We start from the raw sequence: 112850 nt of genomic DNA on the forward strand, positions 1-112850 counted from the left end.
GCCCGGTTACATTCCGAACCCGGAAGCTAAGCCTCACAGCGCCGATGGTACTGCAGGGGGGACCCTGTGGGAGAGTAGGACACCGCCGGACTTCTTTTATACAGAAAAGCCACCCAATGTTGGGTGGCTTTTCTGCGTTAACGTGCGCGCATCGGTAGCGGTCTACCGTGTTCGCGCACCGGGCACTGCGCTCAGTGCGTGGGCTGCAGCGGGAGTCGCAACGTCACCAGGCTGCCCGCACCCTCGGCGGAGCGGATGGAGACGTCCCCGCCATGAAGCCGCATCACGGTCGTCACCAGTGAGAGTCCGATGCCGGAACCGCTCACATCACGCGCGTTCTGTGCGCGCGCCAGCTCGTCGAAGACGAGGGGGAGCTCGGCCGCGGGGATTCCCCGGCCGGCATCCGCCACCTCGATGAGAGCCCACCCCTCGTGCTCGCGCAGGCGCACCTCGATGGGCCCCGAGGCCGAGTACTTCGCTGCGTTGGTCAGCACGTTGTCGACCGCCAGCGACACGAGGTCGAGGTCGAGGGCGAGCGGAGGCACGGCCCACGGGACGCGGGTCACCGACAGCGTCACCCGACCTCGCGCCGCAGGCTGCTGGTCGACGAGTGCCTCGATGGCCTCGTTCAGCACATCTTCGAGCACGACCGTCTCGGTCTCGAGCGGCCTGCTCTCGAGCTCTGCGAGCTTGCGCAGATCGCGCACGAGGGTGCTGAGCTTCGTCGCCTGCAGGTCCACCGTGCGCCACGCGTCCCGGTCGTCGCCGTCCTGCGCGGCGACAGCGGTCGCGCGGATCGCGGTGAGCGGGTTCTTCAGCTCATGGTCGAGCCGCGCAAGGAACCGACGGTGCTCGGCGCGCGCCTGAGATGCGGCGGCCTGTGCGGAGGTGGCGCGCGATTCCTCGAGCCGGGCGTTCCTGCGCGCTCGGCCGCGGCGTGCCAGCAGCAGGGACAGCGGCACTGCCGAGACCATGGCCCCGCCGATGGCCACACCGGCCGGGAGCGCGAGGTCGATCGCCAGGATCCTCGGGTCGCCGGCGAGGAGCATGCTGCCGGCCACGGCCGCGCACGCGACGATCGGCACCGCCGTGAGAATCCCGAGGGCGACGTCGGGCGCCCGCGTCATACTGCGCTCACTCTCGCGGCGAACTGGTACCCCATGCTCTGCGCCGTCTCGATGAGGCGTGTCTCGGCATGATTGTCGCCCAGTGCTCGACGCAGTTCCGCGATGCGGTGATCCACCGCGCGGCTCGACGTCGCGAACTCGAAGCCCCACAGCGTCGACAGCAGCCGCTCCCGGGAATGGACCTCCTGCGGATGCAGCATCAGGTACTCCAGAAGCATGAACGCCTTCGGCGTCAGCGAGACCTCGTCGGCTCCGCGCCAGACGCGGCGCGCCGTGCGGTCGAGCGTCAGAGTGCCCGCCTGCAATCGGGCCGCTGCCCGCAGCGACCCTGCGCCCTGGGCGGTCCGTCGCAGCACCGCTCTGATGCGCGAGATGAGCTCGTGAGGATCGAAGGGCTTGTTGAGATAGTCATCGGCACCCTCGTCGAGTGCCGCGCTGCGCTCCCAGGACTCGCCGACCTGGGTGAGCAGGATGATCGGCAACCACAGCTGTCGCGCTCTGATCTGGCGCACGAACTCCCTGCCGTCGACGTGCGGCATCAGCACATCGCAGACGACGAGATCGGGAACGTCGCGCGCCACCTCGAGGAGGCCGATCCTTCCGTCCTGGGCGACGCGCACGTCGAAGCCGCTGCGATCGAGGAACGCGGCGAGGGCGTCGGTGATGGCCGCGTCATCGTCGACGAGGAGGATCCGGGGGCGCTCGGCGATGTCCACCGGTCAGCCCTTCTTCAGTGTGTTCGCGGAACCGCGGTCGTCGACGGTGGGGGTCGCGCCTTCCCAGAAGATCGAGCTCGCGCTGCCCGTCACGGTGATCGCGTCCACCTCGCGGACGTACACCACCGTGCCGCTGCCGGAGAGCGTCACCGCTCCCACGTCGTCGGCGATCACCACGCCCGCGTCGATCTCGATCACGAGGTCGGCACACGGCCCCTCCACCCGGATCACCGCGCCGTCGGACGTCAGGGGATCGGTCGGGCACGGCATCGTCGTCGTGGCCGCGTCGCTCAATCGCGCTCGTTCGGCCTGCCCCGCGGCGCTCAGTCCCGCGTCGGCGGAGGGGCGCGAGCCGGCGGACGGCTCGGGGTCCGGCGACGGGTCCGGAGACGAGTCGGGCGACGGGGCGTCGTCCGACGGGGAACCGGCCTCCGACGGCGATGAGGCCGTCGCGGATGAGGCGGACGGCTGCGTCGGGTCGACGATGTCGACAGAGCATCCGCTCAGAACCACGACGAGCAGCAATGCCGTCAGCGGGGCGGAGGTCGCAGTGGTGCGGCGCATGCACATATCCTCTCGTGCCCGACGGCGTTCATGATGTTCTGCGGAACAGAATGTCGGCGGGTCAGAACGCTGCGGGGATGAAGATCTCCACCCGACGGTTGAGCTGACGTCCGGCCGGGTTGTCGACGCCGTCGATCTCGTTCGCAGCGACGGGCCGCGTCTCGCCGAAGCCCTCGGCGCTGAGCGACGTCGTCACACCGCGCCCCTCGAGCCCGTCGACGACCGACTCGGCACGAGCTTCGGAGAGCGTCTGATTCTCGGCGTCCGTGCCGATCGCGTCGGTGTGGCCACTGACGTGCGCCTCGGACACATCGAGAGTCGTGAACACGCGGGCCACCGCATCGAGCGTCGCTGCGGCGTCCGGACGGATCTCGCTGCGGTCGAAGTCGAACAGGACGCCGTCTTCGAAGGTCAGCGTCGTGCCGCACGACTCGAGCGGGGCGAGGGCGCCGAGGGGCGGGAACACCCCGAGTTCCGGTACCGGCGGCAGCGGTTCGGCATCGAGCAGCTGGCCGCCCACCCGCGCCGTGCCGTCGCCGAAGTTCTGGATGGTGATGTCGCCGTCGGTGTAGTTCCCGGATCCGTCGCCGAAGTTCTGGATGGTGGTCTCGCCGTCGGTGTAGTTCCCGGATCCGTCGCCGAAGTTCTGGATGGTGGTCTCGCCGTCGGTGTAGTTCCCCGAGCCGTCGCCGAAGATCTGCACGGTCTTCGATGCATCCGTGTAGTTTCCTGCGCCGTCGCCGAAGTTCTGGATCGTGACGGTGCCGTCGGTGTAGGTACCCGCGCCGTCGCCGAAGTTCTGGATCGTCACGCCGTTGATCGTGGAGGTGCCCGACCCGTCGCCGAAGTTCTGTACGGAGCCGTCGGGTCCCGTGAAGGCCCCGGAGCCGTCGCCGTACAGATACGCGGTGCCGTTGCCCGAGATCACGGTGCCGTCGGCATCGCAGTGGGCCGGCGTCGCGACGACTCCCGGGATGCCGACGAGAGCCGCGTTGACCTCGATCGTGAAGGCCGACGCCGAGGAGTCGAGCAGCGACAGATCGGGGAGCACGAACAGGGGGATCGGCGGGAACTGCCCCACGTCGTACCCCGAGACGGTGAGCGCGGACGGGCCGGTGCTCGTGGGCGCCGGCGTGGATGCGGCGGGCGCGGCCGTCGACGGCGCCGGAGTGCCGGAGGGCTCCGCAGCGCATCCGGACAGGATCAGAGCGGCCGCACTTCCGAGCGCGAGACCGAGGGCGAGGCCACGGCGGATGCGGTGCGGAGCGCGGGGTGTCGAGGTCATGCTTCGAGAGTAGTCAGCGGATGTCGCGGCCGTGTCGCGCCGATGTCGCAACTCTGCGACACGGAGAGGCTCTGCGACGCAGAGAGGCTCTGCGACACGGAGAGGCTCTGCGCGACACTCGCTGCCCGTGTGCTCACCGCGCCATGCGCGCTTCGAGAGCGGAAGCCGTGTCACGCACCGCTGCGGCCAGCACGCCCTCATCGAGATCGCCGCCTGCCCAGGTGACCGCGACGGCCGCGAGGGGCCATCCCGTGCGATCGCTCACGACAGCCCCGACGCTGCGGAGGCCGTCGGCGACCTCGCTGTCCTCCGTCGCATATCCGCGTGCGCGCACGGTGCGCAGCAGTTCCCGGAGGGCGCTCGGCGTGCGCGGCCCGAGGCCCGTGCGATCGGGGAACGCGGAGGCGCTCGGGTACAGCGCACGCACCTGCTCGCGGGGGAGGGCGGCGAGCATGGCGCGGCCCGACGCCGTGAGGTGCGCGGGAAGACGCACGCCCACGTCGGTGATCAGGGCCTGACGACGCGGCGCCCTCTCTTCGACGATGTAGAGGACGTCGCCGCCGCTCATGACCGCGAGGTGCGCGCTCTCGCCGAGGCGGTCCGAGAGGGCGGCGATGAGCGGGCGACCCAGGCGGGCGAGCGGCTGCTGGCGGGCATAGCCGCCCGCGAGCTCGAACGCAGAGGTGCCGAGACTCCAGCGCCTCTCCTCTCTCAGGTGCAGGACGAAGCCGTGCGCGGCCAGGGTGGTGAGCAGGTGGTAGACGGTCGACCGGGGGAGGGCGAGTTCGCGGGCGATCGCCGAGGCGGCGACAGGGGCAGGACGTCCGGCCAGATGGCGCAGGATGCGCAGGGTGTTGTCCGCCGCCGGCACCTGGCGGGCGGCATCCGAGTTGTCTGGGATCACAGACAAAGGATGTCATGATCGGGTATCGCATGCACCGTCGCCGGTGTGGAATCGAGATATGAGTGAATTGACCCCTGCACGAGACGGCGATGCGATCCTCGTCGGCGATGCGCCCCTCAGCCGCGCCGACGTCGTCTCGGTCGCCCGGCACGGCGCGCCCGTCGCGCTCAGCCCCGCCGCCCTCGATCGGGTGGCCGAGACGCGTGGTGTGATCGACGCGTTGGCCGCCGATCCGCATCCGCATTACGGCGTCTCGACCGGTTTCGGGGCGCTCGCGACCACGTTCATCGCTCCCGACCGGCGACTGCAGCTGCAGGCGAGCCTGATCCGCTCGCACGCCGCGGGCACAGGTGCCGACGTGGAGCGCGAGGTCGTCCGCGGCCTGCAGCTGCTGCGCCTGCAGACGCTGGCCTCCGGGCGCACCGGCGTGCGACCGGTGGTCGTCGAGACCTACGCGGCGCTCCTCAACGAGGGGATCACCCCCGTCGTGCGCGAGTACGGGTCGCTCGGATGCTCGGGCGATCTCGCCCCGCTCGCCCACATCGCGCTCGCCACGATGGGGGAGGGAGAGGTGCGGGACGCGGCGGGAGCGCTCGTCCCCGCGGCCGATGCGCTCGCCGCCGCCGGGATCACTCCTCTCACGCTCGTCGAGAAGGAAGGGCTGGCGCTCATCAACGGCACCGACGGCATGCTCGGGATGCTGGTGCTCGCGCTCCACGATCTCGAGACGCTGCTGCTGACCGCCGACATGGCGGCGGCGATGTCGGTGGAGTCGCAGCTGGGCACGGATGCGGTCTTCGCGGCCGACCTCATGGCGCTGCGCCCGCAGCGGGGTCAGGCGGAATCGGCCGAGAACCTGCGGTCGTTCCTCGGCGACTCGCCCCTCGTGCACAGCCACAAGGGCCCGGAGGACGGACGCGTGCAGGACGCCTACTCGCTGCGCTGCTCACCGCAGGTGCACGGCACCGCCCGCGACACGGTGGGCTACGCCTCGATGATCGCCGACCGCGAGCTGTGGAGCGTGATCGACAATCCCGTGATCACCCTCGACGGTCGCATCGAGTCGAACGGCAACTTCCACGGTGCACCCGTGGCGGCCGTCCTCGACTTCCTCGCGATCTCCGTCGCCGACGTCGCCTCGGTCTCGGAGCGACGAACGGATCGCGCTCTCGATCCCGCCCGCAATCACGGTCTGCCGCCGTTCCTCGCCGATGAGGTCGGCGTGGACTCCGGTCTGATGATCGCGCAGTACGCGGCGGCCGGCATCGTCTCCGAGCTCAAGCGCCTCGCCGTCCCGGCATCCGTCGACTCCATCCCGTCGTCGGCGATGCAGGAGGATCACGTCTCGATGGGATGGGCGGCCGCCCGCAAGCTGCGCCGTGCCGTCGACGGACTGGGTCGCGTGCTGGCGATCGAGATCCTCACCGGAGCGCGCGCTCTCGACCTCCGTGCGCCGCTGCAGGCGGGACCGGCGACCGGCGCCGTCCGCGACCTCGTGCGCACGGTCGCCGCAGGGCCCGGCCCCGATCGATACCTCTCACCCGACATGGAGGCCGTGACCGCGCTCGTGCAGTCCGGCGCCGTCGCCCGCATCGCGAAGGAGCACGCGAAATGACCACGACCCACAGGAACGTCCGCGCCGCGCGCGGCAACCAGCGCACCGCCAAGAGCTGGGGTGCGGAAGCCGCCAAGCGCATGCTCATGAACAACCTCGACCCCGAGGTCGCCGAGCATCCCGATGAGCTCGTCGTATACGGCGGGACGGGCAAGGCCGCGCGCAGCTGGGAGGCGTACGACGCGATCGTGCGCACGCTCGACGAGCTGGAGCCGGATGAGACCCTGCTCGTGCAGTCCGGCAAGCCCGTCGCCGTCTTCCGCACGCACGAGTGGGCGCCCCGGGTTCTCATCGCGAACTCCAATCTCGTCGGGGACTGGGCGACGTGGCCCGAGTTCCGCAAGCTCGAAGAGCTCGGTCTCATCATGTACGGCCAGATGACCGCGGGATCGTGGATCTACATCGGCACCCAGGGGATCCTGCAGGGGACCTACGAGACCTTCTCGGCGGTCGCCCGTTCCCTCGGCCGTGACTCGCTGAAGGGCACGTTGACCCTGACCGGGGGCGCCGGAGGCATGGGCGGTGCGCAGCCGCTCGCCGTCACCCTCAACGACGGCGTCGTCCTCATCGTCGATGTCGACGAGTCCCGCCTCGCGCGGCGTGTGGAGCACGGCTACCTCGACGAGTACACGACGGATCTCGACGCCGCGGTGGCTCGGGTCGTCGCCGCGAAGGACGCCGGGGAGGCGCTCTCCGTGGGTGTCGTGGGCAACGCGGCCGAGGTCTTCCCCGAGCTGCTGCATCGCGGGGTGCCGATCGACATCGTCACCGACCAGACGAGCGCGCACGACCCGCTCGCCTACCTGCCGGTGGGCACCTCGGTCGCGGACTGGAAGGCTGAGGCCGAGCGGGACGCGGAGGAGTTCACCCGCCGCTCGCGCCAGTCGATGGCCCAGCACGTCGCGGCGATGGTCGCGTTCCAGGATGCGGGGGCCGCGGTGTTCGACTACGGCAACTCGATCCGCGCCGAGGCGCAGCTCGGCGGGTTCGACCGCGCGTTCGACTTCCCCGGTTTCGTGCCGGCCTACATCCGTCCGCAGTTCGAGGAGGGGCGCGGGCCCTTCCGCTGGGCGGCGCTCTCGGGCGACCCCGAGGACATCTACAAGACCGACCGTGCCATCGCCGAGCTCTTCCCCGACGACACGGCGCTGCATCGGTGGCTGGAGAAGGCGGGCGAGAAGGTGCATTTCGAGGGCCTGCCCGCACGGATCTGCTGGCTCGGCTACAAGGAGCGCCACCTCGCCGGACTCAAGTTCAACGAGATGGTCGCCTCGGGGGAGCTCTCGGCGCCCATCGTGATCGGGCGCGATCATCTCGACTCCGGATCCGTCGCCTCGCCGTACCGTGAGACCGAGTCCATGAAGGACGGGTCCGATGCGATCGCCGACTGGCCGCTGCTGAACGCACTGCTCAACACGGCATCCGGGGCCTCGTGGGTGTCGCTGCACCACGGCGGCGGTGTGGGGATCGGACGCTCGATCCACGCCGGCCAGGTGTCGGTGGCCGACGGGTCCGCGCTCGCCGCGGAGAAGCTGGAGCGGGTGCTGACCAACGACCCGGGAACCGGTGTCATGCGGCACGTCGACGCCGGCTACGAGCACGCACGTGATGTCGCCCGTGAGCGCGGGCTGAACGTGCCGATGCTGTGAGCACCTCGCTGATCACGAACATCGGCGAGCTGACGACCAACGTCGGCTCGCCGGACGGCGACCGCGTCGGCACGCGTCTCGATGCGGCCGTGCTGATCGACGGCGGACGGATCGCCTGGGTCGGATCGGCGGATGCTGCACCCGGGGCCGACGAGATCGTCGACGCCGGCGGCCGCGCGGTCATCCCCGGCTTCGTCGACAGTCACAGCCACCTCGTGTTCGGGGGCGATCGGGCCGCCGAGTTCGAGGCGCGGATGGCCGGGCAGAGGTATGCCGCGGGCGGCATCCGCTCCACGGTCGCCGCGACGAGAGCGGCGAGCGACGACGAGCTCCGCGCCCGTCTGCGCGGCTTCGTCGACGAGCTTCTCGCGCAGGGCACGACGACAATCGAGGTCAAGAGCGGCTACGGGCTGAGCGTCGCGGACGAGGAGCGTCTCGTCCGGCTCGCCGCCGAGGTCACCCCCGAGGTCACTTTTCTCGGAGCTCACGTGGTGCCCGCGGAGTACGCCGACCGCGCCGACGAGTACGTCGATCTGGTGACGGGGCCGATGCTCGACGCCTGCGCGCCGCACTCGAGGTGGATCGACGTGTTCTGCGAGACCGGCGCGTTCTCGGTCGTGCAGTCGCGGCGCGTGCTCGAGGCGGGCATCGCGAAGGGCCTCATGCCACGAGTGCACGCCAGCCAGCTCGGCCCGGGCGACGGCGTGCGCCTCGCCGTCGAGCTCGGTGCGGCGTCGATCGATCACGGCACCTACCTGACCGACGACGACATCGCCGCGCTCGCCGCCTCCGACACCGTGCTCACGCTGCTGCCCGGGGTCGAGTTCTCGACGCGCCAGCCGTACCCGAATGGGCGTCGACTGATCGATGCGGGTGTCACCGTGGCCCTCGCGTGCGACACGAACCCGGGCTCGAGCTTCACCTCGTCGATGCCGTTCTGCATCGCGATTGCAGTACGCGACATGGGCATGACACCTGCCGAGGCGGTGTGGGCGGCGACAGCCGGAGGAGCGCGGGCCTTGCGTCGCGACGACGTCGGCGCGATCACGCCGGGCGCACGGGCAGACCTCGTGCTGCTGGGCGCGCCCACACGCATCCACCTGGCATACCGACCTGGCGTCCCGCTGGTCGATCGGGTGTGGAAGGACGGTGCTGCGGTCTACGCGGCATCCGGAATCGCACGAGGAACGGATATCCATGGCTCTCTCGCACGATGACCTGTGGCCGCGTGCCGGATCCTGGCCGGCCTTCTCGGTCGGTGCCTGCGCGGATGCCGTGCTCGTCGGCGTTCCCACCTGGCGCACCTCGCTCTCGCCGACCGGCGCGCACGCGACCCCCGCGGCGATCCGTGACGCGCTGACCCGGTACAGCGCCACGCTCATGGGGCCGCCCGTCGTCGACCTCGCTGGGGCGCTGCGCGTGCTCGACGCCGGTGATGTCGTCGAGCCGGACGGCGACGCGGGGATCGCTGCGAGCGTCGCGCGCGTGCACGAACTCGCGGAGTCCGCCCGTCTCGTGATCGCTCTCGGCGGCGACAACGCTCTGACCTATCCGGTCGCACGGGGCGCACGGGCCACCGGGTTGATCACGATCGATGCCCATTTCGACCTGCGCGACGGGGTGTCGAACGGGTCGCCGGTGCGGCGCCTGGTGGAGGACGCCCCGGAGGGCGAGCGGATCGACCCGACGAGGATCGTCCAGATCGGGATCGCGGACTTCGCGAACTCCGCGGCCTACGCCGCACGAGCCGCCGAGTGGGGCATCCGCGTGATCACGCTCGACGAGGTCAGGCGCCGGGGCATCGACGATGTGGTCGCCGAAGCGACGAGCATCGCAGGAAGCGGCGCGGACGCCCGCATCCATCTCGATGTCGACGTCGACGCGGCCGACCGCGCCGCGGCACCGGGGTGCCCCGCGAGCGTGCCCGGGGGCTTCGCGGCGTGGGAGCTGCGCGCCCTCGTCCGCTCGATCGTCGCGGATGCGCGCGTCGCGAGCGCTGACATCGCCGAGGTCGACGCGACCGCCGACACCGATGACATGCGTACGGTCAGGCTCGCCGCGCTCTGCGTGCTCGAGATGCTCGCGGGCCTCGCCGCGCGCTGAGGGCCTCTCAGTCGCGGAGCGTCCACGACGCTCGGCGCGGCTCAGAAGAACAGCATGGCCTTGTACGCGATGATCGACGAGACCACGGCGAGAACGATGATGAGCCCCGTCGCAGCCAGCGGCACCACCCAGACCTTCGGGCGGCGGCGCAGCAGGATGATGAGCGCCATGCTCGCGAGCTGGATGATCCCGGCGGCGATCATGAAACCTTGGAAGTTGTAGCCGAGGAGGTCCCAATCGCAGTTCGGCGCGCAAGCCGGGGTCGAGATCCCGAGGAATCCCACCCAGAACACCGCTGCCATCGCGGCGAGGAGTTGAACGCTCCACGCGACGAGGCTCGCCCAGTACTCGGGGGCCGGTCGAGGCCGGAGTCCGAGGCCGATGGCGGTTGCGATCCCGAGTGCCAGCAGAGCGATCAGCGCGGCCGCACGGAAGAGCGCGATCATCTGCCGGTTCTCCCACGCGGCGTTCCAGGCCGTCGAGGCCGACGCAACCCCGGGCCCGCGGTGGTCTCGACTGCGCTCGCGCGGATGGTCGACGCGGCGAGCAGCCCCACAGCCGGGATGATGTTGAGGCTCAGCCCTGGCTGCAGAACGGCCGCGACGATCAGCAGAATCGTCGCCACGATCCCCAGAATCCACGAGAGCGGTTCCGTCGGCACAAGGCTCAACAGGCCCAAGGCGACGCCGAGCACGCTGACGAGCGCTGCAGGGCCGAGCGCCTCCAGCCAGTACTCGGCGCCCGTCATGGGTGCGTACTGATCCTGAACATTCGTCGCCGACCCGTACCAGGTCAGCCCGAGCACCCACGCGGCGGAAACGGCTGCGAGAATCACGAGCGCCGGACGCGCCTGTCGAGAGGGGCGGACGAGCAGAGCGATGAGGCAACCGGAGAGCACGACAGTGAGCCACCCGATGGCGAGGATGCCTGCGATGCCGAGGTACCCGATCCCGTCGCTGCAGGTCCAGGTCCCCGCTCCCTCAGAGCCCGGGGGCTGCATCCCGCAGTTGTGGTGCAACTGGTCCCGCACGAGATCCACGGCGGAGCCCGCGAGGACGAAGGCGATGATGCCGCTGGCCAGCACAGCGAGTCCTGCGACGACTTGCTGCCGAGTACCCCGACTCGCTCGTCGTCGATCTGGACGGGGGGATGCGACAGCGGCGGCCATAGGTGAGGACCCTAGCAACTGCACCTGATGCGCGTGGCGCTGGGATCCTCGTGTTCGGGCCCGGTCTCAGAGGTCGGCAGCCCTGTTCAGCTCTGCGAGTCTTTCGCCCGGGGTCCCCGTGAGCGTCACGATCGGCGGCGCATCACCGGCGCGTTCGAGGTCGTATGCGCGGCGCGGAAGTCGGAGACCAGCGTGCTCTTGCCGCTCGCATGAGTGCCCGACACGACGATGTGCACGACTCAGACCCCGGGGATCAGCAGATGGGCGATCGCGAAGATCGCGAGGCCCGCGAGGGCGCCGACGAAGGTGCCGTTCAGGCGGATGTACTGCAGGTCGCGGCCGACCATGAGCTCGATCTTCTCGGTGGTCTCTACCGGGTCCCAGCGCTCGACGGTGTCGGTGATGATCGACGCGATGTCGTGGCGGTAGCGGTCGACGAGGAACACCGCGGCGTCCGACACCCAGGTGTCGACACGGTGCTGCAGCGCGGCATCCGTCGTCAGCCTGTCGCCGACCTCCTGCAGAGCCTGCGCCGCACGCACGCGCAGCCCGCTCTCGGGGTCGGCGAGAGCGGTGAGCAGTCCGTTCTTCGCGGTGTTCCAGGCCTCGGCGGCGAGGGCGCCGACTCGGGGACTGTCGAACAGCGACGACTTCGCGTTCTCGAGCTTCTCGCGCGTCGCCGGGTCGTTCTGGAGGCTGTCGGCGAGGCGCGCGAGGTACCCGTCGACGGCGATGCGCGCCGGATGCGTCGGGTCGGCCTGCACCGCGCGGACGAACTTGACCGCCTCGTTGTAGGCGGTGTCGTCGACGAATCGATGCGCGAGCTTCGGCACCCAGCCGGGCACCCGACGGGAGATGAGTCCCGAGAACGACTCTGCGTTGGCGTCCAGCCACCGGGCGATGCTGTCGGCGGCGAGGTCGACGGCACCGTGGTGGGCGTCGGCCTCGACGATCTTCTCGAGCCAGGTGCCGGCCGGCGGACCCCACTCGGGCGAGACGAGGTGCTCGCGGGCGAGGTCGGTGATGAGGTCGCGCACGTCGTCGTCGCTGAGCGCGTTGAGCACGGCCGTCGCGATGGTCGCGCCCTCGGCCGCCACCCGCTCGGCGTGGGCGGGGTCGCGCAGCCACTCGCCTCCGCGTTTCGCGATCTCGGTGCTGGCGAGCTTGGTGCGCACCACGCTGCCTTCGAGGAAGTTGGTCTCGACGAACTCGCCGAGCGTGCGTCCGATCTCGTCCTTGCGGCTGGGGATGATCGCGGTGTGCGGGATGGGCAAGCCGAGCGGACGGCGGAACAGCGCGGTCACGGCGAACCAGTCGGCGAGGGCACCGACCATTCCGCCCTCCGCAGCGGCCCGCACATAGCCCAGCCACGGCTGCCGCTCCTGCAGCGCGAACGCGATCACGAACACGACCGCCATGAAGATCAGCGCGCCGAGGGCCACGGCCTTCATGCGGCGCAGGGCACGCAGGCGTTCCTGATCGGCGGGAGAGAGGAGAGCCCTCGGTGTGCGCGGCATGACGTCATCCTTTCACGCGGGCAGTGGCGAGAGCCCGGGCTCTCGGAATCCGCGCTCCGTCGTGCCGGACCTCGGGCGCTGTGTAGTACCATCACTACATTCCGAATCGAGGTGCATCGTGTTCACCATGACCGCTCGTGAGTTCAACCAGTCCGTGGCGCGGGCGCAGCGCGTCGCCGATGATCAGCCCGTGATGATCACGAAGCGCGGCGAGCCCGCGTACGTGCTGCTCTCGATCGACGAATACGACCGGCTCGCCCCGGCCCGGCCCCGGTCGATTCTCGAATTCCTCGCGATGTCGGCGGAAGACCTCGCAGGCGACGACGGCGAGTTCGATCGCATCATCGACGAGGTCGTCGCCGACAGGAAGAAGGACCTCGGTCGTCCTCCGATCGAGTTCTGACCGATGTACCTGATCGACACGAACACGTTCTCCGAGGCGAGGCGCGCAACAGGCCTCGGCGCCGCCGCGCGCTCCTGGATGGAGAGCGGTGTACCGGAGTCGATCCATATGAGCGCGATCACGGACTACGAGCTGGAGCTCGGCGTCCTCGCACTTCAGCGTCGCGATCCGCGTCAGGCGCTCGCTCTGCGACGGTGGCTGGACACGCTCCGCCTCGGGCTCGGCTCCCGCATCCTTCCCGTCTCGCCGGAGATCGCGCGTACGTGCGCCGCTCTCAACGTGCCGGATCGTCGTCCGTGGGCAGACGCGCTCATCGCCGCCACAGCTCTGCACCACGGGCTGACGCTCGTCACCCGCAATGAGAAGGACTTCGCCATCCCCGGCCTCGCCGTCGTCAATCCGTTCTCGGGCTGACGACGGTCGGGGCCGAGTACCCTCGAAGCGTGATCGAAGACATCAAGAAGCGCGCGCTGCATCGCACCAGCATCCTCGAGGGGCAGATGCGCGGAGTCGCGCGGATGATCGAGAGCGAGGAGTACTGCATGGACATCATCACGCAGTCCCGCGCGATCCAGCGGTCCCTCGAATCCCTGAATCGACTGCTGCTCGAGAATCACCTGCGCACGCACGTCACGCACATGTTCGAGGAGGGCGGGGAGGAGCGCGACAAGGCGGTCGACGAACTGCTCAAGGCGTTCGACTTCGACCGCAGGTAGCGGCCTCCCCGGCCCCGCTCACGTGCGGCCGTCGAACACCTCGCCCTCCATGGCGTCGTAGCCCTCGGACTGCGGGTCGCCGTGCGACCCGCCCGACAGGGCGTACTCCTCTTCCGGCGAGAGCACCAGGCGGTGCCGGAAGAACAGTCCGAATCCGAGCAGGATGATCGCGTAGACGATCGCGATCGCGATGATCGCGGGGCCGAAGGTCGGGTTGAGCAGGAATCCGACGAAGATCAGCGCGGCGATCACGAGGGCGATCACGGCACCCGGGATGCCCCACGGGCTGACATACGGGCGATCGACGTTCGGGAACTTCTTGCGCAGGATGATGAACGACACCAGCTGGAGTCCGTAGGCGACGACCGCGCCCCACACGGCGATGTTCAGCACGATCGCACCGGCCACCGTTCCGGCACCCTCCGAGTCGACAGCGGTGAGCACGTCGAGCACGATCAGGGCGACGAAGCCGATCGCTGCGCCGACGGTGAGCGCGACCCACGGGGTCTGGCGCTTACCGGTGAGCGAGAGGAAGCGCGGGTAGTACCCGGCCCGGGAGAGCGAGTACATGTTGCGCCCGTAGGCGAACATGATGCCCTGCAGCGATGCCAGCAGGCCGATCAGCGCGAAGAGCGCGAGCACGGCGGCGAGCTGATCGCCCACGATCGCGCGGAAGCCGTCGAGCAGGGGTTCGCCCGCCGTTCCGGTCGCCTCGGCGCCGATCACTCCGGTGTTGAGGAACAGCACCAGCAGTCCGGTGACGATGAGGGTGCCGCGGGCCCAGAATCCCGCCTTCGGGATGTCCCGGGTGGGGTTGTGCGACTCCTCCGCGGCGAGCGGCAGCTCCTCGATGCCGAGGAAGAACCACATCGCGAACGGCAGCGCGAACAGGATCGGCAGGACGCCGTGCGGGAGGAACGCGGTCTGGCCCTCGTCGGGGACGATGTCCCACAGGGCATCCCACGAGAACGCCCCCGAGAACAGGGCCATGGCGGAGAAGACGAGGATGATGCCGATCGAGATCACCGAGACGACGATCGCGAACCGGAAAGAGATCGCGGCGCCCGCGGAGTTCAGCGCGATGAAGACCACGTAGAGAATGAGGTACCAGACCCAGCCGGGGAGTTCGAGTCCCAGCAGCTCGCTGGTGATGCCGTTCGCATACGACGCCGAGAAGTAGACGATCACCGCCGTGGTGGCGACGTACTCGATGGTCTCGGCCGCACCGGTGACGAGGCCGCCCCAGGGGCCCATGGCCGAGCGGGCGAACGAGTAGGCGCCGCCGGTGTGCGGCATCGCCGCCGCCATCTCGCCGATCGCGAAGATCATTCCGTAGTACATCGCGACGAGGATGGCGAAGGCGATGAGCATCCCGCCGAAGCCCGCGAAGTCGATGCCGAAGTTCCACCCGGAGAAGTCTCCCGAGATCACGGCGGCGACGGCGAGTCCCCACAGCCCCCAGACGCCGGCGGAGCGCTTCAGGGTGCGCTTCTCGAAATAGTCGCTCCCGGCCCGTGTATAGGTCGCTCCGGCAACCTTGCGAGATTCACTGCTGTGCTCAGACATCCGCTCTCCGTTCGCATGCATGCAGGCGCCGGGTGCACCTTGCGGACGATTGTGACAGTCAATGGTGGTTTCGTCTACCTTTAGACCGAGAGTTGATCTACTCTGAGGGCGAAGCCGGTCGGCCGACCGCTTCACCGCACGAGAACGGAGCGTCAGATGTCGGGCAACCTGAGCATCGAACAGCTGGATGCCGGCATCGCCGCCGGCGAGATCGACACGGTGATCGTGGCCTTCGCTGACGCCCAGGGGCGACTGGTCGGCAAGCGGGTGTCGGCGCGGCTGTTCCAGGACGACATCCTGTCGCACGGTGCGGAGGCCTGCGACTACCTGCTCTCGGTCGATGTCGACATGAACACGGTCGACGGCTACGCGATGTCGGGCTGGGACCGCGGGTACGGCGACATGGTCCTCAAGCCCGACGTCGAGACGATGCGCGACATCCCTTGGCTGGCCGGCACGGCGCTGGTCATGGCCGACCTGGTCTGGCAGAACGGCGAGCCGGTCGGCCCTTCTCCCCGTGCGATCCTCGACCGCCAGCGCGACCGCCTCGCCGAGCGCGGCTGGACGGCGTACGCGGGCACCGAGCTGGAGTTCATCGTCTTCGACGACACCTATCGCGAGGCCTGGGCGCGCAGGTACGAGGGGCTGACTCCCGCGACCGACTACAACGTCGACTACAACCTGCTCGCCTCCACGCGCATGGAGCCCCTGCTGCGTGACATCCGCAACAGCATGGACGGGGCGGGGCTGTACTGCGAGGGGGTCAAGGGCGAGTGCAACTTCGGGCAGCAGGAGATCGCGTTCCGCTACGCGGAGGTGCGCGAGACCGCCGACCAGCACGCGATCTACAAGAACGGTGCGAAGGAGATCGCCGAGCAGCACGGCAAGGCGCTCACCTTCATGGCGAAGTTCAACGAGCGCGAAGGCAACAGCTGCCACATCCATCTGTCGCTGCGCGACGAGTCGGGTGCCCCGGTCATGGCCGGCGACGGCGAGCACGGGTTCAGCCCGGTCATGGAGCACTGGATCGCCGGCATCCTGGCCACGCTCCGCGAGTTCACGCTGTTGTTCGCCCCGAACATCAACTCCTACAAGCGTTTCGCCAAGGGCAGCTTCGCCCCGACGGGCGTGGCATGGGGCATCGACAACCGCACCTGCGCGCTGCGCGTGGTCGGCTCCGGCTCGGGACTCCGGGTCGAGAACCGCGTGCCGGGCGGAGACGTGAACCCCTACCTCGCCATCTCGGCGATCATCGCAGGCGGGCTGCACGGCATCGAGAATGAGCTGCCCCTGCCGGAGCGGTTCACCGGCAACGCCTACGAGGATGCGGTCGACCACCTGCCCACGACGTTACGCGAAGCCGCGAGGCTGTTCAGCGAGTCGACGATCGCACGGCAGGCGTTCGGCGACGATGTCGTCGAGCACTACCTGAACCAGGCGCGCATCGAGGTCGAGGCCTACGACGCGGCCGTCACCGACTGGGAGCGCATCCGTGGCTTCGAGCGCCTCTGACCCCGGGCCGCTGATCGGCGTCACCACCTATCTGGAGAGGGCGCAGCAGGGGGTGTGGGATGTGCGGGCGGCGTTCCTCCCCGAGCAGTACCTCACGAGCGTGACCTCCTCCGGTGGCATCGCTCTTCTCCTCCCTCCGCAGGATCCGGATGCCGCGGACGCGGCGATCTCCGGCATGGACGGTCTCGTGCTCTCCGGCGGAGCGGACGTCGCCCCCGAGCTGTACGGGGAGGACCGGCATCCGCTCACCGACCCCGCCCGCGTCGACCGCGACGCGTGGGAGCTCGCGCTGTTCCGCGCCGCGGAGCGGCGGGGCATCCCGGTGCTGGCGATCTGCCGCGGCCTGCAGCTCGTGAACGTCGCGCGAGGCGGCAGTCTCCAGCAGCACCTGCCCGAATCGCTCGGTACCGAGAAGTACCGCATCGGCGGCGGCGTCTTCGCCGAGAACGACGTGAGGGTCTCGAACGAGACGCCATTCGCAGAGATCATCGGCGAGACCGAGATGCGCGTGCACAGCTACCACCACCAGGGAGTGGACCGTCTCGGCGACGGGCTCGTGGCGGCCGCGCACTCCGACGACGGACTCGTGCAGGCGTTCGTCGACACGTCGGCCGGACACATCGTCGGCGTCCAATGGCACCCGGAGGAGAACGCCGAGGACCGACGTCTCTTCACCGATCTCGTCTCACAGGCCCGTGCGTTCGCCGCACGGCGGAAGGAGGACGCCCGATGAGCGCGTTCACAGTCATCAACCCCTCGACCGGAACGGCGATCCGCGACGTCGCGCGCGCCGACATCGGCCAGACGGATGCCGCCATCGCCCGAGCCGTCGCGGCGCAGCGCCGGTGGGCGGCGCTCGCCCCGGTCGCCCGCGCCGACGCGCTGCGAGCGTTCGCGCGCACGGTCGAGGGGGCAGCCGAGGAGCTCGCACAGCTCGAGGTGCTGAACTCCGGGCACCCGATCGGCTCCGCGCGCTGGGAGGCGGGTCACGTCGCCCAGGTGCTCAACTACTATTCCGCCGACCCCGAGCGTCTCTCGGGGCGGCAGATCCCGGTGGCCGGCGGGCTCGACGTCACCTTCCACGACCCGTACGGCGTGGTCGGGGTCATCGTTCCGTGGAACTTCCCCATGACGATCGCCGCGTGGGCGTTCGCGCCCGCGCTCGCCGCGGGCAACGCCGTGGTGCTCAAGCCCGCAGAGCTCACGCCGCTGACCGCGATCCGGCTCGGAGAGCTCGCCCTCGAAGCGGGCCTGCCCGAGGGGCTGTTCGAGGTCGTCACCGGTTCGGGGTCGGTCGTCGGACAGCGGCTCGTCGAGCACCCCCATGTCCGCAAGGTCGTGTTCACCGGGTCGACCGAGGTCGGCATCGAGGTCGCCGCCGGGTGCGCGCGGGCGCTCAAGCCGGTGACTCTCGAGCTCGGTGGCAAGAGCGCGAACATCGTGTTCGACGACGCCGACCTCGAGAGGGCGGCTGCGGCCGTGCCGGGTTCGGTGTTCGACAACGCGGGCCAGGACTGCTGTGCCCGCAGCCGGCTGCTCGTGCAGCGTTCGGTGTACGACCGGTTCCTCGAGCTGCTCGAACCGGCGGTCGCCGCCTGGCGGGTCGGCGACCCGTCGAGCAGCGACACCGACATGGGGCCGCTCATCTCGGCCGCGCATCGCGACACTGTGGCGGGATTCCTCGACGGCGCGGACATCGCCTTCCGCGGCAGCGCACCCGAGGGCGACGGCTTCTGGTTCGCCCCGGCCGTGGTGCTCGCCGATCCGGACGACCGGATCGCCCAGCAGGAGGTCTTCGGGCCCGTGGTCGCCGTGATGCCGTTCGACGACGAGGCCGACGCGATCCGGCTCGCCAACGACACCGTCTACGGTCTCGCGGGCTCACTCTGGACCGAGAACCTGGGCCGCGGGGTGCGGGTGTCTCGCGCGGTGCAGAGCGGCGTGCTCTCGGTCAACTCGCACTCCTCGGTGCGGTACGCGACGCCGTTCGGCGGCATGAAGGCCTCGGGCCTCGGGCGAGAGCTCGGACCGGACGCCGCCGAGCACTTCACCGAGACCAAGAACGTCTTCTTCGCGACCGACGACTGATCACGCACACAGATTTCCGCATCCCCACCCTGCATCGGAGAAACACATGAGCATCGATCTGACCCAGCGACTCAAGGACCGCGTCGCCATCATCACGGGAGGGGCGAGCGGGATCGGCTTCGCCACCGCCCAGCGCTTCGCAGCCGAGGGGGCGTTCGTCGTCATCGCCGACGTCGATCCCGCCACGGGAGAAGCGGCCGCAGCAGACGTGGGCGGCGTGTTCCGCCCGGTCGACGTCGCCGACGAGGAGAAGGTGAACACGCTGTTCGACGGCGTGGCCGCCGAGTTCGGCCGCATCGACATCGCGTTCAACAACGCGGGGATCTCGCCGGCGGAAGACGACTCGATCGAGACGACCGAGCTGCCGGCCTGGGACCGGGTGCAGGACGTCAACCTCAAGAGCGTGTACCTCTGCAGCCGGGCGGCACTCCGCCACATGGTGCCTGCGGGCCGAGGGTCGATCATCAACACGGCCTCGTTCGTCGCCCTGCTCGGATCGGCCACCTCGCAGATCAGCTACACGGCGTCGAAGGGCGGCGTGCTCGCGATGTCGCGCGAGCTCGGCGTGCAGTTCGCCCGTCAGGGAGTGCGCGTGAACGCCCTGTGCCCCGGGCCCGTGAACACCCCGCTGCTGCAGGAGCTGTTCGCGAAGGACCCCGAGCGCGCGCAGCGACGCCTCGTGCATGTGCCGATGGGACGCTTTGCGGAGCCGTCCGAGCTCGCGGCGGCCGTGGCCTTCCTCGCCTCGGACGACTCCTCGTTCATCACCGCCAGCGCCTTCGTCGTCGACGGCGGCATCACCAACGCCTACGTCACCCCGCTGTGAAGCGGGATCATGTCGCTGTGACAGTGTGAAGGACATGAGCGAGCACCTTCCCGACGGCGATCTCGTCGAGGTGCGCCGGGCCGTCTACCGGCCGCTGCGACGGGGCAATGCGCTCGAGGACGCGGTCGCTCGCCTCGTCCAGACGATCCGCCTCGGCGTGGTCGCGCCGGGGGAGTCGCTGCCGCCGGAGCGCGAGCTCGCGGCATCCTTCGGCGTCAGCCGCGACACCGTCCGTGAAGCGATCCGCGAACTCGCCGACACCGGGTACCTGGTGCCCAAGAGGGGTCGGTACGGCGGCACGTTCGTCGCCGACCCGCTGCCCCATCCCTCGGATGCCGGGGCCGTGACCGCCACCGAGGTCGACGACGTGCTCGGCCTTCGACGTGTCCTCGAGACCGGCGCAGCCCGTGCGGCTGCCGGACGGTCGCTGGACGCCGCGACCCGCGCCGACCTGTGGGCGCGCCATGAGGCGGCCCTGCCGGCCGGTCCCGAGGAGTACCGGCGCCTCGACACCCTGCTGCACCTCGCGATCGCCGAGGCCGCCGGCATCCCCTCCCTCGTCGCGCTGGTCGCCGAGAACCGGGCCGACGTCAACGCCTGGCTCGACACCTTCCCGCTGATGCCCCGCAACATCCAGCACTCGGGAGAGCAGCACGAGCAGATCGTCTCGGCCATCCTCGCCGGACGGCCCGACGCCGCAGAGGCGGCGATGCGCGATCACCTCGCCGGCTCCGAGTCGCTGCTGCGCGGCTTCCTGGTCTGACGCCGCGCAGCCGCACTCGGATCAGCTGCGGGCGTGCTCGTCGGCGACCGACAGCGCCTCGTCGAGAACCGCCAGACCGCGCACCAGGTCGTCCTCCTCGATCACGAGGGGAGGCGCCACATGCATGCGGTTGAAGTGCGTGAACGGCCAGACGCCGGCCTTCTTCGCCGCCGCGGCGAAGGCGCCCATGGGAGCGGCATCCGCTCCGCTCGCGTTGAACGGCACGAGCGGCTCGCGGGTCTCCTTGTCGCGCACCAGCTCCACTGCCCAGAACAGTCCGCGGCCGCGCACCTCGCCGACGCTCGGGTGGCTGTCGACCCAGTGGCGCAGGGTCGGCTCGACGATGCGCGCGCCGAGGTCGCGCACCCGCTCGAGGATGCCGTCGCGGCGGAACACCTCGAACGTCGCGACACCCGCGGCGCACGCGAGCGGGTGGCCCGAATAGGTCAGTCCGCCGGCGAAGGGCGTGGTGTCGAACGCCTTGGCGATGCGCTCCGAGATCACGACGCCGCCGAGCGGCACGTAGCCCGAGTTCACGCCCTTGGCGAAGGTGATCAGGTCGGGGCGCCCGTCGTACGCGTCGATCCCGAACCATTCCCCCAGGCGCCCGAAGCCGACCATGACCTCGTCGGCGATGTAGACGATGCCGTACCGGTCGCACAGCTCGCGCACTCCGGGCAGGTATCCGGGCGGCGGCACGAGCACGCCGTTCGTGCCGACGACGGTCTCGATGATGATCGCGGCGATGGTCTGCGGTCCTTCGAGCTGGATCGTCTGCTCGAGGTGGGCGAGTGCGCGTTCGGACTCCTGCTCGGGAGTCTCGGCGTGGAACGGGGAGCGGTAGAGGTAGGGGCCGAAGAAGCGCACGGCTCCCGAGTCGGGCGTGCCGTTCGCCCAGCGGCGGGGGTCGCCCGTCAGAGAGATCGCGGTCGCGGTGGACCCGTGATAGCTGCGGTACATCGAGAGCACCTTGTGGCGACCGGTCGACTGACGCGCCATGCGCACCGCGTACTCGTTGGCCTCGGCGCCGCCGTTCGTGAAGAAGACCTTCTCGAACCCCTCGGGCGCGACCTCGACGATGAGCCGGGCGAGCTCGCCCCGCACGTCGTTGGCCATCGCGGGCTGGATCGTCGAGAGACGTCCGGCCTGCTGCTGAATCGCTGCGACCAGATCGGGATGCTGGTGCCCGAGGTTCAGGTTCACCAGCTGGCTCGAGAAGTCGAGGTAGGCGTTGCCGGCGTAGTCCCAGAACGTCGAGCCCTCGCCCGCCGCGACGGGCAGCGGATCGATCAGGCCCTGCGCGCTCCAGGAGTGGAAGACGTGGCCGCGGTCATCCGCTCTCACCTGCGCCTCGGCCTCGGGCGCCGGCAGGGAGTGCGATCCGCCGTGGCGATCGGTGTAGTTCGTCATCGTGGTCGCTCCGGTCAGTGGTTGCTCGGGAAGCCCAGGTCGATCTGCGAGGGCGTGTGGTCGGGCCAGCGGGTGGTGACCACCTTCGACCGAGTGTAGAAGTGCACCGACTCGGGGCCGTAGATGTGCGAGTCGCCGAACAGCGAGTCCTTCCATCCGCCGAACGAGTAGGCGCCGATCGGCACGGGGATCGGCACGTTGACGCCGACCATGCCGACCTCGATGTCGAACTCGTACTGGCGGGCGGTGCCGCCGTCGCGCGTGAAGATCGCGGTGCCGTTGCCGTACGCGTTGGAGTTCACGAGCTCGACCGCGTCGACGTACGTCTCGACGCGCACCACCGAGAGCACCGGGCCGAAGATCTCGTCGTCGTACACCGCCATGCCCGGGGCGACCTGATCGATGAGACTGACCCCGAGGAAGAATCCCTCGGAATCGAACTGTTTCGTCGTGCCGTCGACGACCACCGTCGCGCCCTCGGCCGCAGCCCCCGTCACATACGCGGCGACACGGTCGCGATGCTCGCGGGTGATGAGCGGACCCATCTCGCTCGCGGCATCCGTGCCCGCACCGATCGAGAGGCCGTCGATGCGCGAGGCGATCGCGGCGACCAGGTCGTCGGCGACGTCACCCACCGCGACGAGCACCGAGACCGCCATGCAGCGCTCGCCGGCCGAGCCGTACGCAGCCGAGACGGCGGCGTCCGCCGCGGCGTCGATGTCGGCGTCCGGCATCACGACCATGTGGTTTTTCGCGCCGCCGAGTGCCTGGACGCGCTTGCCGGCATTCGCCGCCCGCTGGTAGATCGAGCGGGCGATGGGGGTCGAGCCCACGAAGCTGATCGCGTTCACGCGCGGCGACTCGAGCAGTGCGTCGACGGCCTCCTTGTCGCCGTGCACGACGTTGAGCACGCCGTCGGGAAGACCGGCCTCCCGGAAGAGCTTCGCGATCCAGACCGACGCCGAAGGGTCCTTCTCGCTCGGCTTGAGCACGACCGTGTTGCCGCACGCGATGGCCGAGGCGACCATCCACAGGGGCACCATCACGGGGAAGTTGAACGGCGTGATCGCGGCGACGACGCCGACCGGCTGCTTGACCGAGTGCACGTCGACCCCGCGGGAGACCTGCTCGCTGCGCTCGCCCTTCAGCAGATGCACGAGACCGGCGGCGAACTCGACGTTCTCGATGCCGCGTGAGACCTCGCCCGCGGCATCCGAGAGCACCTTGCCGTGCTCTGAGGTGACGATCGCCGCGAGCTCGGGGGTGCGCTCCTTGAGCAGCTGGCGCAGACGGAAGAACACATCGGCACGCTTGATCAGGCTCGTCTCGCGCCACGCGGGTGCCGCGGCTGCGGCGGCGGCGATCGCGGAGTCGACCTCGGCGGTCGACGCGAAGGCGACCTGCTTCGACACCTGACCGGTGGCGGGGTCGAAGACCTGGCCGGTGCGAGCCGCCTCGGCGGTCTCCACTCCGTTGATGACGTGACGGACGATGTCCACGGGACTCCTTTGGGGTGTGAGGTCCGTATCGAACACTCTGACCGAGGGGCGATACGCTGGCTTTCTCCAATGATCACAGAGAGCGAGGAGCATCCGCGGTGTCAGAACGTAGCGAGATCGTCCGCGATCGGACAGTTCGTCCGACGGGTGCCGTCTTCCTGACGGTGGCTGATGTGCTCGCAGAGGCTGCGGTGCAGCAGGGCGAACCCGACGTGATCGTCGGCGGTGCCGCACTCGAGGCCGCCGTGCGCTGGGTGCATGTCTCCGACAGTGTCGGGGTCGCCAGGCTGCTCGACGGCGGTGAGCTGCTGCTGACCACAGGGGCGGGGTGGCCGGTCGACGACGCCGAGCTGCGGGACTTCGCGTCGAGCCTGCATCGGGCGGGCATCGCCGGCATCGTGTTCGAGCTGAAGACCGCCCGGCAGGCGGTGCCTCAGCCGGTCGTCGATGTCTGCGCCACGGTGGGGCTGGCCCTCATCGCCCTCACGCACGAGGTCAAGTTCGTCGCCGTGACCGAGGCCGTGCACCATGCGCTGATCGCTGCGCAGACGCAGGCGCTGCGCGAAAGGCAGCGACTGCATGAACTCTTCACCGCGCTGAGCCTGCAGGGGGCCCCCGCCGACGTCGTGGTCTCCGAGACCGCTCGAGCACTCGGAGCCCCGGTCGTGCTCGAGAACCTCGCGCGCGAGGTGATCGCGACTGAGGGGCTCGGGATGCCGATCGCCGAGGTGCTGGAGAATCGTGGCACTGCCGAGACGGTGCCCGTGCAGGCGCGGGGGGCACGCTGGGGCACTCTCCTCGTGCTGCCGGGCCCTGCGCATCCCGCGGGTCGGGTCACGGTGCTCGAGCAGGGCGCGACGGCTCTCGCCTTCGGATGCATCGCCGACGGCGGCGACGCCGAATGGTCGCTGCTCGCTCAGCGTGGGGTCATCGACGATCTGCTCGGCGCGCGCTTCGCGAAGGCCGACGACATCGACGCCCGGCTGCGCGCCGGAGGGTTCGCGCTCCGAGGCCGCCGCTGCCACGGGATCGTGGCACGCGGCAACGGCTCGATCAGCGAGCTCGCCTACCGTGCGCGACAGGCCGGATTCGCCGTGATGGCGGCCCGCGTCGACCGAGACGACATGGCGCTGCTGTCGGTACCCGCATCCGCCGGGCTGTCCGACGAGGTTCTGCTGCGCATCGCCGGTCCCGACCGTGCCGTCTTCGTGGGACCGGTCGCCGACGACGTGATCGGTCTGCTCGGCTCCCTGCGTGCGGCGCGCGACCTGGCCGACAGCGATCGGGCCGATGCGGGTGCCCGTGTGCGCCGCGTCGACGATCGCCCGCTCGAGCGGCTCGTCGCCACGCTGCGTGACGACCACCGACTGCACGAGCACAGCGAGCGGATGCTGGCGCCTGTCGTGGCGTACGATCGCGAGCGCCGCGGCGATCTGCTCGACGTGCTGGCCGCCCTCGTCGCCCACCCCGGCAACCGTTCCGCGGCAGCTGCGGCGAGTCACCTGTCGCGATCGGTCTTCTACCAGCGGCTCACTCTGATCGGTGATCTGCTGGGCGCCGACCTCGATGATGGCGAGACGATCGCGGCACTCCACCTGGCTCTTCTGGCGCGCCGCCGCACCTCACGGCCGGCCTGACGCCCCCGGCCTGACGCCACCGGCCCCGTCCGTTCCGGGGGCCGACACCACCGGCCCCGTCCGTTCCGGGGGCCGACACGCCAGATGTCGATCCGATCCGGCAGGTTCGGCCGCTATGTGGCGTGTCGGCCCCCGGACTGCAGGGCCGACGCCACCAGGTCTAGAGAACCGACTGGGCCTCCGAGAGCACGCCGCGAAGGATCTGCGCGATCTCACGGAATTCGGCCGGGCCGATCGTCAGCGGTGGAGCCAGCTGGATCACGGGATCTCCGCGGTCGTCGGCACGGCAATAGAGCCCGGCCTCGAACAGGGCAGGGGAGAGGAAGCCCCGCAGCAGCCGCTCGGACTCGTCGTCGTCGAACGTCTCCCTGGTGCCCTTGTCCTTCACCAGCTCGATGCCGAAGAAGTACCCGTCGCCGCGCACGTCGCCGACGATGGGCAGGTCGAGCAGGGTCTCGAGCTCGGCGCGGAAGAGCGGGGAGTTCTCACGCACGTGCGCGTTCAGGCCCTCCTCGTCGAAGATCGCGAGGTTCTCCAGAGCCACGGCGGCAGAGACGGGGTGACCTCCGAAGGTGTAGCCGTGCGGGAACGACACATCGCCCTTGGAGAACGGCTCGTAGATCCGGTCGCTGATCACCGTGGCACCGATGGGGGAGTACCCGCTCGTCATGCCCTTGGCGCACGTGATCATGTCGGGCACATAGCCCAGGCCCGTGCACGCGAAGGTGTGGCCGAGGCGTCCGAACGCGCAGATGACCTCGTCGGAGACCAGGAGCACGTCGTGCCGGTCGCAGATCTCGCGCACCCTGGCGAAGTAGCCGGGAGGGGGCGGGAAGCATCCGCCCGAGTTCTGCACCGGCTCGAGGAAGACGGCGGCGACGGTGTCGGCGCCCTCGAACAGGATCATCTCCTCGATGCGGTCGGCGGCCCAGCGACCGAAGGCCTCGAGATCGTCGCTCGGGCCGCCCATCTCGGCCGCCCGGTAGAAGTTCGTGTTCGGCACGCGGAAACCGCCGGGGGTCACGGGTTCGAACATCGACTTCATCGCCGGGATGCCGGTGATCGCGAGGGCGCCCTGCGGGGTGCCGTGGTACGCGACCGATCGCGAGATCACCTTGTGCTTGGTGGGCTTGCCCATCAGCTTCCAGTAGTGCTTCGCGAGCTTGAACGCCGTCTCGACCGCCTCGCCGCCGCCGGTGGAGAAGAACACACGGTTGAGGTCGCCCGGCGCCTCGTCGGCCAGTCGGTCGGCGAGTTCGATGGCCGCGGGGTGCGCGTACGACCAGAGCGGGAAGAAGGAGAGCTCGGATGCCTGCGCCGCCGCGGCCTCCGCCAGACGGCGTCGCCCGTGGCCCGCGTTCACCACGAACAGGCCCGCGAGCCCGTCGAAGTACTCCTTGCCCTTCGAGTCCCAGATGCGGTGCCCGTCGCCCTTGACGATGATCGGCACTCCGCTCTTCTCCATCGTCGACTGACGGGTGAAGTGCATCCAGAGATGATCCTTGGCCATGGCCTGGAGTTCGGCCTCGGACGGAGTCGTGCGGTGCGTGCTCATCTGGTCCCCCAGTTGTAGAGCTGCTTCTGCAGCTTGGCGTAGATGAAGGTCTCGGTCGACAGCACACCGTCGATCGGGCGGATGTGATCGTTGATCATCGCGAGGAGGTCCTCGTCGTCCTCGCACACGACCTCGGCGAGGATGTCGAAGGAGCCGACCGTGATGACGACGTAGTCGATGGCGGTGATCTCGGCGATCTGCTCCGCGACGACGCGGGTGTCGCCGGAGACGCGGATGCCGATCATGGCCTGACGCGGGAAGCCCAGCTGCATCGGGTCGGTGACGGCCACGATCTGCATCACCCCGGACTCGGTCAGGCGCTGCACGCGCTGGCGCACCGCCGCCTCGCTCAGGCCGACCTCGCGGCCGATGTCGGAGTACGAGCGCCGCCCGTCCTCCTGGAGCAGCTCGATGATCGTCTTCGCGACGCCATCCAGCGGAGGGTGTTTCTTCGAGTGCGGCATGATGCGATCTTCGCACTCGAGGCCGCGCTCTTCAACTGATTCCGCAGAGCAAATGGCTTCTCGGTCGTGAAACCGGAAGCTCAGCTCTCCAGCGGACCCAGCCAGGCGCTCGCGGCGGTCGCGTGCGCGGATTCGGGGTCGGAGGGGTGGAAGGCTCCCGCCAGGACGTCGCGGTAGAGGCGCGAGAGCTCGTTCGCGGAGAAGTACGACCCGCCGCCCGCGACGAGCATGGCCTGGTCGACGACGTGCTTCGCCATGGTGATCGCGCGATGCTTGACCCCGGACAGCAGGACGAACCAGCGGGCGCCGTTGTCGACGCGCTCGTCGACGTCGCGGGCGAGCGCGGCGATCTGAGGGGGGAGCGCGTCGTAGGCGAGTCCCATGTCGGCGATGCGCCAGCGGATGTCGGGGTCCTGACTGTATGCCGCACCCGTCTTCTTGGATCGGCGTGACGAGGCGGTGCGCACGGCGAGATCGAGCGCGCGACGCGCGATGCCGGTGTACACCGAGGCGAGCAGGATCTCGAACACCGAGAAGATGCCGAACACGATGGGGTCGGGTGTGGGTCCGGCATCGATGCGGCGGACGACGTGCGCGGCATCCGCGACGGCACCGTTCAGGCGGGTCGTCCGGCTCTGCGTCGCGCGCATGCCGAGGGTGTCCCAGTCGTCGCTCGTGGTGATCGCGTCGGTGCGCTCGACGAACGCGAACACGAGCTTCGGGGCATCGGCGCTCGTCGTGTCGAGGCCGTGCAGTCCGAGCTTCGTCCAGACCGGCGCGAGCGACGTGAAGATCTTCGTGCCGGTGAAGGCGTAGCCGCCGTCGCTCGTCGGCACCGCCTCGGTGTCGCTGCCGAACAGCACGAGGTCGTTGCCCGCTTCGCTGATGCCGAAGGCGAACACCTCGCCGGCGACGGCGCCGTCCTGCACGAACTCCAGGCCGGGGACGCCCCGGTCGGAGAACACCTTGGCGACCCCGGTCCAGACGAGGTGCATGTTGATCGCGAGCGCCGTCGCCGGCGCCGCCGTGGCGAGGCGCTGCTGCAGTATCGCCGCCTGAGCCAGGCACAGCCCCGCGCCGCCGCGCTCGGCGGGAACGAGGATCGACAGGTATCCCGCGGCGCGCAGCTCCGCGAGATCCTGCTCGGGGAAGGTGTTGTCGCGGTCATGGATCGGCGCCCGCTCGCGGATCCGCTCGAGCAGGTCGTCCGGCAGGTGCAGGGTCGGGTCGAACGGGTTCACGAGAGAGCCTCCTCGAGCTGGCGGAGCGTCTCCTCCGGTCTGTCGCGGTGCAGGGAGTGCCCTGCACCGGCGACCACCGACATGGTGATGAGCGGATTGGCGTCGAGCACGGCGACCGCGACGTCTCCGGTGAAGATGCTGTAGACGGCGGGGTCCGCGCCGATCACGTGCGTGGGCACCGTGAGTCGCGCGGCGTCGGCCGTGACATCCCAGGGCGTGTTCTGCACGCTCGTCTGCTCGACGGCCCACGCGCTCGCGCGGCGCACCGCGTCGACCTTGAGCTCGGCGTCCTGCGGATGCCACTGCGGATGCTCCTGCCGCACCAGCTCGACCCTGTTGTCGGCGAAGGCGCGTTCCTGGCTCCGGCGCACGACGGCCGCATCCCGTCCGTCGATGAGGATCGCCGGATCCCACAGCACGAGTCTGCGGGTCCAGTCGGGAGCGGATGCCGCGGCGACCGTGCTCGCGGCTCCGCCGAGGGAGTGGCCGACCACCGCATCCCAGGAGCCGCCGTCGTCGGGGAGCGTCTCGACGAGGTCCGCCGCGTACGCCGCGACGGAGTAGTCGAGAGCTCGCGGTGCATCGCCGTGGCCGCGCAGGTCGATCGCCGTCGCATGCCATCCGCTCTCGGCGAGCGCGGCGCCCACCCGCCACATGAGAGCGCCGGACGAGCCCAGTCCGTGCACGAGGAGGATGCGGCGATCCGATGCGGGATCGCCCCAGCTGATGCGGGGGAGGGTGAGCGGTGCGGCCATGCCCTCAGCCTACGACCGGGATACCGCGCGGCGGCGGGTCAGGACGGCGTGACCGTGACCGGCTCGGTGTCGGGGTGCGGGCTCGCGTCCCGACCGCGCAGATCGGGGAAGGACCTGACGAACACGATGGAGACGGCCAGCCCTGCCGCGGCGAACAGCGTGGCCGCGAGATACGCGCCACGGGGGTCCGTCGCGTCGACGAGGAACCCGGCCACGGCCGAGCCCGCCGCGGCGCCGATGAGCTGCCCGGTGCCCGCCCAGCCGAACGCCTCGGCGGTCTCGCTGAACTTCACGCTCGCAGTGGTGATCGCGAACAGCACGGCGAGCGCCGGGGCGATGCCGATGCCGGCGAGCACCAGGGTGCCGCCCAGCCAGAACACGTCGAGCGAGACCATCGTCAGTGCGAGGCCGACCGTGACGATCGCGAGGCGGCGTGCCATCGCCCACGGCCCGATCGGGATGTGCCCGAACGAGAGTCCGCCGGCAAGGCTGCCGACCGAGAAGACGGCGAGCACGAGCCCCGCGGCGAGGCTGCCGTGCTCGAAGGTCGCGACGACCCCGACCTCGACCGCCGAGCAGGCGCCGATCAGGAGGAAGCCGATCACCGTCGCGAGGAGCACCGGCGGCTTCAGCACGACCTTGCCGAAGGCGTTGCGGCTGCGCGGGATGCGCACGCGGCCGACTTCGGGGGAGAGGATGAACCAGGCTCCGCCGCCCACGAGCACGACCACGACGAGGAGCAGTCCCTCCGAGGTGCCGACCTGCGTCGAGACCAGGGTGATCACGACCGGGGCGAGGACCCAGATGATCTCCTGCAGCGAGGCGTCGAGGGAGAACAGCGGGGTGAGCTGCTTGGCGTTCACGAGCTTCGGGTAGATGGTGCGCACCGCAGACTGCACCGGTGGCGTCGAGAGACCGGCGATCATGCCGAGCACCATGTAGCCGGGGACGTTCAGAGGGAGGAGCGCGAGGCCCAGCACCGCGATCGCACAGACGGTGAGGGTGAGGGTGAGCACGCGGCGCATCCCCCACACGCCCATCCACCTGCTGGTGATGGGCCCGGCGACGGCCTGTCCCACGCTGGTGGCGGCGAGCACGAGGCCGGCGGATCCGTAGGAGCCCGTCTGCTGCTCGACGTGCAGGAGGATCGCGAGCGATGTCATGCCGTTCGGGAACCGCGCGGTCAGCTGTGCAGCGATCATGCGCGCCACTCCGGGCGTGCGAAGAAGGTCCCGATATCCCGCCACGGGTCAACGTTACCGGGCGCTACGGACGGTCGGCGAAGCGGCTCCTCGCCGACACGCCGCGACACGCCGAGACGACGATTCCACAGAAACTCGGATGTCCGAGGCCCCTCGTAACCTGCCCCCTGTGGATAGATCTCTCACAGGTGCTTCCCAGCCGCGATTTCATGCGCTTCTGCGACGTCGTCGGAGGGGCCGGGCCTGTGGAAGAAACGGTGGAGAACCTGTGTTGTATCAGTGGAGAGCGGTGGAAAACTACACGGATGTAACTACTACCCCTAGTGGTCACTCTGAATGTCCGTACCTATATGTAGTATTGAGATCCCGGTGAGGGTCTGCCGGAAAAACACCCGATGAACAACCGGGCCAGAGATTTGAGGGGAAGCGAAAAGATGTCGATCACGGTCTACACGAAGCCGTCCTGCGTTCAGTGCAACGCCACCTACCGGGCGCTCGACGCCAAGGGCATCGAGTACGAGATCCTCGACCTGTCGGAGGATCCGGCAGCTCTCGAGCAGGTCAAGTCGCTCGGCTACATGCAGGCACCCGTCGTCGTCACCGACGAGGGTCACTGGTCGGGCTTCCGCCCCGACAAGATCGACGAGCTCGCCTCGCGTCTGGCCTGATCCGCCATGAGCGCCGTCGCGACCGCTGCGCCGCTCCTGGTCTACTTCTCGAGCGCGTCGGGCAACACCGCCCGCTTCGTCGAGAAGCTCGGGCTCCCGGCCCGCCGCATCCCCCTTCTCCGGCAGCAGGAAGATCTCGTCGTCGACGAGCCCTTCGTGCTGATCACTCCCACCTACGGCGGGGGTGAGGGACGCGGCGTCGAGCGAGGTGCCGTGCCCAAACAGGTGATCCGGTTCCTCAACGACGAGCGCAACCGGCGCCACATCCGCGGAGTGATCTCTGCGGGCAACACCAACTTCGGCGAGTCGTTCTGTCTCGCCGGTGACATCATCAGCCGCAAGTGCCACGTGCCTCACTTGTATCGGCTGGAGATCTTCGGCACACAAGATGACGTGGATCGCGTGAGCGACGGATTGGAACATCAGTGGACAGCACAGTTGACGAGCAGGCAGTGACCGAGACGGTCGCCTTCAAGATGAACCCCAGCTACGAGGGGCTCGACTATCACGCGCTCAACGCGATGCTGAACCTGTACGACGCGAACGGCAAGATCCAGTTCGACGCCGACAAGCGTGCTGCGCGCGAGTACTTCCTGCAGCACGTCAATCAGAACACCGTGTTCTTCCACTCCCTCAAGGAGCGTCTCGACTACCTGGTCGAGAAGGAGTACTACGAGCCGGCCGTCATCGAGCAGTACTCGATGGAGTTCATCCAGAAGCTCAACGATCTCGCCTACGGCAAGAAGTTCCGCTTCGAGACCTTCCTCGGCGCTTTCAAGTACTACACGAGCTACACGCTCAAGACGTTCGACGGCAAGCGCTACCTCGAGCGCTTCGAGGATCGCGTCGTGATGACGGCCCTCGGTCTCGCCGGCGGCGACGAGAAGCTCGCGGTCGACCTCGTCGAGGAGATCATCTCGGGCCGCTTCCAGCCCGCGACCCCGACGTTCCTCAACTCGGGCAAGGCACAGCGCGGCGAGCTCGTCAGCTGCTTCCTGCTGCGCATCGAAGACAACATGGAGTCGATCGCCCGCGGCATCAACTCCGCACTCCAGCTCTCGAAGCGCGGCGGCGGCGTGGCACTGCTGCTCTCGAACATCCGCGAGGCCGGCGCGCCGATCAAGCAGATCGAGAACCAGTCCTCGGGCATCATCCCCGTGATGAAGCTGCTCGAAGACAGCTTCAGCTACGCCAACCAGCTCGGTGCCCGTCAGGGCGCCGGTGCGGTGTACCTCAACGCGCACCACCCCGACATCATGCGCTTCCTCGACACGAAGCGCGAGAACGCCGACGAGAAGATCCGCATCAAGACGCTGTCGCTCGGCGTCGTCGTCCCGGACATCACGTTCGAGCTCGCCAAGAACGGCGAGGACATGTACCTCTTCTCGCCGTACGACGTCGAGAAGGTCTACGGCGTTCCCTTCGGCGACATCTCGGTGACCGAGAAGTACCGCGAGATGGTCGACAACCCTCGTATCAAGAAGACGAAGATCAACGCGCGCGAGTTCTTCCAGACGATCGCCGAGATCCAGTTCGAGTCGGGCTACCCGTACATCATGTTCGAGGACACGGTGAACAAGGCGAACCCGATCAAGGGCCGCATCAACATGTCCAACCTCTGCAGCGAGATCCTGCAGGTGAACACGCCGACGACGTACAACGAAGACCTGTCGTACGACCAGATCGGCAAGGACATCTCCTGCAACCTGGGCTCGATGAACATCGCGCTGTCGATGGATGCCGACGACCTCGGCCAGACCGTCGAGACCGCGATCCGTGCACTGAGCGCGGTCAGCGACCAGAGCCACATCCGCTCGGTCCGCTCGATCGAAGACGGCAACGACCGCTCGCACGCGATCGGTCTGGGGCAGATGAACCTGCACGGCTACCTCGCTCGCGAGCACGTCTACTACGGCTCCGAAGAGGGCATCGACTTCACGAACATCTACTTCTACACGGTGCTGTTCCACGCGCTGCGCGCCTCGAACAACCTCGCCATCGAGCGCAAGCAGGCCTTCGACGGCTTCGAGGACTCGACCTACGCGTCGGGGGAGTTCTTCGACAAGTACATCGATCGCGCCTGGGTTCCCGAGACCGACAAGGTCAAGGAGCTCTTCGCCGGCAAGCACATCCCGACGCAGGCCGACTGGGTGGCGCTGAAGTCGTCGATCCAGGAGCACGGCATCTACAACCAGAACCTGCAGGCGGTGCCGCCGACCGGCTCGATCTCGTACATCAACAACTCCACGTCGTCGATCCACCCGATCGCGTCGAAGATCGAGATCCGCAAGGAAGGCAAGCTCGGTCGCGTCTACTACCCGGCCGCGTTCATGACGAACGACAACCTGGAGTACTACCAGGACGCGTACGAGATCGGCTACGAGAAGGTCATCGACACGTACGCCGCGGCCACGCAGCACGTCGACCAGGGCCTGTCGCTGACGCTGTTCTTCAAGGACACCGCCACGACGCGTGACATCAACAAGGCGCAGATCTACGCATGGCGCAAGGGCATCAAGACGATCTACTACATCCGTCTGCGTCAGATGGCGCTCGAGGGCACCGACATGACCGAGTGCGTCTCGTGCATGCTCTGATCGCCCCCTGAACACGAGAAACGACGAGGACATGACCCCCCACCCCCCGATCAAGCTGGTCGACAGCGTGCAGGCGATCAACTGGAACCGCATCATCGACGACAAGGACCTCGAGGTCTGGAACCGTCTGGTGAACAACTTCTGGCTGCCCGAGAAGGTGCCGCTGTCGAACGACATCCAGTCGTGGAACACGCTGACCCCCGACGAGCAGCTGCTCACGATGCGCGTGTTCACCGGCCTCACGCTGCTCGACACGATCCAGGGAACCGTCGGTGCCGTCTCGCTGATCCCCGATGCGATCACCCCGCACGAGGAGGCCGTGTACACCAACATCGCCTTCATGGAGTCGGTGCACGCGAAGAGCTACTCCTCGATCTTCTCGACGCTCGCGTCGACCAAGGAGATCGATGAGGCGTTCCGCTGGTCGACCGAGAATCCGAACCTTCAGAAGAAGGCTCAGATCATCATGGACTACTACCAGGGCGACGATCCGCTCAAGCGCAAGATCGCCTCGACGCTGCTCGAGTCGTTCCTGTTCTACTCGGGCTTCTACCTGCCGATCTACTGGTCGTCGAAGGCGAAGCTGACGAACACGGCCGACCTGATCCGTCTCATCATCCGCGATGAGGCCGTGCACGGGTACTACATCGGGTACAAGTTCCAGAAGGGTCTCGAGAACGAGACCGAGGAGCGCCGTCAGGAGCTGAAGGACTACACCTTCAACCTGCTGTTCGAGCTCTACGACAACGAGGTGCAGTACACGCAAGACCTCTACGACGGCGTCGGTCTGACCGAAGACGTCAAGAAGTTCCTGCACTACAACGCCAACAAGGCGCTGATGAACCTCGGCTACGAGGCGATGTTCCCCTCGACCGTGACGAACGTGAACCCGGCGATCCTGTCGGCGCTCTCGCCGAACGCCGACGAGAACCATGACTTCTTCAGCGGTTCGGGCTCGTCCTACGTCATCGGCAAGGCCGAGGCCACGGAAGACGACGACTGGGACTTCTGAGTCCCGTCGAACCGAGACGCCCGAGAGTACGACGAAGGGGCGGATGCCGCGGCATCCGCCCCTTCGTCGTTGCTGCGCCCCCTACGCCCGGTTCGCGCGGTAGTACTCCAGCAGCGCCCTGGTCGACGCGTCCTGGGCGTCGATCGCCGCGGCGTCGCCGCCGATCGCGGGCGCGATCTGCATGGCGAGCTGCTTGCCGAGTTCGACACCCCACTGGTCGAACGAGTTGATGCCCCAGATCGTGCCCTGCGTGAACGTGATGTGCTCGTAGAGGGCGATCAGCTGGCCGAGCACCTGGGGTGTCAGCGCCGGCGCGAAGATCGACGTCGTCGGGCGGTTGCCGGCGAAGGTGCGTGCGGCGACCAGCGCACCGGTGGTGCCCTCCGCCTCGACTTCCTCCGCCGTCTTGCCGAACGCGAGCGCCTTGGTCTGGGCGAGGAAGTTCGCGAGGAACAGCTCGTGCACATCCTGGTCGCCATCGCTCGACGGATACGCCGGGTTCACGAACGCGATGAAGTCGGCGGGGATGAGCCGGGTGCCCTGGTGGATCAGCTGGTAGAACGCGTGCTGTCCGTTGGTGCCTGGCTCGCCCCAGAAGACCTCGCCCGTGTCGGTCGTCACCCGGGTGCCGTCCCAGCGCACGGACTTTCCGTTGGACTCCATCGTGAGCTGCTGCAGGTACGCGGGGAAGCGGTTCAGCTGCTGCGCATAGGGCAGCACCGCGTGCGACTGCGCTCCGTGGAAGTTCACGTACCAGACGTTCAGCAGGCCCATCAGGATCGGGACGTTGCGCTCGAGCGGCGTGGTGCGCACATGCTCGTCGACCGCATGGAAGCCGGCGAGCAGGTCGCGGAAGACATCGGGCCCCAGAGCGACGGCGAGCGACAGGCCGATCGCCGAATCGACGGAGTAGCGGCCGCCGACCCAGTCCCAGAACCCGAAGGCGTTGGTGGGGTCGATGCCGAACTCGGCCACCTTGTCGAGGGCGGTCGACACGGCGACGAAGTGATGCGCGACGGCGTCGGCGCGGGCCTCGTCGTCATCGGCGATGGTCGCGGATGCCGTGAGCCCCGCCCACAGCCAGTCGCGCGCGAGCCGGGCGTTGGTCAGCGTCTCCAGGGTGGTGAACGTCTTCGACGCGACGATGAAGAGCGTCGTCTCGGGGTCGAGATCGGCGGTCTTCTGGGCGAGGTCCGTGGGGTCGATGTTCGACACGAACCTGGCCTCGATCCCGGCATCCGCATAGGGCTTCAACGCCTCGTAGACCATGACGGGTCCGAGGTCCGAACCGCCGATGCCGATGTTCACGACGTGGGTGACCCGCTTGCCGGTGATCCCGAGCCACTCGCCGTCGCGCACTCGTGTGGCGAACGCGCTCAGCGCCTCGAGCACGGACTGCACGTCGGCATCCACATCCTGGCCGTCGACGGTGAGCTCCGGGGAGGCTCCGGCCGGTCGCCGGAGCGCGGTGTGCAGCACCGCGCGGTCCTCGGAGGTGTTGAGGTGCGCACCCGCGAGCATCGCGGCGAACCGTTCGGCGACGCCCGTCTGCTCGGCCAGGCGGAGCAGGGCTGCGAGGACGTCGTCATCCACGAGGTTCTTCGACAGGTCGACGTGGAGATCGGCGAGCGGGAACGAGAGGCCCTCGGCCCGGGCCGCATCGGCGGCGAACCAGCCGCGCAGGTCGGGGCTGACCGACTCGCGCAGCGCGGCGAGCTCGGACCAGGCGGGAGTGTGTGTCGGATCAACGGGAGCGGTCATGGATCCACGGTACTGCCGTGCGGAGGGTTGCGCGCCCGTCGTGACGACCGCCCTCGTTCTAGGATGACTGCGATGACCGATACGGCCCCCGAGACCGCAGCCGACCGGCGGATCAGAGCCACTGTCACCCGCCGGTTCGTGCGCGACCCCTTCGTGATCGGCGTCGTCCTGCTCGTCGTCGCGATCACCTGGACCCTCGCCGGCGGCGACCTCGACTTCTTCCCCTTCCTGCTGATGCTGCTGGGGGGCTTCGGCATCGCGTTCTCGTTCGTGAACGCCACGATGGAGATGCGCCCAGAGCGCATCGGTGTCATCCTGCACGTCGTCGTCGCCGCGGTGCTGACCGCGACGATGCTCGTCGTGATCGAGTTCGACGGGGCCGAGCTCCTCGCCGATCTGCCGGAGCCCGCGCGCGCGATCGCCCTCGTGCTGCAGATCGCCGCGGGCCCCGCGACGGGATGGATCTGGCTCGGACTGCTCTCGCGCGTGACCGACCTGTTCCGGCGTCGCGACACGGCGAAGCGGCCGGCCCCCACTCCGCCCGCCTGGCAGCGGGAGGACGACGCCGACGGATCTCGCGTCGAGTTCCCGGCCGTGCCGCTGCGGATGCGGGCGCTGACGATCGCCATCGTCCTCATCGTCGTGGTCGTGGGGCTCGCGGGGGCCGCTCTGCTGATCGCCCTCGACGGGGCCGGCGTGCTCCTCGGCCCGAGGATCGCGATCCTCGTGGTCGGGGCGGGCCTGGCGCTTCCGGTGTACCTCGTCCAGCTGGCGGTCATCCGGCGCCGCACGCTCCCGTGCTCCGTCGCGTTCGGTGACGACGAGCTGCGGATCCGAGTGGGCACCGCGACGCACCGCATCCCGTTCGATGAGCTCGAGACGCTCGTCTGGCGGACGCGCAGCGACTACGCGAGGGTCGAAGTGCGGGGGACCGGAACGAAGGGGGCCGGAACCGAGGGGATCGGGGCGGTCGGAGCAGAGGGAGCGGCCGTGGATCTCTCGCTGATCGCCGGCCTCGCGAAAGCCCCCGCCGGGCGCACCTCTGAGCTCCCCGCGGTGCCGCGACGCGTCTTCCGCAGGCTCGAGCTCGCGGGCATGACCGTGCAGCGCACGCGTCGTGACGTGGTCGTTACCTTCCGGCGGGGTGTCTGAGCGATGACATGTCCGCGCCGAGGCGCGCGTGGAGGTACGGTTTTCACATGGGAAGACTGCGGTACGACGGCATCTCAGAGCCGATCCTCATCGACGATGGGACGCTCGCGCATCTGAAGGTCATCGTGGGGACGAAGCTGCGTCGTCAAGAGAGCTTCATGATGAGCTGGCGCCCGCGCGAGGGCGGTGACCCAGGACGCGTGACCGTGTGGGTCCACCCCGCGATCCCGCTGCAGTTCCTCTACACCAGCGCCGAGCCCCAGCACGTCGAGAAGCAGCGCATCGAAGACATGATGCGCTCTCTCAACGCGACCGGCGAGCTCGTCATCGACGACTTCGTCGAGTTCGGCAAGAACGAGGGCAGCCTCGTCGAGGAATGAGCTCGGCGGTGTGAGCTACTCCTCGACGTGAGCTACTCGGCGGGGTAGCCGTCGCCCGCCAGCAGTCGCGCGAGATGCGCGGCGTTGCGGGCTGCGGTCGCCGTCGTCTGGGCGACCTTCTCGGGGGTCTCCTCGAGGTCCTTGTAGTCGACGGTGTGCATGGCCTCGCCGTTCCAGTACACCGACCCCTGCGCCGGCACGGAGTATCCGATGTCGTTCAGGGACTGGAACAGGATGGCGGCGATGTGGTGCGCGCCGTCCTCGTTGCCGACGATGCCGGCGATCGCGACCTTGTCGAAGAGGATCGGGCGTCCCGCGTCGTCGGTCTCGCTCAGCTCCGCATCCAGGCGCTCGAGCACGCGCTGGGCGACGCTGGAGTGCTGTCCCATCCAGGTGGGGGTGAGGAAGACGAGGATGTCGGCGGCGTGGACCTTCTCGCGCAGCTGCGGCCAGCCGTCGCCCGCACCCATGTCCGCCTCCACTCCGGGGCTGATCGTGTGGTCGACGGCGCGGACGAGCTCGCCCGAGACGCCGTGCTCGCCGAGGGCCGCGAGAATCTGCTCGCCGAGCAGGTCGCTGCTCGACTCGGCGGGAGAGGGCTTGAGAGTGCAGGAGATGGCCAGTGCTGTCAGTGGAGTGCTCATACCCCGCACGAAACCACCATCGTCGCGCCGGGCACAGGGGGTTCCGTGCCCGGGGCGTGTGCGCTAGACGGTATCGTGGAACACGGCCGCTACGACAGGAGATCCCGTGATCCTCAGCTTCATCTTCTTCATGATCCTCTTCCTCGGAGGCATCTGGCTCATGGGGCTCGCTCAGTCGCTCGAGGACTTCCAGGCGATCGTGTTCATCGGCGGCCTGCTCATCACCAGCCTGTCGCTGGCGTTCATGATGCGCGCGGGAGGGTCCGCCACCCGCCGCAAGGACAACTGGTCGGGCAACGCCACCGAGTAGTGGGTCGCGGCGCAGTCAGCCGCGCTTCGCGAGTCTCGCCTCGAGATTCGCCTTCACCGCCGGCCACTCCGGCTCGATGATCGAGAATTCCACGCTGTCGCGCAGCGCGCCGTTGCGGTAGCGGCTCATCGCCCGCATCACGCCGTCCTGCTTCGCGCCCAGACGCTCGATCGCGGCGCGTGACTGGAAGTTCACCCACTGGGTCGTCAGCCCGACACGGAACACGCCGAGCTCCTCGAACGCGTGCCGCAGCAGCAGCAGCTTGGATTCCGCATTCGTGCCGGTTCCGTGCGCGGACGGCCGGTTCCATGTGTAGCCGATGTGCAGCCGGGGCGCGTCATCGTCGAGGTCGTAGTACGAGGTGAGCCCCAGCACTCGTCCGTCGGCGTCGAACGCCGTGAACGGGATCATCCCGCCGCTCTCGATCAGGCCGATGCGGCGCTCGATCTCGGCGGCGAGGCCCTCGGGCGAGGGCACCGAGGTGTACCAGGCGTTCTTCCACAGATCGCCCTCGAGCAGCGCCTCGAGCAGGCCGTCATGGTGCGACGGCTCGAGTGGACGCAGCTCGACGAGGCGTCCGGTGAGGGTGACCGTGGCGGGGGAGGTGCGAAAAGTCATGGGGCCATTCAATCAGCGCCGCGGGTGATGCGCGGTCACGCGCTCAGAGCCCGTTCGTCCCACTGCCCGTTGCCCATCCTCGCGCCGACGTAGGTGGTGTCACCGATTCGCAGGAGGAGGCGCCGATACGCGGCCACGATCTCGACGGTCACTCCCAGCTCGAAGGCCATGCTCGCCAGGTGCGTGCCGCGCAGCCGCTCGGCCTCGGCATACGCGGGAGCGGTGATGAGCAGCCGAGCCGCCCATTCGTCGGCGCGACGCTCCTGACGCGCGCGCAGCCCGGCGTCCGCCGTCGGCGTATGCCCGAGCACGGCGTGTGCTAGCTCATGGGCGAGCACGCTGCACGTCGCTCGCGCGGTGAGCCCCGGTGCCACGCGGATCGTCGCGGTCGTCGGCTCGTAGCCGCCGTAGGAGCGGCCCGGGCCCTCGACGAAGTGCAGTCCGTTGTCCTCGAGCAGGCGGAGGAGGTTCTCCATGGGTCCTCCTCGTCGCGGGTCGCGGGTCAGTCGTACAGGTCGTCGGTGTCGTCGTCGTGAGTCACGGGGGAGTCGAACGCGACTTCGGAGTCATCTTCTCGTCGACCGCGGACATCGGTGCGCGGGCGCAGAGGGGTGATCGTGGCACCCCTGCGTGCGGCCTCGGCACGCAGCCGCTCCTCGGCGCGACGGAGGATCAGATGGGGCTCGAGGTCGACGGCCGCGCAGACCGCGTAGACGATCGGAACCGGGATCGCGCGCTTGCCGGTGACGTAGTTGTCGAGCGCGCTCCGGGCGATGCCGATCTCCCGCGACATCGCGGCGATGCTGCTGCCGGCAGCGGCGATCTCGCCCCGGAGCTGTCGGCCGACTGCTGCGTTGAACTGCTCGCCCGGTGTCTTCACGTGAGTCACGATAGCACTGCGACGAAGCCAGTATGCCGTCATACCGGTGCGGTGCCCGCTTGCCCGGCGTCATGTGCGGCGATAGTGTCTACGGGTGACGACAGATGTGAGACGAATGATCGCATCCAGGGTGAGCGATGAACTGACCGCGTCCGGCAGGACGCCGCAGTGGCTCGCAGAGCAGGCGGGGATCAGCGCGAAGGCTCTTCGGAGCAAGCTGGCGATGCGGGCCGATTTCACGGTCGTCGACCTCGCCGACATCGCGCATGCGCTGGGCATCCCGGTGAGTGAACTCGTGCCACCGGAGCGCTAGCGTGGGCGTATGAAGACCATCCCCTTCGGATCCGCCACCGCCCCCGCCGTCGTCGCCGGAATGATGCGGATCGACGACAAGGACGACGCGCACATCCGCGAACTGTACGACAGCGCTCGCACAGCCGGCATCGACTTCTTCGACCACGCCGACATCTACGGGGGCGCGATGCACGTCTGCGAGGGGCGCTTCGCCGACGCGCTCGGCCTCTCCGCGAGCGAGCGCGACGAGATCGTGCTGCAGACCAAGTGCGGCATCAACCCGGCCGAGGGATCGTTCGACTTCTCGTACGAGCACATCATCCGGCAGGTGGAGGGATCGCTCGCGGCGCTGCGCACCGATCGTCTCGATGTGCTGCTCCTGCACCGTCCTGACGCGTTGGTCGAGCCCGAAGAGGTCGCCAGGGCGTTCGACGAGCTCGAGGCCGCGGGCAAGGTCAGGGCGTTCGGCGTCTCGAATCACACCCCGCGTCAGATCGACCTGCTGCGCACGGCGGTGACCCAGCCGCTGATCGCGAATCAGCTGCAGCTCTCGATCACGCACGCGCCGATCATCGCCCAGCCGATCGCTGCGAACATGTCGGGAGAGGATCAGAGCATCGTCCGCGACGGCGGAGGGATCGTCGAGTACTGCCGCATCAACGGCATCACGATCCAGGCATGGTCGCCGTTCCAGGGCGGGTTCTTCACGGGCGTGTTCCTCGGCGACCCGAACTACGCGGAGCTGAACGCCGTGATCGATCGTCTCGCCGCGTCGTACCGCGTCGAGCCGATCGCGATCGCGACGGCCTGGATCACGCGGCACCCCGCGAAGATGCAGGTGGTCCTCGGCACCACGACGCCCGACCGTGTGCGAGATGCCGCCGCCGGCGCCGACATCGAGCTCACTCGCGCCGAATGGTACGAGCTGTTCCGTGCGGCCGGGCACCTGCTGCCCTAGCCCGAGCGCCGTACGCGCGCGTCGTCTACCCTGAACTCATGCCGTTCCTGTTCACGATCCTCGTCATCGCCCTGATGGTCGGCGCGCTCGTCGACATCATCAAGCGCGACGACTCGCAGGTCAGGTATCTGCCGAAGATGGCGTGGATCATCATCGTGATCCTGCTGCCGCTGATCGGGAGCCTGCTGTGGTTCGCGATCGGGCGGGAGTACTCCGAGGCAGGTCTGCGCATCCCCCGGATGCGTGCGTCCGCACGGCCGACGAACAGGCGGCCGGATCCGGCTCCGACTCCTTCCATGCCGGTGGACACGCGGAGCACGGAGCAGCAGATCGCGGACCTGGATCGCGAGATCGAGGAATGGCGCCTGCGGCAGGAGATCGAGAGGCGCCGTCGAGAGGATGGCGACCCCTCGGCAGGATCGGGTTCAGCCCAGATCTAGGCGGCGGGCTGCGCGAGGTCGAACGATTCCCGGACGGCGTCGTCCAGCGACGGGTACGCGAACTCGAAACCCGCGAGCGTGAGCGTCTCGGGGATCACCCACCGGCTCTTCAGGATCAGCTCGGTCTCGGTGCGGATGCCGATCGCGCCGAGTTCCAGCATCCAGCGCCGCAGGGGAGGACCGAACCGGACGCCGAGCACGCGACGAACGGTCGCCATGAACTCGGCGTCGTCCGACGGGTTCGGAGAGGCCGCGTTGACCGGCCCCTCGAGGGAGGGCGTGACCTCAAGGAAGTCGATGATGCGTGCGACGTCCTCGACGTGCACCCAGCTGAACCGCTGCTCGCCACGACGCGCGCCGGGGCGGTGCCCGGTGCCGGCCGCCCGCCGCGCGGGGCCGATCGGCCAAGGGCCGTCGTGATGTGCTCCGCCCAGGCCGAGGCGGGCGAGGGTCCGGAGCGGACCGAGCACCCCTCCGTGGCCGAGCACGATCGCGCTGCGCAGTGCGACCCTCCGTGTCTGCGGGAGGTCCTCGGCGAACAGCGCGCGCTCCCAGGCCTTGGCGACCTCGACAGAGAACCCGGCGCCGAGGTCGCCCGACGACTCCGTCATCGGACGATCCTCCGCATGGCGGTAGATCGTCGCGGTCGAGGAGTTCACCCACAGCGGCGGCGGATTCGACGCCCTCGCGATGGCGGAGCCGAGCGACGACGTGGTGTCGAGGCGCGAGCGGAAGATCGCGGCGCGGTTCGCGGGCGTGTAGCGGCAGTTCACGCTCTTGCCCGCGAGACCGATCACGAGGGAGGAGCCGTCGACGGCGCGGTTGATCGCGTGCTGGTCGCCCCACGCGATGTCGGCGCCCGATCGCGAGATCGTGATCACCTCGCGCCCGGCGGCGCGCAGGCGGGGGATCAGATAGCTCCCCATGAAGCCCGTGGAGCCGCCGACCACGACGGGCCCGGCGGGCAGCGGAGCGGCATCGGTCACGGAGTCTCGCTCTCGATCGTGTAGGTGAAGAAGCCGGTGTACTCGTAGACGCGACCGAGCAGCGGGGCGTCGATCGTCATGTTCACGTGGTGGCGCTCGCGCTCGGCGTCCCAGCGCTCCACCAGCCGGATCCGCGGGCGGAGGAACCGGGGTGCCGCGAGGCGCAGACGACCGAGGCGCAGTCCGACGCGCCGGATCGTGAGCACGACCGCCTCGTCGCGCACATCGATGTCGAACGTCGTGACGACGGTCCGATGCGGACCGATCTCGTTGCGCAGGATGCGGTTCGCGCCGAGGACGACGACGTCGGGCATGACCCAGGTGCGCCCTGGGAGCTCGAAGTGCCGGACGGCGACGGCCGTGCCGTCGACCGTGCGGTTCTCGATGCGGAAGGGGACGTCGCGCTCCCAGCCCGCGAACGCGACACCGAGGGCCTCGGCGATGCGGAAGACGGGCCACAGCCAGCGGTGGCGGGAGCCCGCGCTGGTGAACACACCCGTGCCGACTCCGACCTGACCGTCGGGGATGGTGCGGAAGTACCACGCCGTCTTCGGATGCAGTTCCGAGATGCGCGCGCCCAGTGCGCGCTCGTACGGCGAGAGGGTGGTCGTGTCCGCAGCCGTCATCGTCTCACCTCACGACGAGGAGTCGCGGAGTCTGACCAGACGCTCGTGGCCGGTCTCCTCGAGCTCGGCGATGTCCTCGCGCGACTTCACGAAGTCCGAGAAGGAGCGGTACCCCAGGGCCTTCTCGCTGAAGGACGGGTCCATCCGGCGCATGTGCGTCTTCACCGCGGAGCTGTGCAGCCACTCGTCGGCATCCGTCTTGTCGTGGCCGAGACGCAGCGCGCGCTGCAGCAGCTCGGTCGCCTCGCTCTGCTCGGTGGACTCGCCCGTGTCGACGACCGCGGACTTCGCCGGGGCTGCGGCCGCGGACTGCGTCTGCGCGGGTGCGGACTGCGTCTGGGCGGGAGCCTGCGTCTGCGCGGGCGCCTGGGCCTGTGCCTTGGCCTTGGACGTCTTGGTCTGGGTGCGGGACTTCGCCTTCGCCGCCGGCTCGGGCTCCGTCACCGGCTCCGCGACGGTCTCGACGACCTCGGCGACCGGCGCGGGGGCGGCGGCGCTCTTGCTCGGGCGCACGACGCCGGGCAGAGAGTCGTACGCCTCGAACTCGTCGCAGGCCGCGGCGAGCGACTTCGCGGTCGACCCGGCCACGCCCACGCCGATCACGTAGCGGCCCAGTCGCTTGCAGCGCTGGGCGAGGGGGACGTAGTCGCTGTCGCCGGCGACGATCACCACGTGGGTCAGGTCCGGCAGCCGGAACATGTCTTCGACGGCGTCGACGGCGAGACGGATGTCGGCGCCGTTCTTCGCGTAGGCGGCGGCGGGGAACAGCTGCACGAGGTCGACGGCGCGGGCGACGAGCTGCGACCGGTACACGGCGTTCACCGGCGACGACCAGTCCGCGTACGCCCGGGTGAGCACCAGGGTGCCGAACGAGGCGGCGTAGTCGATGATCGCGCCCACCTCGATCATCGCGCGGGACAGCCGCTCGGTGACATCGGGGTCGGACGGGTTCTCGGTGATCCTCTGGCGGTCCTTGCCGTAGGCGTTCCGCCCGTGGACACGGTCGTACCAGGAGATGACGATGTTGTCGAAGTCCAGGTAGACGGCGACGCGGGCGTCGGGAGCCTCAGCCACGGTCTGCCTCCTCGCCGGGGTAGCGCACCCCGATCTGGGAGCGGATCTCGTCGAGGGTGCCCATGATCGCGACACTCTCGGCGATGGGCAGCAGGTCGCCCTCGAGCACGCCGTCGCGGACGAGGCGCTCCGCGGCGTGGGCCTGGTACTGCATCCCCCGACCCTCGACCTCGGATTCGTACTCCTCGATGACCGTGCCGTCGGGCAGGACGACCCGGAACGTGGTCGGCACGTACCAGACGCGGTCGATGTCGATGCGCGCCGCCGTGCCCACGACGGTCGCGGCGTTCGCGCCCGCGGCCCTGGACGACGAGAGCGTGGTGGAGATCGCTCCGCCCGCGTGCGTCATGACGGTGGCGACCTCGGCGTCGGCGCCCGTCTCGATGAGACGGCCGACGGCACGGATGTCGGTCGGGGCACCCAGGATGTCCCACACGAAGGAGATCGGGTAGATGCCGAGGTCGAGCAGTGCGCCGCCGCCGAGCTCGAGCGCGTTGAGACGGTGTGCGGGATCGCTCGGCAGCAGCTGCGTGTGGTCGGCGGTCACGGCTCGGATCTCGCCCAGCGTGCCCGCGGCGATGATCTCGCGGATGCGGACCATGTGCGGCAGATAGCGCGTCCACATCGCCTCCATCACGAGCAGACCCCGCTCGGCGGCGAGCCGCTGCAGGTCTTCCGCCTCGGCATGGTTGAGCGTGAACGGCTTCTCGACGAGCACGTGCTTTCCCGCCTCGAGTGCGAGCCTCGCGTTCTCGTGGTGCATCGGATGCGGCGTCGAGACATAGATGATGTCGACGTCGGGATCCGCGACGAGAGCCTCGTACGAGGGGTGCGCCCTGGCGATGTCGAAGCGTGCGGCGAAGGCGTCGGCCGACTCCTGCGACCGAGAGCCGACCGCGACGAGATCGAGCCCCGCGGTGCGCAGATCGGATGCGAACGCGCCGGCGATGCCGCCGGTCGCGAGGATTCCCCAACGAAGACCAGTCATCCTCTCAGCGTAGGGGGTGCGACCGACGCGCGGGGTGTTCAGGTCAGGGCGGCCGCGGTTCGCGGCGAGACGAGCGGGAGCACCTGGGCGGCGATCCGCTCGAGTTCCTCGTCGAGGGGCGACGCCTGGATCAGGAGCAGCGTGATGCCGGCATCCGCGTACGCGTCGATGCGCTCGGCCACCTGCTCCGGCGTGCCGACGAGGTTCGGACGCAGGCCGCGCGTGCCGACCGAGTACTCACGACGGGTGAGCTCGAGCGACAGCTGGGAATTGCGCTGGAATTCCTCGAACGAGGCGTAGCCGGGCGAGTCGGGGTCGACGGTCGTGATCCGATCGAGCTCGCGCTGCGCCTCGGCCTCGGTGTCGCGCACGATCACGTACGCCGGCATCCCGAACTCGGCGATCGGGCGGCCGTGCAGCCGCTCGGAGCGGGCGTTCATGTCGGTCACGTTCGCGCGGACCTCGTCGAGCGTGCCGCCGTGCATCACGTAGGCGTCGGCGAAGCCGGCGATCGACTCGCGCCCCGCCTCGCTCTCGCCACCCGCGAAGACGACCGGATGACTCGACGGCTTGGGCTCGACGATGGTGCCCTCCAGTGTGTAGTGCGCGCCGTCGAAGGAGAAGGGCGTCTGCTCCCACAGGCCGTTCAGCACGGCGACGAACTCCTCGGCCTGCACGTAGCGCTCGTCGTGGGTCGTGAACCGCCCGCCGAACTGCCGGGCCTCCTCGGCCCACCAGGCCGCGACGACGTTGAGGGAGACCCGACCGGGCGCGATCCGGTCGAGCGTGCCGACGGTCTTCGCGAGCACCGCGGGGAGGTGGAACCCGGGACGCACGGCGGTCATCACGCGCAGGCGCTCGGTGACCGCGAGGATCGCCGCCGACAGCGACCAGGCCTCGAGACTCGGCGCATCGATGCCCTTGCGATCGTTGAGGTACAGCTCGGGGACGAGGGTGGTGTGGAACCCGAGACGATCCGCCCTCACCGACACGTCGCGGATGTAGTCCCACGTGGCGGCCATGCGCCCCTCGTCGGCGACGTTGCGCAGGAACCCTCCGTACACGGGGGTCCAGTATCCGAGATCGATGGCCATGGTGGTCCTTCCGTCAGGTCAGGGCGAGCGCCCGGTCGAGGTCGGCGATGAGGTCGGCCGCGTCCTCGAGTCCCGCCGACAACCGGATGGTGGTGGGCGAGATGCCCGCCGCATCACGCTGCGCCGCGGTGAGGTGGGAGTGCGTCATGGACGCCGGGTGGTTCACGAGACTGCGGGCATCGCCGATGTTCGCCACGAGACGGATCACGCGCAGCGCATCGATCACCCTGGCGACGCTCGCGTGCGTGTCGGCACCGCGGGGGACAACGAGGTCGAACGAGAACACCGACGGGCCGCCGCGGGGCAGGTAGCGCTCGGCGAGCGCATGCCAGGGGGTGCCGTCGAGGCCGGGGTGGTGCACCCGCGCGACGGCCGGATGCTGCTGCAGGTGCCGCGCGAGCGCGAGCGCGGTGGCGCTCTGCCGGGACACGCGCAGGTCGAGGGTCTCGATGCCCTGCAGGATCTGCCAGGCGTTGAAGGGCGAGAGCGACGGGCCCAGATCGTGCACGTACTTCGACTTCACGAGTGCCGCGAACGCCTGGCCGATGCCGAACCGCTCCCACAGCGTGAAGTCGCCGACGCGGGCGTACGGCTCGGTGAAGTGCGGCCAGCGGGCAGGCTCCCGCCCGGCGTCGAACGTGCCCAGATCCACGACGACGCCGCCCAGGGACGTTCCGTGCCCGCTCAGGAACTTGGTCGCGGAGTGCACCACGAAGTCGGCGCCGTGCTCGCCCGGTCGCACCAGGTACGGGGTGCCCACGGTGTTGTCGATCACCAGCGGCACTCCCGCGGCGTGGGCGATGTCGGCGACCGCACGGATGTCGAGGACCTGAGCGATCGGATTCGCGATCGACTCGGCGAAGAGCACTCGCGTCTCGGGGCGGATCGCCGCCCGCCACGCCTCGGTGTCGTCCTGATCGACGAAGGTCACCGGGATGCCGAAGTCGTCGAAGGTCTCCTGCAGCAGGTCGACCGTGCCGCCGTAGAGCTGGGTGGCGGCGACGATGTGCCCGCCGCGACCGACGAGCGCGAGCAGCGTCACCGCGACCGCAGCCTGCCCGGAGGCGACCGCCACCGCGGACGCGCCGCCCTCGAGCGCCGCGACGCGCTCCTCGAGCACCTGCTGGGTCGGGCTCGCGTTGCGGCTGTAGAGGTTGCCCGCCGCGCGCAGCGCGAACAGGTCGGCGGCCTCGGCGAGCGATCCGAACTCGTAGGCCGCGGTCTGGTAGATCGGCGGGACCGCGCTGTTCTGCGGAGTGCCGGGGACGTATCCGGCCTGGATCTGGCGCGTGGAGAACCCGGTCATGCGGTCGCCACCGAGGCCGTCCGGTACGCGCGGACGAGCGGTGTGCGGACGTCTCCGCCGCGCAGCCGCTCGAGCCACTGCACGAGCGCGGCCGCGACGCTGCGGTGCGTCTGGTCGTTCAGAGCGTCGTGCAGACCGTCGACGGTCTCGAGGATCTCGAGGTCGGGCACGCTGCGGAGGGCGGTCGACACGGCGGCGATCGGCGACACCGGGTCGGCTCCGCCATGGATCGCGAGCACCGGAACCTCCACGGCCGCGAGATCGGCAGGCGCGGGCAGCGGTTCGGCCACCGCGACGTCGACCGACGTCGCCTCCGCCGCGAGGACGCCCAGGTGCAGAGGGCACGCGGTGCGCTCCTCGGCGGACGGCAGGTCGAGCTCGGCATCCACCAGGGTGCCGGCGACGACGGCCGCGTCGACGGAGGCGCCCTGCGCGACGAGGCGCAGGACCGCGGATGCTCCGGCATCCGCGCCGACGAGCACCCTCGGGGCGTCCGTCGTCGCGCCGAGCCAGGCGCTCGCCGCATCCGCATCCTCTTCGAAGACGGCGACGGTGTAGCCGTCCGCGCTCAGTCGGCGGCCGAAGCGCTCGTACACGCCGGCGCGCTCGCCGCGTCCGGTGACGACGGCGAGGCTGCCGCGAACGCGCGCGGACGGCGTCCACAGCGTGGGGGAGGAGGTCGAAGTCATACCGCCCATCCTGTGCGGGGAGGGCGGGGCCGCGTTCCGATGTGTCGCCGTGTTGCGGTCCGTGTCGCTCGACTGCCGTGCGGATTGTGGGCCCTGTCGTCGCGCTCCTAGCTTCGCTTGCATGACCCGACGACCTCGCGCCGCACTGTTCGCCGCCGCCTCCCTCGCCACCCTCGCCCTGGCCGGATGCGCCGGTGCCACCGCCGCGCCCTCCGATTCCGCGGGCCCCACCTCGCTCACCTGGGGGTGGGCGCTGCCCACCAGCTGGGACCCGGTGACCTCGACGGCCGGATGGGACACGCACGCCCTCGCCCTCGTCTACGACGGGCTCACGCAGCTGGACACCGAGGGGCAGGTCGTCCCCGGCCTCGCCGAGAGCTGGGAGTACAGCGACGACGGCACCGCGATCACCTTCCACCTGAGGGAGGGCGCCGAGTTCACGGACGGGACGCCCGTGACCGCCGATGCCGTGAAGCAGAGTCTGGAACGGGGCCGCGATCAGGAGAATTCGACGCTCGCGGGGCAGCTGCGCATCGTGGTGGGCATCGATGCCGTCGACGAGCAGACCGTGACCGTGCATCTCGACCAGGCGGATTACCAGGTGCCCTACCTGTTCGCCGGCAAGACGGGCTTCATCGTGAATCCCGCGGCCTTCGACGATGTCGGAGCCCTCGCGACGCAGCCGGAGGGCTCGGGGCCGTTCGCCCTCACCGAGTTCGTGCCGAACGCGCACGCCGATCTGGAGAAGAACGACGACTACTGGAACGCCGACCACATCTTCATCGACGACTTCTCGATCGTCCCCGTCACCGACCCCGCGACGGTCGTCGCCGGGGTCTCGTCCGGCCAGTGGGACGTCGCCATCGTCCCGCCGGCGCAGGTCCAGGGCGCCGAGGCCGCGAACCTCGAGGTCGAGACCATCAAGGCGCTGACCGTGCGGGCGCTCGACGTGAACAGCACGGTCGCTCCGTTCGACGACCAGAGGGTGCTGCAGGCGATCAGTCACGCCACGGACCGACAGGCGCTGGTTGACGCGGCGTACTTCGGTCAGGGGACGCCGAACTGGCAGCCCTTCCCCGACGGCTACGTCGCGCACAGCCCTGAGCTCGAGGATCTGTACCCGTACGACCTCGACGCCGCGGAGGAGCTGTTGACCGAGGCGGGATATCCGGACGGACTCACGATCACCCTCTCGCTCACCGAGGACGACACCGCGCTCGCCGAGGTGCTGCAGGCCCAGTGGGCGAAGGCCGGCATCGACGTCACGCTCGACGTCCTGCCCGCGGCGGCCGTGGCGCAGAACTACGTGCAGCGCACGCTGCCCTTCGTGCTCGACAGCTACTCGGGACGCCAGTCTCCGCTGCAGGGGCTCGAGGTGCTGTACGGCACCGAGGGACTGATGAACCTCGGACGTCAGACGCCGCCGGAGCTCACCGCGGCCATCGACGCGGCCAGGGCGACGCCCACCGACGCCGACGACTACGCCCAGAAGGTCCAGGACGCCGTCGAGGTGGGCGTGAGGCTGCAGCCGAACACCTTCCTGTTCAGCTGGCCGCGCATCCTCGTGCACCCCGAGAAGGTGACCGGCATCCGGCACTGGCTCGACGTGCAGCGCTGGGAAGACGTGAAGGTCGACGGCTGAGCCGATCATGACGACCGTGACCACCACCGCCGTGACCACAACCGCCCTGACCACCACCGCGGCGACCACCGCCGCCGTGACCACCGAGGCGCCCCGCGCGCCCGACATCGACGAGGCCGCCGCGCCTCGCGCACCGTGGCCGGTGCTCCGCTCCGTCGTCGCGACACTGCTCACGGCGGTCACGGTCTTCGTCCTCGCCACGTTCGCGACCTTCGCGCTCGGCGCGGCGAGCGGATCGGACCCCGCGGCCGTCGCCCTCGGCGAGGTCGCGACGCAGGCCGACGTCGATCGGCTGAATCACCAGTTCGGTCTCGACCGACCGTTCCTGGTGCGCTACGTCGACTGGATCGGCGGCGCGATCGGCGGCGACCTCGGGAATTCGTGGTTCACGACCATCCCGGTGGGGGACAGCATCGCGCAGGCGTTCCCGGTGAGCCTGTCGATCGCGGCGGGCGCCACCCTGGTCGCCCTCGTCTTCGGATTCCTCGGCGGCGTGCTTGCAGCGGTGACCCGCGGCGGTGCGATCGACCGGGTGATCACCCTGCTCAGCACCGTGGCCGCGACGGTTCCCGCGTTCGTGGCCGCGATCGGCCTCATCCTGCTGTTCTCCTACGCGATCCCCGTGTTCCCCGTGGCCGGGTACACGCCGCCGGAGAGGAGCATCGCGGCCTGGCTGACGTGCCTGGTCCTGCCGTCGGTGGCCCTCAGCCTCGACGCCGGTGCCGACATCGCCCGACAGCTGCGCACCTCGCTCGTCGGCACCCTCGGTGAGAACTTCATCGTCGGCGCCCGCGTGCACGGTCTCGGCCCGGGGCGGATCGTGTTCCGGCACGCGCTGCCGATCGCCTCGGGCCCGGCACTCTCGGCGCTGGGCGTGCATGCGCCGCGGTTGGTCGGCGGCGCGGTGATCACCGAGGTGATCTTCGGGATGCCCGGACTCGGCCAGCTCGCGAACCGGGCGGCGCTGCAGGGTGACGTCCCCGTCGTACAGGGGGTCCTCCTCGTCACGATCGCGGTCATCGTCGTGGTGGGCGCGATCCTCAACATCGTGATCTCCCGCACGGCCGGAACCGAGAGGAGTGCCGCATGACCGCCCTCGACGCACGCACCGGACGGGTCGCATCGTTCGCCGGACTCCGGGGGACGGGATGGGCGACCAGGGCGGCGCTGCTCGTGCTGCTCGCCGTCGCCGTCCTCGCGGTGGCGGGCCCCGCGCTCGCCCCTCAGGACCCGCTCGCGCAGAATCCCGCCGCGGCGCTGCAGGAGCCGAGCCTGACGCACCTGCTGGGCACCGACTACCTCGGCAGGGACGTGCTCTCGAGACTGTTCGCCGGCGCGCCCGCCTCTCTGCTGAGCGCCGTGTCCGCCGCGCTGATCGGCCTGGTCCTCGGCGCGGTGCCCGGAGCGCTCAGCGCGTTCGTGCCGCGCGTGGCCGAGTGGCTGTCGCTGCGGGCCGTCGACGCCCTGCTGGCGCTGCCCTTCATCCTCTTCGCGATCGTGTTCGCCGCCCTGCTGGGCAACGGTCTCGTGCAGGCGACGCTGGCCATCGGCATCCTCGTCGCGCCCGGCTTCTTCCGCATCGCGCGCGCCGCGACCCTGCGGGTGCGGGATTCGCAGTACATCGATGCGGCCGGCTATCTCGGGGCGTCCTCGTGGTGGATCCTGAGCCGTCACGTCTGGCGCCAGGTGGCCCCGACCCTCGTGGTCGCGTCGGTCTCGGCCCTCGGCGGGGCGCTGCTGGCCGTCGCCTCGCTGACCTTCCTCGGAATCGGGGTGCAGCCACCGGCACCCACCTGGGGCGGGATGCTGTCGAGCGACCTTGGCTACCTCGGCCAGCGCCCGTGGGGGCCCGTGGCCCCGGCGCTCGCGATCATCCTCACGGTCGGCGCGCTCAACCTCGTGGCGGATGCCGCCAGGGATGGTCTGGCGCATGACTGATCTCCGTTCCCTCGAGCGCCCGTCGCTGCCGCCCTCCTTCGACGAGGCATCGCTCGCGCGACCGGCGATCGCCGCAGCCACCGACCTGGTCGTCAGCGCTCCCGACGGCACCGAGCTGGTGCAGGGCGTCTCCGTGTCGGTGCGCCCCGGCGACGCTCTCGGCATCGTCGGCGAATCGGGCAGCGGCAAGACCCTCACCTGCCGCGCCCTGCTGGGCATCCTCCCCGCAGGGCTGTCCGTCACCGGGGGCTCGGTGCAGATCGACGGCCTCGATCTCACGCAGGCCGGCGAGCGGGAGTGGCGTCAGGTGCGCGGCACGCGGATCGGCGCGGTCTTCCAGGACCCCGCCTCGTACCTGAACCCGGCCATCCCGGTCGGGGCGCAGCTCGAGGAGACGCTGCGCGTGACCGCCCGTGTGCCGCGACGACGGGCCAGGGCACGGGCGCGCGAGCTGCTCGACGACCTCGGCATCCGCCGCGTCGACCTGGTCCTGCGCCAGCGCGTCGCGCAGCTCTCGGGCGGCATGCTGCAGCGCGTGCTGATCGCGATGGCGCTCGCCGCCGACCCCGCCGTGCTGATCGCCGACGAGGCGACGACCGCTCTCGACGTCACGGTGCAGGCCGAGCTTCTGGAGCTGCTGCGACAGCTCCGCCGGGAGCGCGACCTCGCGCTCATCCTGGTCTCGCACGACCTCGCCGTCGTCGCGCAGGTCTGCGAGCGCGTGCAGGTGTTCCGCGACGGCCGGGTGGTCGAGGCCGGCGCGACATCGCGGGTGCTCCGGGCGCCCGCCCACCCCTACACCCGTGAACTGCTCAGCGCGCACGCCGCGTACGGACTCGAGAGGTTCCTCGTATGACGCGCACCCCGCTCCTCCGACTCGACGATCTGTCGGTCGACTACGGCGCCGTCCGGGTGCTCGACCGCATCTCGCTCTCGGTGCACCCCGGCGAGGTCGTCGGCGTCGTCGGCGAGTCGGGCTCGGGCAAGACGACGCTCGCCAAGGCGGTGCTGCGCGCGGTCGACAGCGCCGCCGGCTCCCGGATCCTCGTCGACGACCGCGACGTGACGCGCCTGCGTGGCCGCGGCCTGCGGCTCTGGCGCCGGGCCGGCGTCGTGCAGTACGTCTTCCAGGATCCGCTCCGCTCGCTCGACCCCGGGGTGCGCGTCGCCGACTCGATCGTCGAGGGCCTCCGCATCGCGAAGGTCTCGGCGCAGGAGTCGCGCCGTCGTCGCGCGGCGGCGCTGGAGGCCGTGGGGCTGGACGAGGACCTCCTGATGCGGGTGCCCGCCGGCCTCTCCGGCGGGCAGCGGCAGCGGGCCGCGATCGCCAGGGCCCTCGTCGTCGAACCTCGCCTGCTGCTGCTCGACGAGCCCGTGAGCGCACTGGACGCCGCGAGCCGCGACCGCGTGGTCAAGGCCCTGATCGCCCTGCGCGACGCGCGTGGCGGCGACATGGCGATGCTCGTCATCTCGCACGACATCGGCTCGCTCGCCGCCATGAGCGACCGACTGGTGGTGCTCGACCGCGGGCGCATCGTCGAGGATGGCCCCACGCGGCGCGTGATCTCGCGCCCGGAGCACCCCTACACCCGTCTGCTGATCGACTCCGTCCCCCTCATCCACACACCCACCGCGAACCGACCTTCGCCCGTCCCCGCCAGGAGCTGACGCCATGCCCATCGAGATCCTCGGAATGATCGCCACCACTGCAGGGTCGGAGTCGAAGGCGGTGGAAGGACCCGTCGTCGACGCCGCGTACGTGCGGGAGTTCTCGCGCGCGCACGAGGAATCCGGCTTCGACCGGGTGCTGATCGGCTACAGCGCCAGCTCACCCGACGGGTTCGCCGTGGCGGCCGCGGCGCTGCACGCCACCGAACGGCTGAAGGTGCTCATCGCCCATCGACCGGGTTTCGTCGCGCCGACCGTCGTCGCGCGCAAGCTCACCACCCTCGACCACCTCACCGGCGGCGGACGGGTGGCGATCCACCACATCACCGGAGGCAGCGAGGCCGATCAGCGTCGTGACGGAGACTTCAGTGCGAAGTCCGATCGCTACCGTCGCACCGGCGAGTTCATCGACGTGCTCCGACGCACGCTCACCTCCGACGAGCCCTTCGACTACGAGGGCGACTTCTATCGCGTGCAGGGGGCCTTCTCGGCCGTGAAGCCCGCGACCGAGGCCGGCATCCCGATCTTCTTCGGCGGGCTCTCCGACGGTGCGGTCGACGTCGGCGCGGGCGGGGCCGACGTGTACATGCTGTTCGGAGAGCCGCTGGCCGAGGTGGCCGAGAACATCCGCGTGATCCGCGCGGCGGCGGCCGCGCGAGGTCGCACCGTCGAGTTCAGCCTCTCGACCCGCCCGATCATCGGCCCCACCGAAGCTGAGGCCTGGGAGAGGGCCGACCGGATCCATGCCGCGACCGCGGCGCTGATCCGCGACAGGGAGTCGGGCGACACCCTGTCGTTCGCGCGCCCCCTGCAGCGCGAGCAGAACGCCGTGTCGGCCGACCGCCTGCAGCAGGCAGCCCAGCGCGGTGATGTGCACGACGAGCGCCTGTGGCTGGGCATCACGAAGCTCACGGGCCCGTCGGGCAACTCCACGGCTCCGGTGGGCACACCCGCTCAGGTCGCCGAGGCGCTGCTGAAGTACTACGACCTGGGCGTGACGCGGTTCCTCATCCGCGGTTTCGATCCGCTCGGCGACGTGCGCGAGTGGGGAGACGAGCTCGTTCCCGCGCTCCGCGAGGGCGCGCGGCTCCGAGACGAGGCGCGCACAGCACGAGAGACCGGCGCAGCCGACGAGGCGCGCGTCGCCTGACCACGCTCCCTACGGGACGAGCACGATCTTGCCCGAGGCGGCGCCGGACTCCATGAGCTCGTGGGCCCGTGCCGCCTCGGCGAGGGGGAGCTCGGGGCCGAGTTCGATCGTGAAGTCGCCGGCGGCCAGCAACTCGACGGTCGCAGCGAGCGCCTCCGCCCGCCACTCGAGTTCCTGCGCCGACAGGGGCTCGGGCGAGCCGCCGGAGAAGGCGCGGATGCCGAACGACGCCGCGTCGGGGCCGCGCACGATCGTCGCGATGCGGTCGCGGTCGGCGACGAGCTCGAGGGAGACCTCGATGGCCTCGTCGGTGCCCGCGCAGTCCAGTGCCACCGTCACCCCGTCCGGGGCGGCGTCGCGCACGCGGTCGAGCAGTCCGTCACCGTAGGCGACGGGGATCGCACCGAGTTCACGCAGCTGCTCGTGCCGCGCAGGGCTGGCGGTCGCGACGACGGTCGCGCCCCAGGCGACGGCGAACTGCACAGCCGCCTGCCCGACGGATCCGGACCCGCCGTGCACGAGCACCACGTCGCCCTGCGCGACGCCGAGCGAGCGGAGGGCCTGGAACGCGGTCCCTGCGGGGATGCCGATGCCGGCGCCCTCGGCGGAGGTGACGGAATCGGGCAGCGCGACGAGCTTCTCGACCGAGACGGCGAGGTGGCTCGCGTACGTGCCGACCGTGTCGCGGATCGCCACGCGGTCGCCCACGGCGAAGGTCTCGACGCCGTCGCCGACGGAGTCGATCACGCCCGCGCCGTCGAAGCCCACACCCCGCGGCTCGGTGATCGGCGGCGACGGACGCTTCGCGCTGCGCAGCTTGGCGTCGATCGGGTTCACTCCGGCGGCCTCGATGCGCACCACCGCCTCGCCGCTGAGCGCGATCGGGTCGGGGACCTCGATCAGGTGCAGCACATCAGGGGAACCGAACTCCGTATAGACGATCGCGCGAGCCATGCGTCCAGGCTACCCCCGCGTCGACAGCGCCTTCATGATGCGCTGCGGCGAGACGGGCTGGGCGGTGCCGAGTCGCTGCGCGAACACGCTCACGCGGTACTCCTCGAGCAGCCACCGCGTCTCGACCAGTGCGGACGGCGCATCGGCGGGGAGCGGGATCGCGCCTCCGGCGTCCTCGAACGCGCTCGCCATCCGCTCGTACTCGGTCATCCGGGCACGGTCCTTGCCCGGCTCGCTCGACAGCGTCTTCAGCCGCTCGAGCATCCCGTCGAGGTAACGGGGGAAGTGCGAGAGGCGGTCGACGCCCGCGGCCGAGACGAACCCCGGGTGCAGCAGACCCGACAGCTGGGTGCGGATGTCGTTGAGAGGCCCGAGCAGCGCGAGCGAGTTCTGCGACCGGATGCCGCGTTCGACGTCGCGGGTCTTCGTCAGGATGCGCGCGACGAGCGACACACAGGCGAAGAGCGCGTCGACGAGCGCCGCCGACACCGCCTCGCGCACGCGCACGAACTCGGCCTCCGTGCGGACGATACCGCCCGGCACGGTGCGATCGATCACGTTCTGCACGACCGCGGCCCGGCAGTCCTCGATGAGCGCCGCGGCCGACTGATAGGGCGACGCGGCGAGGGCGAGCTTCTCCTGGCTGGTGAGGTGCTCCTGCACGTACGACGAGGGCGAGGGCACGCCGAGGAGCAGGAGGCGCAGAACGCCGCGGCGTGTGGCGGCCGCCGCGGCATCCGCCGTCGACTCCACCCGCACCGAGACGGTCTTGCCCTGGTCGACCAGGGCGGGGTAGCCCCGCACGACGCCGCCGGCGACGCGGGTGTCGAGGACCTCGGGCAGGTCGCCGAACGTCCAGCCGGTGAGACCGTCCTTCTCGATCGAGATGGCGACGGCGGGCGGCTGGGGCCCGTTCGAGGGGCCGGGGCGGCGAGGCGGGGCCGCGATCGACCGGGCCACGCTGGTCCGCGCCCGATCGGCGAGCTGCTCCTGCAGTGCGCTCAGGTCTCGACTCGATCCGACCACTCGGCCGCGTTCGTCGACGGCGCGGAAGTTCATCCGCAGGTGCGCGGGCACCCGGTCATCCTCGAACTCCGACGCCGAGACGAGCTGGTTCGCCAGCGGTTGGATCAGTCGCGCGAGCGCGTCCTTGAGCGTGCGTGTCGGCAGACCCCCGTGCGACTCGGGGCCGTGACCGACCAGTTCCGCGCCGAACCTGTCGGCCCAGTCGGCCGCGGGGACCACGTGCCGACGGATCGCCTTCGGCAGCGCGCGCAGCAGACCCGTGACGAGCTCCGCTCGGAGCCCCGGCACCTGCCAGTCGAAGCCACGATCCTCGATCTGCGCGAGCAGGGGGAGCGGGATGACGACGCTCACGCCGTCGTCGGCCGCGCCGGGCTCGAATCGGTAGGCGAGTCCGAGGACCTGATCTCCCTGCGTCCACCTGGTCGGGAACTCGTTCTGATCGGCACGGCCGTCGTCGTCGAGCAGGTCGGCCTCGCGCATCACGAGGAGCTTCGGCGCGGTGGACAGCTGCTCGCGCCACCAGGTCTCGAACGAGCGCACGTCGAACACGTCGGAGGGGATGCGCTCGTCGTAGAAGCGGAAGACGGCCTCGTCGCCCGCCAGGATGTCGCGGCGGCGCTCGCGCTCTTCGAGCTTCTCGAGACGTCTGCGCAGTTCGGCGTTGCTGCGCCAGAAGGCGCTCACACGCTTGTCGATGCGCGTCGGATCCCACTCGCCCTCGACCAGCGCGTGCCGGAGGAACAGCTCGCGGGACGCCGCGCGGTCGATGCGCGCGAACTGCACACGGCGGCGAGGGATGATCTCGACTCCGAACAGCGTCACCTTCTCGTAGGCGACGGCGGCGCCGGCATCCTTCGACCAGTGCGGCTCGGTGACCTGACGCTTCGCGAGGTCGCCCGCGAGAGCCTCGGCCCAGGCCGGATCGATCGCGGCGACCGTGCGCGCGTATGTGCGGGACGTCTCGACGATCTCGGCGGCCATGACCGACTGCGGGGCCTTCTTGCGCAGCGCGGAACCGGGGAAGATCGAGAAGCGGATGCCGCGCGCACCGCGATACTCCGCCATCCGCTTCTTCTTCGGATCCACGCCCTTGCCGGTGTTGCGCTCGTCGAGGATGCCGATCTGCGACAGCAGACCCGCGAGCAGCGCGCGGTGGACCGCGTCCGGATCCGCAGCGCCGGAGCCGCCCGCGTCCTTCTCCCTGACGAGCGAGCGCAGCTGACGGTGCACGTCGAACCACTCCCGCACCCGCACATAGTTGAGGTGCTCGGAGCGGCACAGTCGCCGGAACGCGCTCGACCCGAGCTCGCGCTGCTGTTCCCTCAGGTGGTTCCAGAGGTTGAGGATCGAGAGGAAGTCGCTCGTCGGGTCGGCGAATCGCGCGTGCATCCGGTCGGCCTCGTCGCGCACGCTCTGCGGGGCATCCTGCGACGGGCGCTCACGGACGTCCTGGATCGACATCCCCGCCACGATCGCGAGCACGTCGCGGCTGAGGGCGGCGCCGCCCGATCGACCGGCCTCGATCAGCATGCGGGCGAAACGCGGGTCGATGGGGATGCGCGAGATGTCGCGGCCGATGCGGGTGAGGCGGGGGGAGTCGCCGCCACCGGCGACGGCGCCGAGCTCGGTGAGCAGATCGACGGCCGCCTTCACGCCCCGGGAATCGGGAGGCGTGAGGAAGGGGAAGGCGGTGATGTCGCCGAAGCCGAGCGACAGCATCTGCAGGATGACCGAGGCGAGGGAGGTGCGCAGGATCTCGGGCTCGGTGAACTCCGCCCTCCTGTCGAAGTCCTCCTCGCTGTAGAGCCGGATCGCGATGCCGTCGCTCGTACGGCCCGCACGGCCCGAGCGCTGATTCGCCGAGGCCTGCGAGATCGCCTCGATGGGCAGGCGCTGCACCTTCGACCGACTGCTGTAGCGCGAGATGCGCGCGGTGCCGGTGTCGATCACATAGCGGATGCCCGGCACGGTCAGGCTGGTCTCGGCGACGTTCGTGGCGAGCACGACGCGTCTGCGCACGCCGGCCACCCGGCTCTTCTCGAACACCCGGTGCTGCTCGGCGGCCGACAGGCGTCCGTACAGCGGCAGGACCTCGGTGGGGGAGCGGTCCTTCGCGTACGCCCCGCGCACGGCATCCGCGGCATCCCGGATCTCGGCCTCGCCGGGGAGGAACACGAGCACGTCGCCCGGCTCCTCGCGATCGAGCTCGCGCAGGGCCGCGACGATCGCGGTCACCTCGTCGACCTCCTCCGCGGAGCCGGTCTCGCCGGTTTCGCCGTTCTCGTCGGTCTGCGCGCGGTAGCGGATCTCCACCGGGAAGGTGCGACCGGACACCTCGATGACCGGGGCGGGCTCGCCGGCGGCGGTGGCGAAGTGGCGCGCGAAGCTCTCGGGATCGATCGTCGCGGAGGTGATGATCACCTTGAGATCGGGGCGCTCGGGGAGGATCCGCACCAGATAGCCCAGCAGGAAGTCGACGTTGAGCGAGCGCTCGTGCGCCTCGTCGATGATGATCGTGTCGTAGCGGCGCAGCAGTCGGTCGCGGTGGATCTCGTTGAGCAGGATGCCGTCGGTCATCAGCGCGATGCGCGTCTCGTCGGACACCTTGTCGGTGAAGCGCACCTTGTACCCGACGACGCCGCCCAGCTCCACCTGCAGCTCCTCGGCCACGCGCTCGGCGATCGTGCGGGCGGCGAGGCGGCGGGGCTGGGTGTGGGCGATGCGCTCACGGCCGAGGTCGAGGCAGATCTTCGGCAGCTGCGTGGTCTTGCCGGATCCCGTCGCGCCCGCCACGATCACGACCTGATTGTCGCGGATGGCGTCGGCGATCTCGTCCCGCGCGGCGCTGACGGGCAGCTCGGGAGGATAGAAGATGACGGGGGAGGACATAGAACTCCCATCGTACGATTCATCCGTGAGCACTGCGTCGTCGTCCCTCCCCGCCACCCGGTGGTTCCGCGAGTTCGGTCGGTCTCCGCGCATCCTGGGTCTCGACATCGCGCGGGGTCTGGCGATCCTCGGGATGGCCGGCGCGCACATCGGCGAGACCCCGTCCTTCGATCCGATGGATCCGTCCACCTGGAGCGGCCTCGTGCACGGCCGCTCCTCGATCCTGTTCGCCGTGCTGGCGGGCATCTCGATCGCCCTGATGACCGGGCGCCGCACGCCGCCCGCACCCGAGCGGCTGCCCACGATCCGCCTGCAGCTGGTGGGGCGCGGCGCCGTGATCTTCCTGATCGGTCTGGCGCTGGAGATGCTGAACACCCCGATCGCGGTCATCCTCACCCTCTACGGCCTGCTCTACGTCGCCGTCATCCCGTTCCTGCGGTGGCCGCCGTGGAAGCTGCTGACGGCGGCCGGCGTCCTCGCGCTCGCGGCGCCGTCGCTGCTGGCTCTGCTCGCGGCCCTCACCCTGCACCCGTACGGGGCGGGGGTGAGCCTGGTGCTGTACGGCTCGTACCCGATCACCGCCTGGCTCGCCTTCGTGCTGGCCGGCATGGCGCTCGGTCGCCTGCAGGTCGACAGACTCGAGACCGCGGCGATCACCCTCGCCGTCGGGCTCGGTCTCATGGCGGTCGGATACGGGCTGGGTCTCGTCGGCGCGGTCGCGGGGCTTGGCGCCTCGTCGTACGACGGCGGCGGCGCCTCGGCGTCGGGCTGGAGCACCTACCCGGAGGCTCTCGCCGCCGCAGATCCGCTGGGTGCGGTGCTCTCCGCGGTCTTCGCCGTCGACCCGCATTCGGGTGGGACCGCCGAGATCCTGGGATCCGGGGGCTTCGCGCTGTGCGTCGTCGCCGCGTGCCTGCTGCTGAGCGGCCCGCTGCGCTGGGTGCTGCTCCCGCTGGGCGCCCTCGGCTCCATGCCGCTGTCGGCATACACGGTGCACGTCCTCTCCACCGCTCTCGTCGGCGGACCCGGGGGCTTCTTCGCGAGCAACGCGTTCTGGGGTGCCACGGCCATCTGTCTGCTGCTGATCTCGACCGTGTGGTCGATCCTCTGGGGTCGCGGTCCCCTGGAGAGGCTGGTCGGACGTGCCGCGACGACGATGGCCGCAATCCCGAGCGGCGCCGTCCCGACGGACCCTGCTCCGACGGGCCCCGCCCCGACAGGCCCTGCACAGGCCACGGGTCGTAGGCTGGAATCATGACGATTCCAGCACTCGAACTCAACGACGGACACTCCATCCCCCAGCTCGGGTACGGGGTGTTCAAGGTCCCGGCCGACGAGACCGAGCGTGCCGTGAGCCAGGCGCTCGAGATCGGCTATCGACACATCGACACCGCCGCCATCTACGGCAACGAGGAGGGCGTCGGCGCCGCGATCGCCGCCTCCGGTCTCGCGCGTGACGAGCTGTTCATCACCACCAAGCTCTGGAACGACCGTCACCACGACGAGGAGCCGCGCGCGGCGATCGGCGAGAGCCTCGACAAGCTCGGTCTCGACGCCGTCGACCTGTACCTCGTGCACTGGCCCACGCCCGAGAAGGACGACTACGTGCACGCCTTCGCGAAGCTGGTCGAGCTGCGCGAGGCCGGCCTGACGCGCAGCATCGGCGTCTCGAACTTCCTGGTCCCGCACCTCGAGCGCGTCGTCGCCGAGACCGGTGTGACCCCGGCGGTCAACCAGATCGAACTGCACCCGGCCTACCAGCAGCGCGACATCGTGGACTGGGCGACCGCGCACGGCATCCGCATCGAGTCCTGGGGTCCGCTCGGACAGGGCAAGTACGACCTGTTCGGCACCCCGGCCATCGCCGACGCCGCCTCGGCGCACGGCGTGACGCCCGCCCAGGCGGTGCTGCGCTGGCACCTGCAGAAGGGGTTCATCGTGTTCCCCAAGTCGGTGCGCGAGGAGCGGCTGCGCGAGAACCTCGATGTCTTCGGATTCGAGCTCACCGAGGCCGAGATCGCGGCCATCGACGCGCTCGACCCGCTCGACGGATCGGGCCGCGTCGGCTCGCACCCGAACGACGTGAACTGAGGCCAGGTGCCCTGACCCGGTCCGGACGGAGACGTCCCGTATCGACAGATGACGCCCCGTGTCGCCGCTCGCGACACGGGGCGTCGTCGTGAGTAGCGTCGTCGGCATGACTGCTCCCTACCGCGTCGTCGCCGTCTCCGGATCCCTGCACGAGCCCAGCAAGACCACGGCGCTCATCCGTGCCATCGCCGATGCCGTCGCCGAGCGCGCGGAGGTCGAGATCGAGATCGTCGAGCTCACCGACATCGGACCCTCGCTCGCGGGTGCGCTGCGCCGCGATCAGCTGCCGGCCGAGGTCGAGGAGAAGCTCCTCGCGATCGAGACGAGCGATCTCCTGATCGTCGGGAGCCCCGTCTACCGGGCCTCGTTCACCGGGCTCTTCAAGCACCTGTTCGACTTCGTCGGTCAGTACGAGCTCGTCGGCAAGCCGGTGCTGCTCGCCGCGACCGGCGGCGGTGAGCGCCACGCCCTCATCATCGAGCACCAGCTGCGACCGTTGTTCGCGTTCTTCCAGGCGCTCACCCTGCCGGTCGGCGTCTACGCCAGCAACACCGACTTCGACGGCTACGTGATCGCCTCGGAGGTGCTGCGGGCGCGGATCGCGCTGGCGGCGGAGCGCGCCCTGCCGCTCGTGGGCTACGCGGCCTCGCGTCCCGCTGAGCAGCTCCTCGTCTCCTGAGCGGTTCGTCTCCCGGCGCCTCCCGGTCTTCGCGGCGGCGTAGCGTGAGAGCATGACCAACCGGCTCGCCGACACGCTCAGCCCCTATCTCCGCGCTCATGCCGACAATCCGGTCGACTGGTATCCGTGGGGACCCGAGGCGTTCGCCGAGGCGCAGCGCCGCGACGTGCCCCTGATGATCTCGATCGGGTATTCGACGTGCCACTGGTGCCATGTCATGGCGCGCGAGTCGTTCGCGGATCCCGAGACGGCCGCGCTCATCGATCGCGACTTCGTCGCGGTCAAGGTCGATCGCGAGGAGCATCCCGACGTCGACGGCGCCTACATGGCCGCCGCGTCGGCGTTCACGCAGAACCTCGGCTGGCCGCTCACGGTCTTCACGACGCCCCGCGGGCGGGCGTTCTATGCCGGCACCTACTGGCCGCCCGAGGCGCGACAGCCGATGCCCGCCTTCCGTGACGTCCTCGCGGCCGTGCACGAGGCTTGGACCGTCCGCCGCGGGCAGGCGGAGGAGTCCGCGGATGCGGTGACCGACGCGCTGGCGCGGGCGGCGACCTCGATGCCCTCCGATCTGCCGGATGCCGCCGCGATCGCTGCTGCGGCCGGGGCGATCGCCGCGCGCGAGGATCCGCAGTTCGCCGGCTTCGGGGGCGCGCCCAAGTTCCCGGTGGCGACGACGCTGGGGCTGCTGCAGACGCCGCTGGTGCGCCGGGAGTGCGCGGATGCCGCGGCGGCGGCCGAACGGGCGCTCGCGGCGATGGCGGCATCCGATCTGCGCGACGCCGACGGCGGCTTCTTCCGTTACGCCACCCAGCGCGACTGGACCGTGCCGCACTACGAGCGGATGCTGACCGACAACGCGCAGCTGCTCCTCGTGGCTCTCGCCGCGGACGACGAGCCCACGGTCCGAGGCATCGCCGGGTTCCTGCTCGACACGCTCCGCCTCGACGGGGGAGGGGTCGGCGCCGCCCAGGACTCGGAGTCGTGGATCGACGGCGCGCGCAGTGAGGGCGGCTACTACCTGCGGGCGGTGTCGGAGCGGGCGGGCCTGGAGCCGCCGTCGGTCGACGGCAAGGTGATCACGGGCTGGAACGGCCTGGCGATCGCCGCGCTCGCCACGGCGGGAGCGACGCGTGCCGAGTCGTCGTGGGTGCGCGCGGCGCAGGAGGCCGCCGAGTACGTGCTGCGGGTCAACACGGACCCCGACGGGAGGCTCGTGCGCGCCTCGCTCGACGGGGTCGCGTCCGACGCGGTGGCGACGACCGCCGATGTCGCGCTGCTCGCCGACGGGCTGTTCGCCCTCGCCCTCGCGACGGGAGAGGCGGCGTGGGCCGTCTCCGCGCGCGACCTGCTCGACACCGCCATCGAGGGACTCGACGGAGACCCGCTGCTCGCCGCGCACGGCATCGCCGTCGCCCCGGATCAGACCGACGGCGATCTGCCGTCCGGCACGGCCGCCGTCGCCGCCGCGTCGCTCACCGCCTGGCGTCTGGGGGCGGGGGAGCGCTATCGGGCGGCCGCCGCCGAGCGGGTGCGCGAGCATGCGGCATCCGCTCTCGCGCAGCCGTTCGCACACGGCAGCCTGCTGCGTGCGGCGGCCGGACTCGTCGATGCTCCCCGCCAGATCGTCGTGGTGACGGTGTCACCCTCCGGGGCCCTCGCGGCCGCCGCGCGGCGCAGCGATGCCGACGTGATCTCGATCGTCACGCCCAGCCAGGCCGAGGCGTTCGCGGATGCCGGGTTCGCGCTGTTCGAGGGCAAGGGCGCACCCGCCGAGGCGAATGCCGCCGAGCGGGCGTTCGACTGCCGAGGGTTCGTCTGCCGGCTGCCGGTGAGCGATCCCGGCGAGATCTCCCGCTCGAGGTGACACTCAGCCCGCGGGTCAGATCCAGCCCGGCATCCAGTTGTGCAGCAGCCAGAAGTCGTACGGCACGCTCATTCCCGTCCACACGGGGTAGAAGAACGCGGAGACCAGCACCACGACGACGAGGAAGATCAGCACCGTCCGTTCGCCCGCCTGTCGTCGGTGCAGCGGGTCCTCGCGCCGTCCGGCGAGGTGACGCAGCACGACGGCCAGGGCGATCGCGAGGAAAGGTGCCATCGCCACCGTGTAGAACTGGAAGATCGTGCGCTCGGGGAACAGCAGCCACGGGATGTACGTGGCGGCGAGTCCGACCAGCGCGAAGGTGAAGGCGGGCCCGACGGGGCGGCGGGAGATCCAGCCGCGGACCATCCGGTAGATGAGGTAGACGGCGGCGGCGACGCCGGCGTACCAGATGAGCGGATTCGGGATCGTCGAGATCACGGCGATGCAGTGGTCGACGCCGCACGGCGCGGGGTCGCTGCCCACCCAGACCGCCGTCGGCCGCAGCAGGAACGGCCACTCCCATGCAGGACTGGCGTAGGGATGCCCCTTCACGAGGCCGACGTGGAAGTTCAGGATCGCCTCGTGGTAGTTCCACAGGGCGATCAGCGGGTTCGGGTCGCTCTGGCGGGCGTAGCCGCCGGAGGTCACCAGCCATCCGGTCCAGCTGGTGAGGTAGACGGCGAATGCCGGGACGACCAGCAGCACGAACGACACGGGCCCCTGGCGGAAGGCGGCGGAGGTGGGCCAGAGCACCACGCCGGCGCGGCGGCGGGCGAGGGCGTCGGTCACCACGACGTAGAGTCCGAAGGCGGCGAGCGCGTACAGGCCCGACCATTTCACGGCACAGGCGGCGCCGAGCGCGACACCGGCGGCGACCAGCCACGGCCGCCGCCACAGCACCCGGCCCCACATCGGGTCGGGGGCGTCGGGGCCGGCGTGTTCGAGCACCGGGATCACCCGGTCGCGGTCGATGAGGATGAAGAGCGCTCCGAGCATCAGGAAGAACGTGAGCGGTCCATCGAGCAGCGCGGTGCGGCTCATCACGATGCTGAGGCCGTCGATCGCGAGCAGCGTACCGGCGACGGTCCCGACGACGATCGAGCCGGTCAGACGGCGCGCGACCAGGTACACGAGCAGCACCGTGGCGGTGCCGAGCACGGCGGTCGCGATGCGCCAGCCGACGGTGTTGTCCGGTCCGCCGACGGCCATGCCCAGGGCGATCAGCCATTTGCCCAGCGGCGGATGCACGATGAACGACCCCGCCTCCGACAGCGGAAGCTGCTGCAGGGTGATGAAGGCCTCGTTCGCGTCCTTGCCCCACGTGCCCTCGTAGCCCAGGGTCCACAGCGACCAGGCGTCCTTGACGTAGTACGTCTCGTCGAACGCGAGCTGGTGCGGATGCCCGAGGTTCACCAGACGCAGCACGGCGGCGAGCGCGGTCACGACCAGCGGGGCGAACCAGCGCAGCATCCGCCCCCAGTCCGGGTCGTCCAGGAGGCGGTCGCGCAGCCGTCCGTAGCGCGTCAGCCGTTCCTCGGGCGGAGGCATCAGCGGTGCGGGCGTGGTCACCGCTCCAGCCTAGACAACCCGGCCATGGCGTCCGCCTAAGCTGGGCGGGTGATCATCCTCGCCGCGACCCCGATCGGAAACCTCGGGGACGCGTCGCGCCGCCTCGTCGAGGTGCTGGAGAACGCCGAGGTCGTCGTCGCGGAGGACACCCGCACCACCGGGCGACTGCTGCAGGCCCTGCAGATCGCGAACCGGCCGCGGCTGATCGCCCTGCACGATCACAACGAGAAGCAGAAGGCGGCCGAGCTCGCGACGCTCGCGATCGAGACCGATGTCGTCGTCGTCAGCGATGCCGGGATGCCGGCGATCAGCGACCCCGGCTACGGGCTGGTCGCCGCGGCCGTGGCGCTGGGCGTGACCGTGACCGCCATCCCCGGTCCCAGCGCGGTGCTGATGGCCCTGTCGATCTCGGGACTGCCGACCGACCGGTTCACGTTCGAGGGGTTCCTGCCCCGCAAGCCGGGGGAGCGGCGCTCGACGCTGCGCGCGCTCGCCGCCGAGCCCCGCACCATGGTCTTCTTCGAGTCGCCGGCACGGCTGGCGTCGTCGCTCGCCGACATGGGCACCGCCTTCGGCGACGACCGGCGCATCGCGGTGTGCCGCGAGCTCACGAAGTTCTACGAGGAGGTCCGCCGAGGCACCTCCGCCGAACTGGTGGAGTGGGCGACGACGGGGGTCAAGGGCGAGATCGTGGTCGTCGTCGAGGGGGCGCCCCGCAGGGAGGCCTCGGCGGATGACGCGCTCGCGCAGGTGCAGCGGCTCGTGTCCTCCGGCATCCGTCTGAAGGATGCGTGCGCCGAGGTCGCCGCGGCCACCGGTCTCTCGTCGCGCGACCTGTACCAGGCCGCGCTCGCCGCCCGCAGCTGATGTCTGGCGCTGACCACGACCAGGTCGAGGTCGCGGGCGAGGTCGATCTCGCGCTCGCGGCCGCGTACGACGCGCGCGCGGCCGAGTACGTCGCGCTGGCCGGCACGCTCGCGCAGATGGATGCCAGGGACGCGGCGGTGATCACCGCCTGGCGTGACTCGACGCGCGGGCGGCTGCTCGATGCCGGATGCGGGCCAGGACACTGGACAGGCGTCCTGGCGCACGGAGGGCGGGACATCCGCGGCATCGATCTGTCGGCGGAGTTCGTCGCGACCGCGCGGACGCGGCACCCCGGTATCCCGTTCGAGGTCGGCTCGTTCCGCCATCTGCCGCTCGATGCGGGTTCTCTCGGCGGCATCCTCGCCTGGTACTCACTGATCCACAGCCCGCCTTCTCACGTGCCCGACATCCTCGCCGAGTTCGGCCGCGTGCTCGCCCCTGGCGGCAGCCTCCTGATCGGGTTCTTCGAGGGCGAGCCGCGAGAGCGCTTCGCGCATGCGATCGCTCCGGCGTACTTCTGGTCGGCCGACGCGCTCGCCGCGGTGCTGGCGGAGACGGGGCTCGAGGTCGTGTCGTCGGAGAGCCGCGAGCGCGAGCCCGGCGAGGTCAGCACTCGGCCGCACGGGTCGCTCATCGCGCGCTCGACACCCGGGTAGCCTGGTGCACACCCACCCGGAGGAGGAGCGAGCGTGAGCAGGAAGGCGACCGTCTACGACGTCGCGGAGCGCGCCGGCGTGTCGATCGCGACGGTGTCGCGCGTGCTGCGGCAGCCGGATGCCGTGCGCCCCGCCACGCGCGAGCGCGTGCTCGACACGGTCTCCGAGCTCGGGTACGTGCCCAGCGGCAGCGCGCGCGGACTCGCGGAACGCCGCACCGGCGTGCTGGGGCTGTACTTCCCGGGGTTCGACGCGTCGGAGGACGCCCCGGTGCTCGACGTGCTCGCCGAGGGGCAGTCCGCCCGGCCGTCGTTCACGGTCGAACAGCGCACCACCGATGCGGGCGTGCCGCAGCCGACCATGCTGTTCCTCGACGAGGTGCTGCGCGGTGCCGAGCTGGAGGCGTGGAAGCAGGGTTTCGTGCTCATGATCGGTGTCGGTCGTGACGATCCCGGCCGGGAGACGGTGCGCGACATCGCCGGCCGGGTCGACGGACTGATGGTGCTGGCTCGGAGCGTGCCCGACGACGTGCTCGCCCGGCTCGCCCGGCGGATCCCGGTGGTCGTGCTGTCGGGGCCTGCGCGCGGCGACAACTACGACCACGTCACGGTGGACAACGCCGAGGCCATGGCGGAGCTGACCCGCCTGGTGCTCGCGCAGGCCGACCCCGGTGGCATCGCCTTCCTTGGGGGACCTGCGGATTCTCCCGACGGTGCGCAGCGGTGGGACGGCTTCGCCGCCGCCGTCGCCGAGGCGGGGCTCGCCCTCGATGACGTGACCGTGCTGCGCGGAGACTTCACCCGCGCGTCGGGTCATGCGGCGGCGCAGACGCTCATCGACGGCGGTGCGCCCTCGGTGCTCGTGGCCGCCAACGACCAGATGGCGCTCGGTGCGATCGACGCGTTCCGCTCGGCCGGCATCCGGGTCCCCGACGATGTGCGGGTCACGGGCTTCGACGGCATCGAGGCCGCCGCGCTGTCGCGTCCGGCGCTGACCACCGTGCGGCAGCCGATGATCGATCTCGGTCGTGCCGCCGTGCAACTGCTCTCCCGCCGCCTCGAGCGGCCGGACGCCGACCCGATGACCGTGCGCCTGCCGTTGCAGATCATCGTCCGCGAGAGCTCGCAGCGCCCCTGACCGACTGACGGCGGCGACGGCGGTCCCGAGAGCGGCCGCTCAGGCGCGGTCGTGCAGCGTGATGCGGTAGCCGTCGGGGTCGGCGAACGTGAACGTGCGCCCGAACGGGCCGTCGATCGGTGCGGCGACGATCGTGTGGCCGTCGGCGACCAGCGCGTCGTGGATCTCCTGCACGTCGGTGGCATGGAGCCAGATCGCGGCGCCGATGCCCGGCTGGTCGACGGCGTCGAGGTCGGTGCCGGGGGCGATGTCGCGCAGTGCGAAGGCGATGGGAGTCGTCGTGAAGACCACGGCGTGCGGAGGGCCCGCCGGTGAGCGGACGAGGCCGAGGTATCTCTCGTAGAAGGCCTGGGAGGCGGTGAGGTCGCGGGTCTGGAGGGAGACGAAGTCGGGGCCGGTGACGGGCATCAGGTGCTCTTCTCTGTTCGTGTCAGTTATCTGACATGGGTCAGCGTATGTCAGAATACTGACATGAGTCAAGACGGCGGCGGCATCGACCTCGACAGTTCGCTCGGATACCTGCTCAAAGAGGCGTCGAGCGCCCTGCGTGCGGCCATGGAGGAGGTGCTGCGGCCGCTCGGGATGACCATCACGCACTACTCCTGCCTCGAGCTGCTCGCCCAGCGCCCCGGCCTCTCGAACTCCGAGCTCGCCCGCGGGGCGTTCGTCACGCGGCAGTCCATGAACGTCCTGCTCCAGGCGCTGGAGCGCGACGGCCTGGTCACGCGCCCCGACGCTCCTCCGGTCGGCAAGGCGCTTCCGGCCCGCCTCACCCCGCGCGGGCGGGAGCGTCTCGCCGCAGCCACGGCGGTGGTCCGATCCGTCGAGATCCGCATGCTCGCGGGCATGACGGAGGCGGATCAGTCCGCGGCGTTCCGTGCGCTGCAGAGCATGACCAGGTCTCTGCGCAGCCCTGCTCAATGAGTCTGCGCAGCCCTGCTCACTGAATCTGCGCAGCCCCACCCGCTGAATCGCTCCCTCGTCGAGAGGGGGTTGCGCGGTGCAAATGTATGCGCTTACAATTGCCGGAACGGCTTCGGCCGTGGGGTGCCCCGACCCGTGGGATCCCTTCATGACACAGACGACATGAGGTGGCAGTGTGGCGAAGACGCACATGCTCCGGCGCTGGCGGAGAGCGGCGATCGTGGGACTGGCGGCAGCGGCCGTGGTCCTCAGCGGTTGCAGCATCCAGATCAGTTCGCAGCCCGATCCATCGATCGGCGACGACACGATGCTCATCAACGCGGACAAGGGGAACCCGTTCTTCACGCGGAACTTCAATCCGTACCTGACGAACACCCGCACCGCGTCGAGGTGGATCTACGAACCGCTGATCCTGGTGAACCCGCTCGACAACACGCTCAACCCGTGGCTGGCCGAGTCCTGGTCGCAGCCCGATGCGCGCACGGTCGTCATGACGATCCGCGACGGCGTCGAATGGAGCGACGGCGAAGAGCTGACCCCCGATGACGTCGCCTTCACGTTCCAGCTGCTGAAGGACAACCCCGCCCTCGACATCAAGGGCGCGTGGCAGCACCTCGAGAGCGTCGAGGTCGACGGTGACGACGTCATCATGCACCTGCAGACCGACGACGCCCCGTCACTGTCGATCCTCGGTCTGACGATGATCGTCCCCGAGCACATCTGGAGCGATGTCAAGGACCCCGGCACGTTCCGCAACGAGAACCCGGTCGGCACCGGGCCCTTCGTGCTGGGCAACTACAACGACCAGCAGTACTCGATGGACAAGAACCCCGACTACTGGCAGGCCGACAAGATCGAGATCGAGCACATCATCCTGCCCGGCACCAACACCCAGCTCGACACGGTGACGCGCGGCTACGACTGGTCGTACTCGTTCATCTCCGACGTCGAGGGCACCTGGGGCGCGGCGAGCGAGCACAACACCTGGTGGTTCCCGCCGGGCGGCGTGATCGCCCTGATGCCGAACCTCGAGGTCGCGCCGTTCGACGACGTGAACGTGCGTCGCGGCATCGCGCTCTCGCTCGATCGTGAGGAGATCGCCGAGACCGCCTCCGAGGGGTACATGCAGCCCGCCGGCCAGACCGGACTCATCCTGCCGAACCAGGAGGAGTACCTCGACCCCTCGATCCCCGACCAGGGCATGATCACGCAGGACGCGGATGCCGCGCTCGCGGCGTTCGCGGAGTCCGGATACACGCTCGACGGCGACCGACTCGTCGGCCCCGACGGCGAACAGCTCGAGTTCGCGCTCACGACGGCCAACGGCTACTCGGACTGGACCCGCGCGGCACAGACCGTGCAGCGCCAGCTCGCCGCCGTCGGTGTGAAGGTCACTCTGAAGCTGCCGCAGCCCGCGGGGTACCAGAGTGCGATCAGCAACGGCGACTTCGAGATGGCGATCGGAGGCATGGGCAACGGCGACATCTACCAGGCGTACAACAACCTGCTCTCGAGCCAGTTCTACGTGCCCTCCGGCGAAGCCACGGCGAACAACTTCGAGCGTTATCAGTCGGATGAGGTCGATGCGCTGCTCGCGGAGTACCGCGAGACGGTCGATCCTGCACGTCAGACCGAGATCACTCACGAGCTGCAGAACATCGTGTACGACGAGCTGCCGGTGATCGGCCTCTACTACGGCGGAATCTGGGGTCTATTCAACGACGCCAAGTTCACCGGATGGCCCTCGGCGGATGACCCGTACATGATCCCGCAGAACTACGACTCGGCGCCGCTGCTGATCTTCACCAGGCTCGAGCGCGTGAAGGGAGACGACCAGTGAAGTACGTCCTGCAGAAGGTCGGCCTCTTCGTGCTCACGCTGTGGGCCGCGATCACGCTGAACTTCTTCCTCCCGCGGATGATGCCGGGGTCCCCGGCCGATGCTGCGATCGCCAAGCTCGCGCAGAACGGGCCGGTGTCCGACGCGACCAGAGCCGCGATCGAGGCGCAGCTCGGCGTCCCGACCGGATCCCTGTGGGATCAGTACATCTCCTACCTCGGACAGGTTTCCCGTCTCGACTTCGGGGTCTCGTACACGTTCTATCCGCAGACGGTGTCGAGCATGGTGTCGACCGCGCTGCCGTACACGATCGGCCTGGTCGGCATCGTCACGGTCCTCGCCTTCGTGATCGGCACGCTGATCGGCGTCGCCGCCGCGTGGCGCCGCGGCACCTGGCTCGACTCGCTGCCGACGCTGACCGGATCGTTCCTCAGCACCTTCCCGTACTTCTGGACCGCGCTGCTGCTGCTGTTCTTCCTCGGGTACGTGCTGCACTGGTTCCCGACGACCGGCGCGTACGCCGCGACCACGGCACCGGGCTTCACGGGGGACTTCCTCGCCGACCTGGCCCGCCATGCGGTGCTGCCGGCGCTGACGATCCTGCTGACCTCCCTCGGCGGCTGGATCATCGGCATGCGCAACGCCATGATCAACACGCTGGGCGAGGACTACGTCACCTTCGCCGAGGCGAACGGTCTGCACGGCCGCACGATCGCCGTCCGCTACGCCGCCCGCAACGCGATCCTGCCGAACCTCACCGGCTTCGGTCTCACCCTCGGCGGTGTGGTCGGCGGATCGATCCTCGTCGAGCAGGTCTTCCAGTACCCCGGTATCGGATATCTGCTCTTCAACGCCGTGATCGGGCAGGACTACCCGCTCATGCAGGCGCTCTTCCTGATGATCACCGTCAGCGTGCTCGTCGCCAACTTCCTCGTGGACATCCTCTACGGGGTACTCGACCCGAGGACTCGCCGATGACCTCCACCATGAACGTCAAGGTTCCCGCCGAGCGGATCGCGGCTCCCAGCCCGTGGCGCTCGTTCGCCCGCATGGTCGGCACGCTCTGGTCGAACGGCAAGGCCAGGCTCGGACTCATCATCCTCGGACTCTTCGTCGTGGTGGCGGTGTTCGCACCGCTGATCGCGCCGTACGGGGCCAAGGACAACTCGTTCGAGCGCAACGCCGACGCCTCGTGGGCCCACTGGCTCGGGACGACGGCCGCCGGGGAGGATGTGCTGAGCCAGCTGATCTTCGGATCGCAGATCAGCCTGCTGGTCGGCCTCGCCGCCGGCATCCTCTCGACGATCGTCGCCGTGCTGATCGGTCTCAGCTGGGGGTACATGCGCGGATTCCTGGGCGAGGTGATCGGCTTCATCGTCAATCTCTTCCTCGTGATCCCCGGTCTGCCCCTCATGATCGTGATCGCCGCCTACCTGCAGAACGGCGGCATCCTGATGATCATCGCGGTGATCGTCGTCACCGGATGGGCATGGGGAGCGCGTGTGCTGCGCAGCCAGACCCAGTCGCTCCGCGGCAACGACTTCGTCACCTCGGCGCAGTTCTCGGGTGACAGCCGCGCGCGCATCGTGTTCCGCGAGATCCTGCCGAACATGACCTCGATCATCGCCGGGACGCTCTTCGGAGCGGCGACCGCGGCCATCCTCGCGGAGGCCGGACTCGAGTTCCTCGGTCTCGGAGACTCCAGCATCGTCAGCTGGGGCACCATGCTCTACTGGGCGCAGAACTCCAACTCCCTGCTCACGGGGCAGTGGCTGCTGCTGTTCGCCCCCGGTCTGTGCATCGCCCTGCTCGCCCTGAGCCTGACACTGATCAACTTCGGCGTGGACGGCATCTCCAATCCGCGCCTGCGTGAAGGGAAGGGCCGATGAGCGCCATGGAAGACAGCGGCATCCTGCTCGACGTGCAGGATCTGTCGGTCGAATACGCATCGCCGGGCACGAAGCCGGTCACCGCGGTCGAGAGCGTCTCGTTCTCGCTGCGACGCGGCGAGTTCGTCGGGCTCGTCGGGGAGTCCGGGTCGGGCAAGTCGACCCTGGGCTTCGCGCTGACCCGTCTGCAGAAGCCCCCGGCGCGCATCAGCGGCGGCCGCATCCTGTTCGACGGTCGCGACATCCGCGAGCTGAACGCGGAGGAGCTGCGGCGTCAGCGTCAGGGCGGGTTCGCGATGGTGCTGCAGTCCGGCATGAACGCGCTGAACCCGGTGCGAACGGTCGGCAATCACTTCCGCGACATCTTCGCCGCCCACGGACACGTGCCCCAGAAGGATCGGGAGGCCAGGGCCGAAGAGCTGATCGGCAAGGTGGGCCTCGACCGTTCGGTGCTCGCGCGGTATCCGAGCGAGCTGTCCGGGGGAATGCGCCAGCGCACCTCGATCGCTCTCGCGCTCTCGCTGGAGCCCCAGCTGATGGTGTTCGACGAGCCGACCACGGCCCTCGACGTGCTCGTGCAGCACGCCGTCATGGACACGATCAAGGACCTGCAGCGGTCCGAGCACTTCACCGCGATCCTGATCAGCCATGACCTGGGCATCGTGCTCGAGGCCACCGATCGGGTCATGGTCATGCACGAGGGACGGATCGTCGAGGACGCGCCGAGCATCGACATCCTCACCAGGCCGCAGGACGAGTACACGCAGATGCTGCTCAGCCACTACGCCGACCCGAGGGCCGAGTCGATCTCGATCCCCGGTTTCGTCGACCTGGGCACGCGCCGACGCGAGGGACGGTCGCGCACCGACGTCACCGAGACGGTGCCGACGGTGTCGCAGCGGGACACACGCCGTGCGGATGCCGCGATCGTCGTCGAGGGCGTGTCGAAGCGGTACCCCGCACCCCGCCGCGGCGAGAAGCCGGTGACGGCGGTCGACGACGTGTCGTTCCGGCTCGAACCGGGTGAGGCGCTCGCCCTCGTCGGGGCGTCGGGCTCGGGCAAGTCGACGATCGCGAAGCTCATCACGGGCGTCGAGAAGCCCACCGACGGCACCGTGCGGTTCGGCGACGTCGATGTGGCGAGCCTCGGCCGCAAGGGGCTGCGCGATCTCCGCAAGGACGTCCAGATGGTCTTCCAGGACCCGTATGCGGCGCTCAACCCGCTGCACACCGTCGAGTACGCCCTCAGCCGTCCGATCCGCAACTACACGAAGCTCCGGGGACAGGAAGCACGGGATCGCATGCTCGAACTCCTCGAGACGGTGGGACTGACACCGGTCGAGCAGTTCGCGGCGAAGCTCCCGCACCAGCTCTCGGGCGGTCAGCGTCAGCGCGTGGTCATCGCGCGGGCGCTCGCCAGCGACCCGCAGGTACTGATCGCCGACGAGCCCGTCTCGATGCTCGACGTGTCGCTGCGCGCGGGCGTGCTCGCCCTGCTCGAGGACCTGCGTGAGCGGTGGGGCATCAGCATGCTCTACATCACGCACGACCTGCTGAGCGCGCGCCTGGTCACCGAGAACATCCTGGTGCTCAACAGCGGACGGGTCGTGGAGCGGGGCGAGACCGCCCATGTTCTGCAGCATCCCGAGGACCCGTACACGGTCCAGCTGCTGGATGCCGTGCCCAACCCGTCACGCATCCGATAATCCGTCATCCACCGACGAACACCTCACCCGACGAACACGAGAGGGGCGCACCTGTGCTCACATTCCCTGACGGCTTTCTCTGGGGCGCCGCGACCGCGGCCCATCAGGTGGAGGGGAACAACACGACCAGCAACTGGTGGACGATGGAGCACGCTCCCGGGTCCCCGATGGTGGAGCCCTCGGGCGACGCCGCCGACCACTTCCACCGGTATCCGGAGGACATGCGGCTTCTCGCCGATGCCGGACTGAACTCGTACCGCTTCTCGCTGGAGTGGGCGCGCATCGAGCCCGAGCGCGGCTTCGTGTCGCGGGCGATGCTCGACCACTACCGGCGGATGATCGACACGGCGCGCGAGAACGGGCTCGACCCGACGGTGACCCTGATGCACTTCACGGTGCCGCAGTGGTTCCAGAAGGACGGATTCTGGCGGGCGGATGATGCGGTCGACCTCTTCTCGCGCTACGTCGAGACGGTGCTGCCGATCCTCGACGGCGTGACCTACGTCTGCACGATCAACGAGCCGAACATCGCGGCGATGCTCGCCGGGGGAGAGGATGCGGCCAACCTCGTCGCGTTCGGTCTGCCGAACCCCGACCTCGCGGTGGCCGACACCCTGCTCGACGCGCACCACCGGGCATCCGAGATCCTGCACTCCGTCCCGGGCGTGCAGGCGGGATGGACGATCGCGACGCAGGCCTTCCACTCCACCGGCGAGCCCGGTGCCGACGAGATGCTGGCCGAGTACGGCGACCCTCGCGATCACTGGTACCTCGACCAGTCCGCGGGAGACGACTTCGTCGGTGTGCAGGCGTACACGCGCACCTTCATCGGCCCCGAGGGCCCTCGCCCGGTCGCGGACGATGTCGAGACGACGCTCACCGGGTGGGAGTTCTTCCCCGAAGCGCTCGAGATGGGCGTGCGCAGTGCGTGGGAGCGCAGCGGAGGGGTGCCGGTGCTCGTGACCGAGAACGGCATCGCGACCGCGGACGACACCCGGCGCATCGCGTACACCCAGGGCGCGCTGGAGGGGCTGCACCGGGCGATCTCGGACGGCATCGAGGTCAAGGCGTATCAGCACTGGAGTGCGCTCGACAACTACGAGTGGGCCAGCGGATTCCGCCCGACCTTCGGTCTCATCGGCTTCGATCACGAGACGTTCGAGCGCGCACCGAAGCCGTCGCTGGCATGGCTGGGAGAGGTGGCCCGCCGCAACGCCCTCTGACGGGGTTACCCTCGGATCATGACCAACCGGAGCGTGACCGACCGGAGCACGATCGAGGAGACCCGCACGCTGCGGGGCGACCGGCGTCGATCGGCGGCCGCCGGGCTGAGCGCGGCGGCCGCCGCGGTCGGCCTGGCGGAGCTCGTCGCCGCCGTCGTGGAACCCAGCGCGAGTCCGTTCGCGGTGATCGGCAGCGGTCTGATCGACCTCGCCCCGAGCTGGGCGAAGGATGCCGCCATCGCCCTGTTCGGCACGGGTGACAAGCTCGCGCTGATCACAGGGATCGCGATCGTCCTCGTCGGCGTCGCCGCGCTCGCCGGCATCCTCGAGCGGCGGCGCGCGGGAGTGGGCGCCACGATCCTCGCCGCTCTGGGCGTGCTGGCGCTGGTCGCTGCGATGATCCGTCCCGGTGCCGGGCCGTTCGCCTGGCTTCCCGGGCTCGTCGCGGGAGCGGTCGCCGTGGTCGCCCTGCGGCTGCTCGTGCGACGGCTGAGTCCCGTGCCGTATCTCCGCCCCGACGCCGAGGAGCGCCGACGGTTCCTGCTGTGGACCGTCGGCGTCGCCGCGACCGGCGTGGTGGCCCTCGTCGTGGGCAATGCCGCGCGGGGTGCGACCCGATCGATCGACGCGGTGCGCACCGCTCTGCGGCTGCCTGCGCCGACCACGCCCGCGCCTGCGGTCGCCGCGAGCGCCGAGCTCGGCGTGCCCGGACTCGCCTCGGTCGTCACCTCGAACGCCGATTTCTACCGCATCGACACCGCGCTGATCGTGCCGCGCCTGGACCCCGCGGACTGGACGCTGCGCATCCACGGCATGGTCGAGCGCGAGGTGCGGATCACGTGGGACGAACTCCTCGCGCTGCCGATGCAGGAGTCCTACGTGACGCTCGCCTGCGTCTCGAACGAGGTGGGCGGAGACCTGATCGGCAACGCCCGATGGCTCGGGCATCCCGTGCGCGAGCTGCTCGCGAAGGCGGGGGTCGACCCCGATGCCGACATGGTGCTGTCGAGGTCGTCGGACGGATTCACCGCGTCGACGCCGATCGAGGCGCTGACCGATGACCGCGACGCCCTGCTGGCCGTGGCGATGAACGGCGAGCCCCTGCCGATCGAGCACGGGTTCCCGGTGCGCATGGTGGTGCCGGGCCTCTACGGCTACGTGTCCGCGACGAAGTGGGTGACCGAGCTCGAGGTCACCCGGTTCGATCGCGCGACCGCGTACTGGACGGACCGCGGCTGGTCCGAGCGTGGGCCCGTGAAGCTGCAGTCCCGCATCGACGTGCCCCGACCTGGGCAGCGGATCGACGCCGGCGATGCGGTCGTCGCCGGCATGGCCTGGCAGCAGCACGTCGGCATCGAGGGCGTCGAGGTGCGCATCGATGAGGGGCCCTGGAGTCGCGCCGAGCTCTCGACGCCGATCTCGCCCGACACCTGGGTGCAGTGGCGCCTGCCGTGGGCGGCCGAGAGCGGCATGCACACCATCGAGTGCCGGGCGCTGAGCGCCGACGGCGAGACCCAGACCTCGGAACCGGCGGGTGTCGTGCCCGACGGCGCGCAGGGGTGGCATCGCATCCAGGTCTCGGTGGCGTGAGCGCCGTTCCCGACGGCGTAACGCCCCCCGGCATCCCGCCTAGAATTGTGCCCATGCCCGCAGGCGACTCGTTCTACATCACCACGCCCATCTACTACCCCTCCGATGTCCCGCACATCGGCCACGGGTACACGTCGGTGGCGGTCGACGCGCTCGCGCGCTGGCACCGCCAGGGCGGCGACGACACGTGGATGCTCACGGGCACCGACGAGCACGGCCAGAAGATGCTGCGGGCGGCGGCGGCGAACAACGTCACCCCGCAGGAGTGGGTCGACAAGCTCGTCACCGAGTCGTGGTTCCCGCTGCTGGAGACCCTCGACGTCGCCAACGACGACTTCATCCGCACCACCCAGGAGCGCCACGAGACGAACGTGCAGACGTTCTTCCAGCGCCTCTATGACAACGGGTACATCTATGCGGGCGAGTACGAGGCCCTCTACTGCGTGGGCTGCGAGGAGTTCAAGCCGGAGTCCGAGATCGTCGACGGGACCGGCCCCTTCGAGGGGCTCAAGGTCTGCGCGATCCACTCCAAGCCCCTCGAGCTGCTGCAGGAGAAGAACTACTTCTTCAAGCTCAGCGAGTTCCAGGACCGTCTGCTCGAGCTGTACCGGACGCAGCCCGATTTCGTGCGCCCCGATTCGGCCCGCAACGAGGTCGTCTCCTTCGTCAGCCAGGGACTCAAGGACCTCTCGATCTCGCGCTCCACGTTCGACTGGGGCATCCCGCTCCCGTGGGACGAGTCGCACGTCATCTACGTGTGGGTCGATGCGCTGCTCAACTACGCCACCGCCGTCGGGTACGGCGCCGACCAGGCGACGTTCGACCGTCGCTGGCCCGCGTACCACGTGGTCGGCAAGGACATCCTGCGCTTCCACGCGGTGATCTGGCCCGCGCTTCTCATGGCCGCAGGGCTCGAGGTGCCCCGCGGCGTCTTCGCGCACGGCTGGCTGCTCGTGGGTGGCGAGAAGATGTCGAAGTCCAAGCTCACCGGCATCGCCCCGACCGAGATCACCGACGTCTTCGGCTCCGACGCGTACCGCTACTACTTCCTGTCGGCGATCGCCTTCGGACAGGACGGCTCGTTCTCCTGGGAGGATCTGTCGGCCCGCTACCAGTCCGAGCTCGCGAACGGCTTCGGCAACCTCGCCTCGCGCACCATCGCGATGATCGAGAAGTACTTCGCCGGAGCTGTCCCCACGGCCGCCGAGTACACCGCGCGTGATCTGGAGATCCAGAAGATCGTCGCGGATGCCGCCTCCAACGCGGATGCCGCGGTCGAGCAGTTCCGCATCGACGAGGCCATCTCGTCGATCTGGACGATCGTCGATGCCCTGAACGGCTACATCACCGAGAACGAGCCGTGGGCTCTGGCACGCGACGACGGGCAGCGCGGTCGCCTCGGCACCGTCCTGTACACCTGCGCCGAGGGGCTGCGTGCGCTCGCCGTGCTGCTCTCGCCGGTCATGCCGCAGTCGACGGAGAAGCTCTGGAGCGCCCTCGGTGCCGCCGAGAGCCTCGGACGTCTGCAGGATCAGCCGATCCGCGAGGCGGGGGCGTGGGGGGTGCTGCGCCCGGGAACGAGCGTCCACGCACTCGCGCCGCTGTTCCCGCGCGTGGAGACCACCGCCTGAGCCTGGCCCCATGACCTACGTGCAGCAGCGAGACGGCGACGGGCGTAAGGACCTCCGGTATCCGGCGGCGCCCGAGCCGCTCGCCGTGCCCGTGTACGACAACCACGCGCACCTCGAGATCCTCGACGGCGACCAGCCGCTGTCGCTGACCGAGCAGCTCGATCGGGCCGAAGCGGTCGGCATCGCCGGTGTGGTGCAGGCCTCGGGCGACATCGAGTCGTCGCGGTGGGCGGTCGAGGCCGCGGCATCCGACCCTCGCGTGCTCGCGGCGGTGGCGATCCATCCGAACGACGCGCCCGCCTATGCCGAGGCCGGGCGCCTCGGCGGGGTCGGCCTCGACGAGGCGATCGCGGTGATCGACGAGCTCGCAGCCCACCCGCGCACGCGGGCGATCGGCGAGACCGGGCTCGACTTCTTCCGCACGGAGCCCGAGCGCAGGGGAGCGCAGTTCGAGTCGTTCGAGGCCCACATCTCGCTCGCGAAGACGCACGGCATCGCGATGCAGATCCACGACCGGGATGCCCATGACGCCGTGCTCGAGACCTTGCGTCGCGTCGGCGCACCGGAGCGGACGGTGTTCCACTGCTTCTCGGGCGACGACGCGATGGCGCGGGTCTGCGCGGATGCCGGGTACCACCTGTCGTTCGCGGGGAACGTCACGTTCAAGAACGCGCAGAACCTGCGGGACGCACTGAAGGTGACGCCGCTCGATCGCATCCTCGTCGAGACCGACGCGCCGTTCCTCACGCCGACGCCGCTGCGCGGCCGACCGAACGCGCCGTATCTGGTGCCGATCACCGTGCGCTTCATGGCGGCGGAACTCGGCATCGAGGTCGACGAGCTGTCTGCACAGATCGCCGAGAACACGCTGAGGGTCTACGGCTCGTTCGTCTGAGTCTCGTTCAGCGACTGATCGACCGGTGCTGCGCTGACGATCTGCGAGATCGGCTTCCAGACCAGCAGAAGAGTGAGTGCGGCGCCGACGAACGCGAACCACCAGGGGGCGGTGAGCCCCCACACCTGTGCGATCACGCCGCCCAGCGCCTGCCCGATCACCATGCCGCCGAACACCCCGACCATGTTGACCGATGCGACCTGCCCTGCAGCTCGGCCGGCACCAGGCGCTGACGCACGGTGGTCGAGATCGTGCCCCAGACGAAGGCGTAGGCCCCGAAGACGAACATGATCGCGAGCGCGACCCACCCTGTGGAGGTGAGGGCGAACGCGAGGTGCATCAGCACCTCCAGCGACAGCACGACCCGCATGAGCGTCGCGAACGACACATGCCGCTCCAGCCATCCGAAGCAGAGCGTGGCGAGGATCCCGCCCACGGCGGAGGCCGTGGTGAGGGCGCCGTACCCGATCGCGCCCATGTGCAGGTGCTCGGTGGCGTAGAGCACGAGCACGCCCCACGGCGCCGCCCAGGTGACGTTGAAGACGAGGATGATCAGCACCAGCATCCGCACCGGAGGGTTCTTCCACAGCCAGCGCAGGCCCTCGCCGATGTCGGTGTGCACGTGCGATCTCTCGCCCGCGCCCTCGCCCTCGCCCTCGCCCTCCCCGGCGGAGCGCGGAGGTACGGGCGTCGCCGCCATGCGCGAGATGAGGACGACCGCGAGGAGCACGCAGAGGATCTCGAGCAGGAAGGGCCAGGCCGTGCCCGCGGCGAACAGGAACGCGCCCAGCGGAGGCCCCGCGAACTGGTTCGCGACGAGGTATCCGGCCTGCAGTCGGGCATTGCCGATACCGAGGTCCGACGGTGCCACGAGCATCGGCAGCAGCGTGCTCCCCGCCGTGTCGACGAACACCTCGGCGGTGCCGTACAGGAAGGCGACCGCGAGCACGATCCAGATGTTCGCCGTGCCGGTCAGCAGGAAGGTGCAGAGCCCTGCGAGCACCACGGCCCGCGCGGCGTTGGCGAACATCACCAGGCGTCGACGGTCGAACCGGTCGGCGATCGCCCCGGCGTGCAGGCCGAACAGCAGCCACGGCAGGAACTGCAGGATGGCGCCCGCGGCGACCAGGATCGGCGACGACGTCATCGACGCGATGAGCAGGGGAGCGGCCGCGAGGGCGACACCGTCTCCGACGTTGCTCGTCCATGATGACGCGAGCAGCCAGCGGAAATCCCTGCCCATGCGCCGGGGTGCGATCAGTTCACCGAGGGAGGGCATCACAGAAGACTACTGACGGCGGGGGACATCGAGGGAGTGGGGGAGAATGGGACGATGACAGTCACCCTGCTCGGCGCCACCGAGATCCGCCGACTCGCCGCCGAGCTCGATGTCACCCCGACCAAGAAGCTCGGACAGAACTTCGTCGTCGACGCGAACACGGTCCGCAAGATCGTGCATGCGGCGCGGGTGCAGCCGGGGGAGCGGGTCGTCGAGGTCGGCCCGGGTCTCGGATCCCTCACGCTCGCGATCCTCGAGGCCGGGGCGTCCGTGACCGCCGTCGAGATCGATCACCGGCTGGCCGCTCGACTGTCGCAGACCGTCGTCGAGCACGGCGTCCCTGCCGAGATGCTCACGGTGGTCGACGCCGACGCGCTGCGCATCATCGAGCTGCCGGGCGAGCCCACCGTGCTCGTGGCGAACCTGCCGTACAACGTCTCGGTCCCCGTGCTGCTGCACTTCCTCGAGAACTTCTCGTATCTGAAGCGCGGGGTCGTGATGGTGCAGGCCGAGGTCGCCGAGCGTCTGGCGGCGAAGCCGGGATCGAAGATCTACGGCTCACCGAGCGTCAAGGCGGCCTGGTACGGCGAATGGAAGCTCTCCGGCACCGTGTCGCGTCAGGTCTTCTGGCCCGTGCCCAACGTCGACAGCCTCCTCGTCGGATTCGACCGGTCGGAGGGCGAGCGTGGCACGGAGGACGAGCGCCGTCGCACGTTCCGGATCGTGGATGCCGCGTTCAACCAGCGGCGCAAGATGCTGCGGCAGGCGCTGTCCGGTCTGTTCGGCAGCTCGGCTGCGGCCTCCGAGGTGCTGGTCGCGGCGGGCGTGGCCCCGACCGCACGCGGCGAAGACCTCACGGTCGAGGACTATCACCGTGTTGCGCAGCAGGTCGCTCGGATCGAAGACGCCGTCGTCACCGACTAATCTGGCACCGTGACCGACTCTCCCCGCTTCCGCCCGAACATCCCCGAGCTGCACCGGCCGTATGCGGCCGACGAGAGCCGCTACCAGCAGTTCGAGTACCGCCAGGTGGGCACGTCGGGTCTGTTCCTGCCGCCCATCTCGCTCGGCCTGTGGTGGAACTTCGGCGACAACATCCCGCTCGACGACCAGCGCGCGCTGCTGCGCCATGCGTTCGACCGCGGCATCACGCACTTCGACCTCGCGAACAACTACGGCCCGCCCTACGGCTCCGCCGAGAAGAACTTCGGCAGGATCTTCGCCGAGGACTTCCGCCCCTACCGCGACGAGCTGATCATCTCGTCGAAGGCGGGCTGGGACATGTGGCCGGGTCCGTACGGCGACTTCGCGAGCCGCAAGTACATCCTGGCCAGCGCCGAGCAGTCGCTGACCCGCATGGGGCTCGACCACGTCGACATCTTCTACTCGCACCGCGCCGACCCGGTGACCCCGATCGCCGAGACGGTCGGCGCCCTCGACACGCTCGTGCGTCAGGGCAAGGCCCTGTACGTCGGGATCTCGTCGTACAGCGCCGAGCGCACGGCCGAGGCGGTCGCCGTCGCGACCGAGCTCGGCACCCCGCTCGTGATCCACCAGCCGGCCTACTCGATCCTCAACCGCTGGATCGAGGACGGGCTGACCGACACCCTCGAGCAGTCCGGGGTCGGCGCGATCGCTTTCACCCCGCTCGCGCAGGGCCTCCTCACCGACAAGTACCTCGGCGACGGCACGGCGTCGCGTGCGCAGAAGCGCGGGTCGCTTCCCGAGGCGCCGCTGTCGGATGCCGCGGTGCAGACGCTGCGCTCCCTGAACGACGTCGCGAAGGAACGCGGGCAGTCGCTCGCCCAGCTCGCGCTGCAGTGGACGCTGCGCAACCCGGTCGTCGCCTCGGCCCTCGTCGGCGCCTCGCGTCCCGAGCAGCTCGACGAGAACATCGCCGCCGTGAACGGTCCCGACTTCACCGACGCGCAGCTCGCGCGCATCGACGAGGCTGCAGGCTCCATCGACGTCGACCTGTGGGCGTCGTCCACGGAGCTGTGACGGGACGACCCTGATGAGCACCGCCGCCCCCGTCGATTCGGTCCGCGTCCGCGCACCGGGCAAGATCAACGTCTACCTCGGCGTGGGCGGCCGGCACGACGACGGCTACCACGCGCTGGCGACGGTGTTCCAGGCGGTGTCGCTCTACGAGGACGTGATCGCCCGGCACGCCGACGACTTCTCGATCACGGTGTCGGGGCTCGAGGATCCGAGCACGGTGCCGCTCGACGACCGCAATCTCGCCATGCGCGCGGCCAAGCTGCTGGCGACCGCGGCCGAGTACGACGGCGGGGTGGCGCTGGAGATCCGCAAGAGCGTGCCGGTGGCCGGAGGCATGGGCGGGGGATCGGCCGACGCGGCGGCGGCGCTGGTCGCCTGCGACGCGCTGTGGGGAACCGGCTTCTCGACCGCGCGGCTGCATGAGCTCGCCGCGCGTCTGGGGGCCGACGTGCCGTTCGCCCTGCACGGCGGCACGGCCGTCGGCACCGGTCGAGGCGACCAGCTGAATCCCGCGCTGGCCCGTGGCCGCTTCGACTGGGTGCTCGTGCAGAGCGACGAGGGGCTCTCGACGCCCGTCGTGTACGCCAGGCTCGATGCCCTGCGTGACGACGAGGGGGCCCTCGCCGACGACCCGCCGCTGTCGCTGGAGGTGCCGGCCCCCGTGCTGCAGGCGCTGCGGTCAGGGGATCCCGAGCTGCTGTCCGAGAGCATCTACAACGACCTGCAGGAGGCCGCGCTGTACGAACGGCCCGATCTCGAGAACGTCATCCTGCACGGCATCCACGCCGGTGCTCTGCAGGGGATCGTGTCGGGTTCCGGGCCGACGGTCGCTCTGCTCTGTGCCGGCCCCGAGGACGCGCACGACGTGCAGTCCGCGCTGCGCGCCCACGGTCTCGAGACCCTGCACGTGCACGGACCGGTTCCGGGCGCCCGCATCATCTCCTGACCGCGGTCTCGGCCCCGGTCCCGAGCCTGGTCCTGACCCCGGAGGCCGGAAAGGTGCGCTCGGCATGCCTTCCCGTCATAATGAGTGAGGATGTGACCGTGCACATACGAGGAGGTCTGTGATGTCGACCCCCTCTGAGCGCGCCCGGATGCCCAGCATCCGTGATGTCGCCCGCCTGGCCGGCGTCTCGCACCAGACCGTCTCGCGGGTGCTGAACGATCACCCCAGCATCCGGCCGGAGACGAAGGCCAAGGTGCTCGACGCGATCTCGGTGCTCGACTATCGCCCCAACCTCGCGGCGCGCGCGCTCGTGACGAGCAAGTCCAACATGCTGGGGATCCTGTCGGCGACGGTGGGGGAGTTCGGGCCCACCTCGTCGATCGTCGGCATCGAGGATGCCGCACGCGAGGAGGGGTACTCGGTTTCGACCCTGAACCTGTCGGCGACCACGCCCGAGGCGATCGGCAGCGCGCTGCGTCAGCTGGCTCGCGAGCAGGTCGACGGCATCGTCGTGCTCGCGCCTCAGGTACGCGCCTTCCACGTCCTGCGGGGCATGTCGGCGGACATCCCGTTCGTCTCGCTGCAGACGGCGTCCGGGTCCGACGGGGTGAGCCTGTCGGCCGATCAGGTCGCCGGCGCACGCACCGCGACGGAGCACCTCATCGGCCTCGGCCACAGCGACATCATCCACATCGCCGGTCCGCAGGACTGGATCGAGGCGGAGTCGCGCATGCGCGGGTACCTCGATGCGCTGCGCGAGGCCGATCTGCCGACCTTCCCGCCGATCCGCGGCGACTGGACCGCGGACTTCGGGTACTTCGCCGGCCAGGAGCTGTCGCGGCGACGGGATTTCACCGCCGTCTTCGTCGCCAACGACCAGATGGCGATCGGGCTCATGCACGGATTCCGGGACTCGGGCATCCGCGTCCCCGAGGACGTGAGCGTGGTCGGGTTCGACGACATCCCGGTGGCGGCGCACGTGGCGCCCACGCTCAGCACGGTGCACCAGGACTTCCCCGAGCTCGGGCGACGCGCGGTGCGCATCCTGCTCGCGCAGATCCGGGGCGAGGCCGTGCCGGAGTTCGGGCCGCTGCAGACCACGCTGCGCACGAGGGAATCCTCCGCGCCTCGGTAGAGCCACAATTTCGTCTGTGGTCTTGACACGGCTTCGGCGAGCGTAGACTATGTAATCCAATGTGAACGGTCACATAGAAGGTGACCGCCCGTCGCGAGGAAGATCTTGTGAGCACCACAGCAACGTTGCCGGTCGTGTCAGGCCCCATCCTGGAGATGCGCAGCATCACCAAGGAATTCCCGGGTGTCAAAGCGCTGTCGGATGTATCCATCACCGTCCGAGCCGGCGAGATCCATGCGATCTGCGGCGAGAACGGCGCCGGCAAGTCGACCCTGATGAAGGTCCTCTCCGGCGTGTACCCCTACGGCTCGTACGACGGGGACATCCTGTTGTACGGCGAGGAGCAGCGCTACCGCGACATCGCGGCCAGCGAAGCGGCCGGAATCGCGATCATCCACCAGGAACTGGCGCTGATCCCCGAGCTCTCCATCACCGAGAACATCTTCCTCGGCAACGAGATCCGCAGCTTCGGCCGCATCGACTGGCAGGCGCAGCGTCAGCGCACGATCGAGCTGCTGGCGCGCGTGGGCTTGAAGGAAGACCCCGACGTGCCGATCAAGACCCTCGGTGTCGGCAAGCAGCAGCTCATCGAGATCGCCAAGGCGCTCAACAAGGACGTCAAGCTGCTGATCCTCGACGAGCCGACCGCCGCGCTCAACGAGAACGACTCACAGCACCTGCTCGACCTGATCCTCGGACTGAAGTCCAAGGGGATCTCATCGATCATGATCAGCCACAAGCTCAACGAGATCGAGCAGATCGCCGACGAGATCACGATCATCCGCGACGGACGCACGGTCGAGACCCTCGACATCTCCCGCGGGGAGATCAACGAGGACCGCATCATCCGCGGCATGGTCGGCCGTTCGCTCGAGAGCCGCTACCCCGACCGCACCCCCGAGATCGGCGAGGTGTTCTTCGAGGTCAAGGACTGGTGGGTCCAGCATCCGACCGTCTCGGAGCGCATGGTCGTGAAGGGCTCGAACCTCGACGTCCGTCGTGGCGAGGTGGTCGGCATCGCCGGTCTCATGGGCGCAGGGCGCACCGAGTTCATGATGAGCCTCTTCGGCCGCTCCTACGGGACGTTCCTCGGCGGTCAGGTGTTCAAGGACGGGCAGGAGATATCGATGCCCGACGTCTCCTCGGCCATCAAGCACGGTCTCGCGTACGTCAGCGAGGACCGCAAAGTGCTCGGTCTGAACCTGCTCGACACCATCAAGCGCTCTGTCGTGGCGGCGAAGCTGTCGAAGATCTCCCGTCGCGGCGTCGTCGACGAGCGCGAGGAGTTCGCGGTCGCCGAGCGCTACCGCAAGGCGCTGCGCATCAAGGCGCCGAGCGTGGAAGAGGGCGTCGGCAAGCTGTCGGGCGGAAACCAGCAGAAGGTCGTGCTGGCGAAGTGGATGTTCACCGACCCCGACCTGCTGATCCTCGACGAGCCGACCCGCGGCATCGACGTGGGCGCCAAATACGAGATCTACGCGATCATCAACGAGCTCGCCTCCCAGGGCAAGGGCGTCATCGTCATCTCGAGCGAGCTGCCCGAACTGCTCGGCATCTCCGACCGCATCTACACCGTCTTCGAAGGTCGGGTCACCGACTGCATCCCGGCCGACCAGGCGACACCCGAGGCACTCATGCGCAGCATGACCTCCGCGAACCAGAAAGCATCCGCATGACCACCGACCTCACGACAACGAAGCGCGGCTTCCACTTCGGCGACATTCGCAAGATGTTCGGCGGCAACGGCACCTCGTCGCTGCGCCAGTTCGGCATCCTCGGCAGCCTGATCGTCATCATCGCGCTCTTCGAGATCCTCACGCTGCTGCGCAACGGTCCGAACGGTGCGACGCTGACGTCGGGCAACCTGATCAACGTCATCAACCAGTACTCGTTCATCCTGATCCTCGCGATCGGCATGGTGATGGTGATCATCATGGGACACATCGACCTGTCGGTCGGGTCGGTGGCCGCGTTCACCGGCATCGTCGTCGCGAAGGCGATGGCGGACTGGGACCTCCCCTGGCCGCTGGCGATCCTCCTCGGACTCGGCGTCGGTGCCCTCGTGGGCGCCTGGCAAGGATTCTGGGTTGCCTATGTCGGGGTACCGGCGTTCATCGTGACCCTCGCCGGCATGCTGTTCTTCCGTGGAGCGCAGCAGTGGATCGGTGACGCGCAGACGATCCCGGTGCCCAAGGGCTTCCAGGTCATCGGCACGGGATATCTTCCCGAGGTCGGCCTGCCGCTGAACTTCAACGTCCTCACCATGCTGCTCGCCCTGCTCGCCGTGGCGTGGCTGGTCTTCTGGGAGATCCGCACCCGTCGCATCCAGCACAAGATGGGCTCCGACAGTGCCCCCGTCTGGGTGAGCGTCGTCAAGGTCGTGCTGCTCTCGGTCGTCGTGCTCGCCGCTGCCTGGATGTTCGCGACCGGCCGCCCGGGCACCAGCTTCCCCGTACCGGGCCTCATCCTGCTCGCGCTCGTCATCATCTACTCGTTCGTCACGCGCAACACCGTGTTCGGCCGCCACATCTACGCCGTCGGCGGCAACCGCCAGGCCGCGCGCCTGTCGGGTGTGAAGGACCGCTGGGTCGACTTCTTCGTCATGATGAACATGTCGATGATGGCCGCACTCGCCGGCATGATCTTCGTCGCCCGTTCGCAGGCCTCCGGCCCGAACGACGGCACCGGCTGGGAGCTCGACGCGATCGCGTCGGTCTTCATCGGTGGCGCGGCGGTGGCCGGCGGCATCGGCACCGTGGTCGGCTCGATCATCGGTGGGCTGGTGATGGCCTTCCTCAACAACGGTCTCGCCCTGCTCGGTCAGGGTTCCGATGTCGTGTCCATGATCAAGGGCCTCGTGCTGCTGCTCGCGGTGGGCATCGACGTCTGGAACAAGCAGCAGGGTCGCCCGTCGCTCATCGGCTTCATGATGCGTCGCTCCGCCCGCCAGCAGGATCCGGCGACCGCGACCTTCGAACCCAACAAGACCTACCAAGCCCCACCCGTCGACAAGACGAGCGGAAAGTAAGCGGACGCACACGCGCAGTGCTCGCGCGCCGAGTCCGTCACACCACAGAGAAAGAGATCACATGAAGAAGATCATCGTCACAGCGACAGCGCTCGTCGCGACGGCTGCCTTCGCACTCACGGGTTGCTCCGCTGAGCGTGGCGGCGGAACCGACACGGGATCCGGCGACGAGGCCGCAGCGGGCTTCGAGGCAGGCTCCACGATCGGTGTCGCTCTTCCCGACAAGACCAGTGAGAACTGGGTCCTCGCGGGCAAGCTGTTCACGGACGGCCTGGAGGAGGCCGGCTTCAAGGCCGACGTCCAGTACGCTCCTGCGAGCAACACGGTCGCCGAGCAGCAGAACCAGATCCAGGCCATGGTCACCAACGGTGCCAAGGTCATCATCATCGGCGCGAAGGACGGCAAGCAGCTGGCCACGCAGGTGCAGGCCGCGAAGGATGCCGGCGCGTACGTCATCGCCTACGACCGTCTCATCGAGAACACCGAGGCCGTCGATTACTACGCCGCGTTCGACAACTTCAAGGTCGGCAACCTGCAGGGCCAGGCCCTGCTCGACGGTCTCGCCGAGCGTGCAGGTCACGAGGCTCCGTACAACGTGGAGCTCTTCTCGGGCTCGCCGGATGACGCCAACTCGGCGGTCTTCTTCGACGGTGCCATGGAGGTCCTGCAGCCGAAGATCGACGACGGCACGCTGAAGGTCGTCTCGGGTCAGACCGAGATCGCGCAGACGGCGACCGACGGCTGGCTGCCCGAGAACGCGCAGAACCGCATGGACACGATCCTGACCTCGTCGTACAGCGGCGACACGGTGCTCGACGGCGTCCTGTCGCCGAACGACACCCTTGCTCGCGCCATCATCACCTCGGTGCAGCAGGCCGGCAAGCCCGTTCCGGTCGTCACCGGACAGGACTCCGAGGTCGAGTCGGTGAAGTCGATCATGGAGGGCATCCAGTACTCCACGATCAACAAGGACACCACGCTCCTCGTCGAGCAGGCCATCAAGATGGTCGGCCAGCTCCAGAAGGGCGAAGAGGTCGACGTCAACGACACCGAGTCGTACGACAACGGCGCGAAGGTCGTTCCGGCCTACCTGCTTGACCCGGTGATCGTCACCAAGGAAAACGCTGCTGAGGCGTACGCGAACGTTCCGAGCCTGCTCGAGATCGTGAAGTCGTACCAGTAAGCGACGTCGCTCCGACGCACAGGAGAGCCGTCCGGACCTTCGGGTCCGGGCGGCTCTTCTGCGTCGTGTCGCGCGGTTCAGGACCGCGCGGAATGTTCGCGATCGCGTGCGGTGCTCAGCATCCGGCGGCCGCGGGGTGCTCGAGGCAGGTGTGGGCGACGAGAGCGGTGCGCGCTTCGAGGATGCGGATCTCCCGGGCGGGGCCGTCGGTGGTGAGCTGCCCGTCGATCGGGAACCATCCGCTCCCGAGGTCGACTTCGGCCGTGTAGCGGACATCGACGTCGGCCAGGAAGGTGCCGCGGTTCCGGTAGGTGTGGCTCGTCGGCGTGGGGGTGAACTGCGCCTGATCCAACATCGCCCATGTCTGTCCGGCGGCGTCGAGGGTGGCGGTGCTGCCGTCGCCGTAACGGTAGTCGTACGCGACGGGGGTGAACCGCACCGTGATCGGGACGCCCAGGATCGTGCCGGTGCGCGTCTGCTCCGCTGCGACCGCGATGAAGTTGGTCGGCATTCCGGCGATGCCGATGTCGCCAGGCTCGGCCGCGGTGGTGGTCGCCTGTGGCGCGAACTGCTCGAGGTCGCTGATCGTGATCGACGGGACCACCCCCACGGTGGGAAGGACGGGGGCTGTCGCGCAGTTGCCGACGCGTGAGCCCAGGGGGCTGCACAGGTCGGAGGGAGTTCGCCGACTCGGATCCGCCGGGGGATCGGCGTCGCCGCGGTCGGAGGTGGAGTCGTCAGTGCTCGTGCCCGGTCGCTCCTGTGTTCCGGTGATCGTGAGGGTGGTGCCGTCTGATCCCACAACGACGTCCGCTCCACCGACGCCGCCGTCATCATCAGTCGTAGCGAGCGGCACGACGAGGAGCGCGATCGCGAAGAGTGTCACTCGGAGTCGCACGATGCCTCCGGCTCACGGTCCGCGTGCGCGATGAGTACAGAGCCTGCATTCGCCGCGAACGTCACACGAAGAGTGTTCACGGCCGGGCGTTCGATCGGAACGACCGAGTCCCCGGCTGCGTTGACGACGTCGGACTCGGATAGGTCGATGCACACCAGTGCGACGATCTCCTCGAAGTGCGCTGTGGATGACATTCCTTTGAAGCCGATGATTCTCGTCTCTCCGACGAACTGCAACCCTGCGGCGCTCAGCTCTGAAAGGGTCTCTTTATCGGCATTTCGAAAGTCGCTCGTTGTGCGTGCGAACACCGGCTCGAAGGTCGACGGGTCGGTCAGGTCGATGGCGTTGAATGCTTCGTTGTATGCCCTGTATGCGTCCTCGGCGGCCGCGAATGCCTCCTTCTCGGTGGCGAAGACCGCTGTCGGGGTGGGCGTCGGTGCGGAGCGGGGAGTGCATCCGACCAGCGCTCCGGTCGCGACTGCCACCGTGCCCAGTGCCATGAGGATGAGGGTGCGCGCACGCGCAGGTCTGAGAATCATCCGGCCAAAGTAGCTCGTATGCCCGGCGGGCCGTCAGGGTTATCCACAGCCGCGAGGTGCAGGAATCGACGCAGGGCGCTCATCAGAACCGCCGACACCGGACGGCGTCTGCGGATGGCGTCCGTGTTGTGATCTGCGGCGTTCAGCAGCCCGCGGCGGCGGGGCGCTCGAGGCAGGTGTGGGCGACGAGAGCGGTGCGGGCGCTGAGGACGCGGATGTTCTGGGCGCGGCCACGGCTGGTGAGTTCGCCGGTGATCTGCTGCCATCCGCCGCCGAGATGGACCTCCGCCGTATAGCGGACGTCGACGGCTGCAGGATAGATCCCTGGTGCGCGATAGGTGTGGCTGGTCGGGGTGGGTGTGAACTGTGCCTGACCCAGTGCCTCCCAGGTCTGACCTGCAGCGTCGAGGGTGGCGGTGCTCCCGTCGCCGTAGGTGTAGTCGTAGCCGGCGGGCGTGAATCTCACGCGGAGCGGCATGCCGAGCAGCTCCCCGTCTCGGATGTGGACCTCGGCAGCGGCGACGAAGTTCGTGGGCAGGCCGGCGATGCCGACGTTGCCGGGCTCCGCGACGGTGCGTGTCGGCTCGGGAGCGAACTGGACGAGATCCGAGATGGTGATGGCGGGGATGCCGGGCGCCTGCGGCGCCGTCTCCGGAGCGCCGGGTGTGGGCAGTTCTCGGGCGCAGCGCGTGGTTCCCTGATCATCCATGCACTCCGCGAACCTGATCGCCTCATCACTGGGTCCCGATCGCGTGCCGGGAGAGTTCGGCGAGCCGGGTGCGGTCGGTGTGCTGGGGTCGGTCGAGCCGGTCCCGGGTCGCTCTCGCGTCCCGCTGATCGTGAGCGAAGACCCGTCGGTGGAGCCACAAACACCGAGTCGTGCAGATTCGGACGAGCAGTTGCTCATCTTGATCGGGCTTGCCCCGGCTGAGGGCAAAGCTATGAGTATGGCGACCAGTGCGACGGATGCACGAGTCAGCATGACCCGCCCTCCCCGGTCTCTTCGGCAGATATCAATAGGGTGTCCGATGTTCCCGCGAAGGTAATTCTCTGGGCGATCTTCTCGCCGCGGCCAGGCGGTGTCACGTCTTCGCCGGTCGCGGTGAGAAGAACGACGCCAGAAGCATCGACGCATACGGTGCCCGTCACGGTCCCATTGCCCTCGTCAACGTTCGTTGACTCGCCCGCGAATGTGATCAGAACCGCCGTGCCTGCGGCCCGGAGCTGGTTGGAAGCGAGCAGGCTTTGGGTTTCGATATCTCCTTCGAGTGCCGCTCCGGTCAGGTACTGCTGAGGGTCGGCCGTGACATCCCCCTGCCGACGGGCATTCAGCGCATCGTTGTACGCCCGGTAGACCTTCTCGGCGGCGGCGAAGGCATCCGCCTCGTCGGTGAAAGCGGGCGTCGGGGTGGGTGCTGGGCTCGGTCCCGGTGAGCATCCGGCGGCGGCGATGATCAAGGCTCCGGCGATCCCCGCCGCAACGATCCGACTGAGGGGGTGGGACACGGTGCAGGGGAAGGCGGCAGCGGCAGCAGGAACTCTCGAGGACGACATCGCGCCACCGTAATCAAAGACGCGCCTTCGCCGTTCCGGTTATCCACAGCCCGGCGGATTCTCGGTCGGAACGGCGAGTCTCTGTCAGAAGGCGGAGTCTCTGTCAGAAAGCGGAGTCTCTGTCAGAAAGCGGAGTCTCTGTCAGAAAGCGGAGTCTCCGTCAGAAGGGCGAGTCTCCGTCAGAACGGCGCGACGGCATCCGCCGACTCACGGAACGTCACCGTGTTCGGCGCCGGAGGCGTGTCGACATATATCCGGCCGGTCGGGCTCGTCCACTCTATGACGCCGCCCGATTTCTGCTCGACATGCCACGGTGAGTTGTGCTTGAGCACGTGATGTCGACGGCAGAACGTCGCCAGGTTCGTGTCGCAGGTCGCGCCGCCCGCGGATGCGGCGTGGTTGTGGTCGAGGTCGCACTTGCGGGCTGCGATCCCGCACCCGGGGAAGCGACATCGACCGTCGCGGGCGCGCAGGTGCCGCCGGAGATGTTCGCTCGGCCGGTATCGATCGACCACCAAGACCCGACCGTTGACAGGATGCGTCATCACTCGATCCCACCCGGTCGTGAGCCCGGCGAACCGGCGTGCAGTGTCGATGTCGATCGGGATGGCCCCGTCGAGCTCTGCAGGAGGGGAGAAGTCGCCGGGATCCGCGGTAGAGGCGCTGGATCCGGCAGCAGAGTCATCGGCGCCGGTCCCTGCGCCCGCGGCGGCATCGCCGGAGATCAGTGTCATCACGGGAACGGTGATCTCGACGCGCCCTCGGATCGAACCGAGCAGCGCGTCATGGCTGTCGTGGCCCGTGGGTGTGCCGCCGAGCACCAGATCGGCGAGCAGATCGGCGCGGATCTCGTCGACCGATCGGTCATCGGCGTCGTGCTCCTGACCCTCGCGGACGGCATCCCGCTTCGCGCGGCGGTTCTCGTCGCGCAGGGTATGCGCCATCTGCGAGAGCCGATCGAGCATTCCGTGGACCAGTGCGGCCGGAGCGTGCGCGTGCAGCGCCGCCATGCCGTCGTCTTCGTCGGTCATCCAGACTCGTCTCTGCGCCCGGGCCGTTCGATGCCGTTCGGTCACCGTCGACGGGGCGAACCGCTCTGCCATGCGGCGCGCGAGTGCGCGAAGGCGGTTGGGGGAATCGGTCTCGGCCAGCGGCAGTACGATCGCCGCGAAGGCCTCGCGTGCGCTCGACGACTCGAGGTGTGCGCCCGCGTCGACGATCACCCGGGAGTGGGCAGCGCTGATACGCCCCTTCGCCTGCGCCTCCCAGACGGTGGGGAAGAGGTCGACGAGCATGCCCGCCGCGGTCATCCGTCGTTCGATCGTCCTGTCGCTGACGTGCTGGACCGCGGCGATCTCTGCGGCGATCATCGTGACCGACTGGTCGCCGCCGTCGGGGTGCTCGCCCTGCTTCGCGATGTCGATCGCCAGCCTCCCGGCCATCGCCAACAGCCCGTCGCGAGCGGCCGTCATGCTGCTCAACGTCGACTCGGCGATCTCGAGCGTCGTCACCAGATCGGCGAGAGCCGCCATCTGGGAATCGGTCGCATCGAGCACTGCGTTCATGCCTCCATCCTACCCCGCGCACCTCCGCACATTCGAACAAAGATACGATATATGCCGGTACGATGATCAACGCCGGAGGCCCCCGCCATGGCACACTGACCGGATGCTCCTGCACGTGGACGAGTCGGGCGTCGGCCCTCGGACCGTCGTGCTCCTGCACGGCATGATGGGCTCAGGGGAGAGCTGGCACCGCGTCGTGCCACGGCTCACGGCGCGGGGGTATCGGGTGCTCGCGCTCGATCTTCCCGGCCACGGCCGGTCTGCGCGTGATCCGCACCTCACGATCGAGACCGCGGCTACATCGGTGGTCGAGACGGTGCGAAGCCGGGCGACGGACGCTCCGGTGATCGCCGTCGGCCACTCCTACGGTGCGACCGTGCTCGCACAGGCGGCCGCCTCGCTCCGCCCGGCTCTCGCCGTGTATGTCGACGCCGCGCTGTCGCTCTCCGGAGGAGCGGATCGTGCGAGCCTCGTCGATGCCTATGAGAAGGACCGCAGAGCGCGGTCGTCGCCCGAGGCGCTGCGGACCGCCCGACCGTTCTACTCCGCCGCGGATGCCGAGGTCGAGGCCCGCGCGGCGGCGCGCTTCGACCCGGAGACCATGGCGTCCGTGTCCTGCGGGGACGACCGCGAGTGGGCACCGGGCCCGGCGTCGATCCTGGTCCGTGCAGATCCGAGTGCCTGGGTCTCCGACGATGACGCGCGCAGGTTCGCTCGACAGGGCGGTGAGGTCCGGAGCATCCCCGGGGCCGCACACACCATCTGGTACAGCCACTTCGACGAGTTCACGGCCGTGCTCCCCGAACTCTTCGGGTGATCGTGCCTCCCGGTCTCCACCGCGCTCGGCGTCGCGGTGCGCTAGTCCCAGAGCGGATCGTCGGGATCGGGGGAGTCCGTGCCGTCGGCGTCGGTCATGATGCGCGCGTCACCGATCCACGACGTCAGAGGGTCGGCGTGGAGAAAATGAGATCGCGGTGCGTCGAGGAGATCGGGCGTGGTCGCGATGTCGAGCGGCTCGTCGCTCGCGAAGATGACGACGTTGCCGAGTGGCCCTTCGTCGTCTTCCGGCTCGGCGTCGAGAACGACGGCGACGTGAGCGAACACGGAGCGCAGGGTGGCCGCCTGTCGGCGTGAGTACTCGAACGGATGCCCGTCGAGCAGGTTCACTGCGACGACCCCTGTCGCCGCGGAGCGCGCGGCGACCCGGCGGTAGAACTCCTGACTGGCCACGCGATGCCGGATGACGGCGGCATCCCAGAGGTCGACGACCGTGAAGCGCGCGTCCACCCACTCGGCGGCGGCGGCGGTGCTGCCCGTCGGGGCGGCGCCGGGTCCGCGAGACGGAGGAGACGGCACCGTCGATGGCTCCTCGCCCGGAAGCCCGGCGTCTGCGACGGTCCGCGCATCGCCGAAGATGACGCGTACGTCGGAGTCGGGAGGCAGCGGCAGCGCGTCGACCACCGCCGTGTAGAGGGCGGGCTCGAACTCGACGACGATCTGGGGCGATCCGGCACGCGTCGCCTCGACGTAGCGTGCCAGCGTGAGTGCTCCGGCTCCGAGATGCACCGTGAACAGCGGCGCTCCGGGCTCAGCGGCGGCATCCATCGCGCGGGCGATGTGCCGGGTGTACGCGTACTCGAGGTCGGTGGGCTCGACCATCGAGACGACGGACTGCGGAATGCCGTCCACGCTGAGTTCGAAGCGACCGGGTCGCTTTCTCGACTGCACCAGCTTCGCCTTGCGATCGTCTAGGGAGAGCGAGAACACCCGGCGTTTCCATGGCACCCGTCGAGTTTAGGGGCAGAGCGGCCGAGAGGCGGAGGGCCGAGGGGCGGGCAGACGCCCAGCCGGGACAACTACCCTGGAGAGGACATGGCACATCTTCTCGGGGCAGAGGCCCTTCATCTCGAATATCCGACAAGGGTCGTCTTCGACTCCGTGACCCTGGGCATCGAAGAGGGTGACCGCATCGGCATCGTCGGCCGCAACGGCGACGGCAAGTCCAGCCTGCTCGGCATGCTCGCCGGCATCAAGCAGCCGAATGCCGGTCGCGTCACGGTGCGCGGAGGGACGACGATCGGCGTGCTCGATCAGGCCGACACCCTCAGCGACGACCTGACGATCGCCGAGGCCGTCGTCGGCGACACCCCCGAGTACGAGTGGGCCGGCGACGCCCGCACCCGCGACGTGATCGAAGGGCTGCTCAAGGATCTGGCCTGGGATGCCGAGATCGGCTCGCTCAGTGGAGGCCAGCGTCGACGTGTGTCGCTCGCCAAACTGCTGACCGGCGACTGGGACGTCATCGCCCTCGACGAGCCCACCAACCACCTCGACGTCGAGGCCATCACGTGGCTCGCGGGACATCTCAAGAAGCGCTGGTCCACGAACTCCGGGGCCCTCATGGTCGTGACCCACGACCGGTGGTTCCTCGACGAGATCTGCACCGAGACCTGGGAGGTGCACGACCGCATCGTCGAGCCCTTCGAGGGCGGCTACGCGGCGTACATCCTGCAGAGGGTGGAGCGCGACCGGATGGCCGCGGCGACCGAGGCCAAACGGCAGAACCTCGCCACCAAGGAGCTCGCCTGGCTGCGTCGCGGTGCGCCCGCGCGCACGGCGAAGCCGAAGTTCCGCATCGAGGCCGCCAATGAGCTCATCGCCGATGTGCCGGAGATCCGCGACAAGGTCTCGCTGCAGTCGCTCGCGGTGTCCCGTCTCGGCAAGGACGTCGTCGATCTGCTCGACGTCGGCGTGACCTACCCGACCGTCGACGGCGGCACGCGGGAGGTGCTCCGCGACGTCGAGTGGCGCATCGCGCCGGGGGAGCGCACCGGCATCCTCGGGGTGAACGGTGCGGGCAAGTCGACCCTGCTCGGACTCATCGCAGGCACCGTGGAGCCGACCAGCGGTCGGGTCAAGCAGGGAAAGACCGTGAAGGTGAAGACCCTCACGCAGCGTCTCGATGAGCTCGAAGACGTGCGGCACGAGCCGGTGCGCGTCGTCGTGTCGCGGCTGCGCACCTCGTACACGATGGGCACGGGGTCCAAGGCGCAGGAACTCACCCCCGGACAGCTGCTCGAGCGACTCGGATTCGACTCGGCGCAGCTCTCCACGCCGGTCAAAGACCTCTCGGGAGGTCAGCAGCGTCGCCTCCAATTGCTGCTCGTGCTCCTCGACCAGCCGAACGTGCTGATCCTCGACGAGCCCACCAACGATCTCGACACTGACATGCTCGCCGCCATCGAGGACCTGCTCGACTCCTGGTCGGGCACCCTGCTCGTCGTCTCGCACGACCGGTACTTCCTCGAGCGCGTCACCGACCAGCAGTTCGCGATCCTCGACGGTCACCTGCGCCACCTGCCGGGCGGCGTCGACGAGTATCTCCGGCTGCGCCTGCTGCAGACCTCTGCACCGGGCAGGTCGCAGACGGCCGTCAACACGGAGAAGAAGACGCCGAGCCTCGACGGCGCCGCGCTGCGCTCGGCACAGAAAGAGGTGTCGTCGCTGGAACGGCGCATCCAGAAGCTGACGCAGCAGGTCGACAAGGCCAAGCAGGCCCTCGCGGATCACGACCAGGCCGACTTCGCGGGCCTCGGCGAGAAGATGAAGACGATCGGCGAGCAGCAGGCCGAGATCGAGGAGCTCGAGCTCCGCTGGTTCGAGCTGAGCGAGGAGCTCGACTGATCCGACCCTCGCCATCCGGGCCCCGTGGGAATACGGTGGCACTGCCGTGCGCTGTGCTCTGGGCGGGGTTCGATGCCATCCGGGATCGCACAGTGTGATCCTGCGGCACCCGGGAGGTTCAGATGGAAGGACTCGAGGTCACCGTCCTGATCGGACTCACGATCCTCGTGGGAACGCTGCTCGCGCCGCGTGTGCGGCTGGCGCTGCCGCTCGTGCTCGTCATCCTCGGCCTGGCGCTCGGCTTCGTGCCGCAGCTGCGTGAGATCCAGCTCCCGCCCGAGACCGTGCTGCTGCTGTTCCTGCCGGTGATGCTGTTCTGGGAGAGCCTGACGACGTCGCTGCGCTCCATCCGGCGCGACTTCCGCTACATCCTCCCCATGAGCACTCTGCTCGTCGTCGCATCCGCCTTCGCCGTCGCCGGGGTCGGGATCCTGTTCGGGATGCCGTGGGAGACCGCCCTGATCCTCGGCGCCGCCGTCGCGCCGCCGGATGCGACGGCTGTGGCCGCCCTCGGAAGGCTGCTGCCGAAACGCCTGTTCATGAAGCTCAAGGCGGAGAGCCTCACCAACGACGGCACCGCACTGGTGCTCTACGCCATCGCGATCTCGCTCGCACTCGGCGGCAACGTGACACCGCTGTCGGTGACGATGTCGGTGCTCACGTCGTACCTCGGAGGCATCGCGGCCGGTGTGGTGATCGCCGCCCTCGGCTACCTGCTGCTCCGTCGCTCCTCCTCGACGACCGTCATCAACGTCACCCTGCTGCTGGTCCCGTTCTCGGCCTTCCTGCTGGCCGAGATCGTGCACGCGTCCGGCGTTCTCGCCGTGGTGGTGGCCGGACTCATCGTCGCCTACGTGTCGCCGAGGGTCACGACGGCCTCGTCGCGTCGTCAGGTCGCCGCGGCGTGGCCGTTCGGCGTCTTCCTGCTCAACGGCGCGCTCTTCGTGCTGATCGGACTCGAGGTGCAGTTCGTCGCGCATGAGATCTCGGCGGCCGCCATCGGACGGCTGGTGCTGATCACGCTCGCCGTATGGGTGTCGCTGCTGGTCGTGCGCTACCTCTTCCAGGTCATGAACGCACTGTTCCAACGCCGCAACACGGTGCGCCCCTCCCGCGGCGCGAGGGCGCGTTCGATGGCGGTGTCGACCGTCGCCGGCATGAGGGGCGCCGTCTCGCTGGCGATCGCCCTGTCGGTTCCGGTCGCCAGTTCCACCGAGGGGGAGATCGCCGGGCGCGATGAGATCGTCTTCGTGACTGCCGGGGTCATCCTGCTGAGCCTGCTCGTTCAGGCACCCCTGCTGCCGGCGATCGTCCGCTGGGCGAGATTCCCGGTGGATCACGCGGAGGACGAGGAGTACGAGCTCGCGGAGCGGACCATCTCGGGAGCCGCCCTCGCGGCGCTGGACGATCTCGCGGTCGAGCACGGCATCGGGCAGGAGATCCGCGACAAGGTGCGCGCCGAGGGCTATCAGATGCTCGAGTTCTCGAACGCACGGGCTCTCGCGCGCGAGCAGGCCATCGTGGACGCCGAGGCGGAGGCCCTCGATGTGATGCTGGGGGAGCCGGACCCGCTGGGCGGTGACGAGCAGATCGACGGCGGGGCGGATGACGCGTCGCCGCGCCTCCGGCTGCCAGACCCCCGGCCCGGCGCCGACACGTCGGCCGATGGCACGTCGGGGGACGGCGAGGTCAGGACTCTGCAGATGCTCGCGACCTCGGTCGACGTCGACGTGATGCAGCGCTCGCCGCTGCTGCGCCACGAGGAGCACACGAGGCTCAAGCTGGCGCTGCTCGACCGCAAGCGGGAAGTGCTGCTCGGGCTGCGCAGAGACGGCACGGTCGACGACCTGGTGGTGCGCCGCATCTCCGCCCGGCTCGACCTGGAGCAGGTCCGTCTGCAGGGCATCGAGGAGTACGACTGAGAGCTGTGACGCCGTGTGACACTCGATTGTCGCGCACGGCATCGCGCTGCCTAACGTATTCGAGTCCCCCAAGAGAGGAACCCGAACACTCATGTCCATCAACGCATCCCGTCGGACCACATCCGTCATCGCCGCGCTCGCCGCGGTCCCGCTCTTCGTCGCGCTCGCAGGCTGCGCGACGCCATCCTCCGACGCCGGCTCCGGCGGGGGTGACTCCGCGGACGAGACCGTCAAGATCGGCATCGTCGGCAAGGGCGACCCGCAGTGGGCCCCTTTCGTCGAGGCGGCGGCCGAAGAAGGCATCACGGTCGAGCTCGTCGACTTCGGCTCGTACGAGCAGGTGAACCCCGCTCTGTCCGAGGGCGAGATCGACATCAACCAGTTCCAGCACATCGTGTACCTCGCCGAGTACAACAGCGCCTCGGGATCCGACCTGACGCCGATCGGATCCACCGCGATCTACCCGTTGGGTCTGTACTCGAGCAAGTACGACGACGTCGACGACATCCCCAAGGGTGAGACCGTCGCCGTTCCGGACGACGCCTCGAACCAGGCGCGCGCTCTCCTGGTCCTGCAGTCGGCCGGTCTCATCGAGCTCAAGAGTGGCGGATCGATCGTCTCCGACCTCGCCGACGTCGACACCGACAAGTCCAAGGTCAAGGTCACCGCCCTCGAGGCGGCGCTGATCCCCACGTCGCTGCCCGATGTCGCCGCCGCGATCATCAACAATGACTTCGTCAAGGACGCGGGCCTCACCTTCGACGACGCGATCGCCCAGGACGACCCGGAGGACCCCAACGCGCTGCCCTACGTGAACATCTTCGCGACGCGTGCGGAGGATGCCGACAACGAGACGTACCTGAAGCTCGTCGAGATCTTCCAGACGAACAAGGACGTGCAGGCCGGTCTGATCGAGTCGTCGGGTGACACCGCTGTGCCGGTGCAGACCCCGGCCGAAGACCTCGTCGCATCGCTGAAGAAGGTCCAGGAGGACACCGAGGCCACGAAGTAGGACGATCGGGTGCCAGGCACCCCGTCCGATGAGGCAGAATCGGGTGGCGCTTCGTGCGTCACCCGATTCTTCGTTCCCGAAGCAGACCGGAGCACCACATGCCGATCGTCACTCTGACGAACGTCTCCAAGACCTACCCCTCCCGCACCCGAGACGATGATGAGGTCGTGGCTGTCGACGACGTCACCCTCTCGATCGAGAAGGGAGATGTCTTCGGCATCATCGGCTACTCCGGTGCCGGCAAGTCGACCCTCGTCCGGCTGATCAACGCGCTCGAACCCGCGACGAGCGGGACCATCACGGTCGATGACGTGGACATCACCTCCCTCCGTGAGAGCGAGCTGCGCAAGGTCCGCGGCGGGATCGGCATGATCTTCCAGCAGTTCAACCTGTTCGCCTCACGCAGTGTCAAGGCGAACATCGCGTACCCGCTCAAGCTCGCCGGCTGGTCCAAGGCCGACATCGAGACCAGAGTCACCGAATTGCTCAGCTTCGTCGGCCTCGCCGACAAGGCCAAGGCCTACCCTGAGCAGCTCTCCGGCGGTCAGAAGCAGCGCGTCGGCATCGCCCGCGCACTCGCCACCGGCCCCGCGATCCTCCTCGCCGATGAGGCCACCAGTGCCCTCGACCCGCAGACCACGCACGAGGTGCTGGATCTGCTGAAGCGGGTGAACAAGGAGCAGGGCGTCACGATCGTCGTCATCACGCACGAGATGGACGTCATCCAGACCATCGCGACCAAGGTCGCTGTCATGGAGAACGGGCGGGTGATCGAGCAGGGCGACGTCTTCGACGTCTTCTCCGCCCCGCAGAACCCCGCCTCGCAGCGGTTCGTCGGCACGGTCGTCAAGGGCATCCCGTCGCCGTCCGAGCTCGGCGTGCTGCGCGACCGCCACCGTGGCCGCCTCGTCACGTTCTCGTTCCGCGACGGCGATTCCTCTCAGGCGCAGGTCTTCCTCGACCTCGCCGGCGCGGGACTCGACTTCGAACTCGTCTACGGCGGTATCAACGACATCCGAGGTCGAGCCTTCGGGCACCTCACGCTCGCGATCCGGGGTGACGACGCCATGATCGACCGCACACTCGCCGACATCGCCCAGCGCGTCGAAGTCACCGAGATCGCCGGAGAGGAGGCACGCTGATGGATCGTCTGAACGAATTGTGGCCCGAGCTGTGGAAGTCCGCGCTCGAGACCCTCTACATGACGACGTTCGCGCTCGTCCTCGGTGGCATACTCGGCCTCGCGATCGGGGTCGTCCTCTACGTCTCCCGACCAGGCGGTCTCGCGCAGAACCGCGCCGTCGCGATCATCGCGAACCTCGGAGTCAACTTCTTCCGGCCGATCCCGTTCGTGCTCTTCGTGGCGGTCTCCCAGCCGCTGGCTCGTGTCGTGGTCGGAACGGGCATCGGCACGACCGCCGGGGCCTTCATGATCGCCCTCGCCGCGGCTTTCGCGATCGGACGCATCGTCGAGCAGCATCTCGTCTCGGTCTCGCCCGGCGTCATCGAGGCGGCTCGGGCGATGGGCGCGGGTCCCTGGCGCATCCTCTTCACCGTCGCCATCCCCGAGTCGCTGGGGCCGCTCATCCTCGGCTACACGTTCATCGTCGTCGCACTCATCGACATGACAGCCATGGCGGGGCTGATCGGCGGCGGCGGACTCGGAGCGTTCGCCCAGATCTACGGGTTCCGGCAGTTCGAGCCGGTCGTGATGTGGACCGCGATCGTGCTGATCGTCGTGTTCGTGCACCTCGTGCAGATGCTCGGCACGCGCCTGGCGCGCAAGATCATGCGCCGCTGACGGGCGCTTCCTGCAGCGTGCGCGTCGTGGAGAACATCCGCGGCGCGCCGCTCAGTGGATCGACGAAGTGCAGTTCGCGCGCGAGCAGCTGCATGGGGTGGTCGAAGTCGTCGGGGCGCTCGCCCCGCAGCTCCGGATAGAACGGATCGTTCAGGATGCCGAGGCGGAGAGCCGCGAGGTGCACCCGCAGCTGATGCATCTTGCCGCTGTGCGGACGCAGCAGCGTGTGCACGACGCGCTCGTCGGCGTCGATGACCTCGATCGCGGTCTCGGCGTTGGGTTCGCGCTCGTCGTCGACCTGCACCTTCAGTTCGTTGCGGAGCTTCACGATGTGGTTGCGGTAGACCAGGGGGAACCGAGACGCGTCCCAGTCCGCCGGGCGCGCGGAGACCGCCTCGTACACCTTCTGCACCTGTCTGGTCTCGAACAGCAGCTGATACGGGCCCCTCGTGGCCGGACGCGCCGAGAACATGAGCACTCCGGCGGTCGCGCGGTCCAGACGGTGGATGGGGGCGAGCTCGTCGTTGCCGAGCAGATTGCGCAGGCGGATGAGAGCGGAGTTCTGCAGGAACTTGCCACCGGGGATGGTCGGCAGGAAGTGCGGCTTGTCGACGACCACCAGGTCGTCGTCCTGATGCAGGACCTCGATCTCCGCCGGGAGCCGGGTCTCCACAGGAGGATCGCGGTAGTACCAGATGAACTCCTCCACGCCCAGGGGAGTGTCCCTGGCGAGGGGTGTGCCGTCGCGGGCCACGATCTCGCCGCGGTCGAAGCGGCTCAGCAGGCCTTCGGGATCGAGGTGGAAGAAGCGGTCGATCATGTACGCGCCCACCGTCGGCCATTCGCCGGTCATCGGCACGTGCAGACGCGTGGCGCCGACGCCGTCGCGCACCGGAAGAGGGGAGAGCATGGCCATGTCGTCAGCGCCTCACGCGTCGACGCTGAGACTGAGCTTGCGCAGCAGACCGGCCAGTCGGTCGCGATCCGCGCGCGACAGCGCCTGCAGCAGGTCGTCCTCGACGTCGACGAGGCGCGTGATCGCGGCATCCACCCGGATCCGTCCGTCATCCGTGAGCGTGACCAGCACGCTGCGGCCGTCGGCGGGATCCGCTTCGCGGCGCACGAACCGGCGCCCGACCAGACGATCGATGCGGTTGGTCATGGTGCCGCTCGACACCAAGGTCTGCTGGAGAAGCTGCTTCGGAGAGAGCTGGAACGGCGCGCCCGCCCGCCGCAGTGCGGAGAGCACGTCCCACTCCCAGGATTCGAGATCGCTGCGGCGGAACACGTCACGACGCGCCCTGTCGAGAAGGCGCGTCAGCCTGTCCATCCGCGAGAGGACCTCGAGGGGCGAGAAATCGAGGTCGGGGCGCTGGGTGTTCCAGGCGCCCACGATCCGGTCAACCTCATCCGCCTCAGTCATCCGTCCATTATCGCGGGTGCGGTCGGGCCTGCGGGTGCGCCGGTCAGTCCGCGTCGAGCCGGATCGTCATGAACGTGCTGTGCGGATCTTCCACGTAGTCGGCGAACGGACCGCACTCCTCGAACCCCGCGCGGGCGTAGAGCGCGTGCGCGGCTCGGAAGAAGTCCGCACTGCCGGTCTCCAGCGAGACGCGCCGCACGCCACGGCGTCGCGCATCGTCGAGCAGCGCATCGAGCACCGCCTGTCCGAGTCCTTCGCCGCGCCGACCGGGATCCGTGCGCATCGACTTGAGCTCCTCGTGCCCCTCCGAGATCGGGGCGAGTGCGCCGGTCGCCACCAGCAGGTCGCCGTCGCGAAGCGCGAACAGGCGGACGCCCGGCGTCAGGAGACGGTCGAGGGTGAGCGCGTGCTGACTCTCCGGCGGAGCCGTCCCGGCCATATCGGCGTGATGGTCGAGAAGGAATGCGGCGAGGCCGGGCACGGGGCCCTCGACGCGGTCGATCGTGATGCTCATGCCGGAAGCATCTCAGACCCGTGTTTCGCAGGGATGACGGCGTGGCAGAATTGACGGGCGGTGCCCTCGGGTGCCGCGGTCCGCCGTGGTGTAATGGCAGCACGACAGCCTTTGGAGCTGTGAGGTCTAGGTTCGAGTCCTGGCGGCGGAGCATGACTGGGAACACGCTCGCCATCATCATCCTCGCCGCAGGCCAGGGAACGCGCATGCGCTCCCGGCTGCCCAAGGTGCTGCACGAGATCGGCGGGCGCCCGCTCGTCGGCCATGTGCTCACCACGGCGCAGCGGCTCGGGGCCGACCACGTCGAGGTGGTCGTGCGGCACGAGCGCGATCAGGTGGTGGCGGCGCTCGCTCACGACTATCCGGATGCGATCTTCGTCGATCAGGACGAGATCCCCGGCACGGGACGTGCCGTCCAGGTGGCCGTCGACGCGCTCCCGGACGAGTTCGACGGTGACGTCCTCGTGCTCTCCGGGGACTGCCCTCTCGCCGATGCCGACACCCTGCGTGCGTTCCTCGAGGCCCACCGTGCAGGGCAGGCCGGGGCGACGCTGATGACGGCCGTCGTCGACGATCCCACCGGGTACGGTCGCGTGATCCGCGACGAATCCGGCGGTGTCGACCGCATCGTGGAGCAGAAGGATGCGAGCGCCGACGAGGCGGCCGTGCGCGAGATCAACGCGGGCATGTACGTCTTCCGGGTCGGCGTGCTGCGCGAGTATCTCCCGACGGTGGGAGTCGACAACGCGCAGAGCGAGATGTACCTCACCGACGTCCCCGGGATGCTCCGGCGCGACGGCAGCCCGGTCGCCGCCTCCGTGGTGACGGACGTCACCGTGACGTACGGCGTGAACGACCGCGCACAGCTTGCCGAGGTCGGGCGGCTGCTCAACCAGCGCATCGTCCGGCGCTGGCAGCTCGAGGGCGTCACTGTGATCGATCCCGCGACCACGTGGATCGATGACGATGCGACGCTGGCTCCCGACGTCACGATCCTGCCGAACACCCACATCCTGCGGGCCACGAAGATCGCGGAGGGCGCCATCATCGGCCCGGACACGACCCTCGTCGACTGCGAGGTGGGGGAGGATGCGATCGTCCGTCGCAGCGACGCCACGCTCGCCGTGATCGGCGCGGAGGCGACGGTGGGGCCGTTCTCGTTCCTCCGCCCCAACACCGTGCTCGGGGCCAGAGGCAAGATCGGCGCGTACGTCGAGACGAAGAACGCCGAGATCGGCGAGGGCAGCAAGGTGCCGCACCTGTCGTACGTCGGCGACGCCACCATCGGGCGCGGGGTCAACCTGGGAGCCAGCACGATCACCGCGAACTACGACGATGTGCACAAGCACCGCACCGTCGTGGAGGACGAGGTGCACACGGGCTCGCACACGACCCTCGTCGCGCCCGTTAGGCTGGGAGCCGGTGCCAAGACGGGCGCCGGCGCCGTCGTCCGCAAGGACGTCCCCGCCGGATCGCTGTCGATGAGCATCGCCCCTCAGCGCAACATCGAGGGGTGGGTCGAGAAGAACAGGGCAGGCACGGGTGCGGCAGACGCCGCCGCCCGATCCCGAGTGGCGGAGTAGGCGAACACGATGGCGCGCAAGAAGAAGACGGTCGATCTGGACCGTGACAACGGCATCGCTCCCGGCCTTGTCGCCAAGACCAAGAAGCGTCTCGTCGTCGCGGGCGGGCGCTCGCACCCGCAGCTGGTCGCCGACGTCGCGGCCTCGCTCGGCACCGAGGTCGTGCCGACCGAGCACCGCACCTTCGCGTCCGGCGAGATCTACGCCCGATTCGACGTCTCGATCCGCGGCTGTGATCTCTTCCTCATCCAGACCTTCGGCGAGCCGGTCAACGAGTGGCTCATGGAAGCGCTCATCATGATCGACGCGGCCAAGCGGGCATCCGCCAAGCGCATCACCGTCGTCGCCCCGTACTATCCGTACTCCCGCCAGGACAAGAAGGGACGCGGCCGCGAGCCGATCAGCGCCCGCCTCGTCGCTGACCTGCTGAAGACCGCCGGCGCCGACCGCGTGATGAGCGTCGATCTGCACGCCGCCCAGATCCAGGGCTTCTTCGACGGACCCGTCGACCACCTGTTCGCCAAGCCCGTGCTGCTGGACTATTTCCAGCGCACACTGACCGCGGCGGATCGCGAGATCCTCACGGTCGTCTCGCCCGATATGGGCCGCGTGCGCGTCGCCGACACCTGGTCGGACAGCCTCGGCGCACCGCTCGCCATCATCCACAAGCGTCGCGACCCCAAGGTCGCCAACCAGGTCTCCGTGCACGAGATCGTCGGAACCGTCGAGGGACGCACCTGCCTCCTCGTCGACGACATGATCGACACCGGTGGCACGATCGTGAAGGCGGCGCAGGCGCTCAAAGCCGCGGGCGCGCACCGGGTGATCGTCGCGGCGACGCACGCGATCTTCAGCGATCCCGCCTCCGAGCGACTTCAGGATGCGTCGATCGATGAGGTCGTCATCACCGACACCATCCCGCTCACCGAGTCGCGGCGCTGGGACAAGCTCACCGTCCTGCCGATCGCCCCGCTCCTGGCCCGTGCGATCCACGAGGTCTTCGAAGACGGTTCCGTGACGAGCATGTTCGGCGGCGACGCTTAGGATCCCCATACCCGGGGCACAGCCCGTGCATAGACGCGATCCCTACGGTCGAGACAACACATCGATCAAGGCCGGAAGGACCATCATGATCCGCACGACTGTACCGACTTCTGTTCGTAAGGGCGCTGCCATCGCCGGCGTCGCGGGGCTCCTCGTCCTTGCAGGGTGCTCCGGCACCGCCGACGCCGAGGACTCTTCCACCGGGACGGGAACGGGTAACGCCGAATCCAGTGCCCCCTCGAACGCCGCGTCTGCCGGCGACTACACCGACGGCACGTACACGGCCGACGGCTCGTACAAGACTCCCGAGAGCGTGGAATCGGTCAGCGTCACCCTCACGATCGCCGACGGCGTCGTGAAGGACGTCGAGGTGACGGGCGACCCGAAGGCCCGCGAGACCGAGCAGTACCAGGGACAGTTCATCAAGGGGATCTCGGATGAGGTCGTGGGCAAGTCGCTCGACGACCTGAAGGTCGATCGCGTCGCCGGCTCCTCGCTCACCAGCGGCGGATTCAACGAGGCCGTCGCGTCGATCAAGGAGCAGGCCGCCGCCTAGGCGCCTGCCCACGGCAATGGCGATCTGGCGTTTCGACGCGATCGGCACCCGCTGGGAGATCGAGACGACCGATGATCTCGAGAGCGACGCGAAGGGCCGGGTCGCCGCCGAGATCGAGCGTTTCGACGCGGAGTGGTCGCGGTTCCGCACGGATTCCGCGGTCACCAGGGTCGGACGCGAGGGCGGTGAGATCGCCTCTGCGGATGCGGGGGCGATGCTCGACGCGTATCGAGAGCTCGCGCATGCCACAGCGGGAGCGGTGAATCCTCTCGTCGCCGACAGTCTGGCGGCGCTGGGATACGACGCCTCGTACTCTCTCGTCGCGGGCGATCCGATCGTCGCTCCCCGTGAGTGGTCGCAGCGGCTGCGGTGGACCCCGCAGACGGTGACCGCCGACGAGCCGACCCTGCTCGATGTGGGTGCACTCGGCAAGGGACGTCTCGTCGACCTCGTCAGCGGTGTGCTTGCGGATCTGCCGGGCGATCTCGTCATCGACGCGGGCGGCGACATGCGTGCGCGCGGGAACGCCGTGCGCGTCGGCCTCGAGCATCCGTACGACGCGACGAGGGCGATCGGCGTCCTCGAGCTGCAGGACGCCGCACTCTGCGCCTCCGCGGTAAACCGACGAGCGTGGGGCGACGGGCTGCACCACGTGCTCGATGCCCGCACAGGGATGCCCGTGCGGACGTGGGCGGCCACGTGGGCGATCGCGCCGGACGCCATGCGAGCGGATGCCGTCGCGACCGCGCTGTTCTTCGACGGCGGCCCCGAGCTCGCCGCATCCTGGGGCGTCGAGTGGGTGCGGATGTCCACGGACGGCCGGGCCGAGAGCTCTCCCGACTGCCCCGCCCAGCTTTTCACCGCTCGTTCCTGAGTCCCCGAGAGGGAAGATAAGACCGTGATCACCTCCATCACCTCCGCCCGGCAGCGCATCCTCGCGCTGCTCGGCGGCATCTCGATGTACCGAATGGTGCTGTTCTCCCTCGTCGCGCTCACGGCGATCGCCGTGGTGCTGTCGGCCCTGGGGGTGATCGTGTCGCCCACTCCGCTCGAGATCCTCGTCTCCCTCGTCGTGCTCGCTGTGGTGATCTCCCTGGTCGACGCGGCCGCGCAGCGCATCCTCCGCCGACCGTGGCGCATCGAGTCGTCTCTCGTGACCGCACTGATCCTGCTGTTCGTGCTCCGCCCCGGCATCGAGCCGAGCGCGCTCCTCGGCCTCGCGATCGCCGGAATCGTCGCGAGCCTGTCGAAGTACCTGATCGTGTGGCGGGGCAGGCACATCCTCAATCCCGCCGCGTTCGGCGCAGCGGTCGTCTCGATCCTCGGATCCTTCGGCGCCTTCGAGTGGCTGGGAACGTCGTCGTCGTGGTGGGTGGGAACGCCCTCGCTTCTCATCCCGGTCGTCATCCTCGGCCTCGCCGTCCTGTGGCGCACCGAGAAGGTGCGCATCGTCGTGGTCTTCCTGGTGATCGCCGTCGCGGTCTCGGTCCTCCGCCAGGCCGTCCAGGCGCAGGAGGCCTCCTTCGCGTTCGACGTGGGCACGGCCCTCTCGTTCGCCGTGCTGCAGTCGCCCTTCCTGTTCCTAGGGGCGTTCATGCTGTCCGAGCCGCTGACCCTGCCGCCGCGTCGCTGGCAGCAGTTCTCGGTGGCGGCGCTGGTGGGTGTTCTCGCCGGCTGGCCGATCGCCGTCGGCACCCTCTTCACTCTCGGACAGGAGCGCGCGCTGCTCATCGGGAACCTGCTCGCGTTCGCCTTCGCCCTGCGCGGATCCGTGAAGCTGGTGCTCGAGAAGAGGCGCTCGGTCACCCCGACCGCGCAGGAGCTCACCTTCCGCGTCGAGGGGCCCGTGAAGTTCCTGCCGGGTCAGTACCTCGAACTCGACGTCCCGCATCGCCGCCCCGATGTGCGCGGCACCCGACGCGAGTTCAGCATCGTCTCGGCGCCCGCCGACCTTCCCACGCTGCGCATCGCCTACAAGCACGGCGATCAGGCGCATCCGTCGAGCTACAAGCGCGCACTGGCCGACGCCACGCCCGGAGCCGGCCTCGCGGTCACGGGCACCTGGGGCGACTTCCTGCTGCCGCGCGAGGAGACGCCCGTCCTGATGGTCGCCGCGGGGATCGGCGTCACCCCGTTCGTGTCGCAGCTGCGCCAGCTGCAGCTGACCGGGCAGCGACGCGACGTGGTGCTCGTTTACGTGGCGTCGAGCAGCGCGGAGCTCGCGTTCCGCGATGAGCTCGTGGAGACCGGGGCGCGGGTGATCGTGTTCACGCGCGATGAGCCGAGCGATCTGCCCGCGCACTGGAGCTGGGCGCAGGGCGCCCGACTCGACGCCGCGGGACTCGAGCGTCACGTGCACGATCTCGACGAGCGGCACTCGTACATCTCGGGTCCGCCACGGCTGATCGCCGACCTCGCCCCGGCTCTCCGCAAGGCGCGGTCTCTGACGACCGACGCGTTCGCCGGGTACTGACGGTCCGAGGTCCCGTCCGGTTCTGTCGCTCCGGTCGCGTGCCGGATGCAGGATCGGGGCACGTTCGGCGGATGAATCCGAGGGTTCTGGTCCTGCATCCGTGCCGTGGTCCTGCGGACGGCACGCCAGATCCGGGCGTGAAGCCGAGCGACGGCGGACACGATGGCCGCTGCCACGATCGGCCAGTCATGCACGATCATCGCGTAGTCGAATCGCAGCGTCTCAAAGCCTCGCCGGGATGCTTCCGCATCCCGCATCAGGTCGCGGTGACGATGCGCGGCGTCGCCGTGGAAGCCGCAGTCGCAGCAGCGATTCGAGGCCGCTGTCGGCGTCGGCCCGAGCCAGGTCGATGAGCCACCGCGCCTTCAGAGGCAGCCGGGAGCGGATCCGTGCGCGACCCGCGGCTTCGACCAGGCGCGGCCGCAGAGCGGATTCCAGGGCGACGAAGAATGCCTCATCGCCTCGACACGGATAGACGTGCACGCGGATCGGCGTCCTCGTCGAGAGTCCATACGCCGTGCGAGCGGAGAGCACCCGAACAGGTCAGGGTCCCGCAGTGTTGCGCCGCGGCGATCCTCGGGCCGAGCCGTCGGAAGAGCCTCGAACGGAGAGTGGTTGAGCGGTCTGCAGGATCGAAGCACGGATGCAGGGAGGCATCCCTCGTTCGATCCTGCAGACGTGCCGGGATCCTGCAGACGGGACGGGATGCTGCAGCGGCTGGGATCGCTTACGGGGAGGTCACTCCGCCGGGGCTCACCGGGATCCGGACCGTGAAGGTCGTGTCTCCCGGCCGGCTGTCGACCGAGATGTGGCCGCCGTGCCCCTCGACGATCGCCTTGACGATCGCGAGGCCCAGGCCGGTACCACCCGTCTGGCGGGCCCGTGAGCTGTCGCCCCGCGCGAACCGCGCGAACAGCTCCTCCCGCACCGCCGGGTCGATGCCCGGACCGTCGTCGTGCACTTGGAGCACCGCCTCGTCGCCCTCGCGACTGACCTTCAGCGTGATCGCCGTGCCGGCAGGCGTGTGCGTACGGGCGTTCGCGAGCAGGTTCGCGACCACCTGGTGCATGCGTCCCGAATCCCCGACGATGACGAGCGGCTCGTCGGGCGCCTCGATGTTCCAGTGGTGGTCGGCGGCCGTCGGCCGGGCATCCGACAGGCCCTCGAGCGCCAGCTGCGTGAGATCGACCGTGCCGTACACGAGTTCACGGCCCTCGTCGAGACGGGCGAGCAGCAGCAGATCCTCGACGAGCCGGGTCATCCGCAGCGATTGCGCCTGGATGCGTTCGAGCGAGGTGGTCGTGCTCTCGATCGCCGCCTCCCCGGCCTGCTGCTTGAGTGCGCGCAGCGAGAGCTCCGAGTACCCGCGGATCGACGAGAGCGGTGTGCGCAGCTCGTGGCTGGCGTCGGCGACGAACCGGCGCATCCGCTCCTCGTTCTTCTGACGCGAGGCGAGCGAGTCGTTGACGTGGTCGAGCAGGGTGTTGAGCGAGGCGCCCACGAGGCCGGTCTCGGTACGCGGGTCCGCTTCGGCGGCGGGCACGCGCTCGGTGATCTCGACCTCACCGCGATCGAGCGGCTGGTTCGCGACGCGGGTGGCCGTCGCCGCGACCGCCCGCAGAGGCCTCAGGCCGACCCTGATCGTGATCGCGGTGGTGAGGGCGAGCAGGATCAGTCCGCCGATCGTGGCCAGGGCGATCACCGTGAGCAGCGTCGCCAGCTGATTCTGGATCTCGTTGCGGGGGAGTCCGGTGATCACGTACACCCCGTTCGGGGCCTGCTTCACGACGACGAGGTACGAGCCGAAGTCATCGAGGGTGACGGTTCCCTGTGCTCGACCGCTGAGCGAGGCGTTGATGCGGGAGAGATCGGCAGCGGTGAGCGTCTGCGACACCCCGCTCCACTGTCCCTTCATATCGGGGAAGACGACGCCGCCCGTACCGTTCTGCGGACTCGAGACCGCGAGCAGGATCCCCGGCACGGGGTCGGTCACACCGAGGAGGGAGTCGATGCTCGCGTACTGCTCGGGAACGGTGCTCGCCCATTTCGCCACCTGCAGGGCATAGCCGTCGAGACGGTCCTCGAGCTGTCGCTCGAGGGTCCCTCCGAGCAGAGCGC

Annotated in this window: 105 protein-coding genes, 1 tRNA gene, 1 rRNA gene and 1 pseudogene (1 of these 108 running past the window's edge); 65 read left to right on the plus strand and 43 right to left on the minus strand. The window is 69.3% G+C overall.

Annotated elements, in window-relative coordinates:
- A 5S ribosomal RNA gene (rrf, locus tag ASD43_RS15655) occupies positions 1 to 91 on the plus strand; the annotation flags it as partial.
- Positions 92 to 191: 100 nt separating this feature from the next.
- Here the strand turns inward: rrf and ASD43_RS15660 are convergent.
- The 5 genes from ASD43_RS15660 to ASD43_RS15680 all read right to left on the minus strand — a co-directional run bounded on the left by ASD43_RS15660 (position 192) and on the right by ASD43_RS15680 (position 4596).
- Positions 192 to 1127, minus strand: coding sequence for a sensor histidine kinase (locus tag ASD43_RS15660; RefSeq protein WP_056420571.1), 936 nt, complete (start codon positions 1125 to 1127; stop codon positions 192 to 194).
- Positions 1124 to 1837 (minus strand): response regulator transcription factor, encoded by a 714-nt coding sequence (locus tag ASD43_RS15665; RefSeq protein WP_056421141.1) that lies wholly within the window; start codon positions 1835 to 1837, stop codon positions 1124 to 1126. The genes ASD43_RS15660 and ASD43_RS15665 overlap by 4 nt, the downstream gene beginning before the upstream one ends.
- Before the next feature lie 9 nt (positions 1838 to 1846).
- Positions 1847 to 2407 carry a DUF3060 domain-containing protein gene (locus tag ASD43_RS15670; RefSeq protein WP_056420574.1) on the minus strand — a complete coding sequence of 187 codons (561 nt, stop codon included), beginning with the start codon at positions 2405 to 2407 and terminating at the stop codon, positions 1847 to 1849.
- Between the two features lie 61 nt (positions 2408 to 2468).
- A complete protein-coding gene (locus tag ASD43_RS17570) occupies positions 2469 to 3692 on the minus strand; it encodes an OmpA family protein (RefSeq protein WP_056420577.1) in 1224 nt (407 codons plus the stop codon).
- A gap of 133 nt (positions 3693 to 3825) precedes the next feature.
- The gene (locus ASD43_RS15680; RefSeq protein ID WP_442922237.1) at positions 3826 to 4596 is read right to left on the minus strand and encodes an IclR family transcriptional regulator; all 771 of its coding nucleotides are present in this window, start codon (positions 4594 to 4596) and stop codon (positions 3826 to 3828) included.
- 58 nt (positions 4597 to 4654) lie between these two features.
- Here ASD43_RS15680 and hutH point away from each other — a divergent pair, with 58 nt between their 5' ends.
- Genes hutH through ASD43_RS15700 form a run of 4 tightly spaced genes read left to right on the plus strand, consistent with a single transcriptional unit; the run spans position 4655 to position 9963 of the window.
- On the plus strand, positions 4655 to 6211 hold the full coding sequence (gene hutH, locus ASD43_RS15685) for a histidine ammonia-lyase (RefSeq protein WP_056420582.1): 1557 nt from the start codon (positions 4655 to 4657) through the stop codon (positions 6209 to 6211).
- Positions 6208 to 7860, plus strand: coding sequence for a urocanate hydratase (gene hutU / locus ASD43_RS15690; RefSeq protein ID WP_056420585.1), 1653 nt, complete (start codon positions 6208 to 6210; stop codon positions 7858 to 7860). Before hutH ends, hutU begins: the two co-directional genes overlap by 4 nt.
- The gene (gene hutI / locus ASD43_RS15695) at positions 7857 to 9077 is read left to right on the plus strand and encodes an imidazolonepropionase (protein ID WP_056420588.1); all 1221 of its coding nucleotides are present in this window, start codon (positions 7857 to 7859) and stop codon (positions 9075 to 9077) included. Before hutU ends, hutI begins: the two co-directional genes overlap by 4 nt.
- Positions 9058 to 9963, plus strand: coding sequence for an arginase family protein (locus tag ASD43_RS15700; protein ID WP_056420599.1), 906 nt, complete (start codon positions 9058 to 9060; stop codon positions 9961 to 9963). The genes hutI and ASD43_RS15700 overlap by 20 nt, the downstream gene beginning before the upstream one ends.
- A 41-nt stretch (positions 9964 to 10004) precedes the next feature.
- Here ASD43_RS15700 and ASD43_RS15705 read toward each other — a convergent pair whose 3' ends face one another.
- The 3 genes from ASD43_RS15705 to ASD43_RS15715 form a co-directional block, all read right to left on the minus strand.
- Positions 10005 to 10409, minus strand: a complete 405-nt coding sequence (locus ASD43_RS15705) for a hypothetical protein (RefSeq protein ID WP_056420602.1) — start codon at positions 10407 to 10409, stop codon at positions 10005 to 10007.
- The gene (locus ASD43_RS15710) at positions 10406 to 11047 is read right to left on the minus strand and encodes a hypothetical protein (protein WP_056420603.1); all 642 of its coding nucleotides are present in this window, start codon (positions 11045 to 11047) and stop codon (positions 10406 to 10408) included. The genes ASD43_RS15705 and ASD43_RS15710 overlap by 4 nt, the downstream gene beginning before the upstream one ends.
- A gap of 323 nt (positions 11048 to 11370) precedes the next feature.
- Positions 11371 to 12648, minus strand: a complete 1278-nt coding sequence (locus ASD43_RS15715) for a DUF445 domain-containing protein (protein WP_056420606.1) — start codon at positions 12646 to 12648, stop codon at positions 11371 to 11373.
- Between the two features lie 127 nt (positions 12649 to 12775).
- Between ASD43_RS15715 and ASD43_RS15720 the strand changes: the two genes are divergently transcribed.
- Genes ASD43_RS15720 through ASD43_RS15730 form a run of 3 tightly spaced genes read left to right on the plus strand, consistent with a single transcriptional unit; the run spans position 12776 to position 13767 of the window.
- On the plus strand, positions 12776 to 13051 hold the full coding sequence (locus ASD43_RS15720; protein WP_056421150.1) for a type II toxin-antitoxin system prevent-host-death family antitoxin: 276 nt from the start codon (positions 12776 to 12778) through the stop codon (positions 13049 to 13051).
- A gap of 3 nt (positions 13052 to 13054) precedes the next feature.
- Positions 13055 to 13465 carry a type II toxin-antitoxin system VapC family toxin gene (locus ASD43_RS15725; protein WP_056420609.1) on the plus strand — a complete coding sequence of 137 codons (411 nt, stop codon included), beginning with the start codon at positions 13055 to 13057 and terminating at the stop codon, positions 13463 to 13465.
- 29 nt (positions 13466 to 13494) lie between these two features.
- A complete protein-coding gene (locus ASD43_RS15730; RefSeq protein WP_056420612.1) occupies positions 13495 to 13767 on the plus strand; it encodes a metal-sensitive transcriptional regulator in 273 nt (90 codons plus the stop codon).
- 18 nt (positions 13768 to 13785) lie between these two features.
- On the opposite strand, the gene ASD43_RS15735 is transcribed toward ASD43_RS15730, so the two are convergent.
- A complete protein-coding gene (locus tag ASD43_RS15735) occupies positions 13786 to 15333 on the minus strand; it encodes an amino acid permease (protein WP_056420615.1) in 1548 nt (515 codons plus the stop codon).
- Positions 15334 to 15489: 156 nt separating this feature from the next.
- Here ASD43_RS15735 and ASD43_RS15740 point away from each other — a divergent pair, with 156 nt between their 5' ends.
- From ASD43_RS15740 to ASD43_RS15760, 5 genes are read left to right on the plus strand one after another with little or no spacing between them, the layout of a single operon-like run.
- Positions 15490 to 16845: a glutamine synthetase family protein gene (locus tag ASD43_RS15740; protein ID WP_056420625.1), complete on the plus strand. Its 1356-nt coding sequence runs from the start codon at positions 15490 to 15492 to the stop codon at positions 16843 to 16845.
- Entirely contained in the window at positions 16826 to 17578 is a 753-nt protein-coding gene (locus tag ASD43_RS15745) for a gamma-glutamyl-gamma-aminobutyrate hydrolase family protein (RefSeq protein WP_056420634.1), read from the plus strand. Before ASD43_RS15740 ends, ASD43_RS15745 begins: the two co-directional genes overlap by 20 nt.
- Complete coding sequence (locus ASD43_RS15750) at positions 17575 to 18933, plus strand: aldehyde dehydrogenase family protein (RefSeq protein ID WP_056420637.1); 1359 nt, start codon at positions 17575 to 17577, stop codon at positions 18931 to 18933. The genes ASD43_RS15745 and ASD43_RS15750 overlap by 4 nt, the downstream gene beginning before the upstream one ends.
- 46 nt (positions 18934 to 18979) lie before the next feature.
- The gene (locus ASD43_RS15755) at positions 18980 to 19759 is read left to right on the plus strand and encodes a 3-oxoacyl-ACP reductase (protein ID WP_056420640.1); all 780 of its coding nucleotides are present in this window, start codon (positions 18980 to 18982) and stop codon (positions 19757 to 19759) included.
- 34 nt (positions 19760 to 19793) lie between these two features.
- The gene (locus ASD43_RS15760) at positions 19794 to 20522 is read left to right on the plus strand and encodes a FadR/GntR family transcriptional regulator (RefSeq protein ID WP_056420643.1); all 729 of its coding nucleotides are present in this window, start codon (positions 19794 to 19796) and stop codon (positions 20520 to 20522) included.
- 21 nt (positions 20523 to 20543) lie between these two features.
- Here the strand turns inward: ASD43_RS15760 and ASD43_RS15765 are convergent, their stop codons facing one another.
- Both ASD43_RS15765 and ASD43_RS15770 read right to left on the minus strand, forming a co-directional pair.
- Positions 20544 to 21932: an aspartate aminotransferase family protein gene (locus ASD43_RS15765; RefSeq protein WP_056420649.1), complete on the minus strand. Its 1389-nt coding sequence runs from the start codon at positions 21930 to 21932 to the stop codon at positions 20544 to 20546.
- A gap of 14 nt (positions 21933 to 21946) precedes the next feature.
- On the minus strand, positions 21947 to 23431 hold the full coding sequence (locus ASD43_RS15770) for a CoA-acylating methylmalonate-semialdehyde dehydrogenase (RefSeq protein ID WP_056420652.1): 1485 nt from the start codon (positions 23429 to 23431) through the stop codon (positions 21947 to 21949).
- A 98-nt stretch (positions 23432 to 23529) separates the two neighbouring features.
- Here ASD43_RS15770 and ASD43_RS15775 point away from each other — a divergent pair, with 98 nt between their 5' ends.
- Entirely contained in the window at positions 23530 to 25068 is a 1539-nt protein-coding gene (locus ASD43_RS15775) for a PucR family transcriptional regulator (RefSeq protein ID WP_056420653.1), read from the plus strand.
- A gap of 160 nt (positions 25069 to 25228) precedes the next feature.
- Here the strand turns inward: ASD43_RS15775 and ASD43_RS15780 are convergent, their stop codons facing one another.
- The 5 genes from ASD43_RS15780 to ASD43_RS15800 form a co-directional block, all read right to left on the minus strand.
- On the minus strand, positions 25229 to 26623 hold the full coding sequence (locus ASD43_RS15780) for an aspartate aminotransferase family protein (protein WP_056420656.1): 1395 nt from the start codon (positions 26621 to 26623) through the stop codon (positions 25229 to 25231).
- Positions 26620 to 27087, minus strand: coding sequence for an Lrp/AsnC family transcriptional regulator (locus ASD43_RS15785; protein ID WP_056420658.1), 468 nt, complete (start codon positions 27085 to 27087; stop codon positions 26620 to 26622). The genes ASD43_RS15780 and ASD43_RS15785 overlap by 4 nt, the downstream gene beginning before the upstream one ends.
- Before the next feature lie 80 nt (positions 27088 to 27167).
- Positions 27168 to 28328, minus strand: a complete 1161-nt coding sequence (locus ASD43_RS15790) for an acyl-CoA dehydrogenase family protein (protein ID WP_056420661.1) — start codon at positions 28326 to 28328, stop codon at positions 27168 to 27170.
- Positions 28325 to 29083 carry an alpha/beta fold hydrolase gene (locus ASD43_RS15795; protein ID WP_056420664.1) on the minus strand — a complete coding sequence of 253 codons (759 nt, stop codon included), beginning with the start codon at positions 29081 to 29083 and terminating at the stop codon, positions 28325 to 28327. The genes ASD43_RS15790 and ASD43_RS15795 overlap by 4 nt, the downstream gene beginning before the upstream one ends.
- 38 nt (positions 29084 to 29121) lie before the next feature.
- Positions 29122 to 30285, minus strand: coding sequence for an MFS transporter (locus ASD43_RS15800; RefSeq protein WP_056420669.1), 1164 nt, complete (start codon positions 30283 to 30285; stop codon positions 29122 to 29124).
- Positions 30286 to 30719: 434 nt separating this feature from the next.
- Here ASD43_RS15800 and nrdH point away from each other — a divergent pair, with 434 nt between their 5' ends.
- Genes nrdH through nrdF form a run of 4 tightly spaced genes read left to right on the plus strand, consistent with a single transcriptional unit; the run spans position 30720 to position 34562 of the window.
- Entirely contained in the window at positions 30720 to 30953 is a 234-nt protein-coding gene (nrdH, locus tag ASD43_RS15805) for a glutaredoxin-like protein NrdH (protein ID WP_045253199.1), read from the plus strand.
- Positions 30954 to 30959: 6 nt separating this feature from the next.
- Entirely contained in the window at positions 30960 to 31409 is a 450-nt protein-coding gene (gene nrdI, locus ASD43_RS15810) for a class Ib ribonucleoside-diphosphate reductase assembly flavoprotein NrdI (protein ID WP_056420671.1), read from the plus strand.
- 20 nt (positions 31410 to 31429) lie between these two features.
- The gene (gene nrdE, locus ASD43_RS15815; protein ID WP_056421152.1) at positions 31430 to 33550 is read left to right on the plus strand and encodes a class 1b ribonucleoside-diphosphate reductase subunit alpha; all 2121 of its coding nucleotides are present in this window, start codon (positions 31430 to 31432) and stop codon (positions 33548 to 33550) included.
- 31 nt (positions 33551 to 33581) lie between these two features.
- A complete protein-coding gene (gene nrdF, locus ASD43_RS15820) occupies positions 33582 to 34562 on the plus strand; it encodes a class 1b ribonucleoside-diphosphate reductase subunit beta (protein WP_045253201.1) in 981 nt (326 codons plus the stop codon).
- Positions 34563 to 34643: 81 nt separating this feature from the next.
- Here the strand turns inward: nrdF and pgi are convergent, their stop codons facing one another.
- Entirely contained in the window at positions 34644 to 36323 is a 1680-nt protein-coding gene (gene pgi, locus ASD43_RS15825; RefSeq protein ID WP_056420674.1) for a glucose-6-phosphate isomerase, read from the minus strand.
- A 72-nt stretch (positions 36324 to 36395) separates the two neighbouring features.
- On the opposite strand from pgi, the gene ASD43_RS15830 reads away from it, so the two are divergent.
- Together ASD43_RS15830 and ASD43_RS15835 are read left to right on the plus strand one after the other, a co-directional pair.
- Entirely contained in the window at positions 36396 to 37475 is a 1080-nt protein-coding gene (locus ASD43_RS15830; protein ID WP_056420678.1) for a hypothetical protein, read from the plus strand.
- A gap of 47 nt (positions 37476 to 37522) precedes the next feature.
- Positions 37523 to 37855 carry a DUF7882 family protein gene (locus tag ASD43_RS15835; protein ID WP_056420681.1) on the plus strand — a complete coding sequence of 111 codons (333 nt, stop codon included), beginning with the start codon at positions 37523 to 37525 and terminating at the stop codon, positions 37853 to 37855.
- A gap of 32 nt (positions 37856 to 37887) precedes the next feature.
- Here ASD43_RS15835 and ASD43_RS15840 read toward each other — a convergent pair whose 3' ends face one another.
- Entirely contained in the window at positions 37888 to 38499 is a 612-nt protein-coding gene (locus ASD43_RS15840; protein ID WP_056420684.1) for a flavodoxin family protein, read from the minus strand.
- A gap of 106 nt (positions 38500 to 38605) precedes the next feature.
- On the opposite strand from ASD43_RS15840, the gene ASD43_RS15845 reads away from it, so the two are divergent.
- Positions 38606 to 38809 (plus strand): hypothetical protein, encoded by a 204-nt coding sequence (locus ASD43_RS15845; protein WP_045253213.1) that lies wholly within the window; start codon positions 38606 to 38608, stop codon positions 38807 to 38809.
- A 15-nt stretch (positions 38810 to 38824) separates the two neighbouring features.
- On the opposite strand, the gene ASD43_RS15850 is transcribed toward ASD43_RS15845, so the two are convergent.
- The 3 genes from ASD43_RS15850 to ASD43_RS15860 are packed head-to-tail and all read right to left on the minus strand — an operon-like array spanning position 38825 to position 40307.
- Complete coding sequence (locus ASD43_RS15850; protein WP_056420689.1) at positions 38825 to 39427, minus strand: GNAT family N-acetyltransferase; 603 nt, start codon at positions 39425 to 39427, stop codon at positions 38825 to 38827.
- A 35-nt stretch (positions 39428 to 39462) separates the two neighbouring features.
- A complete protein-coding gene (locus tag ASD43_RS15855; protein ID WP_082539499.1) occupies positions 39463 to 39903 on the minus strand; it encodes an ImmA/IrrE family metallo-endopeptidase in 441 nt (146 codons plus the stop codon).
- 26 nt (positions 39904 to 39929) lie between these two features.
- Complete coding sequence (locus ASD43_RS15860) at positions 39930 to 40307, minus strand: XRE family transcriptional regulator (RefSeq protein WP_235564200.1); 378 nt, start codon at positions 40305 to 40307, stop codon at positions 39930 to 39932.
- Positions 40308 to 40437: 130 nt separating this feature from the next.
- On the opposite strand from ASD43_RS15860, the gene ASD43_RS15865 reads away from it, so the two are divergent.
- From ASD43_RS15865 to ASD43_RS15875, 3 genes are read left to right on the plus strand one after another with little or no spacing between them, the layout of a single operon-like run.
- Entirely contained in the window at positions 40438 to 40620 is a 183-nt protein-coding gene (locus tag ASD43_RS15865) for a hypothetical protein (protein ID WP_157551068.1), read from the plus strand.
- A gap of 9 nt (positions 40621 to 40629) precedes the next feature.
- Complete coding sequence (locus ASD43_RS15870) at positions 40630 to 41559, plus strand: aldo/keto reductase (RefSeq protein WP_056420694.1); 930 nt, start codon at positions 40630 to 40632, stop codon at positions 41557 to 41559.
- A 38-nt stretch (positions 41560 to 41597) separates the two neighbouring features.
- Positions 41598 to 41999 carry a PLDc N-terminal domain-containing protein gene (locus ASD43_RS15875; protein ID WP_056420699.1) on the plus strand — a complete coding sequence of 134 codons (402 nt, stop codon included), beginning with the start codon at positions 41598 to 41600 and terminating at the stop codon, positions 41997 to 41999.
- Here ASD43_RS15875 and ASD43_RS15880 read toward each other — a convergent pair.
- The 7 genes from ASD43_RS15880 to ASD43_RS15910 are packed head-to-tail and all read right to left on the minus strand — an operon-like array spanning position 41996 to position 48762.
- The gene (locus tag ASD43_RS15880; protein WP_268776174.1) at positions 41996 to 42985 is read right to left on the minus strand and encodes an epimerase; all 990 of its coding nucleotides are present in this window, start codon (positions 42983 to 42985) and stop codon (positions 41996 to 41998) included. The two genes, ASD43_RS15875 and ASD43_RS15880, sit on opposite strands and share 4 nt — an antisense overlap.
- Entirely contained in the window at positions 42982 to 43611 is a 630-nt protein-coding gene (locus tag ASD43_RS15885; RefSeq protein WP_056420700.1) for a DUF4166 domain-containing protein, read from the minus strand. Before ASD43_RS15885 ends, ASD43_RS15880 begins: the two co-directional genes overlap by 4 nt.
- A 9-nt stretch (positions 43612 to 43620) precedes the next feature.
- Positions 43621 to 44685, minus strand: coding sequence for an NYN domain-containing protein (locus tag ASD43_RS15890; RefSeq protein ID WP_056420703.1), 1065 nt, complete (start codon positions 44683 to 44685; stop codon positions 43621 to 43623).
- Positions 44678 to 45673, minus strand: a complete 996-nt coding sequence (locus ASD43_RS15895; protein WP_056420706.1) for a Gfo/Idh/MocA family protein — start codon at positions 45671 to 45673, stop codon at positions 44678 to 44680. Before ASD43_RS15895 ends, ASD43_RS15890 begins: the two co-directional genes overlap by 8 nt.
- A 38-nt stretch (positions 45674 to 45711) precedes the next feature.
- Positions 45712 to 46767 carry an LLM class flavin-dependent oxidoreductase gene (locus ASD43_RS15900; protein WP_056420708.1) on the minus strand — a complete coding sequence of 352 codons (1056 nt, stop codon included), beginning with the start codon at positions 46765 to 46767 and terminating at the stop codon, positions 45712 to 45714.
- A gap of 13 nt (positions 46768 to 46780) precedes the next feature.
- Entirely contained in the window at positions 46781 to 48073 is a 1293-nt protein-coding gene (locus ASD43_RS15905) for an O-acetylhomoserine aminocarboxypropyltransferase/cysteine synthase family protein (protein ID WP_056420709.1), read from the minus strand.
- Positions 48070 to 48762 (minus strand): alpha/beta hydrolase, encoded by a 693-nt coding sequence (locus ASD43_RS15910; protein WP_056420713.1) that lies wholly within the window; start codon positions 48760 to 48762, stop codon positions 48070 to 48072. The genes ASD43_RS15905 and ASD43_RS15910 overlap by 4 nt, the downstream gene beginning before the upstream one ends.
- A gap of 121 nt (positions 48763 to 48883) precedes the next feature.
- Here ASD43_RS15910 and ASD43_RS15915 point away from each other — a divergent pair, with 121 nt between their 5' ends.
- Genes ASD43_RS15915 through ASD43_RS15940 form a run of 6 tightly spaced genes read left to right on the plus strand, consistent with a single transcriptional unit; the run spans position 48884 to position 55160 of the window.
- Positions 48884 to 50404, plus strand: a complete 1521-nt coding sequence (locus ASD43_RS15915) for an ABC transporter substrate-binding protein (protein ID WP_056420716.1) — start codon at positions 48884 to 48886, stop codon at positions 50402 to 50404.
- Between the two features lie 16 nt (positions 50405 to 50420).
- Entirely contained in the window at positions 50421 to 51494 is a 1074-nt protein-coding gene (locus tag ASD43_RS15920) for an ABC transporter permease (protein ID WP_157551070.1), read from the plus strand.
- Positions 51491 to 52342 (plus strand): ABC transporter permease, encoded by an 852-nt coding sequence (locus ASD43_RS15925; protein ID WP_082539500.1) that lies wholly within the window; start codon positions 51491 to 51493, stop codon positions 52340 to 52342. Before ASD43_RS15920 ends, ASD43_RS15925 begins: the two co-directional genes overlap by 4 nt.
- A complete protein-coding gene (locus ASD43_RS15930; protein WP_056420721.1) occupies positions 52335 to 53198 on the plus strand; it encodes an ATP-binding cassette domain-containing protein in 864 nt (287 codons plus the stop codon). The genes ASD43_RS15925 and ASD43_RS15930 overlap by 8 nt, the downstream gene beginning before the upstream one ends.
- The gene (locus tag ASD43_RS15935; RefSeq protein WP_056420725.1) at positions 53195 to 54010 is read left to right on the plus strand and encodes an ABC transporter ATP-binding protein; all 816 of its coding nucleotides are present in this window, start codon (positions 53195 to 53197) and stop codon (positions 54008 to 54010) included. Before ASD43_RS15930 ends, ASD43_RS15935 begins: the two co-directional genes overlap by 4 nt.
- 4 nt (positions 54011 to 54014) lie before the next feature.
- Positions 54015 to 55160 (plus strand): LLM class flavin-dependent oxidoreductase, encoded by a 1146-nt coding sequence (locus ASD43_RS15940; RefSeq protein WP_056420728.1) that lies wholly within the window; start codon positions 54015 to 54017, stop codon positions 55158 to 55160.
- Between the two features lie 9 nt (positions 55161 to 55169).
- On the opposite strand, the gene ASD43_RS15945 is transcribed toward ASD43_RS15940, so the two are convergent.
- Together ASD43_RS15945 and hrpA are read right to left on the minus strand one after the other, a co-directional pair.
- Entirely contained in the window at positions 55170 to 56114 is a 945-nt protein-coding gene (locus ASD43_RS15945; RefSeq protein WP_056420732.1) for a quinone oxidoreductase family protein, read from the minus strand.
- Between the two features lie 9 nt (positions 56115 to 56123).
- Positions 56124 to 60029, minus strand: coding sequence for an ATP-dependent RNA helicase HrpA (gene hrpA, locus ASD43_RS15950; RefSeq protein ID WP_056420734.1), 3906 nt, complete (start codon positions 60027 to 60029; stop codon positions 56124 to 56126).
- A gap of 25 nt (positions 60030 to 60054) precedes the next feature.
- On the opposite strand from hrpA, the gene ASD43_RS15955 reads away from it, so the two are divergent.
- The 4 genes from ASD43_RS15955 (at position 60055) to ASD43_RS15970 (ending at position 64666) form a co-directional block, all read left to right on the plus strand.
- On the plus strand, positions 60055 to 61287 hold the full coding sequence (locus ASD43_RS15955; protein ID WP_235564201.1) for a heparan-alpha-glucosaminide N-acetyltransferase domain-containing protein: 1233 nt from the start codon (positions 60055 to 60057) through the stop codon (positions 61285 to 61287).
- Complete coding sequence (locus ASD43_RS15960) at positions 61284 to 62120, plus strand: aldo/keto reductase (RefSeq protein ID WP_056420739.1); 837 nt, start codon at positions 61284 to 61286, stop codon at positions 62118 to 62120. The genes ASD43_RS15955 and ASD43_RS15960 overlap by 4 nt, the downstream gene beginning before the upstream one ends.
- 106 nt (positions 62121 to 62226) lie before the next feature.
- Positions 62227 to 62799 (plus strand): FMN reductase, encoded by a 573-nt coding sequence (msuE, locus tag ASD43_RS15965; RefSeq protein WP_056421160.1) that lies wholly within the window; start codon positions 62227 to 62229, stop codon positions 62797 to 62799.
- Between the two features lie 52 nt (positions 62800 to 62851).
- Positions 62852 to 64666, plus strand: a complete 1815-nt coding sequence (locus ASD43_RS15970) for a thioredoxin domain-containing protein (protein ID WP_056420742.1) — start codon at positions 62852 to 62854, stop codon at positions 64664 to 64666.
- Positions 64667 to 64681: 15 nt separating this feature from the next.
- Here the strand turns inward: ASD43_RS15970 and ASD43_RS15975 are convergent, their stop codons facing one another.
- The gene (locus ASD43_RS15975) at positions 64682 to 66235 is read right to left on the minus strand and encodes a dolichyl-phosphate-mannose--protein mannosyltransferase (protein WP_056420746.1); all 1554 of its coding nucleotides are present in this window, start codon (positions 66233 to 66235) and stop codon (positions 64682 to 64684) included.
- Positions 66236 to 66283: 48 nt separating this feature from the next.
- Here ASD43_RS15975 and rsmI point away from each other — a divergent pair, with 48 nt between their 5' ends.
- The 3 genes from rsmI to ASD43_RS15990 are packed head-to-tail and all read left to right on the plus strand — an operon-like array spanning position 66284 to position 68895.
- On the plus strand, positions 66284 to 67102 hold the full coding sequence (gene rsmI, locus ASD43_RS15980; protein ID WP_056420750.1) for a 16S rRNA (cytidine(1402)-2'-O)-methyltransferase: 819 nt from the start codon (positions 66284 to 66286) through the stop codon (positions 67100 to 67102).
- A complete protein-coding gene (locus ASD43_RS15985; protein ID WP_082539502.1) occupies positions 67102 to 67758 on the plus strand; it encodes a class I SAM-dependent DNA methyltransferase in 657 nt (218 codons plus the stop codon). Before rsmI ends, ASD43_RS15985 begins: the two co-directional genes overlap by 1 nt.
- Before the next feature lie 33 nt (positions 67759 to 67791).
- Positions 67792 to 68895, plus strand: a complete 1104-nt coding sequence (locus tag ASD43_RS15990; RefSeq protein WP_056420754.1) for a LacI family DNA-binding transcriptional regulator — start codon at positions 67792 to 67794, stop codon at positions 68893 to 68895.
- A gap of 39 nt (positions 68896 to 68934) precedes the next feature.
- On the opposite strand, the gene ASD43_RS15995 is transcribed toward ASD43_RS15990, so the two are convergent.
- A complete protein-coding gene (locus ASD43_RS15995; protein WP_056420757.1) occupies positions 68935 to 69303 on the minus strand; it encodes a VOC family protein in 369 nt (122 codons plus the stop codon).
- A 63-nt stretch (positions 69304 to 69366) separates the two neighbouring features.
- Between ASD43_RS15995 and ASD43_RS16000 the strand changes: the two genes are divergently transcribed.
- From ASD43_RS16000 to ASD43_RS16040, 9 genes are all read left to right on the plus strand, one after another.
- Positions 69367 to 69819: a MarR family winged helix-turn-helix transcriptional regulator gene (locus tag ASD43_RS16000; protein WP_056420760.1), complete on the plus strand. Its 453-nt coding sequence runs from the start codon at positions 69367 to 69369 to the stop codon at positions 69817 to 69819.
- 175 nt (positions 69820 to 69994) lie between these two features.
- Entirely contained in the window at positions 69995 to 71659 is a 1665-nt protein-coding gene (locus ASD43_RS16005) for an ABC transporter substrate-binding protein (protein ID WP_235564202.1), read from the plus strand.
- Positions 71656 to 72636: an ABC transporter permease gene (locus ASD43_RS16010; protein WP_056420763.1), complete on the plus strand. Its 981-nt coding sequence runs from the start codon at positions 71656 to 71658 to the stop codon at positions 72634 to 72636. The genes ASD43_RS16005 and ASD43_RS16010 overlap by 4 nt, the downstream gene beginning before the upstream one ends.
- Positions 72633 to 73547, plus strand: coding sequence for an ABC transporter permease (locus ASD43_RS16015; RefSeq protein WP_045253238.1), 915 nt, complete (start codon positions 72633 to 72635; stop codon positions 73545 to 73547). Before ASD43_RS16010 ends, ASD43_RS16015 begins: the two co-directional genes overlap by 4 nt.
- Before the next feature lie 5 nt (positions 73548 to 73552).
- Positions 73553 to 75253 (plus strand): ABC transporter ATP-binding protein, encoded by a 1701-nt coding sequence (locus ASD43_RS16020; RefSeq protein WP_157551099.1) that lies wholly within the window; start codon positions 73553 to 73555, stop codon positions 75251 to 75253.
- A gap of 53 nt (positions 75254 to 75306) precedes the next feature.
- Entirely contained in the window at positions 75307 to 76476 is a 1170-nt protein-coding gene (locus ASD43_RS16025; protein WP_056420769.1) for a glycoside hydrolase family 1 protein, read from the plus strand.
- A gap of 18 nt (positions 76477 to 76494) precedes the next feature.
- Positions 76495 to 78066: a molybdopterin-dependent oxidoreductase gene (locus ASD43_RS16030; protein ID WP_082539503.1), complete on the plus strand. Its 1572-nt coding sequence runs from the start codon at positions 76495 to 76497 to the stop codon at positions 78064 to 78066.
- 53 nt (positions 78067 to 78119) lie between these two features.
- Positions 78120 to 79697, plus strand: coding sequence for a methionine--tRNA ligase (gene metG, locus ASD43_RS16035; RefSeq protein ID WP_056420772.1), 1578 nt, complete (start codon positions 78120 to 78122; stop codon positions 79695 to 79697).
- 10 nt (positions 79698 to 79707) lie between these two features.
- Entirely contained in the window at positions 79708 to 80592 is an 885-nt protein-coding gene (locus ASD43_RS16040) for a TatD family hydrolase (RefSeq protein WP_056420785.1), read from the plus strand.
- Here ASD43_RS16040 and ASD43_RS16045 read toward each other — a convergent pair.
- Positions 80574 to 81871 (minus strand): annotated as a pseudogene (locus tag ASD43_RS16045) (MFS transporter). The gene ASD43_RS16040 and the pseudogene ASD43_RS16045 sit on opposite strands and share 19 nt — an antisense overlap.
- A gap of 54 nt (positions 81872 to 81925) precedes the next feature.
- Here ASD43_RS16045 and rsmA point away from each other — a divergent pair.
- From rsmA to ASD43_RS16080, 7 genes are all read left to right on the plus strand, one after another.
- On the plus strand, positions 81926 to 82795 hold the full coding sequence (rsmA, locus tag ASD43_RS16050; RefSeq protein ID WP_056420787.1) for a 16S rRNA (adenine(1518)-N(6)/adenine(1519)-N(6))-dimethyltransferase RsmA: 870 nt from the start codon (positions 81926 to 81928) through the stop codon (positions 82793 to 82795).
- A 9-nt stretch (positions 82796 to 82804) separates the two neighbouring features.
- The gene (locus ASD43_RS16055) at positions 82805 to 83872 is read left to right on the plus strand and encodes an aldo/keto reductase (protein WP_056420789.1); all 1068 of its coding nucleotides are present in this window, start codon (positions 82805 to 82807) and stop codon (positions 83870 to 83872) included.
- A 13-nt stretch (positions 83873 to 83885) separates the two neighbouring features.
- Positions 83886 to 84818: a 4-(cytidine 5'-diphospho)-2-C-methyl-D-erythritol kinase gene (locus ASD43_RS16060; protein ID WP_056420791.1), complete on the plus strand. Its 933-nt coding sequence runs from the start codon at positions 83886 to 83888 to the stop codon at positions 84816 to 84818.
- A gap of 121 nt (positions 84819 to 84939) precedes the next feature.
- Positions 84940 to 85953, plus strand: coding sequence for a LacI family DNA-binding transcriptional regulator (locus ASD43_RS16065; RefSeq protein ID WP_045253557.1), 1014 nt, complete (start codon positions 84940 to 84942; stop codon positions 85951 to 85953).
- A gap of 155 nt (positions 85954 to 86108) precedes the next feature.
- Entirely contained in the window at positions 86109 to 87629 is a 1521-nt protein-coding gene (gene mmsA, locus ASD43_RS16070; RefSeq protein ID WP_056421176.1) for a multiple monosaccharide ABC transporter ATP-binding protein, read from the plus strand.
- Positions 87626 to 88981: a multiple monosaccharide ABC transporter permease gene (gene mmsB / locus ASD43_RS16075; protein ID WP_056420794.1), complete on the plus strand. Its 1356-nt coding sequence runs from the start codon at positions 87626 to 87628 to the stop codon at positions 88979 to 88981. Before mmsA ends, mmsB begins: the two co-directional genes overlap by 4 nt.
- 61 nt (positions 88982 to 89042) lie before the next feature.
- A complete protein-coding gene (locus tag ASD43_RS16080; RefSeq protein WP_056420798.1) occupies positions 89043 to 90164 on the plus strand; it encodes a substrate-binding domain-containing protein in 1122 nt (373 codons plus the stop codon).
- Positions 90165 to 90279: 115 nt separating this feature from the next.
- Here the strand turns inward: ASD43_RS16080 and ASD43_RS16085 are convergent, their stop codons facing one another.
- The 5 genes from ASD43_RS16085 to ASD43_RS16105 all read right to left on the minus strand — a co-directional run bounded on the left by ASD43_RS16085 (position 90280) and on the right by ASD43_RS16105 (position 94720).
- Positions 90280 to 91050, minus strand: coding sequence for a hypothetical protein (locus ASD43_RS16085; RefSeq protein ID WP_235564203.1), 771 nt, complete (start codon positions 91048 to 91050; stop codon positions 90280 to 90282).
- Positions 91047 to 91601, minus strand: a complete 555-nt coding sequence (locus tag ASD43_RS16090; RefSeq protein ID WP_056420801.1) for a hypothetical protein — start codon at positions 91599 to 91601, stop codon at positions 91047 to 91049. The genes ASD43_RS16085 and ASD43_RS16090 overlap by 4 nt, the downstream gene beginning before the upstream one ends.
- A gap of 142 nt (positions 91602 to 91743) precedes the next feature.
- On the minus strand, positions 91744 to 92310 hold the full coding sequence (locus ASD43_RS16095; RefSeq protein WP_157551072.1) for a hypothetical protein: 567 nt from the start codon (positions 92308 to 92310) through the stop codon (positions 91744 to 91746).
- Positions 92311 to 92576: 266 nt separating this feature from the next.
- Positions 92577 to 93155, minus strand: coding sequence for a hypothetical protein (locus tag ASD43_RS16100; RefSeq protein ID WP_157551074.1), 579 nt, complete (start codon positions 93153 to 93155; stop codon positions 92577 to 92579).
- Between the two features lie 179 nt (positions 93156 to 93334).
- Entirely contained in the window at positions 93335 to 94720 is a 1386-nt protein-coding gene (locus ASD43_RS16105; RefSeq protein WP_056420807.1) for an HNH endonuclease signature motif containing protein, read from the minus strand.
- 103 nt (positions 94721 to 94823) lie between these two features.
- Between ASD43_RS16105 and ASD43_RS16110 the strand changes: the two genes are divergently transcribed.
- Complete coding sequence (locus tag ASD43_RS16110; RefSeq protein WP_056420811.1) at positions 94824 to 95537, plus strand: alpha/beta fold hydrolase; 714 nt, start codon at positions 94824 to 94826, stop codon at positions 95535 to 95537.
- Positions 95538 to 95578: 41 nt separating this feature from the next.
- Here the strand turns inward: ASD43_RS16110 and ASD43_RS16115 are convergent, their stop codons facing one another.
- A complete protein-coding gene (locus ASD43_RS16115) occupies positions 95579 to 96505 on the minus strand; it encodes a spermidine synthase (protein WP_157551078.1) in 927 nt (308 codons plus the stop codon).
- Positions 96506 to 96592: 87 nt separating this feature from the next.
- On the opposite strand from ASD43_RS16115, the gene ASD43_RS16120 reads away from it, so the two are divergent.
- The 5 genes from ASD43_RS16120 (at position 96593) to ASD43_RS16140 (ending at position 103139) form a co-directional block, all read left to right on the plus strand.
- A complete protein-coding gene (locus tag ASD43_RS16120) occupies positions 96593 to 98404 on the plus strand; it encodes an ABC-F family ATP-binding cassette domain-containing protein (protein WP_056420817.1) in 1812 nt (603 codons plus the stop codon).
- A 122-nt stretch (positions 98405 to 98526) separates the two neighbouring features.
- Positions 98527 to 100326, plus strand: a complete 1800-nt coding sequence (locus ASD43_RS16125) for a Na+/H+ antiporter (RefSeq protein WP_056420820.1) — start codon at positions 98527 to 98529, stop codon at positions 100324 to 100326.
- Between the two features lie 91 nt (positions 100327 to 100417).
- Positions 100418 to 101338 (plus strand): MetQ/NlpA family ABC transporter substrate-binding protein, encoded by a 921-nt coding sequence (locus tag ASD43_RS16130; RefSeq protein ID WP_056420826.1) that lies wholly within the window; start codon positions 100418 to 100420, stop codon positions 101336 to 101338.
- 98 nt (positions 101339 to 101436) lie between these two features.
- The gene (locus ASD43_RS16135; protein WP_056420829.1) at positions 101437 to 102480 is read left to right on the plus strand and encodes a methionine ABC transporter ATP-binding protein; all 1044 of its coding nucleotides are present in this window, start codon (positions 101437 to 101439) and stop codon (positions 102478 to 102480) included.
- The gene (locus ASD43_RS16140) at positions 102480 to 103139 is read left to right on the plus strand and encodes a methionine ABC transporter permease (RefSeq protein ID WP_056420830.1); all 660 of its coding nucleotides are present in this window, start codon (positions 102480 to 102482) and stop codon (positions 103137 to 103139) included. Before ASD43_RS16135 ends, ASD43_RS16140 begins: the two co-directional genes overlap by 1 nt.
- Here ASD43_RS16140 and ASD43_RS16145 read toward each other — a convergent pair.
- Genes ASD43_RS16145 through ASD43_RS16155 form a run of 3 tightly spaced genes read right to left on the minus strand, consistent with a single transcriptional unit; the run spans position 103126 to position 105076 of the window.
- Complete coding sequence (locus ASD43_RS16145; protein ID WP_200946631.1) at positions 103126 to 104049, minus strand: pseudouridine synthase; 924 nt, start codon at positions 104047 to 104049, stop codon at positions 103126 to 103128. The genes ASD43_RS16140 and ASD43_RS16145 overlap by 14 nt on opposite strands.
- An 18-nt stretch (positions 104050 to 104067) precedes the next feature.
- On the minus strand, positions 104068 to 104562 hold the full coding sequence (locus ASD43_RS16150) for a MarR family winged helix-turn-helix transcriptional regulator (protein ID WP_056420837.1): 495 nt from the start codon (positions 104560 to 104562) through the stop codon (positions 104068 to 104070).
- 43 nt (positions 104563 to 104605) lie between these two features.
- A complete protein-coding gene (locus ASD43_RS16155; protein ID WP_056420840.1) occupies positions 104606 to 105076 on the minus strand; it encodes a GNAT family N-acetyltransferase in 471 nt (156 codons plus the stop codon).
- A 79-nt stretch (positions 105077 to 105155) separates the two neighbouring features.
- Here ASD43_RS16155 and ASD43_RS16160 point away from each other — a divergent pair.
- From ASD43_RS16160 to ASD43_RS16185, 6 genes are all read left to right on the plus strand, one after another.
- Positions 105156 to 105227 (plus strand) — tRNA-Gln (locus ASD43_RS16160).
- 1 nt (position 105228) lies between these two features.
- Positions 105229 to 106659, plus strand: a complete 1431-nt coding sequence (glmU, locus tag ASD43_RS16165; RefSeq protein ID WP_056420845.1) for a bifunctional UDP-N-acetylglucosamine diphosphorylase/glucosamine-1-phosphate N-acetyltransferase GlmU — start codon at positions 105229 to 105231, stop codon at positions 106657 to 106659.
- A 9-nt stretch (positions 106660 to 106668) separates the two neighbouring features.
- Entirely contained in the window at positions 106669 to 107703 is a 1035-nt protein-coding gene (locus ASD43_RS16170; RefSeq protein WP_056420848.1) for a ribose-phosphate diphosphokinase, read from the plus strand.
- An 85-nt stretch (positions 107704 to 107788) separates the two neighbouring features.
- Positions 107789 to 108259 (plus strand): FMN-binding protein, encoded by a 471-nt coding sequence (locus tag ASD43_RS16175; protein WP_056420851.1) that lies wholly within the window; start codon positions 107789 to 107791, stop codon positions 108257 to 108259.
- Between the two features lie 16 nt (positions 108260 to 108275).
- A complete protein-coding gene (locus ASD43_RS16180) occupies positions 108276 to 109133 on the plus strand; it encodes an FAD:protein FMN transferase (protein WP_056420854.1) in 858 nt (285 codons plus the stop codon).
- A gap of 24 nt (positions 109134 to 109157) precedes the next feature.
- Positions 109158 to 110732 carry an FAD-dependent oxidoreductase gene (locus ASD43_RS16185; protein WP_056420856.1) on the plus strand — a complete coding sequence of 525 codons (1575 nt, stop codon included), beginning with the start codon at positions 109158 to 109160 and terminating at the stop codon, positions 110730 to 110732.
- A 727-nt stretch (positions 110733 to 111459) separates the two neighbouring features.
- Here the strand turns inward: ASD43_RS16185 and ASD43_RS16195 are convergent.
- Positions 111460 to 112850, minus strand: the 3' portion of a protein-coding gene (locus ASD43_RS16195; protein WP_157551080.1) for a sensor histidine kinase. Its footprint extends 79 nt past the window's final position; only the last 1391 of its 1470 coding nucleotides appear in the window; its start codon lies off the right edge, out of view — the gene reads right to left on this strand; the stop codon is at positions 111460 to 111462.

Source organism: Microbacterium sp. Root553 (assembly GCF_001426995.1).
Lineage (GTDB): Bacteria > Actinomycetota > Actinomycetes > Actinomycetales > Microbacteriaceae > Microbacterium.

Excerpts from the sequence above, each read along its gene's own strand:
- ASD43_RS15660 (WP_056420571.1), bottom strand. The coding sequence starts at position 1,127 with ATGACGCGGGCGCCCGACGTCGCCCTCGGGATTCTCACGGCGGTGCCG.
- ASD43_RS15670 (WP_056420574.1), bottom strand. The coding sequence starts at position 2,407 with ATGCGCCGCACCACTGCGACCTCCGCCCCGCTGACGGCATTGCTGCTC.
- ASD43_RS17570 (WP_056420577.1), bottom strand. The coding sequence starts at position 3,692 with ATGACCTCGACACCCCGCGCTCCGCACCGCATCCGCCGTGGCCTCGCC.
- hutH (WP_056420582.1), top strand. The coding sequence starts at position 4,655 with ATGAGTGAATTGACCCCTGCACGAGACGGCGATGCGATCCTCGTCGGC.
- hutU (WP_056420585.1), top strand. The coding sequence starts at position 6,208 with ATGACCACGACCCACAGGAACGTCCGCGCCGCGCGCGGCAACCAGCGC.
- ASD43_RS15700 (WP_056420599.1), top strand. The coding sequence starts at position 9,058 with ATGGCTCTCTCGCACGATGACCTGTGGCCGCGTGCCGGATCCTGGCCG.
- ASD43_RS15705 (WP_056420602.1), bottom strand. The coding sequence starts at position 10,409 with ATGATCGCGCTCTTCCGTGCGGCCGCGCTGATCGCTCTGCTGGCACTC.
- ASD43_RS15715 (WP_056420606.1), bottom strand. The coding sequence starts at position 12,648 with ATGCCGCGCACACCGAGGGCTCTCCTCTCTCCCGCCGATCAGGAACGC.
- ASD43_RS15720 (WP_056421150.1), top strand. The coding sequence starts at position 12,776 with ATGACCGCTCGTGAGTTCAACCAGTCCGTGGCGCGGGCGCAGCGCGTC.
- ASD43_RS15725 (WP_056420609.1), top strand. The coding sequence starts at position 13,055 with ATGTACCTGATCGACACGAACACGTTCTCCGAGGCGAGGCGCGCAACA.
- ASD43_RS15735 (WP_056420615.1), bottom strand. The coding sequence starts at position 15,333 with ATGTCTGAGCACAGCAGTGAATCTCGCAAGGTTGCCGGAGCGACCTAT.
- ASD43_RS15740 (WP_056420625.1), top strand. The coding sequence starts at position 15,490 with ATGTCGGGCAACCTGAGCATCGAACAGCTGGATGCCGGCATCGCCGCC.
- ASD43_RS15750 (WP_056420637.1), top strand. The coding sequence starts at position 17,575 with ATGAGCGCGTTCACAGTCATCAACCCCTCGACCGGAACGGCGATCCGC.
- ASD43_RS15755 (WP_056420640.1), top strand. The coding sequence starts at position 18,980 with ATGAGCATCGATCTGACCCAGCGACTCAAGGACCGCGTCGCCATCATC.
- ASD43_RS15760 (WP_056420643.1), top strand. The coding sequence starts at position 19,794 with ATGAGCGAGCACCTTCCCGACGGCGATCTCGTCGAGGTGCGCCGGGCC.
- ASD43_RS15765 (WP_056420649.1), bottom strand. The coding sequence starts at position 21,932 with ATGACGAACTACACCGATCGCCACGGCGGATCGCACTCCCTGCCGGCG.
- ASD43_RS15780 (WP_056420656.1), bottom strand. The coding sequence starts at position 26,623 with ATGAGCACGCACCGCACGACTCCGTCCGAGGCCGAACTCCAGGCCATG.
- ASD43_RS15785 (WP_056420658.1), bottom strand. The coding sequence starts at position 27,087 with ATGCCGCACTCGAAGAAACACCCTCCGCTGGATGGCGTCGCGAAGACG.
- ASD43_RS15795 (WP_056420664.1), bottom strand. The coding sequence starts at position 29,083 with ATGGCCGCACCGCTCACCCTCCCCCGCATCAGCTGGGGCGATCCCGCA.
- ASD43_RS15800 (WP_056420669.1), bottom strand. The coding sequence starts at position 30,285 with ATGATCGCTGCACAGCTGACCGCGCGGTTCCCGAACGGCATGACATCG.
- nrdH (WP_045253199.1), top strand. The coding sequence starts at position 30,720 with ATGTCGATCACGGTCTACACGAAGCCGTCCTGCGTTCAGTGCAACGCC.
- nrdI (WP_056420671.1), top strand. The coding sequence starts at position 30,960 with ATGAGCGCCGTCGCGACCGCTGCGCCGCTCCTGGTCTACTTCTCGAGC.
- nrdE (WP_056421152.1), top strand. The coding sequence starts at position 31,430 with ATGAACCCCAGCTACGAGGGGCTCGACTATCACGCGCTCAACGCGATG.
- nrdF (WP_045253201.1), top strand. The coding sequence starts at position 33,582 with ATGACCCCCCACCCCCCGATCAAGCTGGTCGACAGCGTGCAGGCGATC.
- pgi (WP_056420674.1), bottom strand. The coding sequence starts at position 36,323 with ATGACCGCTCCCGTTGATCCGACACACACTCCCGCCTGGTCCGAGCTC.
- ASD43_RS15830 (WP_056420678.1), top strand. The coding sequence starts at position 36,396 with ATGACCGATACGGCCCCCGAGACCGCAGCCGACCGGCGGATCAGAGCC.
- ASD43_RS15835 (WP_056420681.1), top strand. The coding sequence starts at position 37,523 with ATGGGAAGACTGCGGTACGACGGCATCTCAGAGCCGATCCTCATCGAC.
- ASD43_RS15840 (WP_056420684.1), bottom strand. The coding sequence starts at position 38,499 with ATGAGCACTCCACTGACAGCACTGGCCATCTCCTGCACTCTCAAGCCC.
- ASD43_RS15850 (WP_056420689.1), bottom strand. The coding sequence starts at position 39,427 with ATGACTTTTCGCACCTCCCCCGCCACGGTCACCCTCACCGGACGCCTC.
- ASD43_RS15855 (WP_082539499.1), bottom strand. The coding sequence starts at position 39,903 with ATGGAGAACCTCCTCCGCCTGCTCGAGGACAACGGACTGCACTTCGTC.
- ASD43_RS15870 (WP_056420694.1), top strand. The coding sequence starts at position 40,630 with ATGAAGACCATCCCCTTCGGATCCGCCACCGCCCCCGCCGTCGTCGCC.
- ASD43_RS15875 (WP_056420699.1), top strand. The coding sequence starts at position 41,598 with ATGCCGTTCCTGTTCACGATCCTCGTCATCGCCCTGATGGTCGGCGCG.
- ASD43_RS15885 (WP_056420700.1), bottom strand. The coding sequence starts at position 43,611 with ATGACGGCTGCGGACACGACCACCCTCTCGCCGTACGAGCGCGCACTG.
- ASD43_RS15895 (WP_056420706.1), bottom strand. The coding sequence starts at position 45,673 with ATGACTGGTCTTCGTTGGGGAATCCTCGCGACCGGCGGCATCGCCGGC.
- ASD43_RS15900 (WP_056420708.1), bottom strand. The coding sequence starts at position 46,767 with ATGGCCATCGATCTCGGATACTGGACCCCCGTGTACGGAGGGTTCCTG.
- ASD43_RS15905 (WP_056420709.1), bottom strand. The coding sequence starts at position 48,073 with ATGACCGGGTTCTCCACGCGCCAGATCCAGGCCGGATACGTCCCCGGC.
- ASD43_RS15910 (WP_056420713.1), bottom strand. The coding sequence starts at position 48,762 with ATGACTTCGACCTCCTCCCCCACGCTGTGGACGCCGTCCGCGCGCGTT.
- ASD43_RS15915 (WP_056420716.1), top strand. The coding sequence starts at position 48,884 with ATGACCCGACGACCTCGCGCCGCACTGTTCGCCGCCGCCTCCCTCGCC.
- ASD43_RS15925 (WP_082539500.1), top strand. The coding sequence starts at position 51,491 with ATGACCGCCCTCGACGCACGCACCGGACGGGTCGCATCGTTCGCCGGA.
- ASD43_RS15930 (WP_056420721.1), top strand. The coding sequence starts at position 52,335 with ATGACTGATCTCCGTTCCCTCGAGCGCCCGTCGCTGCCGCCCTCCTTC.
- ASD43_RS15935 (WP_056420725.1), top strand. The coding sequence starts at position 53,195 with ATGACGCGCACCCCGCTCCTCCGACTCGACGATCTGTCGGTCGACTAC.
- ASD43_RS15940 (WP_056420728.1), top strand. The coding sequence starts at position 54,015 with ATGCCCATCGAGATCCTCGGAATGATCGCCACCACTGCAGGGTCGGAG.
- ASD43_RS15945 (WP_056420732.1), bottom strand. The coding sequence starts at position 56,114 with ATGGCTCGCGCGATCGTCTATACGGAGTTCGGTTCCCCTGATGTGCTG.
- hrpA (WP_056420734.1), bottom strand. The coding sequence starts at position 60,029 with ATGTCCTCCCCCGTCATCTTCTATCCTCCCGAGCTGCCCGTCAGCGCC.
- ASD43_RS15960 (WP_056420739.1), top strand. The coding sequence starts at position 61,284 with ATGACGATTCCAGCACTCGAACTCAACGACGGACACTCCATCCCCCAG.
- msuE (WP_056421160.1), top strand. The coding sequence starts at position 62,227 with ATGACTGCTCCCTACCGCGTCGTCGCCGTCTCCGGATCCCTGCACGAG.
- ASD43_RS15970 (WP_056420742.1), top strand. The coding sequence starts at position 62,852 with ATGACCAACCGGCTCGCCGACACGCTCAGCCCCTATCTCCGCGCTCAT.
- ASD43_RS15985 (WP_082539502.1), top strand. The coding sequence starts at position 67,102 with ATGTCTGGCGCTGACCACGACCAGGTCGAGGTCGCGGGCGAGGTCGAT.
- ASD43_RS15995 (WP_056420757.1), bottom strand. The coding sequence starts at position 69,303 with ATGCCCGTCACCGGCCCCGACTTCGTCTCCCTCCAGACCCGCGACCTC.
- ASD43_RS16000 (WP_056420760.1), top strand. The coding sequence starts at position 69,367 with ATGAGTCAAGACGGCGGCGGCATCGACCTCGACAGTTCGCTCGGATAC.
- ASD43_RS16015 (WP_045253238.1), top strand. The coding sequence starts at position 72,633 with ATGACCTCCACCATGAACGTCAAGGTTCCCGCCGAGCGGATCGCGGCT.
- ASD43_RS16020 (WP_157551099.1), top strand. The coding sequence starts at position 73,553 with ATGGAAGACAGCGGCATCCTGCTCGACGTGCAGGATCTGTCGGTCGAA.
- ASD43_RS16030 (WP_082539503.1), top strand. The coding sequence starts at position 76,495 with ATGACCAACCGGAGCGTGACCGACCGGAGCACGATCGAGGAGACCCGC.
- metG (WP_056420772.1), top strand. The coding sequence starts at position 78,120 with ATGCCCGCAGGCGACTCGTTCTACATCACCACGCCCATCTACTACCCC.
- ASD43_RS16040 (WP_056420785.1), top strand. The coding sequence starts at position 79,708 with ATGACCTACGTGCAGCAGCGAGACGGCGACGGGCGTAAGGACCTCCGG.
- rsmA (WP_056420787.1), top strand. The coding sequence starts at position 81,926 with ATGACAGTCACCCTGCTCGGCGCCACCGAGATCCGCCGACTCGCCGCC.
- ASD43_RS16060 (WP_056420791.1), top strand. The coding sequence starts at position 83,886 with ATGAGCACCGCCGCCCCCGTCGATTCGGTCCGCGTCCGCGCACCGGGC.
- ASD43_RS16065 (WP_045253557.1), top strand. The coding sequence starts at position 84,940 with ATGTCGACCCCCTCTGAGCGCGCCCGGATGCCCAGCATCCGTGATGTC.
- mmsA (WP_056421176.1), top strand. The coding sequence starts at position 86,109 with ATGCGCAGCATCACCAAGGAATTCCCGGGTGTCAAAGCGCTGTCGGAT.
- mmsB (WP_056420794.1), top strand. The coding sequence starts at position 87,626 with ATGACCACCGACCTCACGACAACGAAGCGCGGCTTCCACTTCGGCGAC.
- ASD43_RS16080 (WP_056420798.1), top strand. The coding sequence starts at position 89,043 with ATGAAGAAGATCATCGTCACAGCGACAGCGCTCGTCGCGACGGCTGCC.
- ASD43_RS16090 (WP_056420801.1), bottom strand. The coding sequence starts at position 91,601 with ATGATTCTCAGACCTGCGCGTGCGCGCACCCTCATCCTCATGGCACTG.
- ASD43_RS16095 (WP_157551072.1), bottom strand. The coding sequence starts at position 92,310 with ATGGATGATCAGGGAACCACGCGCTGCGCCCGAGAACTGCCCACACCC.
- ASD43_RS16100 (WP_157551074.1), bottom strand. The coding sequence starts at position 93,155 with ATGTCGTCCTCGAGAGTTCCTGCTGCCGCTGCCGCCTTCCCCTGCACC.
- ASD43_RS16105 (WP_056420807.1), bottom strand. The coding sequence starts at position 94,720 with ATGAACGCAGTGCTCGATGCGACCGATTCCCAGATGGCGGCTCTCGCC.
- ASD43_RS16110 (WP_056420811.1), top strand. The coding sequence starts at position 94,824 with ATGCTCCTGCACGTGGACGAGTCGGGCGTCGGCCCTCGGACCGTCGTG.
- ASD43_RS16120 (WP_056420817.1), top strand. The coding sequence starts at position 96,593 with ATGGCACATCTTCTCGGGGCAGAGGCCCTTCATCTCGAATATCCGACA.
- ASD43_RS16125 (WP_056420820.1), top strand. The coding sequence starts at position 98,527 with ATGGAAGGACTCGAGGTCACCGTCCTGATCGGACTCACGATCCTCGTG.
- ASD43_RS16130 (WP_056420826.1), top strand. The coding sequence starts at position 100,418 with ATGTCCATCAACGCATCCCGTCGGACCACATCCGTCATCGCCGCGCTC.
- ASD43_RS16135 (WP_056420829.1), top strand. The coding sequence starts at position 101,437 with ATGCCGATCGTCACTCTGACGAACGTCTCCAAGACCTACCCCTCCCGC.
- ASD43_RS16140 (WP_056420830.1), top strand. The coding sequence starts at position 102,480 with ATGGATCGTCTGAACGAATTGTGGCCCGAGCTGTGGAAGTCCGCGCTC.
- ASD43_RS16145 (WP_200946631.1), bottom strand. The coding sequence starts at position 104,049 with ATGCTCTCCCCTCTTCCGGTGCGCGACGGCGTCGGCGCCACGCGTCTG.
- ASD43_RS16150 (WP_056420837.1), bottom strand. The coding sequence starts at position 104,562 with ATGACTGAGGCGGATGAGGTTGACCGGATCGTGGGCGCCTGGAACACC.
- ASD43_RS16155 (WP_056420840.1), bottom strand. The coding sequence starts at position 105,076 with ATGAGCATCACGATCGACCGCGTCGAGGGCCCCGTGCCCGGCCTCGCC.
- glmU (WP_056420845.1), top strand. The coding sequence starts at position 105,229 with ATGACTGGGAACACGCTCGCCATCATCATCCTCGCCGCAGGCCAGGGA.
- ASD43_RS16170 (WP_056420848.1), top strand. The coding sequence starts at position 106,669 with ATGGCGCGCAAGAAGAAGACGGTCGATCTGGACCGTGACAACGGCATC.
- ASD43_RS16175 (WP_056420851.1), top strand. The coding sequence starts at position 107,789 with ATGATCCGCACGACTGTACCGACTTCTGTTCGTAAGGGCGCTGCCATC.
- ASD43_RS16180 (WP_056420854.1), top strand. The coding sequence starts at position 108,276 with ATGGCGATCTGGCGTTTCGACGCGATCGGCACCCGCTGGGAGATCGAG.